The 111983-nt window shown below is 71.3% G+C and carries 106 protein-coding genes, 5 tRNA genes, 1 pseudogene and 1 riboswitch (1 of these 113 running past the window's edge); of the genes and pseudogenes, 74 read left to right on the plus strand and 38 right to left on the minus strand.

Annotated features, from left to right (window positions below; genetic code table 11):
* Nucleotides 1-952: glycoside hydrolase family 95 protein (locus QSK34_RS34780; protein ID WP_285590657.1), on the minus strand; the 952-nt coding region annotated here is incomplete at its 3' end.
* Nucleotides 953-1300: 348 nt separating this feature from the next.
* Here QSK34_RS34780 and QSK34_RS34785 point away from each other — a divergent pair.
* From QSK34_RS34785 to larE, 3 genes are read left to right on the plus strand one after another with little or no spacing between them, the layout of a single operon-like run.
* Nucleotides 1301-2596, plus strand: coding sequence for an enolase C-terminal domain-like protein (locus QSK34_RS34785; protein WP_285590658.1), 1296 nt, complete (start codon nucleotides 1301-1303; stop codon nucleotides 2594-2596).
* Between the two features lie 10 nt (nucleotides 2597-2606).
* Nucleotides 2607-3317, plus strand: coding sequence for a FadR/GntR family transcriptional regulator (locus QSK34_RS34790; RefSeq protein ID WP_034385638.1), 711 nt, complete (start codon nucleotides 2607-2609; stop codon nucleotides 3315-3317).
* On the plus strand, nucleotides 3310-4119 hold the full coding sequence (larE, locus tag QSK34_RS34795) for an ATP-dependent sacrificial sulfur transferase LarE (RefSeq protein ID WP_285590659.1): 810 nt from the start codon (nucleotides 3310-3312) through the stop codon (nucleotides 4117-4119). Before QSK34_RS34790 ends, larE begins: the two co-directional genes overlap by 8 nt.
* Before the next feature lie 27 nt (nucleotides 4120-4146).
* On the opposite strand, the gene QSK34_RS34800 is transcribed toward larE, so the two are convergent.
* Genes QSK34_RS34800 through QSK34_RS34810 form a run of 3 tightly spaced genes read right to left on the minus strand, consistent with a single transcriptional unit; the run spans nucleotide 4147 to nucleotide 7782 of the window.
* Nucleotides 4147-5181 (minus strand): ABC transporter permease, encoded by a 1035-nt coding sequence (locus tag QSK34_RS34800; RefSeq protein WP_285590660.1) that lies wholly within the window; start codon nucleotides 5179-5181, stop codon nucleotides 4147-4149.
* Nucleotides 5174-6676: a sugar ABC transporter ATP-binding protein gene (locus QSK34_RS34805; RefSeq protein WP_285590661.1), complete on the minus strand. Its 1503-nt coding sequence runs from the start codon at nucleotides 6674-6676 to the stop codon at nucleotides 5174-5176. Before QSK34_RS34805 ends, QSK34_RS34800 begins: the two co-directional genes overlap by 8 nt.
* A 38-nt stretch (nucleotides 6677-6714) precedes the next feature.
* Nucleotides 6715-7782: a sugar ABC transporter substrate-binding protein gene (locus QSK34_RS34810; protein ID WP_285590662.1), complete on the minus strand. Its 1068-nt coding sequence runs from the start codon at nucleotides 7780-7782 to the stop codon at nucleotides 6715-6717.
* A gap of 213 nt (nucleotides 7783-7995) precedes the next feature.
* On the opposite strand from QSK34_RS34810, the gene QSK34_RS34815 reads away from it, so the two are divergent.
* Entirely contained in the window at nucleotides 7996-8697 is a 702-nt protein-coding gene (locus QSK34_RS34815; protein WP_161483744.1) for a FadR/GntR family transcriptional regulator, read from the plus strand.
* Here QSK34_RS34815 and selD read toward each other — a convergent pair.
* Nucleotides 8690-9673 carry a selenide, water dikinase SelD gene (gene selD, locus QSK34_RS34820; RefSeq protein WP_285590663.1) on the minus strand — a complete coding sequence of 328 codons (984 nt, stop codon included), beginning with the start codon at nucleotides 9671-9673 and terminating at the stop codon, nucleotides 8690-8692. The two genes, QSK34_RS34815 and selD, sit on opposite strands and share 8 nt — an antisense overlap.
* 48 nt (nucleotides 9674-9721) lie before the next feature.
* Here selD and selA point away from each other — a divergent pair, with 48 nt between their 5' ends.
* From selA to QSK34_RS34875, 11 genes are all read left to right on the plus strand, one after another.
* On the plus strand, nucleotides 9722-11008 hold the full coding sequence (gene selA / locus QSK34_RS34825; protein WP_285590665.1) for an L-seryl-tRNA(Sec) selenium transferase: 1287 nt from the start codon (nucleotides 9722-9724) through the stop codon (nucleotides 11006-11008).
* Nucleotides 10999-12672, plus strand: a complete 1674-nt coding sequence (locus tag QSK34_RS34830) for a selenocysteine-specific translation elongation factor (RefSeq protein ID WP_285590667.1) — start codon at nucleotides 10999-11001, stop codon at nucleotides 12670-12672. The genes selA and QSK34_RS34830 overlap by 10 nt, the downstream gene beginning before the upstream one ends.
* A 13-nt stretch (nucleotides 12673-12685) precedes the next feature.
* Nucleotides 12686-12779: transfer RNA gene (locus QSK34_RS34835), tRNA-Sec, on the plus strand.
* 28 nt (nucleotides 12780-12807) lie between these two features.
* Nucleotides 12808-13557, plus strand: a complete 750-nt coding sequence (locus tag QSK34_RS34840) for an AfsR/SARP family transcriptional regulator (RefSeq protein WP_161483748.1) — start codon at nucleotides 12808-12810, stop codon at nucleotides 13555-13557.
* A gap of 60 nt (nucleotides 13558-13617) precedes the next feature.
* A complete protein-coding gene (locus QSK34_RS34845; RefSeq protein ID WP_285590670.1) occupies nucleotides 13618-14295 on the plus strand; it encodes a hypothetical protein in 678 nt (225 codons plus the stop codon).
* The gene (locus tag QSK34_RS34850) at nucleotides 14280-14813 is read left to right on the plus strand and encodes a hypothetical protein (protein ID WP_285590672.1); all 534 of its coding nucleotides are present in this window, start codon (nucleotides 14280-14282) and stop codon (nucleotides 14811-14813) included. The genes QSK34_RS34845 and QSK34_RS34850 overlap by 16 nt, the downstream gene beginning before the upstream one ends.
* Nucleotides 14814-14817: 4 nt before the next feature.
* Entirely contained in the window at nucleotides 14818-15315 is a 498-nt protein-coding gene (locus QSK34_RS34855; protein WP_285590674.1) for a hypothetical protein, read from the plus strand.
* The gene (locus QSK34_RS34860) at nucleotides 15312-15476 is read left to right on the plus strand and encodes a hypothetical protein (protein WP_285590676.1); all 165 of its coding nucleotides are present in this window, start codon (nucleotides 15312-15314) and stop codon (nucleotides 15474-15476) included. Before QSK34_RS34855 ends, QSK34_RS34860 begins: the two co-directional genes overlap by 4 nt.
* Before the next feature lie 72 nt (nucleotides 15477-15548).
* Nucleotides 15549-16037, plus strand: coding sequence for a hypothetical protein (locus QSK34_RS34865; protein WP_285590678.1), 489 nt, complete (start codon nucleotides 15549-15551; stop codon nucleotides 16035-16037).
* Between the two features lie 3 nt (nucleotides 16038-16040).
* Nucleotides 16041-16541, plus strand: a complete 501-nt coding sequence (locus QSK34_RS34870) for a MauE/DoxX family redox-associated membrane protein (protein WP_285590680.1) — start codon at nucleotides 16041-16043, stop codon at nucleotides 16539-16541.
* Entirely contained in the window at nucleotides 16538-17050 is a 513-nt protein-coding gene (locus QSK34_RS34875) for a hypothetical protein (RefSeq protein WP_285590682.1), read from the plus strand. The genes QSK34_RS34870 and QSK34_RS34875 overlap by 4 nt, the downstream gene beginning before the upstream one ends.
* A 46-nt stretch (nucleotides 17051-17096) precedes the next feature.
* Here the strand turns inward: QSK34_RS34875 and QSK34_RS34880 are convergent, their stop codons facing one another.
* Nucleotides 17097-18605: an arabinofuranosidase catalytic domain-containing protein gene (locus QSK34_RS34880; protein WP_285590684.1), complete on the minus strand. Its 1509-nt coding sequence runs from the start codon at nucleotides 18603-18605 to the stop codon at nucleotides 17097-17099.
* 390 nt (nucleotides 18606-18995) lie between these two features.
* On the opposite strand from QSK34_RS34880, the gene QSK34_RS34885 reads away from it, so the two are divergent.
* From QSK34_RS34885 to QSK34_RS34895, 3 genes are all read left to right on the plus strand, one after another.
* Nucleotides 18996-21815 carry a carbohydrate-binding protein gene (locus QSK34_RS34885; RefSeq protein WP_285590686.1) on the plus strand — a complete coding sequence of 940 codons (2820 nt, stop codon included), beginning with the start codon at nucleotides 18996-18998 and terminating at the stop codon, nucleotides 21813-21815.
* A gap of 78 nt (nucleotides 21816-21893) precedes the next feature.
* Nucleotides 21894-23672: a ThuA domain-containing protein gene (locus QSK34_RS34890; RefSeq protein ID WP_285590688.1), complete on the plus strand. Its 1779-nt coding sequence runs from the start codon at nucleotides 21894-21896 to the stop codon at nucleotides 23670-23672.
* 103 nt (nucleotides 23673-23775) lie between these two features.
* A complete protein-coding gene (locus QSK34_RS34895) occupies nucleotides 23776-24384 on the plus strand; it encodes a hypothetical protein (RefSeq protein ID WP_285590690.1) in 609 nt (202 codons plus the stop codon).
* A gap of 13 nt (nucleotides 24385-24397) precedes the next feature.
* Here the strand turns inward: QSK34_RS34895 and QSK34_RS34900 are convergent, their stop codons facing one another.
* The gene (locus tag QSK34_RS34900; protein ID WP_285590693.1) at nucleotides 24398-24916 is read right to left on the minus strand and encodes a CGNR zinc finger domain-containing protein; all 519 of its coding nucleotides are present in this window, start codon (nucleotides 24914-24916) and stop codon (nucleotides 24398-24400) included.
* Nucleotides 24917-24942: 26 nt separating this feature from the next.
* Here QSK34_RS34900 and QSK34_RS34905 point away from each other — a divergent pair, with 26 nt between their 5' ends.
* Entirely contained in the window at nucleotides 24943-25416 is a 474-nt protein-coding gene (locus tag QSK34_RS34905; RefSeq protein WP_285590694.1) for a GNAT family N-acetyltransferase, read from the plus strand.
* A gap of 118 nt (nucleotides 25417-25534) precedes the next feature.
* Here QSK34_RS34905 and QSK34_RS34910 read toward each other — a convergent pair whose 3' ends face one another.
* On the minus strand, nucleotides 25535-25858 hold the full coding sequence (locus tag QSK34_RS34910) for a nuclear transport factor 2 family protein (RefSeq protein ID WP_285590696.1): 324 nt from the start codon (nucleotides 25856-25858) through the stop codon (nucleotides 25535-25537).
* A gap of 84 nt (nucleotides 25859-25942) precedes the next feature.
* Nucleotides 25943-26773: an SDR family NAD(P)-dependent oxidoreductase gene (locus tag QSK34_RS34915; RefSeq protein ID WP_285590698.1), complete on the minus strand. Its 831-nt coding sequence runs from the start codon at nucleotides 26771-26773 to the stop codon at nucleotides 25943-25945.
* A 58-nt stretch (nucleotides 26774-26831) separates the two neighbouring features.
* Between QSK34_RS34915 and QSK34_RS34920 the strand changes: the two genes are divergently transcribed.
* From QSK34_RS34920 to QSK34_RS34950, 7 genes are all read left to right on the plus strand, one after another.
* A complete protein-coding gene (locus QSK34_RS34920; protein ID WP_285590700.1) occupies nucleotides 26832-27488 on the plus strand; it encodes a TetR/AcrR family transcriptional regulator in 657 nt (218 codons plus the stop codon).
* A 77-nt stretch (nucleotides 27489-27565) separates the two neighbouring features.
* The gene (locus QSK34_RS34925) at nucleotides 27566-28132 is read left to right on the plus strand and encodes an MFS transporter (RefSeq protein ID WP_285590702.1); all 567 of its coding nucleotides are present in this window, start codon (nucleotides 27566-27568) and stop codon (nucleotides 28130-28132) included.
* A 59-nt stretch (nucleotides 28133-28191) separates the two neighbouring features.
* Nucleotides 28192-28749: a copper chaperone PCu(A)C gene (locus QSK34_RS34930; protein WP_285590704.1), complete on the plus strand. Its 558-nt coding sequence runs from the start codon at nucleotides 28192-28194 to the stop codon at nucleotides 28747-28749.
* Nucleotides 28742-29872, plus strand: a complete 1131-nt coding sequence (locus QSK34_RS34935; RefSeq protein WP_285590705.1) for a Dyp-type peroxidase — start codon at nucleotides 28742-28744, stop codon at nucleotides 29870-29872. The genes QSK34_RS34930 and QSK34_RS34935 overlap by 8 nt, the downstream gene beginning before the upstream one ends.
* Nucleotides 29869-30450 (plus strand): copper resistance CopC family protein, encoded by a 582-nt coding sequence (locus tag QSK34_RS34940; protein WP_285590706.1) that lies wholly within the window; start codon nucleotides 29869-29871, stop codon nucleotides 30448-30450. The genes QSK34_RS34935 and QSK34_RS34940 overlap by 4 nt, the downstream gene beginning before the upstream one ends.
* A 410-nt stretch (nucleotides 30451-30860) precedes the next feature.
* A complete protein-coding gene (locus QSK34_RS34945) occupies nucleotides 30861-31874 on the plus strand; it encodes a permease (protein ID WP_285590707.1) in 1014 nt (337 codons plus the stop codon).
* Entirely contained in the window at nucleotides 31871-32584 is a 714-nt protein-coding gene (locus QSK34_RS34950) for a TIGR03943 family putative permease subunit (protein WP_285590709.1), read from the plus strand. Before QSK34_RS34945 ends, QSK34_RS34950 begins: the two co-directional genes overlap by 4 nt.
* Here the strand turns inward: QSK34_RS34950 and QSK34_RS34955 are convergent.
* On the minus strand, nucleotides 32547-33821 hold the full coding sequence (locus QSK34_RS34955; RefSeq protein ID WP_285590711.1) for an MFS transporter: 1275 nt from the start codon (nucleotides 33819-33821) through the stop codon (nucleotides 32547-32549). The genes QSK34_RS34950 and QSK34_RS34955 overlap by 38 nt on opposite strands.
* 114 nt (nucleotides 33822-33935) lie before the next feature.
* Between QSK34_RS34955 and QSK34_RS34960 the strand changes: the two genes are divergently transcribed.
* The 11 genes from QSK34_RS34960 to QSK34_RS35010 all read left to right on the plus strand — a co-directional run bounded on the left by QSK34_RS34960 (nucleotide 33936) and on the right by QSK34_RS35010 (nucleotide 47273).
* Entirely contained in the window at nucleotides 33936-35678 is a 1743-nt protein-coding gene (locus tag QSK34_RS34960) for an ABC transporter ATP-binding protein/permease (protein ID WP_285590713.1), read from the plus strand.
* Nucleotides 35675-37441, plus strand: a complete 1767-nt coding sequence (locus QSK34_RS34965) for an ABC transporter ATP-binding protein (RefSeq protein WP_285590715.1) — start codon at nucleotides 35675-35677, stop codon at nucleotides 37439-37441. Before QSK34_RS34960 ends, QSK34_RS34965 begins: the two co-directional genes overlap by 4 nt.
* A gap of 176 nt (nucleotides 37442-37617) precedes the next feature.
* A complete protein-coding gene (locus QSK34_RS34970) occupies nucleotides 37618-38355 on the plus strand; it encodes a hypothetical protein (protein ID WP_285590717.1) in 738 nt (245 codons plus the stop codon).
* A gap of 2 nt (nucleotides 38356-38357) precedes the next feature.
* Nucleotides 38358-39671, plus strand: a complete 1314-nt coding sequence (locus tag QSK34_RS34975) for a CocE/NonD family hydrolase (protein WP_285591164.1) — start codon at nucleotides 38358-38360, stop codon at nucleotides 39669-39671.
* Nucleotides 39668-41056 (plus strand): YcaO-like family protein, encoded by a 1389-nt coding sequence (locus QSK34_RS34980; RefSeq protein WP_285590719.1) that lies wholly within the window; start codon nucleotides 39668-39670, stop codon nucleotides 41054-41056. Before QSK34_RS34975 ends, QSK34_RS34980 begins: the two co-directional genes overlap by 4 nt.
* 8 nt (nucleotides 41057-41064) lie before the next feature.
* Complete coding sequence (locus QSK34_RS34985) at nucleotides 41065-42243, plus strand: YcaO-like family protein (protein ID WP_285590721.1); 1179 nt, start codon at nucleotides 41065-41067, stop codon at nucleotides 42241-42243.
* Nucleotides 42236-43486 carry a YcaO-like family protein gene (locus tag QSK34_RS34990; protein ID WP_285590723.1) on the plus strand — a complete coding sequence of 417 codons (1251 nt, stop codon included), beginning with the start codon at nucleotides 42236-42238 and terminating at the stop codon, nucleotides 43484-43486. The genes QSK34_RS34985 and QSK34_RS34990 overlap by 8 nt, the downstream gene beginning before the upstream one ends.
* On the plus strand, nucleotides 43479-44531 hold the full coding sequence (locus QSK34_RS34995; protein ID WP_285590725.1) for a TfuA-like protein: 1053 nt from the start codon (nucleotides 43479-43481) through the stop codon (nucleotides 44529-44531). The genes QSK34_RS34990 and QSK34_RS34995 overlap by 8 nt, the downstream gene beginning before the upstream one ends.
* On the plus strand, nucleotides 44528-45475 hold the full coding sequence (locus tag QSK34_RS35000) for an ABC transporter substrate-binding protein (protein WP_285590727.1): 948 nt from the start codon (nucleotides 44528-44530) through the stop codon (nucleotides 45473-45475). The genes QSK34_RS34995 and QSK34_RS35000 overlap by 4 nt, the downstream gene beginning before the upstream one ends.
* Nucleotides 45472-46518, plus strand: a complete 1047-nt coding sequence (locus QSK34_RS35005) for a FecCD family ABC transporter permease (protein WP_285590729.1) — start codon at nucleotides 45472-45474, stop codon at nucleotides 46516-46518. Before QSK34_RS35000 ends, QSK34_RS35005 begins: the two co-directional genes overlap by 4 nt.
* Nucleotides 46515-47273 (plus strand): ABC transporter ATP-binding protein, encoded by a 759-nt coding sequence (locus QSK34_RS35010; protein WP_285590731.1) that lies wholly within the window; start codon nucleotides 46515-46517, stop codon nucleotides 47271-47273. Before QSK34_RS35005 ends, QSK34_RS35010 begins: the two co-directional genes overlap by 4 nt.
* On the opposite strand, the gene QSK34_RS35015 is transcribed toward QSK34_RS35010, so the two are convergent.
* On the minus strand, nucleotides 47270-47947 hold the full coding sequence (locus QSK34_RS35015) for a hypothetical protein (protein ID WP_285590733.1): 678 nt from the start codon (nucleotides 47945-47947) through the stop codon (nucleotides 47270-47272). The two genes, QSK34_RS35010 and QSK34_RS35015, sit on opposite strands and share 4 nt — an antisense overlap.
* 98 nt (nucleotides 47948-48045) lie before the next feature.
* Nucleotides 48046-48221: riboswitch (cobalamin riboswitch) on the plus strand.
* 116 nt (nucleotides 48222-48337) lie between these two features.
* On the opposite strand from QSK34_RS35015, the pseudogene QSK34_RS35020 reads away from it, so the two are divergent.
* Both QSK34_RS35020 and QSK34_RS35025 read left to right on the plus strand, forming a co-directional pair.
* Nucleotides 48338-48679, plus strand: a pseudogene (locus QSK34_RS35020) (5-methyltetrahydropteroyltriglutamate--homocysteine S-methyltransferase); the annotation flags it as partial.
* Nucleotides 48680-49083: 404 nt separating this feature from the next.
* Nucleotides 49084-49767, plus strand: coding sequence for an HNH endonuclease (locus QSK34_RS35025; RefSeq protein ID WP_285590737.1), 684 nt, complete (start codon nucleotides 49084-49086; stop codon nucleotides 49765-49767).
* A gap of 149 nt (nucleotides 49768-49916) precedes the next feature.
* Here QSK34_RS35025 and QSK34_RS35030 read toward each other — a convergent pair whose 3' ends face one another.
* Entirely contained in the window at nucleotides 49917-50183 is a 267-nt protein-coding gene (locus QSK34_RS35030) for a hypothetical protein (protein WP_285590739.1), read from the minus strand.
* Between the two features lie 43 nt (nucleotides 50184-50226).
* Nucleotides 50227-50574, minus strand: coding sequence for a hypothetical protein (locus tag QSK34_RS35035; RefSeq protein ID WP_285590740.1), 348 nt, complete (start codon nucleotides 50572-50574; stop codon nucleotides 50227-50229).
* A 132-nt stretch (nucleotides 50575-50706) separates the two neighbouring features.
* On the opposite strand from QSK34_RS35035, the gene QSK34_RS35040 reads away from it, so the two are divergent.
* Nucleotides 50707-50976, plus strand: a complete 270-nt coding sequence (locus QSK34_RS35040; RefSeq protein ID WP_285590743.1) for a GntR family transcriptional regulator — start codon at nucleotides 50707-50709, stop codon at nucleotides 50974-50976.
* Nucleotides 50977-51083: 107 nt separating this feature from the next.
* Here QSK34_RS35040 and QSK34_RS35045 read toward each other — a convergent pair whose 3' ends face one another.
* Together QSK34_RS35045 and QSK34_RS35050 are read right to left on the minus strand one after the other, a co-directional pair.
* Nucleotides 51084-52475, minus strand: coding sequence for a replication initiator (locus QSK34_RS35045; protein WP_285590745.1), 1392 nt, complete (start codon nucleotides 52473-52475; stop codon nucleotides 51084-51086).
* Nucleotides 52476-53127: 652 nt separating this feature from the next.
* Nucleotides 53128-54639: a recombinase family protein gene (locus tag QSK34_RS35050; RefSeq protein WP_285590746.1), complete on the minus strand. Its 1512-nt coding sequence runs from the start codon at nucleotides 54637-54639 to the stop codon at nucleotides 53128-53130.
* A gap of 51 nt (nucleotides 54640-54690) precedes the next feature.
* On the opposite strand from QSK34_RS35050, the gene metE reads away from it, so the two are divergent.
* Complete coding sequence (gene metE / locus QSK34_RS35055) at nucleotides 54691-56553, plus strand: 5-methyltetrahydropteroyltriglutamate--homocysteine S-methyltransferase (protein WP_285590748.1); 1863 nt, start codon at nucleotides 54691-54693, stop codon at nucleotides 56551-56553.
* Between the two features lie 7 nt (nucleotides 56554-56560).
* Here metE and QSK34_RS35060 read toward each other — a convergent pair.
* Nucleotides 56561-56636: transfer RNA gene (locus tag QSK34_RS35060), tRNA-Met, on the minus strand.
* Between the two features lie 222 nt (nucleotides 56637-56858).
* Between QSK34_RS35060 and QSK34_RS35065 the strand changes: the two genes are divergently transcribed.
* A complete protein-coding gene (locus QSK34_RS35065; RefSeq protein WP_285590750.1) occupies nucleotides 56859-59351 on the plus strand; it encodes a GmrSD restriction endonuclease domain-containing protein in 2493 nt (830 codons plus the stop codon).
* Nucleotides 59352-59357: 6 nt separating this feature from the next.
* On the opposite strand, the gene QSK34_RS35070 is transcribed toward QSK34_RS35065, so the two are convergent.
* Together QSK34_RS35070 and QSK34_RS35075 are read right to left on the minus strand one after the other, a co-directional pair.
* Nucleotides 59358-59825: a GNAT family N-acetyltransferase gene (locus QSK34_RS35070; RefSeq protein WP_285590752.1), complete on the minus strand. Its 468-nt coding sequence runs from the start codon at nucleotides 59823-59825 to the stop codon at nucleotides 59358-59360.
* Between the two features lie 24 nt (nucleotides 59826-59849).
* Nucleotides 59850-60767, minus strand: a complete 918-nt coding sequence (locus tag QSK34_RS35075; protein WP_285590754.1) for a phosphotransferase family protein — start codon at nucleotides 60765-60767, stop codon at nucleotides 59850-59852.
* 93 nt (nucleotides 60768-60860) lie between these two features.
* Here QSK34_RS35075 and QSK34_RS35080 point away from each other — a divergent pair, with 93 nt between their 5' ends.
* The 3 genes from QSK34_RS35080 to QSK34_RS35090 all read left to right on the plus strand — a co-directional run bounded on the left by QSK34_RS35080 (nucleotide 60861) and on the right by QSK34_RS35090 (nucleotide 64797).
* Entirely contained in the window at nucleotides 60861-63620 is a 2760-nt protein-coding gene (locus QSK34_RS35080; protein WP_285590756.1) for a hypothetical protein, read from the plus strand.
* 111 nt (nucleotides 63621-63731) lie between these two features.
* Nucleotides 63732-64139, plus strand: a complete 408-nt coding sequence (locus tag QSK34_RS35085) for a DUF3147 family protein (RefSeq protein ID WP_285590758.1) — start codon at nucleotides 63732-63734, stop codon at nucleotides 64137-64139.
* 199 nt (nucleotides 64140-64338) lie between these two features.
* On the plus strand, nucleotides 64339-64797 hold the full coding sequence (locus QSK34_RS35090) for an ester cyclase (protein WP_285590760.1): 459 nt from the start codon (nucleotides 64339-64341) through the stop codon (nucleotides 64795-64797).
* On the opposite strand, the gene QSK34_RS35095 is transcribed toward QSK34_RS35090, so the two are convergent.
* Nucleotides 64792-65799: a TerC family protein gene (locus QSK34_RS35095; protein ID WP_285590762.1), complete on the minus strand. Its 1008-nt coding sequence runs from the start codon at nucleotides 65797-65799 to the stop codon at nucleotides 64792-64794. The genes QSK34_RS35090 and QSK34_RS35095 overlap by 6 nt on opposite strands.
* Nucleotides 65800-66024: 225 nt before the next feature.
* Between QSK34_RS35095 and QSK34_RS35100 the strand changes: the two genes are divergently transcribed.
* Entirely contained in the window at nucleotides 66025-66150 is a 126-nt protein-coding gene (locus QSK34_RS35100; RefSeq protein ID WP_285590764.1) for a hypothetical protein, read from the plus strand.
* 11 nt (nucleotides 66151-66161) lie between these two features.
* On the opposite strand, the gene QSK34_RS35105 is transcribed toward QSK34_RS35100, so the two are convergent.
* From QSK34_RS35105 to QSK34_RS35120, 4 genes are read right to left on the minus strand one after another with little or no spacing between them, the layout of a single operon-like run.
* On the minus strand, nucleotides 66162-67238 hold the full coding sequence (locus QSK34_RS35105) for a thiamine pyrophosphate-dependent enzyme (protein ID WP_285591166.1): 1077 nt from the start codon (nucleotides 67236-67238) through the stop codon (nucleotides 66162-66164).
* A gap of 21 nt (nucleotides 67239-67259) precedes the next feature.
* Nucleotides 67260-68036: an acetolactate decarboxylase gene (gene budA / locus QSK34_RS35110; protein WP_285590765.1), complete on the minus strand. Its 777-nt coding sequence runs from the start codon at nucleotides 68034-68036 to the stop codon at nucleotides 67260-67262.
* Nucleotides 68037-68086: 50 nt separating this feature from the next.
* Nucleotides 68087-69244, minus strand: coding sequence for an epoxide hydrolase family protein (locus QSK34_RS35115; protein ID WP_285590767.1), 1158 nt, complete (start codon nucleotides 69242-69244; stop codon nucleotides 68087-68089).
* Between the two features lie 45 nt (nucleotides 69245-69289).
* A complete protein-coding gene (locus QSK34_RS35120; protein ID WP_285590769.1) occupies nucleotides 69290-70477 on the minus strand; it encodes an ROK family transcriptional regulator in 1188 nt (395 codons plus the stop codon).
* 197 nt (nucleotides 70478-70674) lie between these two features.
* Between QSK34_RS35120 and mmsA the strand changes: the two genes are divergently transcribed.
* The 3 genes from mmsA (at nucleotide 70675) to QSK34_RS35135 (ending at nucleotide 74702) form a co-directional block, all read left to right on the plus strand.
* A complete protein-coding gene (gene mmsA, locus QSK34_RS35125; RefSeq protein ID WP_285590771.1) occupies nucleotides 70675-72222 on the plus strand; it encodes a multiple monosaccharide ABC transporter ATP-binding protein in 1548 nt (515 codons plus the stop codon).
* Entirely contained in the window at nucleotides 72219-73517 is a 1299-nt protein-coding gene (gene mmsB / locus QSK34_RS35130; protein ID WP_285590773.1) for a multiple monosaccharide ABC transporter permease, read from the plus strand. Before mmsA ends, mmsB begins: the two co-directional genes overlap by 4 nt.
* A gap of 63 nt (nucleotides 73518-73580) precedes the next feature.
* Nucleotides 73581-74702: a substrate-binding domain-containing protein gene (locus QSK34_RS35135; protein WP_285590775.1), complete on the plus strand. Its 1122-nt coding sequence runs from the start codon at nucleotides 73581-73583 to the stop codon at nucleotides 74700-74702.
* A 13-nt stretch (nucleotides 74703-74715) separates the two neighbouring features.
* Here QSK34_RS35135 and QSK34_RS35140 read toward each other — a convergent pair whose 3' ends face one another.
* The 3 genes from QSK34_RS35140 to QSK34_RS35150 are packed head-to-tail and all read right to left on the minus strand — an operon-like array spanning nucleotide 74716 to nucleotide 78167.
* Nucleotides 74716-76389 (minus strand): FAD-binding dehydrogenase, encoded by a 1674-nt coding sequence (locus QSK34_RS35140; RefSeq protein WP_285590777.1) that lies wholly within the window; start codon nucleotides 76387-76389, stop codon nucleotides 74716-74718.
* Between the two features lie 12 nt (nucleotides 76390-76401).
* Entirely contained in the window at nucleotides 76402-77484 is a 1083-nt protein-coding gene (locus QSK34_RS35145) for a tartrate dehydrogenase (protein ID WP_285590779.1), read from the minus strand.
* The gene (locus QSK34_RS35150; protein ID WP_161483793.1) at nucleotides 77481-78167 is read right to left on the minus strand and encodes a GntR family transcriptional regulator; all 687 of its coding nucleotides are present in this window, start codon (nucleotides 78165-78167) and stop codon (nucleotides 77481-77483) included. The genes QSK34_RS35145 and QSK34_RS35150 overlap by 4 nt, the downstream gene beginning before the upstream one ends.
* A gap of 101 nt (nucleotides 78168-78268) precedes the next feature.
* Here QSK34_RS35150 and QSK34_RS35155 point away from each other — a divergent pair, with 101 nt between their 5' ends.
* The 5 genes from QSK34_RS35155 to QSK34_RS35175 are packed head-to-tail and all read left to right on the plus strand — an operon-like array spanning nucleotide 78269 to nucleotide 82549.
* Nucleotides 78269-79510, plus strand: a complete 1242-nt coding sequence (locus tag QSK34_RS35155) for an MFS transporter (RefSeq protein ID WP_285590782.1) — start codon at nucleotides 78269-78271, stop codon at nucleotides 79508-79510.
* Nucleotides 79507-80472: an NAD(P)-dependent oxidoreductase gene (locus QSK34_RS35160; protein ID WP_285590784.1), complete on the plus strand. Its 966-nt coding sequence runs from the start codon at nucleotides 79507-79509 to the stop codon at nucleotides 80470-80472. Before QSK34_RS35155 ends, QSK34_RS35160 begins: the two co-directional genes overlap by 4 nt.
* Before the next feature lie 7 nt (nucleotides 80473-80479).
* Nucleotides 80480-81838: an acyclic terpene utilization AtuA family protein gene (locus tag QSK34_RS35165; RefSeq protein WP_285590786.1), complete on the plus strand. Its 1359-nt coding sequence runs from the start codon at nucleotides 80480-80482 to the stop codon at nucleotides 81836-81838.
* A complete protein-coding gene (locus tag QSK34_RS35170; RefSeq protein WP_285590788.1) occupies nucleotides 81835-82152 on the plus strand; it encodes a DUF4387 domain-containing protein in 318 nt (105 codons plus the stop codon). Before QSK34_RS35165 ends, QSK34_RS35170 begins: the two co-directional genes overlap by 4 nt.
* A 4-nt stretch (nucleotides 82153-82156) precedes the next feature.
* A complete protein-coding gene (locus tag QSK34_RS35175) occupies nucleotides 82157-82549 on the plus strand; it encodes a hypothetical protein (protein WP_285590790.1) in 393 nt (130 codons plus the stop codon).
* 15 nt (nucleotides 82550-82564) lie between these two features.
* Here QSK34_RS35175 and QSK34_RS35180 read toward each other — a convergent pair whose 3' ends face one another.
* A complete protein-coding gene (locus QSK34_RS35180) occupies nucleotides 82565-83830 on the minus strand; it encodes a hypothetical protein (RefSeq protein WP_285590791.1) in 1266 nt (421 codons plus the stop codon).
* A gap of 354 nt (nucleotides 83831-84184) precedes the next feature.
* Between QSK34_RS35180 and QSK34_RS35185 the strand changes: the two genes are divergently transcribed.
* Complete coding sequence (locus tag QSK34_RS35185; RefSeq protein ID WP_285590794.1) at nucleotides 84185-84490, plus strand: hypothetical protein; 306 nt, start codon at nucleotides 84185-84187, stop codon at nucleotides 84488-84490.
* A gap of 419 nt (nucleotides 84491-84909) precedes the next feature.
* Here QSK34_RS35185 and QSK34_RS35190 read toward each other — a convergent pair whose 3' ends face one another.
* Nucleotides 84910-86115, minus strand: coding sequence for a cysteine desulfurase-like protein (locus QSK34_RS35190; RefSeq protein ID WP_285590796.1), 1206 nt, complete (start codon nucleotides 86113-86115; stop codon nucleotides 84910-84912).
* Nucleotides 86116-86511: 396 nt separating this feature from the next.
* On the opposite strand from QSK34_RS35190, the gene QSK34_RS35195 reads away from it, so the two are divergent.
* Complete coding sequence (locus QSK34_RS35195; RefSeq protein ID WP_285590798.1) at nucleotides 86512-87009, plus strand: SUKH-3 domain-containing protein; 498 nt, start codon at nucleotides 86512-86514, stop codon at nucleotides 87007-87009.
* Between the two features lie 304 nt (nucleotides 87010-87313).
* On the opposite strand, the gene QSK34_RS35200 is transcribed toward QSK34_RS35195, so the two are convergent.
* From QSK34_RS35200 to QSK34_RS35210, 3 genes are all read right to left on the minus strand, one after another.
* Entirely contained in the window at nucleotides 87314-88015 is a 702-nt protein-coding gene (locus QSK34_RS35200) for a pentapeptide repeat-containing protein (protein WP_285590800.1), read from the minus strand.
* Nucleotides 88016-88636: 621 nt separating this feature from the next.
* Nucleotides 88637-88711 (minus strand) — tRNA-Val (locus QSK34_RS35205).
* 13 nt (nucleotides 88712-88724) lie between these two features.
* A tRNA-Gly gene (locus QSK34_RS35210) sits at nucleotides 88725-88796 on the minus strand.
* A 122-nt stretch (nucleotides 88797-88918) separates the two neighbouring features.
* On the opposite strand from QSK34_RS35210, the gene hutH reads away from it, so the two are divergent.
* On the plus strand, nucleotides 88919-90454 hold the full coding sequence (gene hutH / locus QSK34_RS35215; RefSeq protein ID WP_285590802.1) for a histidine ammonia-lyase: 1536 nt from the start codon (nucleotides 88919-88921) through the stop codon (nucleotides 90452-90454).
* Nucleotides 90455-90514: 60 nt separating this feature from the next.
* Here hutH and QSK34_RS35220 read toward each other — a convergent pair whose 3' ends face one another.
* The gene (locus tag QSK34_RS35220; protein WP_285590804.1) at nucleotides 90515-90904 is read right to left on the minus strand and encodes a RidA family protein; all 390 of its coding nucleotides are present in this window, start codon (nucleotides 90902-90904) and stop codon (nucleotides 90515-90517) included.
* The gene (locus QSK34_RS35225; RefSeq protein WP_285590806.1) at nucleotides 90901-91695 is read right to left on the minus strand and encodes an NAD(P)-dependent oxidoreductase; all 795 of its coding nucleotides are present in this window, start codon (nucleotides 91693-91695) and stop codon (nucleotides 90901-90903) included. The genes QSK34_RS35220 and QSK34_RS35225 overlap by 4 nt, the downstream gene beginning before the upstream one ends.
* A 127-nt stretch (nucleotides 91696-91822) precedes the next feature.
* Between QSK34_RS35225 and QSK34_RS35230 the strand changes: the two genes are divergently transcribed.
* The 4 genes from QSK34_RS35230 to QSK34_RS35245 are packed head-to-tail and all read left to right on the plus strand — an operon-like array spanning nucleotide 91823 to nucleotide 95180.
* Nucleotides 91823-92764 (plus strand): LysR family transcriptional regulator, encoded by a 942-nt coding sequence (locus QSK34_RS35230; protein WP_285590808.1) that lies wholly within the window; start codon nucleotides 91823-91825, stop codon nucleotides 92762-92764.
* Entirely contained in the window at nucleotides 92716-93714 is a 999-nt protein-coding gene (locus QSK34_RS35235) for a chorismate-binding protein (RefSeq protein WP_161483808.1), read from the plus strand. Before QSK34_RS35230 ends, QSK34_RS35235 begins: the two co-directional genes overlap by 49 nt.
* Before the next feature lie 9 nt (nucleotides 93715-93723).
* The gene (locus tag QSK34_RS35240) at nucleotides 93724-94557 is read left to right on the plus strand and encodes an aminotransferase class IV (protein WP_285590810.1); all 834 of its coding nucleotides are present in this window, start codon (nucleotides 93724-93726) and stop codon (nucleotides 94555-94557) included.
* Nucleotides 94554-95180, plus strand: a complete 627-nt coding sequence (locus QSK34_RS35245; RefSeq protein WP_285590812.1) for a DUF305 domain-containing protein — start codon at nucleotides 94554-94556, stop codon at nucleotides 95178-95180. The genes QSK34_RS35240 and QSK34_RS35245 overlap by 4 nt, the downstream gene beginning before the upstream one ends.
* Here QSK34_RS35245 and QSK34_RS35250 read toward each other — a convergent pair.
* Nucleotides 95177-95884 (minus strand): NUDIX hydrolase, encoded by a 708-nt coding sequence (locus QSK34_RS35250; protein WP_285590814.1) that lies wholly within the window; start codon nucleotides 95882-95884, stop codon nucleotides 95177-95179. The genes QSK34_RS35245 and QSK34_RS35250 overlap by 4 nt on opposite strands.
* Before the next feature lie 80 nt (nucleotides 95885-95964).
* Between QSK34_RS35250 and QSK34_RS35255 the strand changes: the two genes are divergently transcribed.
* Nucleotides 95965-97662 (plus strand): AbeC-like domain-containing protein, encoded by a 1698-nt coding sequence (locus QSK34_RS35255; RefSeq protein WP_285590816.1) that lies wholly within the window; start codon nucleotides 95965-95967, stop codon nucleotides 97660-97662.
* Complete coding sequence (locus QSK34_RS35260; protein ID WP_285590818.1) at nucleotides 97659-98489, plus strand: 5'-methylthioadenosine/S-adenosylhomocysteine nucleosidase family protein; 831 nt, start codon at nucleotides 97659-97661, stop codon at nucleotides 98487-98489. The genes QSK34_RS35255 and QSK34_RS35260 overlap by 4 nt, the downstream gene beginning before the upstream one ends.
* 11 nt (nucleotides 98490-98500) lie before the next feature.
* On the opposite strand, the gene QSK34_RS35265 is transcribed toward QSK34_RS35260, so the two are convergent.
* On the minus strand, nucleotides 98501-99190 hold the full coding sequence (locus tag QSK34_RS35265) for a sulfotransferase family protein (RefSeq protein ID WP_285590820.1): 690 nt from the start codon (nucleotides 99188-99190) through the stop codon (nucleotides 98501-98503).
* A 90-nt stretch (nucleotides 99191-99280) separates the two neighbouring features.
* Here QSK34_RS35265 and QSK34_RS35270 point away from each other — a divergent pair, with 90 nt between their 5' ends.
* The 7 genes from QSK34_RS35270 (at nucleotide 99281) to QSK34_RS35300 (ending at nucleotide 107621) form a co-directional block, all read left to right on the plus strand.
* Nucleotides 99281-100630 carry a class I adenylate-forming enzyme family protein gene (locus tag QSK34_RS35270; protein ID WP_285590822.1) on the plus strand — a complete coding sequence of 450 codons (1350 nt, stop codon included), beginning with the start codon at nucleotides 99281-99283 and terminating at the stop codon, nucleotides 100628-100630.
* A gap of 24 nt (nucleotides 100631-100654) precedes the next feature.
* Nucleotides 100655-102160: an NAD(P)-binding domain-containing protein gene (locus QSK34_RS35275; RefSeq protein ID WP_285590824.1), complete on the plus strand. Its 1506-nt coding sequence runs from the start codon at nucleotides 100655-100657 to the stop codon at nucleotides 102158-102160.
* Entirely contained in the window at nucleotides 102160-103164 is a 1005-nt protein-coding gene (locus QSK34_RS35280; protein WP_285590826.1) for an alpha-hydroxy acid oxidase, read from the plus strand. The genes QSK34_RS35275 and QSK34_RS35280 overlap by 1 nt, the downstream gene beginning before the upstream one ends.
* Complete coding sequence (locus tag QSK34_RS35285) at nucleotides 103158-104411, plus strand: cytochrome P450 (RefSeq protein WP_285590828.1); 1254 nt, start codon at nucleotides 103158-103160, stop codon at nucleotides 104409-104411. The genes QSK34_RS35280 and QSK34_RS35285 overlap by 7 nt, the downstream gene beginning before the upstream one ends.
* 4 nt (nucleotides 104412-104415) lie before the next feature.
* The gene (locus QSK34_RS35290; protein ID WP_161483816.1) at nucleotides 104416-105687 is read left to right on the plus strand and encodes a cation:proton antiporter; all 1272 of its coding nucleotides are present in this window, start codon (nucleotides 104416-104418) and stop codon (nucleotides 105685-105687) included.
* Nucleotides 105688-105768: 81 nt separating this feature from the next.
* Nucleotides 105769-106428 (plus strand): response regulator transcription factor, encoded by a 660-nt coding sequence (locus QSK34_RS35295; protein WP_202610890.1) that lies wholly within the window; start codon nucleotides 105769-105771, stop codon nucleotides 106426-106428.
* Nucleotides 106425-107621 carry a sensor histidine kinase gene (locus QSK34_RS35300; RefSeq protein ID WP_285590832.1) on the plus strand — a complete coding sequence of 399 codons (1197 nt, stop codon included), beginning with the start codon at nucleotides 106425-106427 and terminating at the stop codon, nucleotides 107619-107621. The genes QSK34_RS35295 and QSK34_RS35300 overlap by 4 nt, the downstream gene beginning before the upstream one ends.
* Here QSK34_RS35300 and QSK34_RS35305 read toward each other — a convergent pair.
* A complete protein-coding gene (locus tag QSK34_RS35305; protein WP_285590834.1) occupies nucleotides 107554-108258 on the minus strand; it encodes a sulfotransferase family protein in 705 nt (234 codons plus the stop codon). The two genes, QSK34_RS35300 and QSK34_RS35305, sit on opposite strands and share 68 nt — an antisense overlap.
* 71 nt (nucleotides 108259-108329) lie before the next feature.
* Complete coding sequence (locus QSK34_RS35310; RefSeq protein WP_285590836.1) at nucleotides 108330-108548, minus strand: hypothetical protein; 219 nt, start codon at nucleotides 108546-108548, stop codon at nucleotides 108330-108332.
* Nucleotides 108549-108754: 206 nt separating this feature from the next.
* Here QSK34_RS35310 and QSK34_RS35315 point away from each other — a divergent pair, with 206 nt between their 5' ends.
* Nucleotides 108755-108997, plus strand: a complete 243-nt coding sequence (locus QSK34_RS35315) for a hypothetical protein (protein ID WP_161483820.1) — start codon at nucleotides 108755-108757, stop codon at nucleotides 108995-108997.
* A complete protein-coding gene (locus QSK34_RS35320; protein WP_285590840.1) occupies nucleotides 108994-109446 on the plus strand; it encodes an SRPBCC family protein in 453 nt (150 codons plus the stop codon). The genes QSK34_RS35315 and QSK34_RS35320 overlap by 4 nt, the downstream gene beginning before the upstream one ends.
* Before the next feature lie 304 nt (nucleotides 109447-109750).
* Here the strand turns inward: QSK34_RS35320 and QSK34_RS35325 are convergent.
* Nucleotides 109751-109822: transfer RNA gene (locus QSK34_RS35325), tRNA-Val, on the minus strand.
* Between the two features lie 457 nt (nucleotides 109823-110279).
* On the opposite strand from QSK34_RS35325, the gene QSK34_RS35330 reads away from it, so the two are divergent.
* Entirely contained in the window at nucleotides 110280-110696 is a 417-nt protein-coding gene (locus tag QSK34_RS35330; RefSeq protein ID WP_030455469.1) for an SsgA family sporulation/cell division regulator, read from the plus strand.
* A gap of 53 nt (nucleotides 110697-110749) precedes the next feature.
* Nucleotides 110750-111983, plus strand: the 5' portion of a protein-coding gene (locus QSK34_RS35335) for an LVIVD repeat-containing protein (protein WP_285590842.1). 158 nt of this gene lie beyond the right edge of the window; the window shows 1234 of its 1392 coding nt (coding positions 1-1234); it begins with the start codon at nucleotides 110750-110752; its stop codon lies beyond the right edge, outside the window.

Below are 111983 nucleotides of genomic sequence, written 5' to 3' on the forward strand. Positions count from 1 at the left end.
GGTAGTCGGCGATGTGCCGGCCGCGCAGGTCGGTCCAGGTGCGGCCCGCGGCGGCGGTCAGGTGCCCGCGGGCGATGCCCTGGTAGTCGCCGGTGACGTCGCGGTAGTTCTTGTAGCTGGACCCGATCGAGACCAGCACGGTCACGCTGGTCGCGCCCGTCACCTGGAGGGTGCCGCCCGAGCTGCTGACGCTGCCGCCTTCGGCGACGGCACGGGCCAGCCCCAGGAAGCGGACCTGGCCGGTGATGCCCTCGAAGTCGCCCGAGACGCCGTCGAGGGCCACGGTCGTGCCGTCGGGGCTGGAGCGTGTCGTGCGCTGAGGGCTGTCGAACGTCGCGGAGAAGCTGATCGAGTTGGCGCGGTCGGCGGTCAGTCTGATCGCGATGACCTGGTCGGGCGCGCTGGCGAGCACCTCGCGGCGGTAGCGGATGCCGTTCTGGGCGTAGGTGGTCACGGTGGTGGCCGTGGTCAGATCGAGGTAGCGGTTGTACTCCGACACCCCGCTGGCGCTGCCGAACGTGAGCCGCAGGTTGCCGACGGTCTGGTAGGCCAGCTGCCCGGCCGGGCGGCCCAGCATGTTCTGGTCGATGAGGCTCTGGGCCTGGCTCCACTGGTTCTGGAACACCAGATTCCGGATCTGGCTCAGCGAGCCCGAATTACGGCCGCTGCTCTGGTCGTAGGGGCCACCCGCCCAGACGGTGTCCTCGTTGAGCTGCAGGCGTTCGACGTCGACGTTGCCGTAGACCATCGCGCCCAGCCGGCCGTTGCCGATCGGCAACGCGCGCAGCCAGTCGGTGCCGGCGCTCTCGTCGTACCACAGGGCCAGGTCACCGGCCTCGGCCGGCGGCGCGGCGGCGGCCCTGGCGACCGCCGTCCACTGCAGGGGCAGGATCGCGGCGCCGGCTCCGGCCGCGCCGTATCTGAGCACCTGCCTGCGGGATAAGTCAGACATCTCTCGGTTCTCCGTTCCCTGGGGTACGGGTGGGCCCGCCACACGCGAGGCAATGTGACCGTCAGGTTACAAACATGGGATTAATAGGGTCAATAGGTGTTGTGAGGGCCGACATTTGCCCTCTTTCGCCACATGATCATGGTGAGACATGGGATTGATCGGCCTCGCAGGTGATCGTCTCCGCGGATCACCGCGCCCGACCGGCCGTTGTGCGCTCGCACGCGGGCAGATGGGCAGATTCATCGGGTTAAGTGAAGACGAGAAACGACCAATCGGCTAGTTTGTTGACCTCAGACGGGTCTCGGCCTACCGTCTAACCCGTATTCATCCGATCAATTGGAGATCATTATGCCGACGATCACCGCAGTGGACGTGATCGACGTCAGGTTCCCCACCTCCGCCACCCTCGACGGCTCGGACGCGATGAACCCGGACGGCGACTACTCCGCCGCGTACGTGGTCCTCGGCACCGACGACGACGCCCTGACGGGATACGGCCTGACCTTCACCATCGGACGCGGCAACGACCTGTGCGTGGCCGCCGCCCGCCAGATCGCCGCCCGGCTGAACGGCCGCGACGTCGACGGCCTCGCCGCCGACCTGGGCGGCCTCTACCGGGAGATCATGGCCGACAGCCAGATGCGCTGGCTGGGACCGGAGAAGGGCGTCGTGCACCTCGCCGCGGCCGCCGTGCTGAACGCCGCCTGGGACCTGGCCGCCCGCCGGGCCGGCAAGCCGTTGTGGCGACTGGTGGCCGACATGACGCCCGAGGAGATCGTGGCGGCCTGCGACTTCCGCTACCTGTCCGACGTGCTGACCCCCGCCGAGGCCGTCGAGATGCTCGCCCGCCTGTGGCCCACCCGCGAGGAGCGCGTGGCCGAGCTGGCCGAGCGGGGCTACCCCGCCTACACCACCTCGCCCGGCTGGCTGGGCTACGACGACGGCAAGCTGCGGCGGCTGGTGCGGGAGGCGGTGGCCGACGGCTGGACCCACGTCAAGCTCAAGGTCGGCGCCGACCTCGACGACGACCTGCGGCGGCTGGCCATCGCCCGCGAGGAGCTCGGCAACCGCCACCTCATGATCGACGCCAACCAGGTGTGGGACGTGCCGGACGCCGTCTCCTGGGTGAACCGGCTGGCCGCCTTCGAGCCGCTGTGGATCGAGGAGCCGACGAGCCCCGACGACGTCCTGGGCCACGCCGCCATCCGCAAGGCGATCGCCCCGGTCGGCGTGGCCACCGGGGAGCACTGCCACAACCGGGTGATGTTCAAGCAGCTCCTCCAGGCCGAGGCGATCGACTACTGCCAGATCGACTCCTGCCGCCTGGCCTCGGTGAACGAGATCATCCCCATCCTGCTCATGGCCGCGAAGTTCGGCGTGCCGGTGTGCCCGCACGCCGGGGGCGTCGGCCTGTGCGAGATCGTCCAGCACCTGTCGGTGATCGACTACGTCTGCGTGAGCGGCAGCCTGGAAGGACGCGTGCTGGAGTACGTCGACCACCTGCACGAGCACTTCACCGACCCGGTCCGGATCGACGGGGGCCGCTACCGCCTGCCCGGGGCGCCGGGCTACAGCGCCCAGATGCGTCCGGAGTCCGTGGCGGCCTACCGCTACCCTGATGGCCCGCGGTGGGCACGGCAGTAGGGATGGTGGCGTGGGAGTCATCGAGAGCGCGATCGACACGATCAAGCAGATGATCGTCGACGGCGAGCTGCGTCCCGGCCAGAAACTCCCGATCGAGAAGGAGCTCGCCGACCAGCTCGGCATCGCCCGCAACACCCTGCGCGAGGCCGTGCGGGCGTTGATCGCGATGCGGGTCCTGCAGACGCGCCAGGGCGACGGCACCTACGTCACCAGCCTGTCCCCGGCGCTGCTGCTCGACGGCATGAGCTTCGTCGCCGACATCCACCAGCACGCGGGCGCGGGGGAGTTCCTGCACGTACGCCGCATCCTGGAGGCGGAGGCGACGGCCCTGGCGGCCGTCCGCATCCCCGACGACGACCTCGTCGCCCTGGGGAACCTGCTGGAGGAGGCCGAGCGGCTCGCCTCGGGACCGGAGATCGACCACGGCAAGCTCGTCGCCCTCGACCAGGACTTCCACGCGCTGATCACCTCCCACTGCGGCAACGCCGTGCTGGCCGCCGTCATCCAGAACATGTCCGGCCGCACGGTCCGGGCCCGGATCTGGCGCGGCATGACCGACCCGGAGGCCGTCCAGCGCACGCTGGGGGAGCACCGCGCCGTCTACCTGGCGCTGCTCGCGCGCGATCCGGAGCGGGCCCGCATCCACGCCGCAATGCACGTGCTGGGCGTCGAGGAGAGCCTGGCGGGCTCGCGTGACTTCAGAGAGGACAACGATGAGTGACCCCGTCGAGCGGTTGACGGCCCGGCTGCGCGAGGAGGAGGCGGTCGTCGTCGCCTATTCGGGCGGCGCCGACTCGGCCCTGCTCGCCTTCGCCGCCGGACGGGCGCTGGGGAGCCGCGCCCTGGCGGTCACCGCGGTGTCGCCGAGTCTGGCCGCGTCCGAGCGTTCGGCCGCGCGGGCCTTCGCGCGCGAGCACGGCCTGGCCCACGTCGAGGTCTGCACCGACGAGATCGAGCGGCCGGAGTACACCGCGAACGGGCGTGACCGGTGCTACCACTGCAAGTCCGCGCTGTTCGACGCGCTCACCCCGCTGGCCGCGGCCATGGGCGCGGCCGTCGCCCTGGGCACCAACCTCGACGACCTCGGCGACCACCGGCCCGGCCAGCGCGCCGCGGCCGAGCGCGGGGTCATCACGCCGCTGGTCGACGCCGGGCTGACCAAGGCCGACGTGCGCGCGGTCAGCCGGGAGCTCGGCCTGGTGACCGCCGAGAAGCCCGCCGCGCCGTGCCTGGCCTCACGGGTGAGCTACGGCGACCCCGTCACGCCCGAGGTGCTGGCCAGGATCGAGGCGGCCGAGGCGGCGCTGCGCGACCTCGGCTTCCCGGTGTGCCGGGTGCGCGCCCACGCGGGCGGCACCCTGGCCCGGATCGAGGTGCCGAAGGACCAGATCGCCCGCGCCGGCGAGCTGCGCGACCACGTCGACGCCGCCGTGCGCGGCGCCGGTTTCACCTTCTGCTCGCTCGACCTGTCCGGGTTCGCGTCCGGACGCCTCAACGCGCTGCTCCCTCTGCTGCCGTCGTAGACGCCCGGACGCGAGATCACGGGGGCGTCACTCCTGGGTCTTGCCGCCGGTCAGCCGCGACAGGGCCAGGGCGGTGAGGATGATCGCCCCGTTGAGCGCCTCGATCCACTGCGCCGGGACGCCCGCGAGGGTGAGGACGTTCTGGATCATGTAGAGCAGCAGGATGCCGGTGAACGCGCCGAACACCGTGCCCTTGCCGCCGTTGAGGCTGACCCCGCCGATGACGGCGGCGGCGAACACGGTGAAGATCGCCCCGTCGCCCTGCGCGGCGGCGACGGAGGCCAGCCGCCCGGTCAGCAGCAGGCCGCCGATCGCCGCCAGCACGCTGGCGGTGATCAGCGTGATCCAGAGCACCCGGTCGGTGCGGATGCCCGCGGCCTTCGCGGCGTCGACGTTGCCGCCGATGGCGTACAGCGAGCGGCCGAACCCGGTGAAGCCCATGACCAGGACGCCGGCCGCGAACAGCAGCAGGCAGATCCAGATCGAGGCGGGCACCCCCAGCCACATCGCCGAGCCCAGGTAGGTCATCGACTCCGGGAGGTTGAAGAAGGTCTGCCCGCCGGAGATGCCGGTGAGCAGGCCCCGCAGCACGATCAGCATGCCCAGGGTGACGATGAACCCGTTGAGCCCGAACCGGACGATGAACAACGCGTTCACCACCCCGACCAGCACGCCGACCGCCAGGGTGATGGGGATCGCCCAGAAGCCGGACAGCAGCCCGAGCCCCGAGCCGGTGCCCACCGCGACCGTCAGCCAGGCGGCCACGCCCGGCGCGAGGCCGAAGGTCGACTCCAGCGACAGGTCCATCTTGCCCACGATGAGCACGAGCGCCTGGGCCAGGACGAGCAGTGAGATCTCCGACATGGTCTGCAGGATGTTGATCAGGTTGTCGGCCTGCAGGAAGATCGGGTGCACGATCTGCCCGACGATCGCGATCGCGATGATCGCCGGGACCAGCGCGAAGTCGCGTAACCGGGCCAGGCGCAGCCCGGCGGGCGACCTGCCCGATCCCTTCGGGGCGGGCCGGCCGGTCTCCGTCGGGGCGGCGGTGGTCTCAGGCATCGAGCTCGACTCCTTCCATGGCCGCCACCATCTCGTGGTCGTGCCAGCCGGCGGCCAGTTCGGTGGTGACCCGGCCGTGGAACATCACCAGGACCCGGTCGCACAGCCGCAGATCGTCCAGTTCGTCGGAGGCGATCACGACGCCGGTGCCCTTCCCGGCGATCTCCTCGACCTTGGCGAGCAGGAACTCCTTGGACCGGACGTCCACGCCCGCCGTCGGGGTGATCAGCACGAGCAGGCGGGGGTCGCTCGCCAGGGCCCGGGCCATCACCACCTTCTGCTGGTTGCCCCCGGACAGGCCGTTGACGGGCAGCTCCGGGCCGGGGGTCTTGATGGCCAGATTCGTGATCATCTCGCGGGCCAGGTCGTCGCGGCGCCGGCCGCTCACGAGCCCGGCGGTGCCGAGCCGTTCCGGCACGGTCATCGTGGTGTTGTCGGCGATCGACATCAACGGGATGAGCCCCTGGTGGTGGCGGTCGCGGGGGACCAGCCCGACCCCCGCCGCCAGCGAGTCGGGCACACTCCCGGCGCGCGGGCGGCGCCCGGCGACCTCGACCGTGCCCTCGCGGGGGGCCCGCAGCCCCGCGATCGTCTCGGCCAGCTCGGTCTTCCCGCTGCCGCCGAGGCCGGCCAGCCCGACGATCTCTCCCGCCCGCACCCGCAGGTCGACGGCGGTGTAGAGGTCGCCGTCGGTCAGCCCGCGGGCGTCCAGGATCACATCGGCGTCCGGAGGGACGGAGGGGCGGGCCTTCCTCTCCTGAAGGCCCGCCGCCTCCCCGGTCATGGCGGCCACCAGGTCTCCCCGGGGCAGTTCCATGACCGGCGCGGTGAGGATGTGCCGGGCGTCGCGGAAGACCGTGACGGTGTCGCAGATCTCGTAGATCTCCTGGAGGTGGTGGCTGATGAACAGGAAGGTGACCCCCTGTTCGCGCATCGCCCGCATCCGGTCGAAGAGGCGGGCGATCGCCGCGCCGTCGAGCTGCGCGGTGGGTTCGTCCAGGATGATGAACCGCGCGCCGAAGGACAGCGCCCTGGCGATCTCGACGAACTGCCGCTGCTCCACGCCGAGCTCCTTGGCCGGCAGGCGCACGTCGACGTCCACCGACCAGGCCTCCAGCAGCTCGGCGGCCTTGCGCCACATGCTCTTCCAGCTCACCAGACGCAGGCCGTTGTGGTCGTGGCGGTTCAGGTAGAGGTTCTCGGCCACGGTCAGCTCGGGGATGATCGTGGACTTCTGGTAGACGCAGGCGACCCGTTCCCGCCAGGCGTCGCGCTCCGACAGGCGGGGGGCGGGCCGTCCGGCGAACCGGACCTCCCCTTCGTCGGGCTCCTGCAGGCCGGTCAGGATGGAGACGAGGGTGGACTTGCCCGCGCCGTTGCGCCCGACGAGCGCGTGGGTCTCGCCCGGCATGATCGTGATGTGGGCGCCGTCCAGCGCCACGGTCTCGCCGTATCTCTTGGTGATGCGCTCCGCCTCGGCGACGGGGCCGTTCACGGAGGAAGGGCTCGTGGAAGCGCCCATCGTCGTGCCTCTCAGCTCAGGTTGTTGCCCCAGAGCGACTTGTCGTCGTGCTTGACGCTGGGGATGCCGCCGTAGGTGGCGCCGTCGCGCGTGACGAGCGGCGCGGAGAGCTGGTCCTCCAGCAGGCCCGGCCGGACCTCGATGATGGTGCTGTCGTGGTCGGTCTTCCCGGGGGCGAAGGTCTTGCCGTCGATCGCCGCCTTGGTGTACTCCAGCGCCCACTTGGCGTAGAGGTCGGCGGGCTGGGACACGGTCGCGTCGATGTTGCCCGCCGCGATGTCCTTGAGCTCCTGCGGGATGCCGTCGTTGGAGACCACGAAGACGTGCTTGGGGTCGTCCGGGGGGACCAGCAGGTTGCGCTGCTTGAGCACCTGGAGGGTGCCGGCCAGGGCGAAGCTCGACTGCATGTAGACGCCCTTGACGTCGGGGTTGGCGGTGAGCACCGTCGACAACTTCTGCGAGGCGACCGCGCCGTCCCAGTTGGTGGCCTCGCCGAAGACCTTGATGCCGGGGTAGTTCTGCGCCATGCACTCGTTGAACGCCTCGGTGCGGTCGCGGCCGTTGATGGAGGCGAGGTCGCCCTGCAGCATGACCACCTTGCCGGCGCCCTTGAGCTGCTCACCGAGGTAACGGCAGGCCTTCTCGCCGTAGGCGCGGTTGTCGGCGCGGACGACCATGAAGGCGTTGCCCGTGTCGGGCCGGGTGTCCACCAGGACCACGGGGATCTTCTTGCCTTCGAGCTGCTGGAGCGTGGGGGCCACCGCCGCGGTGTCCTGCGGCGCCATGACCAGCCCGCGGATGCCCTGGCTCACCAGGCTCTGCACGTTCGCGGTGAGCTTCGCGATGTCGTTCTGCGAGTTGGTGGTCTTCAGGTCGGCGCCGATCTCGCCGCCGAACTTCGGCACGTAACTGATGTAGGAGTTCCAGAAGTCGGTGTCGGACCGGGGGTAGTCGACCCCGATGACCGGTTTCGCCGGGGCGTCGGCCGTCGGCCCCGGTTTCTCCTCCCCGCCGCACGCCGCCAAGAGGCAGGCCGCCATTGACAACGTCACGGCGACGGGTAAGCGTCTGATTCTCATCGTCACTCCTTCGGGTGCCATTGCGGTGAGCCCGCTTTGAGCGCCGGACATGGGATGTCTTTCTATGACCCAAACCATGTCGGTGTCTAGAGCTGACGAACATAATCGCGATCACCTGCACTTATGTCAGAACGCCGTTATCTGCTCGCCGTCGAACATCACATGTCTGTCTCGGGTTTCCCCGGGAGGGGGCCTTGGGGGCAGGATGCTCCTATGTCTCTGACCGAGCAGGCGATCGTCCGCATCCGGCAGCTCATCAAGGACGGGACGCTCCCTCCCGGAGCCCGGCTGCCTCCCGAGCAGGACCTGGCCGCCTCGCTGGGGCTGTCCCGCAACCTGCTCCGCGAGGCCGTCCGCTCCCTGGTCACGACCCGGGTGCTGGAGGTGCGGCGGGGCGACGGCACCTACGTCACCTCACTCGACCCCGCGCTGCTGCTGGAGGGGGTCGGCGTCGCGGTCGAGATGATGCAGGGCGACGACCTGCTGGAGATCACCGAGGTGCGGAGGCTGTTCGAGCCGGTGGCCACCAGCCTGGCGGCCACCCGCATCACGCCGGCCCAGCTCGCGGAGCTGGAGAGACACCTCGACGCCATGGTCGCCGCCCAGGGCGACGTCGAGCTGCTCACCCACCACGACGACTCCTTCCACCGCGCGGTGTTCGAGGCCACCGGCAACCGGGCGTTGTGCGCCCTGCTCGTCGGGATAGCCAGCCGCACGGTCCGGGCCCGGGTCTGGCGCGGGGTGCTGGAGGGCAACGTGGCCGGTCGCACGGTCTCCGAGCACGTCGCCATCTACCGGGCGCTGGAGCGGGGCGACGCGGTGCTCGCCCAGGCGGCCGCGCTCATGCACGTGAGCACGACCGAGACCTGGTTGCGGGAGAACCTGGTACGCGAACCGGGCGAGCGCGTCACCTGATCACGATGGGGTGCTCGCCGCGCGGCACCAGCTCGCCGATCACCGGCGCGCCGGGCACCTCTCCCGCGATCAGCAGCCCTCCGGAGGTCTGCGCGTCGGCCAGCAGCAGCATCGTCTCCTCATCGGCCCCGCCCGACAGGTGCGGCGCCACCCAGCCGAGGTTGCGGCGCGAGCCGCCGGGCACGAAGCCGTCCCTGACGGCCTCCCGCGCGCCCTCCAGCAGCGGCACCTTCGCGCTGTCCAGCACCGCCGTCACCCCCGAGGCCCTGGCCAGCTTGAACAGGTGACCGAGCAGCCCGAACCCGGTCACGTCGGTGGCGCAGCGCACCCCGGCCCTGACCGCGGCCTCGCTGGCGGCGGCGTTCAGCGCCGTCATGACGGCGACGGCCTGCGGGAACACCTCGCCCGTCGCCTTGTGGCGGTTGTTCAGCACGCCGAGACCCAGGGGCTTGGTCAGCGAGAGCGGCAGCCCGGCGCGGCCCGCGTCGTTGCGCATCAGGGCGGCGGGGTCGGCGAGGCCGGTGACGGCCATGCCGTACTTCGGCTCGGCGTCGACGACGCTGTGGCCGCCCGCCACGTGGCAGCCGGCCAGCGCGGCCACGTCGGCGCCGCCGCGCAGGACCTCGCGGGCCAGGTCGTACGGGAGCGTCTCCCGGGGCCAGCAGAGCAGGTTGAGCGCCATGAGGGGGCGGCCGCCCATGGCGTACACGTCGGACAGGGCGTTGGCGGCGGCGATGCGGCCCCAGTCGTAGGGGTCGTCCACCACCGGGGTGAAGAAGTCGGCGGTGCCGACCACCGCCGTGCCGCCCTCGACGCGGACGACGGCCGCGTCGTCTCCCGTCTCCAGCCCGACCAGCAGTTCTCCGGCCGGGTCCTGGGGGGTGACGCCGAAACCCGTCAGGACGTCCTCGAGCTCCCCGGGTGGGATCTTGCACGCGCAGCCGCCGCCTTGGGCGTATTGGGTCAGTCTCACCATGATCGGGATCATTGCGCGGAACGGCGGATTGGTATATCCCGATCTGTCGTGACCGATCCCCGGCGCCACATCCCGCGCACCGACGCGCTCCTGGACGATCCCCGCCTCGCCCCGTTCGTCGAGCGCATGGGCCGCGACCGGGTCAAGGGGGCCGTGCGGGCGGCCCAGAGACGGGCGAGAGACGGCGAGATCGGCCCCGCCGACGTGCCGGACGAGGTGGTGCGGTCGCTGCCGGGCGGCGGGCCCCGCCAGGTGATCAACGCCACCGGGGTGCTCCTGCACACCAACCTCGGCCGGGCCCCGCTCTCCGCCCCGGCCCTGGACGCCGTCCGCGCGGCGGCGGGCACCACCGACGTCGAGTTCGACCTGGAGACCGGCCGCCGGGCCCGGCGCGGCCGAACGGCGCTGGCCGCGCTCGCGCGGGCGGTCCCGGACGCCGAGGCGGTCCACCTCGTCAACAACAACGCCGCCGCCCTGGTGCTGGCCGCGACCACGCTGGCCCAAGGGCGGGAGATCGTGATCAGCCGCGGCGAGCTCGTCGAGATCGGCGACGGCTTCCGGCTGCCCGACCTGCTCGCCTCCACCGGCGCCCGCCTGCGCGAGGTCGGCACCACCAACCGCACCACCGTGGCCGACTACGCCGGCGCGATCGGGCCCGCGACCGGGTTCGTGCTCAAGGTGCACCCCTCGAACTACCGGATCGAGGGCTTCACGGCCACGCCGTCCGTCGGCGAACTGACCGGGCTCGGCGTGCCGCTCGTCGCCGACGTCGGCTCGGGCCTGCTGACGCCCGAACCGTTGTTGCCCGACGAGCCCGACGCGGCGACATGGCTCCGCGCGGGCGCCGACCTGGTCACGGCCAGCGGCGACAAACTGCTCGGCGGTCCGCAGTGCGGCCTGCTGCTCGGACGGGTCGGCGTGGTCGAGCGGCTGCGCCGCCACCCGCTGGCCCGCGCCCTGCGCGTCGACAAGCTGACGCTCGCCGCGATGGAGGCCACGCTCACCCACACCGCCAACCCCGCCCGCGAGTCCCTGCGCGCAGACCCGGCCGCCCTGCGCCGCCGCGCCGACGACCTGGTGACACGGCTGGCCGAGGCGGGCGTGCCGGCCGAGGCGCTGGACACCGGGGCCGCCGTCGGCGGCGGGGGAGCACCCGGCGTCGTGCTGCCCAGCGCGGCGGTGGCGGTGGCCGGGGCGCTGGCCGGGCCGCTGCGGACGGGCGACCCGGCGGTGGTCGGCCGGGTCGAGGGCGGGCGCTGCCTGCTGGACCTGCGCGCGGTCGCGCCGCACCGCGACGACGACCTCTTCCACGCGGTGGTGGCGGCGTGCGGGTGATCGCCACGGCCGGGCACGTCGACCACGGGAAGTCCACCCTCCTGCGGGCGCTCACCGGGATGGAGCCCGACCGGTGGGAGGAGGAGCGCAGACGCGGGCTGACCATCGACCTCGGCTACGTGTGGACCGAAGACCTCACCTTCGTCGACGTGCCCGGTCACGAGCGTTTCGTCGGCAACATGCTGGCGGGGGTCGGCCCCGTCACGGCGGTGCTGTTCGTGGTGGCGGCCGACTCGGGCTGGGCGGTGCAGTCCCAGGAGCACCTGGAGATCCTGCACGCCCTGGGCGTCGGCCGGGGCGTGCTCGCCGTGACCCGGTCGGACCTCGCCGACCCCGAACCCGTGCTGGCCGACTGCCGTGAACGCCTGCGCGGCACCACCCTCGCGGACGTGCCGTCGATCGCCGTCAGCGCGGTCACCGGCCACGGCCTGCCCGGCCTCCGCGCCCTGCTGGCCTCGATCCCGATGGCCGGCCCGGACCCGGAGGCGGACGTGCGCCTGTGGATCGACCGCGTCTTCACCGTCGAGGGGCGGGGGACCGTCGTCACCGGGACGCTGGGCGCGGGTGTGATCCGGGTCGGCGACGTGCTCCGGCTCGGCGGCGACGAGGTGCGCGTCCGGGGCCTGCACAGCCTCAACGAGGCCAAGGCCGAGGTCGCCGCGCCCGCGCGGGTCGCGGTGAACCTGCGCGGCGGCGCGCGTCCCCGGCGCGGGGACACGCTGGTGACCCCGGGACGCTGGCTCGACGTCGGGGTGCTCGACATCCGGGTCTCCGGTGAAGGGTGTCCGCCGGACCACGTGACCTGGCATTTCGGCACGGCGGCGGAACCGGCGCGGCTGCGCGCCCTCGGCGACGGCGCGGCGCGGGTCACCCTGCCCCGGCCGCTGCCCCTGCGGGTCGGCGACCGGGCGCTGCTGCGCGACCCCGGCAGCCGCCGCGTGTGGGGCGCGGTGGTGCTCGACGTCCGGCCGCCGGAGCTGCGGCGCAGGGGAGCGGCCAAGGCGCGGGCCGCCGAGCTCGCCGGGATGTCCGGCCGCCCCGACGGCGCGGCCGAGTTGCGGCGGCGGGGCCTGGCCCGGCGCGGCGACCTGGCCGCCATGGGCACGCCCGTCACGGCGGAACCGGTCGCGGGGGACTGGGTCGCCGATCCCGCCCACTGGGCGGGGCTCCGCACCCGCCTCACCGAGGCCGTGGCCGCTCAGCCGGGCATTCCGGCGGAGACCGCGCGGCGGCTGCTCGACCTGTCGGACCGGTCGCTGGTCGACGCCCTGGCCGAGGGCACCCCCATCCGCCTGGTGCGCGGGCGGCTGGTCCTGCCGGCCCGCACCCCCGGCGTCGCCGAACTGCGGCGGGCCTGGGCCGACGACCCGTTCACCGCGCCGGACGCGGCCCGGCTGGCGGAACTGGGGCTCGACGCGCGTGCGCTGGCCGCCGCCGAGGCGGCGGGCGAGCTGGTCCGGCTGGCCCCCGGCGTCGTCCTGCCGCCCGAGGCGCCGGAGGAGGCGGCCGCGGTGCTGGCCCGGCTGCCCCGGCCGTTCACCGTGGCGCAGGCGCGGACCGTGCTGAACACCAGCCGCCGGGTCGTCGTCCCGCTCCTGGAGCACCTCGACCGGCTCGGCGTCACCCGGCGCCAGGACGCCTCTGGTTCCAGAACATTTCTTTGATAGCGTTACCATCGGGGACGTGCAGGTGCCTGGTGGCCCTCCCGGTCTTCAAAACCGGTGGCGCCGAGGATCTCGGCGCGGCGGGTTCGATTCCCGTCCGTCTCCGCTGCTCCCCCCAGAGTCGGCTGGAGTTCCATGAGATTTCTCCTGCTCGGGCACTTCGAAATCCAACGGCCGGACGGCAGTCAGCTCGCCGTGACCCGGATCAAGCACCGCCAGCTGCTCGCCCTCCTGCTGCTCGACTCGCCCCACACGGTGCCGACCGAGCGCTGCATCGCCGTCCTGTGGGGCGACGGCGCCCCGCCGTCGGCGCGGCGGAACCTCCAGACGTACATCGCGGACCTGCGCAAGGGGCTGGCCTGCTCCGGCGTCGAGATCCGGACCGAGCCCGGCGGCTACCGGGTGGCCGACGTCGAGGGCCGGCTCGACCTGGCCGACTTCGAGGCGGCGCGGTCGGCGGCGGCCGCCGCCCTGGCCGAGCACGACGACGCCGAGGCGGCCCGCCTGCTGCGCGACGGGCTCGCCCTCTGGCGCGGCGGGGCGCTCCAGGACCTGGCCGACAGCTCCGAGGCGCTGCGCAACGCCGCCACCCAGCTCAACGAGCGCCGGACGGCCGCGATCGGCGACTTCGCCGGCGCGTGCATCCGCCTGGGGGCCTACGACGAGGCCATCGACCAGCTCCGGATCGCGGTCGACCGCGCCCCGCTGCGCGAGGACCTGCGCGCGCGCCTGATGCTCGCCCTGCACAAGAGCGGACGCCGGGCCGACGCGCTGCTGGCCTACCACGACTGCCGGGCGGCGCTGGTCGAGCACATCGGCGTCGGACCGTCGACCACGCTCACGGCCCTGCACGACCGCATCCTCATGGAGGACGCCGGCCTGTGATGTGGCGGCAGTATGGCGGTCGTGTGGCGGACGTGGACGCGGACCGCTCACTCTTGTGGCGTGGCGATGTTAGCGCGAACACCAGATGGACGTACGCTCACCGTCGACGGCAGCCCGCAGCCCTTCACCATGGGCTGGGACTACCTGTTCTGGGCGCGGGGCGACAACGGCGCCCAGCGGTTCCACACCGGCGCGGCGGGCGCGCGTGAGCTGATCGCCCGCCACCTCGGCGAGTACGACCGGTTCACCGTCCGCGAGGTGTCGTGGAACGGGGCCCGGCTGGTCTCCCACGAGGACCCGGAGAACGGCGGCACCACGATGCTCTGGATCGGGCCGCACCACGAGCTCTACACGTTCATCCAGGGCACGAACGTGCCGTTCGAGGTGTTCATCGGCCAGCTCGCCGCCTTCGACGTCCGCGACTCCCCGGAAGGGGTCGTGGTGGCCCCCCGGCTCGGCGCGCGGGTGCGCCTGGACGGCCTGCTCGCGGTCAACAGCCTGGAGGGCGTCTGCTCGATCCAGGTGAACCCGGCCGGGGCGCTGCCCACCCCCGGCGGCAGCGGCAAACGGGTGCGCGGCGGCGCGTTGTGGAAACGCGACGAACGGGCCGACGACGGGCGGCTGCTGCGCTCGGCCATCCTGGTCAACACCTCGACGACCACGATCCTCACCGCCCGGGACGCCGACGACCCGCGCTTCGCGGCCGTCGCCGACTCCCTCACGTGCGGGCTGAGCTGACCGCCGTGCAGAACGTCGTCAACTCGCTGGCCGTCTTCGCCTTCCTCGGCATGGTGATCGCCCTGTTCGCGATCTCCGCGCTGCTCCGGATCGTGCGCGAGCTGCAGCAGGCGGTGCTGGCCGCCCCCGCCGCCGCCCCCGGCCCGGACGCCGTCCGGAGGGTGCCCCGCTTCGCCTCCGCCGACGGGCGGCCGACCTTCGTCCTCGTGGTCTCCGAGCACTGTCCGAGCTGCCGGGACCGCGCCGCCCACCTGGCCGGGATGCCGCCCGGCCGGGTGGACGGCCGTCTCGTCCTGCTGAGCGCGGGCGAGGCGTGCGCGGCCTGGGCCGGACCGGCCCCCCACGTCGAGGCCGTCGTCGACGCCGACCTGCTCGGTTCGGTCGCGGTCGGCGCGACCCCCTCTCTCGTGAAGTACGCCCCCGACGGCGCCGAGGAGTGGCGCCGCGTGGTCGGGTCCGACCCGGACCTCGACCGGCTCCTCGGGGTGGACCTGCCCGAATCGTCGAACGTGAGGTGACCGCATGACCCGCGACTACTGGTCCGACGTGCCGTCGGCGGACGAGGACGTGGAGGCGCGTCCGCCGGTCCGGGCCCGCGTGTCGCGCCGCACGATGGTCAAGTCGGTCGGCGTGCTCGGCGGCGCCCTGGCGCTCAACGTGGTGGGCGCGCTGCCGCCCGCGCGTGTCAGAAGCGCCTCGGCGACGGTGGGCACGGAGTGGTCGGGCTGCTCCAACAGCGGCTACGCCAACTTCGACGGCTACCGCGACGGCACCACCCAGCGGGTGTGCGTCGGCGGCTCGTACGCCAGCAGCTACTGCGGCAGCGACGGCTGGTTCCGCACCGACGGCAACGCCTACTCCTACTACACGCCGATCGTCGAGTGCGGTGCGGGCGGGGTCTCCAAGAAGAACGCCTGGCGCTGGACGGCCGGCAGCACCCCCTACCGCTGCGCCGACGGCCGCTTCGTGGTGTACGGCGCGGGCAGCACCTTCTACATCTGCTCCCGGGCCAACCCGTGACCCTGCCCTGGGGTCTGCCCGCCACCCGCACGGCCGGGTTCCTCTTCGCCCTGACGGCGCTCGTGGCGGTGGCCGGCGCGGTCTGGCCCGGGAGGCTGGACTTCCTCGCCTGGGCGCTGATGGGCGTGGTCGCCGGGTTCTCGTTGTCCGGCTCGGTTTGAAGCCTCAACTCAGCGGATCTGCTGACCTCGCCGGTCTGGCGGGGACAACTCACGGCGTTCTCGTCCGGGCTGGTGCTGGGCGGGCTGGTGTCGGGCACGGTCGCGGGGGCCTTCGGCGGCCTCGTCTCGGTGGTGCCGGACGCCGTGCGGACCTGGGCGCTGATCCCGGTCGTGGCGGTGCTGCTCGCCTTCGAGCTGGCCGGACGTCCTCTCGCGCTGATCCAGAACCGCAGGCTGGTGCCACAGGAGATCATCCCGCGCAGCCGGTTCGAGGGGCCGTTCCAGTTCGGCTTCGAGATGGGCACGGGCGTGCGCACGTTCACGCCGACCGCGCTCCCGCACGCCCTGGTGCTCACCGTCGTGCTCGTCGGGGGGCTGCTCCCCGGAGTGCTGGCCGGGCTCGGGTTCGGCCTGGGCCGGGTGCTGATGCCGCTCACCCGCTCCCTGAGCGGCGACCCCTCCGGCTGGGACCGCCACCTGCTGGGCGGGCTCGCGTGGGTGGGCCGGTGGTGCGGGGCCGGGTTCCTGGCCGCCCTGGCGATCCTGCTCCTGGGGTGGTGACCGGTGATCCTGATCGCGGACGTCGCCCTGGCCGGTGCGCTGCTGCTCGTGGCGGCGGTGTTCCTGCGCTCCGAGGAGGTCACGCGGGCCCACGGCCTGCTGCCCGCCTGGGCGATCCGCGCCGCCGGTCTGATCGAGCCGGTGCTCGGCGTCGCGGTGGTCGGCGTCTGGCTCTGGGGGCATCCCGGGCGGCACGTCTGGCTGGCGGCGGCGGTGTGGCACACCGCGCTGGCCGGGTATCTCCTGGTCCTGCTGCGGGTACGCGGCCGGGTCCCGTGCGGTTGTCTCGACGCGGTCACCCCCGTGTCCCCGGTGAAAGCGGGCGTCGGCGCCGTGTGGGCCGCCGCGAGCGCCGTGATGGCGACGGGGACGGTCCCCCTCCCGGAGACCGCGCCCGTCCGCCTGCTCCACCTGGCCCTGGCCGGGTTCGCGGCCCTGCTGGCGGTCGTGGCGGCGTCGGTGTCGTCCGTTTCGTCGTCGTCCCCTCGAAGGAGGATCAGATGAGCCGATGGGCGCTCGTCGTCGCGGTCGCGGTGGCCGGGTTGTCCGCCTGCACCGGGGAGGAGGAACCGGTCGCGGCCGGTCCGTCGCCGCCGCCGCAGGTGCTCCTCGACGCGGCGCAGCTGCCGGGCGGCCCCTGGACGGCCGGTACGACCGGCGACACCCGCTGGGCCGACCTCGACGAGGCGCTGGTGCCGTGCGGGAAGCGGACCATCGCCCCGGAGGACGCCCGGGTGCGCTTCCGGGTGTTCGAGTCGGCCGGCGGGGCGTCGGTGTCCGAGGTCGTCGTCTCCGGCACGGATGTCTTCCAGACCTTCAAGCGCTTCTACGCCGAGTGCTCCTCGGCGGGGAAGGTGGAGTCGCGGCCCGGACCGTCCAACGTGGTGGTGCGCGGCGACACGACGGAGATCGCCGTGTTCACCGACGACCACCTGATCGTCGTCAGCGGTCCCGGAGACGACCTCGCCGCGATCGGCGACGCCGCCCGTGCACAGGCGGCGAAGGCCGGGTGACCCCGGAGGGCGGCCGGTTCGCGGCCGCCCTCCGGGGCCCGGTCCGTCAGCGGTAGCCGGCGGAGATCACCTCGGCCTGGACGGCGTTCTCGACGGCGTCGGTCGGATATCCGGCGACCATGGCGCCCTCGTAGAAGGTGCCCGCGCTGAGGTTGGCGCCGCCGTCGGGCTTGCAGCAGTCGCCGCCGCTGCCCAGGATGATGGCGCCCTGCTTCTTCATCGGGCTGTAGCCGTTGGGGAGCGGGCCGTCGTACAGCGTGTAGAGGCCGCCCGACTGGGCGTTGCTGCCCTTGATGGCGAAGCGGGTCGTGCCGTTGTTCTTCAGGGTGGCGGTCACGAACTTGTGCGGGAAGGCCCGCTGGTTCGGGTTCCACGACTGGCTGCCGCCGGGGAACAGACCCCACTCCAGGTCGGCCTGCACCCACGGGCCGGTCCCCTGGCAGCCGCCGAACCAGCACTGGGTGCTGAAGTTGATGGCGTCCATGGCGCCGGCGGCGTCGGCCTTCCTGGTGGTCTCGCTGTTGCCGTAGTCGAAGCAGCAGCCGTTGTTGACGTGGACGCCGCTGGTGACCATGTACATGCCCTCGGGGGCGCTGCCCGTCGGGACGCCGGTCAGGTGGCCGTCCCGCCAGTAGCTGTTGCCGGGGTTGATGTAGAGCGAGTAGGCCTTGTTGCCGCCGACCGTGAGGGACTCGGTGGTGGCGACCGCCGGCCGGCTCTGCGGCGAGCCGGGGACCACGCTGGACCCCTGGTACCACAGGTCGTTGCCGCGCCCGGACTGGTCGTAGAGCACCGTGATGACGCACGTGGTGCCGGCGCAGAAGGAGTCCTGCGCGGCGGCGTTGGCGACCCCGCCCGCGGTCAGCACGCCGATGTTCCTGGTCGTGTTGTCCGAGGAGCGCCTGACCTGGTAGAGGTTCCCGGCGTAGGCGTTGAAGAGCGCCCGCGTCGTGCTGTGCGCCGCGACGCACGGCGTGCCGCCCGCGCCGTAGATGTCGCAGGGGCGGGCGCCGGGCGGCGGCGGGCTCGGGCTCGTGGTGGGCGTGGGCGACGGGCTGGGCTGGGCGCCGGTCGACCACTTCTGGTTGGCCCCGCCGTGGCAGGTCCAGATGTGGACCCGGGTGCCGTTGGCGGTGCCGTAGCCGGACACGTCGAGGCACTTGTTCGCGCCGAGGGCGGTGACACTGCCGTCGGAGTTCAGGCGCCACTTCTGGTTGTTCTGGCCGTTGCAGTCCCAGATGATCACGCTGGTCCCGTCGGCCGTGCCCGCGGCGTTCACGTCGAGGCACTTGTTGCCGTACACGCGCAGCTCACCGGCGGTGGTGGTGGTCCACTGCTGGTTGGCCTGCCCGTTGCAGTCCCAGATCTGCGTCTGGGCGCCGTTGGCCTGGGAGGCCCCCGGCACGTCCAGGCACCGGCCGGACGCCGTGCCCACCAGCGGGGTGGTCGCCGCGGTGGCCGGGGCCCACCACGTCAGGGTGGTGGCCAGGAGCGTGGTCAGCACCACCACGACCGCCGCGACGAGTACCGGGCGGCCCGGTAAGGGGATGTGCATGGTCGAGCTCCTTCGAGAGGGGGAAACGGAGCGAATCGATTCGATTCGCCGTAAGAGTATGACTGACTCGCCTCATGGGCCATGGTTTGAGCGGGCTCATCCGGGCGACACGCCTGAATGATTCATTCAGATTTCCGGCGGGTGTCCCGGCGACGGTGACGATATCCGCAGCTCATCAAGGTCAGACGGCCATCCGCGGCTCGGTCCTCCGCAGGCGGTCGATGAAATAAGCAGGCTTAAGCCCTTGACGATCACGGGTGGCCTGAACGTAATAGGTAGCGATGCTCCCGAGGCGGCACACCTCCGGGCACGAGAAGCATGACCCTCCCGGCAACAGCGTGGCGGCGCGCGCCTTGCCCTGACTTCTCCTTTGTCAGGAAGGAACACCGCATGTCCCGACGTCCGTGGCTCAGGATGCTGACCACGATGGCGCTCATCGCGCCCGCGGTCGTCGCGCTCTCCGCCTCCCCGGCGAACGCGCTGACCATCTCGCCCTCCGACTACCAGCAGGTGTCGCTCGCCTCCGGCGGCAACGAGCTGGGCGAGGCGATGTCCCTGGCCGTGATGCCGAACCGCTCGGTCATCCACACCGCCCGCGACGGCACGGTCCGCGTGACCGACGTCAACGGCAACACCAAGGTGGCCGGCCGCCTCAACGTCTACAGCCACGACGAGGAGGGCCTCCAGGGGGTGGCGGTCGACCCCGGCTTCGCCACCAACAGGTACGTCTGGCTCTACTACTCGCCCCGGCTGAGCACCCCGAGCGGCGACGCCCCCGCCACCGGCACGCAGTCGCAGTTCGACGCGTGGAAGGGTGAACTGTACCTGTCCAGGTTCACCCTGAACTCCGACGACACCCTCAACACCTCCAGCGAGAAGGTGGTCCTGCGGGTCGCCAACGACCGGGGCCAGTGTTGTCACGTGGGCGGCGACATCGACTTCGACGCCCAGGGCAACCTCTACCTGACCACCGGCGACGACACCAACCCGTTCGAGTCGAGCGGCTACTCCCCGCTGGACGAGCGCACCAACCGCAACCCGCAGTACGACGCCCAGCGCTCCGCGGCCAACACCAACGACCTGCGCGGCAAGCTCCTGCGCATCAAGCCGCAGGCCGACGGCACCTACACGATCCCCAGCGGCAACATGTTCGCGCCGGGCACCGCCAACACCCGGCCCGAGATCTACGCGATGGGCTTCCGCAACCCGTTCCGGATGAGCGTCGACAAGGCGACCGGCGTCGTCTACCTCGGCGACTACGGCCCCGACGCCGGGTCGTCCAACTCCAACCGGGGCCCCAGCGGCCAGGTGGAGTTCAACCGGGTGACCGGCCCCGGCTTCTACGGCTGGCCGTACTGCACGGGCTCCAACAGCACCAGCGAGACCTACAACGAGTGGAACTTCGCCAGCAACAGCACCGGGAGCAAGTACAACTGCTCCGGCGGGCCGACCAACAACTCCTTCCGCAACACCGGTCTGTCCACCCTCCCCGCGGCCAAGCCCGCGTGGATCCGGTACGCCGGTGACGCCGGCTCGCCGCCGGAGTTCGGCTCCGGCTCCGAGTCGCCGATGGGCGGCCCGGTCTACCGCTACGACGCCAACCTGAACTCCAGCGTCAAGTTCCCCCAGGCCCTCAACGGCCGCTTCTTCGCCGGCGAGTACGGCCGCCGCTGGATCAAGGCCATCGAGGTGACCTCCTCCGGCGGCTACGGCGAGATCTCCGCGTTCCCCTGGTCGGGCACGCAGGTGATGGACATGGCCTTCGGCCCCGACGGGGCGCTGTACGTGCTCGACTACGGCACCGGCAACAACAACCAGGCCCTCTACCGGGTCGAGTACATCGGCCAGGCCAACCGGAACCCGATCGCGCGGGCCTCGTCCGACAAGACCTCCGGGGCGGCCCCGCTCACGGTGAACTTCTCGTCGTCGGGCAGCTCCGACCCCGAGGGCGGCTCGCTGACGTACTCGTGGAACTTCGGCGACGGCACCACCTCCACCTCCGCCAACCCGAGCAAGACCTACACCGCCAACGGCGCCTACACCGCCACGCTCACCGTCCGCGACCCGCAGGGCCTGACCGGCAGCGCGAGCGTGAACGTGACGGTCGGCAACACCGCCCCGTCGGTCACGCTCACCACCCCCGGCGACGGCCGGCTGTTCTCCTTCGGCGAGACCGTGTCCTACCAGGTCTCGGTCAGCGACCCGGAGGACGGCACGATCGACTGCTCGCGGGTGTCGGTCACCTACTTCCTGGGCCACGACAGCCACGCCCACCAGATCACCTCCCAGACCGGGTGCAGCGGCTCCATCGCGGTGCCGGTCGACGGTGAGCACGACTCGGCGGCGAACATCTACGGCGTCTTCACGGCCTCCTACACCGACAACGGCAGCCTGACCTCCACGAGCACCCGGACGCTCCAGCCGAGGCTCCGCCAGGCCGAGCACTTCGGCGCCCAGCAGGGCGTGCAGACGGCCGACAAGACCGCCGCCGAGGGCGGCAAGACGGTCGGCTTCATCGACGACGGCGACTGGATCTCCTTCCAGCCGTACAACCTGAGCAACGCCACGAGCTTCACCGCGCGGGTCTCCTCCGCGGGCGCGGGCGGCCGGATCGAGGTCCGGGCGGGCTCGGCCACGGGCACGCTGCTCGGCACGGCCACCGTGGCCGCGACCGGAAGCTGGGACACCTTCGCCAACGTCTCGGCGACCCTCAGCGGCGCGCCCTCCGGGGCCACGACGCTGTACCTGGTCTTCCGCGGCGCGACGGGCCAGGGCTACCTGTTCGACGTGGACTCCTTCACCTTCGCCACCGGCACCCCCTCGACCGGCTGGACGAACGCGCTGCGGGGCACCGGCTCCAACCGGTGCCTGGACGTCAACGGCGCGTCGACCGCCAACGGCGCGCTGGCCCAGATCTGGGACTGCAACGGCCAGACCAACCAGTCGTGGACCAGCAACGCCGCGAGCGAGCTGCGGGTCTACGGCAACAAGTGCCTGGACGTGAGCGGCGCCGGCACGGCCGACGGCACCGCGGTCCTCATCTGGGACTGCAACGGCCAGAACAACCAGAAGTGGCGCCTGAACTCCGACGGCAGCATGACCGCCGTCGGCGCGAACAAGTGCCTGGAGGTGAACGGCACCGCCAACGGCACCAAGGCCCGGATCTGGACCTGCAACGGCAGTAACAACCAGAAGTGGACCCGCGTCTGAGGCTCCGCGCCCCAGCCAGAAAACCATCGGTGTGACGCCCGGCGCGACCGCGCCGGGCGTCACCACGGAAGGAACCCCATGCTGCGACATCTGACCTCTGCCGCGCTCAGGCGCCTGGCGGTGACCGCGGTGGCGCTGGCCACCGCCGCCGCCGCGACGGTGATCCCGGCCGTGCCCGCCCACGCCGCCGCCTTCAAGGTGCTGGTCTTCTCCAAGACGGCCGGATTCCGGCACGACTCGATCGCCGTCGGAACCCAGGCCATCCGCGACCTCGGGTCGGCCAACGACTTCACCGTCGACGCGACCGAGGACTCCAACGTCTTCACCACCTCCAACCTCGCCCAGTACCAGGCGGTGGTGTTCCTCAACACGACCGGCGACGTGCTGAACGACACCCAGCAGTCGGCCTTCCAGACCTACGTGAACGGCGGCGGCGGTTACGTCGGCGTCCACGCGGCCTCCGACACCGAGTACAACTGGCCCTTCTACGGGCAGCTGGTGGGCGCCTGGTTCAACAGCCACCCCGCGATCCAGCAGGCCACCGTGCGCCAGGAGGACCGGGCGCACCCCGCGACCTCCCACCTCGGGACGACCTGGTCGCGCAGCGACGAGTGGTACAGCTTCCGCAGCAACCCCCGCCCGAACGTGCGCGTCCTGCAGAACCTGGACGAGAGCAGCTACAGCGGCGGCGGCATGGGCGACCACCCGATCACCTGGTGTCACCCGCAGCAGTCGGGCCGCGCCTTCTACACCGGCCTGGGTCACACGCAGGCGTCGTACTCCGACTCCAACTTCCGCACCCTGCTCCTGGGCGGCATCAAGTACGCGGCCAAGGCGGCCCACGCCGACTGCCGTCCCGAGACCGGCTACACCGCGCTGTACAACGGCTCGACGACGGGCTGGCAGCAGGCCGGGCCGGGGTCGTTCTCGAACAGCTCGGGCACGCTGACCTCCTCGGGCGGCATGGGCATGCTCTGGTACAGCACCAAGCAGTTCGCGTCCTATTCGCTCAAGCTCGACTGGCGGCTGAACGGCGACTCCAACTCCGGCGTCATCGTCGGCTTCCCCGCCACCAGCGACCCGCAGACCGCGCTCAACACCGGTCACGAGGTGCAGATCGACGCGACCGACACCGCCGACAAGACGACCGGCGCGATCTACGGCTTCAAGGCGGCCGACATCGCCGCCCGCGACGCGGCCCTGAACCCGCCGGGTCAGTGGAACACCTACGAACTGCTGGTGGAGGGTGAGCGGCTCCAGGTGTTCCTGAACGGAACCAAGATCAACGACTTCACCAACACCGACCCGGCCCGCTCGCTCACCCAGGGGTACATCGGCATCCAGAACCACGGTTCCCCCGACGTGGTGGCCTACCGCAACATCCGCATCAAGGAACTGACCACCGTGACGCCCTCGCCGTCACCTTCTCCCTCGCCGTCGCCCTCCCCGTCCCCGTCTCCCTCGACCGGCACCACCAGCGCCATCCGGGGCGTCGCGTCGGGCCGCTGCCTGGACATCAGCGGCGCCTCCCAGGCCAACGGCGCGATCGTGCAGATCTGGGACTGCAACGGCCAGACCAACCAGAGGTGGACCTCCACCGCCGCGAACGAACTGCGCGTCTACGGCAACAAGTGCCTGGACGTGAGCGGCAACGGCACCGCCAACGGAACCGCGGTCAGCATCTGGGACTGCAACGGCCAGAACAACCAGAAGTGGCGCTTCAACTCCGACGGCAGCATCACCGCCATCGCCGCGAACAAGTGCCTGGACGTGGTGGGCTCCGGCACCGCCAACGGCTCCCGCCTGCACATCTGGACCTGCCACGGCGGCGGCAACCAGAAGTGGACCCGCGTCTGATCAACCCGTGAGGCAAACCGTGGAGCCGGCCGCCGAGGCGACCGGCTCCACCGGTTCGTGCAGTTTCATTGATCAAAGGATGGGATGTCGTTAGCGTGCCCACATGATCATGACTCTGGTGCTGGCGGGTTCGCTGGCGGTGGCGCCGCTCTCGGACGCGGAGATCAAGTCTGCGCTTCTCACGGCGAAGGACTTCGGCAAGGGCACGGCCGTGCTCGTCCGCGATGTGGACGCCGGCATTCTGTCGACCTTCCGCGTCGACCACGCCCGGTGCATGGAGGCGCTCAAGGACTACGACGCCGCCTTCGGCGGAACGCGGCCGTCGGCGTGGACGTTCGGCAAGGTCGCCGCGCTGCATCAGGTCTTCACCGGGAACGCGGCCACGATCAAGAGCCTCAAGGCCGCCGCGAGCAGGGTCGGTCCGGCCTGTGACGGCCAGACCGGGTTCCGCGGGGAGAGTTCGTTCAAGCGGAAGAAGGTCGCCAACCTGGCTGACGCCACCTACGCCTTCGAGGTCACCTTCGACTACGTCCCCTACGGTCTGGGGCGCAACGCTACCTACGTGTCGGAGTTCGTGGTGGTCGCGTACAAGAGCGCGGTGATCGTCTACCAGGGCCAGAGCGGCAAGGGGCGTTCGACCTGGACGACGACCGTCAAGAACACCAAGAAGGCGGTCGCGAAGCTGAAGAAGGTGTACGCGAAACGGGCCTGAGCGGCGCCGCCGGTCAGGCCATGGTGCGGGCCCGGTGGCGGCGGACCGCGTCGCGGTTGGCGCACGGCTGGGAGCAGTAGCGCCGGCGCGCGGTGCGGGAGGTGTCGGCGAAGATCTGGTCGCAGCCCTCGACGGCGCACCGGCCGAGCCGGTCCATCCCCCGGTTGACCAGGTGCATCGCCGTGGCCACGGAGATCAGCGCGAACAACACGGCGCCGAGCGGCTGCCGGTCGTCGCGGTAGTGCAGGTGCCATCCGTGGGCGTGGTCGGTGAGGCGGGGATAGGCCGCCGAGCGGGCCAGCATGTCGTTGACCAGGTCCGCCTTCTCCCGCTCGGTGGGGGCGTCGACGACCCTCGTCCACTGGTCGACGACGGCGCGGGTGCGGTCGAGGTCGGCGGCCTCGACGGGCAGTTCCAGCACCAGCCCGGCCGCGCGGCAGCGGTCGGCGAGCTCCCCGGCGGTGGCGGGAGGGTGGTTGGCCAGGCCCGCGGCGAAGTTCACCACGTCCGCGCCGTAAGGGTTGAGGTGCACCAGCTCATTACAGCAGCCTGGACGTCATGGTACGAACGGCAACAAGGCACGACATTCCCGAACTCGTCCGGCTGAGGGCGCTGCTCTTCGACGACCTCGGCGGCGAGTTCTTCTCTCCGGCCGACCCCGCCGACGACTGGCGGGCCGCCCTCGCCCGGGTCTTCGGCCGGAAGCTGGCCGAACCCGACTGCCGGATCCTGGTCGTGGACGCCGACACCGGCCTGGCCGCCTGCGGCATCGGCACCGTCGAGCAGTGGTTCCCCGGCCCCCACTCGCGCAACGGGCGGATCGGCCACGTCATCGGCATGGTCACCGACCCGGCCCACCGGCGGCGCGGGCACAGCCGGGCGATCATGCTCGGGCTGCTCGGCTGGTTCCGCGAACGCGACGCCGTACGGGTCGACCTGACGGCCTCACGGCAGGCCGAACCCCTCTACCGCGACCTCGGCTTCGCCGACCACCCCGACCCCTTGTTGTGCTGGAAACCGTCTTCGCCGTGACCGCCCCAGCGCGCGGGTGGGGATTTCCTGCAGTCCGTCGCGGGCAGCAGGGGCTCGATCCGCCCCGGTCCCTGTTCATGGCAAGGGCAGCCTTCAGACCGCCCGGGCCGGTGATGAGTCAGACGGGGTCGATCGTGAGGTCGGTGACCTGGTCGTCCTTGATGCCGAACACGAACGCGAAGGACAGGGGGCCGCCGGGGAACTCGCCGTCCCCGGAGGCCACCAGACGGTCGTCCGCGAACGAGGTCGGCGTGATCACAGTCTTGGGGTTGATCAGGTGCCCCTGGATCCACTCCCGGATCTCGGCCTCGCCGGTGTAGGTCGTCCCGTCATCGCGCACGGTGGCCTCGTCGCCGAAGACCGCGGCCAGCGCGTTCGCGTCGTGCGCGTTGGTGGCCGCGATGAAGTTCGCGACGGCCTTGGGAAGGGTGATGTCGTCCATTTGTGTTCTCCGGTCTTCGGGTCGGTTGTGTGTGGTGAGTCGGTCCGCTCCCGCGGGTCACGGACACGACTTCTGGCGACGGGCTTAGAAGTCCGCACCGCGTGAGAGCTCTTCGTTCGCGCGCAGTTCCGCGAGCGCTTTCTCGTGCATCGCGACGACGACGTCGTAGCCGGAGTTGCCGAGCACGATCCGCTGGGGCGGAACGGGTGCGTTCATCGCGCTGATCACGGCCTGCACTCCGCGTTCGGGGTCACCCTCTTGCTTGCCGTCGTGTGCCACGAACGCCGCTTTGACGCCCTCGACCATCGGCACGTAGGCGTCGACGGTCTCGTTGACGGGCTCGTCCTGGAAGCCGGCGAAGGCCTTGGTGCGGAACGCTCCCGGCTCTACGACGAGCACGCGCACACCGAACGGCTCGACTTCCTGGCGCAGTGTCTCCGACAGTCCTTCGAGCGCGAACTTCGCCGCCGAGTAGTAGCCGAACCCCTGTGCGCCGACGAGGCCCGCCACCGACGACATGTTCACGATCCAGCCGTCGCCGCGTGCCCGCATACCCGGCAGGACCGCGCGTATCACCTCGACCACGGCGAACAGGTTGAGGTCGAACGTGCGGCGGATCGTCTCGTCAGGGGCCCCCTCGACCGAGCCGAACCAGCCACGGCCCGCGTTGTTGACGAGTACGTCGATCCCGCCGAACCGCTCCTCCGCCGCCTTGACCGCCGCGCGCACCTGCTGGGCATCGGTGACGTCGAGCTGGAGAACCAGCACACGGCCGCCGTATGGTTCAGCCCATTCCCGCAGCTCAGAGGGTCGACGCGCGGTCACTGCCACCTGATCGCCCTGTTTCAGCGCGGCCTCGGCATAGACCAGGCCGAACCCTCCGGGCGTGCCACCGGTGATGAACCAAGTCCTCATGGACTTCTCCTTTCGCTATAGCGAGCAATGTAGCGCTATATGCGCTAATATAGCAAACATGCAGAACGCACGGGATCGGCTCCTGCTCGCCGCGGCGGAGTTGCTGGAAGGCGGCGGCACGGTGTCCACGAGGGCGGTGTGCGAACGCGCCGGGGTGCAGGCCCCGACGCTGTACCACCACTTCGGCAGCAAGCAGGGCCTGATCGACGCCGTGGTGAACCACGGCTTCACCCAGTACACGGCGGTCGAGAGCTCCGGCGACCCCCTGGGCGACCTGCGCGAGGGCTGGGACAGGCACGTGCGGTTCGGGCTGGAGCACCCGTCGTTCTACGGGCTGCTCTACGGCCGCGCCGAGCCGGGAAAGCCCTGCGCCGTCACCGCTCCCGCGCACGCCGCGTTGCGTGAGCGGTTCACCGCCGCCGCCGCCCAGGGCCTGCTCAAGGTGCCGGCGGACGACGCCGCCGAACAGGTGCTCGCCGCCAACGTCGGCATCACGCTCACCTTGATCAGCCAGCCGGAGCCTGACTTCGGGCTGTCCGGACGCGTCCGCGAGGCCGCGCTGGCCGGAGTCCTGCACACGCCCTCCGCCGACGCCCCCGCGAACCGCGCGAGCGCCGCACTGACGTTGCGCGCGCTGGTCGGCGACGACCCGGGCGACCTCACCCCTGGCGAACGCGCGCTGCTCGGCGAACTCCTGGACCGCCTGGCCCGCTAGAGCACGGGGTGCTCCTCGCTCTCCCGGACCGGGGCGTATTGGGAGGCGGCCGTACGCCGTGCGATGATGACCGCGCCATGACTAGTGCCACCTCAGCATCGACGCCCTTCCGCGTCGTCCGGGCCGCCGTCTTCGCGACGGTCTCGGTCGTGCTGAGCGTCGGCGCGCACGCCTGGGCGGGTGGTTCGACCACCGCGACGGCGGTGCTGGTGGCGCTGACCCTCTCGTTCCTGGTCGGGGTCGCCCTGGCCGGGCGCGAACGGTCGGCCCGGGTGATCTTCCCGGCGCTGGCGGGCTGCCAGGCCGTGCTCCACCTGCTGTTCTCCTACGCCCACACCGTCGAGCCGATGGCGCTCGGCCACCACCACCCGACCACGCTGCTGCCCAGCCTGAGCATGCTGCTCACCCACGCCTGGGCGGCCGGGCTCACGGCCCTGTGGCTGGCGCGTGGCGAGGCGCTCCTGTGGGCCCTGCTGCGCCGCCTCGGCGTCCGCCTCCTGCTGTTGCTGCGAGTGGCGGTCGAACCCGCCCATCCGCAACCCGCCACGCCCGCCGACCGGGTCGACATCCCGGCGTCGGCGCCCCTCCGACACGAGATCAGCCGCCGGGGGCCTCCCGGCAGCGTCAGCCTCCTCGCCGCCTGAACACGAGGTTCAGCGCGGCCCTCTGACGTTGCCGTTTTCCCCGAAGGGTTCTTCTCATCATGTCTTCGCGCCTCGCGCTGTCCCTGCTCGCCCTCGCCGCCGCCGCCACGGTCGTCTCCTGCGGCTCCTCCGACACGCCGACCGCCGCCGCGCCGGCCGCCTCGGCCCCGGCTGCCTCGGCCCCCGCCGAGACCGCCCCCGCCGCTCCCGCGGCCGCCGCCCTGTCGATCACCGACCCGTGGGTGAAGACCGCCAAGGAGGGCATGACCGCCGCCTTCGGCACCCTGGTCAACAACTCCGGCGCCGACATCACCGTCGTCTCCGGCGCCAGCCCGCTGTCGCCGATGATCGAGCTGCACGAGGTCGTCGACAAGGACGGCAAGATGGTCATGCAGCCCAAGCAGGGCGGTTTCGTCATCCCGGCGGGCGGCTCCCACGAGCTCAAGCCCGGCGGCGACCACATCATGATCATGGACGCCAAGCAGGCCGTCGAGCCCGGCGCCGAGATCCCGTTCACCCTCACCCTCGCCGACGGCGGCACCTTCGAGTTCACCGCCGTCGGCAAGGACTTCGCGGGCGCCAAGGAGGACTACCAGCCCGGTTCGCACAATGGCTGACCTGACCCGCCGGGGACTGCTCGCCGGCGGCGTCGTGGCGGGGGTGGCCGCGTTCACCCCCGCCGCGTCGGCCCGCACCGGCGAGAGCGTCGTCCCCTTCCACGGACCCCGCCAGGCCGGGATCGCCACCGAACCGCAGGCCCACGCCGTCTTCGTCGCCTTCGACCTGCGGAAGGACACCGATCGCGACGCCCTCCGGCGGATGATGCGGCTGCTCACCGACGACGCCCGGCGGCTCACCCAGGGCCGCCCGGCGCTCGCCGACACCGAGCCCGAACTGGCGGCGCCGGCCGCGCGCCTGACCGTGACGTTCGGTTTCGGTCCCGGCCTGTACGCCCATGCCGGCCTGACGTCCCCGATCAAGCCCCTGCCGAAGTTCACCGTCGACAAGCTGGAGAAGAGGTGGAGCGGCGGCGACCTGCTGGTGCAGATCTGCGCCGACGACCCGCTGACCGTCAGCCACGCCCTCCGGATGATCGTCAAGGACGCCCGCTCGTTCGCGACGGTCCGCTGGACCCAGCGCGGTTTCCGCCGCGCCGCCGGCACCCAGCCGGGCGGCCAGACCCAGCGCAACGTCATGGGCCAGATGGACGGCACCGCCAACCCGAAGCCCGGCACCCCGGACTTCGACCTCGCGGTCTGGCGGCCCGACCACTCGACCCAGCTCGTCGTCCGCAGGATCAGGGCCGAACTGGAGACCTGGGACGCCGCCGACGTCGTGGCCAAGGAGTTCACCATCGGCCGCCGCCTGTCGACCGGCGCGCCCCTGACCGGCACCCGGGAGCAGGACCCGCCCGACCTCGCCGCCAAGGGCGCCCACGGCTTCCCGGTCATCTCCGAGTACGCCCACATCCGCCGTGCCCACGTCGGCGACCCGCGGCTCCGCATCCTGCGGCGCCCGTACAACTACGACGAGGACGTCACCGCCCAGGGCCACGCCGACTCGGGCCTGATCTTCGCCTCCTACCAGGCGGACATCGAGCGCCAGTTCGTGCCGATCCAGCGGCAGCTCGCCGAGGCCGACCTGCTCAACGAGTGGATCACCCCGATCGGGTCGGCGGTGTTCGTCATCCCGCCGGGCTGCGACGAGAAGGGCTGGATCGGCCAGGAGGTCCTGTCATGAGGCTCCTCGGCCTTGTGGCCGGGGTGATCGCGACGCTCCTCCTGGCGGCCGCGCCCGCCCTGGCCCACGACCAGCTCAAGGCCAGCGACCCGGCCAGGGACGCGACGGTCGGGTCGCTGGAGGCGATCACGCTGACCTTCTCGTCCCAGGTCCGGTTCCCGGCGATGGTCCTCCACGACGCGGCGGGCGCCGCCGTGGAGCTGACCGAACCGGAGGTCCGGGGCAAGGACCTGACGGCCCGCCCGCTGTCGGCTCCGGCGCCGGGGAGATACGTGATCGGCTGGCGGGTCGTCTCCTCCGACGGCCACCCGATCGAGGGCGAGATCCCGTTCACCCTGGCGAGCCCGACCGGCGGCGACACCCCGCTCGCGGCCGCCCCGGCCGCGAGTGCCTCGGCGGAGGCGGTTCCACCACCGGTCGCCTCCTCCGCTCCTTCCGCGCGGCCGGTCTCCGCCTCCGAGACCGACTCCGGCGGCGGTTACCTGTGGTTCGTCGGCGCGCTGATCGCCCTGGTGGGCGTGGGCTTCGTCGTGGCCATGGGCGGCCGCCGCAAACGCGGGGCGGGCGACTCGCAGTGATCGCGCGGCGGCCGCCGCGCACCCCTCGTGAGACCGTTCACGGCGCCGCCGGCCGGGCAGTCGCCCGGCCGGCGGTGGCCGCGCACGTCGGGACTCCCCAAAGGAACGATCACGGAAGCTGTGGAGGCCGCCCGGTTGCCGGGCTGCCCGGCACCGTCCGCTCCGGCGCCCAGCTCGCCTCGCGTGGACGGCGGCTTGAGCACTTCCGTTACGGCTCCGCGTGGCCGGCGCCGACGGCCGCCCCCGGTCCGCGCCGCCGGCGGCGGCGACCGGTCGTGTTCCGGTTCGCCGGGCGACGGGCTTCCTCTGACGAAGATCGGGTCTAGGCGGCTCGCCGCTTCTGTCCCTACAATCAGCGCCGACACATGGTTATCATCACCACTTTCATCACAATGCGGGAGCGTCGGCGCATGTCTGAACGGGTCGGGGTCGAGGTCTCCGAGGAGGTGCCGCCGCCCGAATGGGGGCGGCGGCAGCCGTTGGGCGCCGTCAGTCCATGGATCTTCGTGGTGGTCGTCGGGCTGCTGCTGCTCGGGCGGCTGGTGTTCGCGCCCTATCTGACGGCCCCGGCGTTACAGGCCTGGGCGACGATCTTCGTGGCGATCTGCGTCCAGGCGCTGCCCTTCCTGGCCTTCGGGGTGCTGCTGTCGGCGGCGATCACCGCGTTCGTGCCCGCCTCGTTCTGGACCCGGGCGCTGCCGAGGCGGCCGTTCCTGGCGGTGCCGGTGGCGGGGGCGGCCGGGGCGGTGCTCCCGGGTTGTGAGTGCGCGTCGGTGCCGGTCGCCTCCGGGCTGATGTCGCGGGGCGTGACGCCCGCCGCCGCGCTGGCGTTCCTGCTGGCCTCGCCGGCGATCAACCCGGTGGTGATCGTCGCCACGGTGGTGGCCTTCCCCGGCGAGCCCATGATGGCCGTGGCCCGGTTCGGGGCCTCGCTCGTCGTCGCGGTCGTGGCCGGATGGGTGTGGTTGCGGTTCGGCCGCGCCGACTGGTTGCGCATCCCCTCGCGCCCCGTCGGGCACGGGCCGAAATGGCGCTCGTTCGTCGAGGCCATGCGCCACGACTTCCTGCACGCGGGCGGATTCCTCGTCGTCGGCGGGGCCACCGCGGCGACGATGAACGTGGTGGTGCCCCGTGCGTGGCTGGAGTCGGTCGCCGGGATCCCGGTGCTGTCGGTGCTGGTCCTGGCGCTGCTCGCGGTGATCCTGTCGATCTGCTCGGAGGCCGACGCGTTCGTGGCGGCCTCGCTGACCGCCTTCTCGCCGACGGCCAAGCTCGCGTTCCTGGTGGTCGGGCCGATGGTCGACCTGAAGCTGATCGCCCTGCAGACGGGCACCTTCGGGCGTCGGTTCGCCGCCCGCTTCATCCCGCTGACCTTTGTTCTCGCGGTGGTCGTCAGCATGGCGGCCGGGGAGGTCCTGTTGTGAACCGGCTGACCCAGAGCATGATCCTCATCCTTCTCGGCGGCGCGGTGTTGCGGATCACCACCGTGTCCACCACCTACCTGAACTACGTCAAGCCGGGCTTCCGGCCCTTCCTGATCGCCGCGGGCGTGGTGGTCCTCCTGCTGGGCGTGATCGGCCTCGTCCAGGAATGGAGAGGGGCGAGCGCCCACGAGGACGACCACGACCACTCGCATGCGCCCGGAGTGGCCTGGCTGCTGACGCTTCCCGTCTTCGCCATCTTCCTCATCGCCCCGCCCGCCCTCGGCGCCTTCTCGGCGAAGGCGGAGGAGCCCCAGGCACGGCCGGTGGCCGCCGCCGAGTCCTACGACGCCCTCTCGGCCGGGACGGTCAACGAGATGACCATCGGCGAGTTCGTCGGCCGGGCGTGGGGCGAGTCGGCCGACTCGCTGGTGGGGCAGCAGGTCAGGCTGACCGGCTTCGCCGTCCCGTCGGAGACGAAGAGGGACCGCTGGTATCTGGCCCGGATCCAGATCGCCTGCTGCGCCGCCGACGGCGTCGCCCTGAAGGTGGCCGTGCTCGACGCCGACATGCCGCCGGAGAACACCTGGGTCGAGGTGGTCGGCACCTGGAAACGGCCCCCGTCCGGAAAACTGGAACCCGGCATCATCGCCCCCGAGTTGACCGCCACCTCGATCACCTCGATCCCGCAGCCGGTCGAACCGTACGAGTGACCCCCAGCAGGCCCGCGCGCAGCGCCACCAGCCAGGCCGCGCCGGGCAGCGCCATACACGCGCCGAGGACCGGCAGCAGCGCCGCCGGTCCCAGCGCGTCGAGCAGGGCCCCGGAGACGACGGCCGAGACGCCCAGTGAGGCCGTCGCCGTCGCGCTCCACAACGACACCACCCGTCCGCGCAGCTCGTTGGGGGAGTGGCCGAGCAGGACCGCCATCGACACCGGCCCGTAGACGACGTCCACGCAGGCGGCGGCCCCCCAGACCGCCAGCGCCCCCAGTGCGCTCGACGGCAGGCCGAGCGCGGCGGTGAGCAGGCCCTCCCCGAGGCACGACACCCCCAGGACGACCAGCCGCCGTTCCTCGGGCAGCCGCTTCAGCCGGGGCGCGGCGACCAGCAGCACGACCGCCCCGGCCAGCCCCTGGACCGCGTAGAACCAGCCCGTGCCGCCGTCGCCCAGGTCGTGGACCTGCACGGCCAGCGCCGTCATGGCCGTGATCGACCCGCCCAGGCCCAGGCAGAACACCGCCTCCAGAAGTAGCAGGGCCGAGACGAGCCGGCTGCGCCGGACCGCCCGCAGCCCCTCGCGGAAGGCCCGCAGGCCGCGCGCCGCCCCCGGCGAGGTGTCGCCGCGCCGGTCGCCGCGCCGGACCTTGGCCGTGAAGTACAACGACACCAGGAACGACGCCGCGTTCACCACGAAGGCCCACCGCCAGCCGACCAGGGTGACGGCGGCGGCCCCGGCCAGCCCGCCGACCGCCTGGAACAGCAGCCCGTTGACCTGCACCGCCGCCGCGTAGAGCACACCCTCCTCCGGCCGCACCAGCGACGGCATCCAGGCGTTGCGGGCGGCCTGGAAGACGAAGCCGACGGCGGCCGAGGCGAAGGTGAGCGGGTAGGCGAGCCAGACCGTGCCGGGGTTGTCGGCCAGCAGGAACGCCAGCGCGAGCACGACGAGCACGCCGTCGCCGGCCAGCATGATCGTCCTGCGGTCGAGCCGGTCGGCCAGCACCCCGCCCCAGGTCCCGAACAGGACGCCGGGCAGGTAGCGCATGGCCAGTGAGGCGCCGGCGGCCACGGCGGCGCCGGTGTGCTCGTACAACATCGCGAACACGGCGACGGCGGTGAACCAGCCTCCGCAGACGCTGACCAGGTTCCCCAGCCACAACAACCGGAAGTCCCGGTTCCCGGCCAGCAACGAGCCCAGGCCGGTGGCGCTTCGCTCCTCTTCGGTCACGCCAGGACCGTACCGTGCAAAGAAAATGAAAACCATCCCCAAAATTTCGTTGACAATGAAAATCGTTGGCGCCTAGCGTCTCTCCCGGTTCACCCGACAGGAAGGAGGCGAAACGTGCTCGTCCAGCGGCGGATGCTGCGTCTGGCGCGTGGCGCCTTCGGCCCTGTGGCGGCGACCGCCCTGCTCTCGCTCCTTTCGGCGGCGTCGGGGGCGGGGCAGGCGGTCGCGCTCGTCGAGACGATCCGGCGCGCCCTCGTCTCCGGCGCGCCGGATCCCGGCGACGTGGCCGGGCCGCTGGTGCTGACGGGACTGTTCACCCTGCTGCGCTGCCTGCTCTTATGGGGCCGCGACCAGGCGGCGAACCGGACGGCGTCGCTGGTCCAGGCCCGGTTGCGGCTGCGGCTGGCCGAGCGGCTGCTCGACCTGGGGCCCGGCCACACCGTCAGCGCGCCGGCCGGGACGCTGCGGACCACGATCGCCGACGGCGTGGAGGCGATCCGCGCCTACGTGGGCTTCTACCTGCCGCAGGTGGTCGTGAGCGTGGGCGGTCCGCTGATCATCGTGGCCGTGCTGACCTGGCACGATCCGGTGGCGGGCGCGATCACCGGGACCTGCGTGGTGCTGGTGCCCGCCTCCCGGCCCTTCTGGCGGCGCATCATGGGCGCGCGGTCCCAGCGGCACTGGACGGCGTACGAGAACTTCGCCGCCCGGGTGCTCGACGCCCTGCAGGGCATGACGACCCTGAAGGCGCTGGGCGCGACCGGCGGCTACGGCCACCGGCTCCGGCGCGACGCCCTGGCGCTCTACCGCGCGACCATGGGCGACCTCGCCGCCTCCAGCTCCGTCTACGTCGTCAGCGCGTTCCTCATGTCGGCGGGCACGAGCCTGGCGGTGGTGGTGGCCGCGATCCGCCACTCCACCGGCCACCTCGACGCCGCCGGGCTGCTCCTGATCGCCTGGCTCACCGCGGAGGCCTTCCGCCCGCTGCTCGAACTGCAGAACTACTGGCACGAGGGCTTCCACGGCCTGGCCGCGGGCAAGGGCGTCTTCGCCCTGCTGGACGCCGAGGCGCCCGCCCCCGCACCGGCCACGCCGGTCCGGAGGCGGCCGTCGAACCGGCCGCCCCGATTGGTCCTGCGCGAGGTCACCTTCACCTACCCCGGCGCGGCCCGCCCCGCCTTGCGCGGGATCAGTCTGGTCGTCGAACCGGGCACGACCCTGGCCGTCACCGGGCGGTCGGGATCGGGCAAGTCCACCCTGGTCACCCTGCTCCAGCGCTACTTCGACCCGCAGAGCGGCCGGATCCTGGCCGACGGCGTCGACCTGCGCGACCTCGACCGCGACGAGGTCCGCGCGATGACCGCCGTGGTCGCCCAGGACACCCACCTCTTCCACGGAACGATCGCCGAGAACCTGCGGCTGGCCCGGCCGGACGCCGGCCTCGCCGCCCTCAGGGACGCCGCCCGCCGCGCCCGGATCCTCGACCTCGTCGAGGGCCTGCCGGACGGCTTCGACACCGTCGTCGGCGAACGCGGAGCCCGCCTGTCGGGCGGCGAACGCCAGCGGATCGCGATCGCGCGGGCCCTGCTGAAGGACGCGCCGGTGCTCATCCTCGACGAGGCCACCTCGGCCGTCGACGGCGAGACCGAGGCGGCCCTGCGCGACGCGCTGGGCGAACTGCGGGCCGGCCGCACCACGATCATGATCGCGCACCGCCTGTCCAGCCTCGTCGACGCCGACACGGTCGCCGTCCTGGACGACGGCGGCCTGGTCGAGCACGGCGCGCCCGCCGACCTCGCCCGGCGCGCCGGAGCCTGGTCGGACCTGGTCGCCGCCCAGGCCGGAGGCGCACGATGAGGCGGGGCACCGCGGGACTGCTGCGCGTGTTGTCGGGGCACCTGCGCCCGTTCGGGATCTCGGTGCTGTTCGCGGTCGTCAACCAGGCGGCCGGGATGGGCGCGGTCGTGCTCGCCGCCGCCACCGCCGGCCAGGCCCTCTCCGGGGCCGCCGATCTGTGGCCCCTGTTCTGGTGGACCCTCGGCCTGACGGCGCTGCGCGCGGTCGCCAACTGGGTCGAGTCGTGGATCTCCCACGAGTTGTCCTTCCGCGTCCTGGCCCAGGTGCGGCAGTGGCTCTACCAGGCCTTCGCCCGGATCGCCCCCGGCGGGCTGATCCGCAGGCGCGGCGGCGACCTCGTCGTCCGGGCGCTGCGCGACAGCGAGAGCCTGGAGATCTTCTACGCGCACACCTCGATCTACGTGGCGGCGGCGCTGGTCGTCGCGCCGGCCGCCCTGGCGGCGATGGCGCTGATCGGCGGCGGCTGGGCGGCGCTCGTGCTGCTGCCCTGGATGGCGGCCTCGGCGGCGGTGCCGCCGGCGCTGCGCCGGGCGGGGGCGCGCCACGGCGGCGACCTCACCGACGCGCTCACCGGGCTCAACGTCGAGGTCACCGACCTGGTGCAGGGCCTGCGGGAGATCCTCTCCTTCGGCCGGGGAACTGACCGGCTCGACCGGCTGCGCGACGCCGACCGGCGGCTCGCGGCGGCGCAGCGCCGGCAGGCCCGCCGCGCCGGGCTGGAGACCGTGGCCGGCGGGGCCGCGATCGGCGGGGCGAGCCTGAGCGTCCTGGCCACCGGGCTGCACACCGGCCTGCCCGCGCCCGCGCTGCTGGCCTCGGTCGCGCTCGCGGGGGCCGCGTTCACCCCGATCACGATGCTGCTCAACGTCACCCGGGTGTGGGGCCTCACCTCCTCCTCCGCCGACCGCGTGTTCGACCTCCTGGAGGAGCCGGCCGCCGTCCCCGACACCGGCCGCGCGGCGCTTCCCGTCCTGACCGGGCCTCCCGCGGTCGAGTTCGACGAGGTGGTGTTCGGTTACGACGAGACGCGCCCGGTGCTGCGCGGCGTCTCGCTGACCGTCCCGGCCGGGACGACGCTCGCCCTGGCGGGCGCGACGGGCGCGGGCAAGTCGACCCTGGCCCACCTGCTGCTCCGGCACTTCGACCCGGCCTCCGGGACGGTCCGGATCGGCGGAGCCGACCTGCGCGACCTGCCCGTCGACGACCTGACCGAGCTGGTCTGCCACGTGCCGCAGGAGGCGTTCCTCTTCCACGACACCCTGCGCGCCAACCTGGAGCTGGCCCGTCCCGGGGCGTCCGCTGAGGACGTCGCCCAAGCGTGCGCCGACGCCCGTGTCACCCCCTTCCTGGAGCGGCTGCCCGACGGCCTCGACACCGTGGTGGGGGAGCGGGGGGCCGCGCTGTCGGGAGGGGAGCGGCAGCGGGTCGCCATCGCCCGGGCGCTGCTGCGCGACCGGCCGGTGCTGGTCCTGGACGAGTCGTCCAGCCAGCTCGACGCCCTGTCCGAACACGAGCTGCAGACCGCGCTCGACCGGGTCAGGAACGGGCGCACCACCCTGGTCATCGCCCACCGGCTCACCACGCTCCGGCACGCCGACCTGGTCGCCGTGCTGGACCACGGCCGCATCGCCGACCTCGGCCGCCACGCCGAGCTCATGGCGCGGTGCGCGCCCTACCGACGTCTCGTCCAGGCGCAGGCGGACGCAGCCGCGCTCCTGGACGGGCGGCCCGTCCCGACGACGCAACGAGGAGGTGATCCGTGATGAAGGTGACGAAGCTGAAGGTCGCCCAGGTCAAGGCGAGCGTGCACTCCAACAACCACTCGACCGTGACCCGGTCCAGCGTGGCCTGGCGCTAGCCGGCCCACCCACGGGCGGGGACGCGCGCGTATCGCGTCCCCGCCCGTGGTCCTCGCAGCGTAGAGCAGGAAGGAAAGCCCATGGAGCCCACCGGCCGGTACGCCGGCGGGGTGTCGTTCGTCCCGACGCGGGACGGCTGGCTGGTGCACACCCCCGGTGAGGACTTCCTCGCCGTGTCCGCGCCCCCGGGCGGGCGCCCCGACCGTCCCCCGCCCGGCGACCCCGACCTGGCGGAGGTCTTCGCCGAGGAGGGCGTGCTGGAGCCGGTCCCGGCGCGCAGGCCCGGCGCGGTCGCCCTGACCGGCGACGGGCCGCTGGCCGAGGCGGTCGCCCTCCTGCTCGGCCGGACCGGTCTGACCTGCGGCGACGAGGACGTCGCGGTGCGGGTCGCCGTCGCGCCGTGGCCGCGCGACGACCTGTTCCGGCGGCTCGCCGCCGAGGCGCGGGAGACCGGCACCGCGCTGCACCTCGGGTTCGCCGAAGGGCGGCGCTGGTACGCCGGTCCGTTCTGGACGGGTCCCGCGACCGCCTCCTACGAGGATCTGCGGCTGCGACGGCTGGCCGCCTCGCCGTGGCCGGACGAACTGGGCGCCTACTGGGCGTGGCTCGACTCCGGCGGCGCTCCGGAGCCCGGCCCGGCGCTCCTGCTGGGTGCCGGCGTCGCCGCCGCCCTGATCGTCGCGGACGTGTGGGCGTACCTCCACGGCGAGGACGCCCCCGGAACGGGGGTCCAGGCGGGTTTCGACCCGGCGACCGGCCTGCTGAACCGGCACCCCGTGCTGCCGGTGCCCGCCGGGCTGATGACGGAGCAGCCGTGATCATGATCGACGTCCCGGTCGCCGGGCTCGTGGCCGACGTCTTCCTGCCCGAACGCCTACCCGCGCCGACCGTCGTGGTCCGCACCCCCTACGGCACGCCCGGGTTGTGGCCCGAGGCCGACGCGCTGACCGGCGCGGGGCTGGCCGTGGTCCTCCAGGACCTGCGCGGACGCCACCGCTCACCCGGCGAGTTCGAGGCCGGCGCCGACGAGCGGGCCGACGGCCACGCCGCCCTCGACTGGATCACCGCGCAGCCGTGGTCCGACGGCGTCACCTGCCTGTACGGCACCGCCTACGAGGCCTACGCCGCCTGGTGCGCCATGGGCCACCCGTCGGTGCGGGGCGTGGCCGGCCGCCAGTCCTGGCCGCCCGCCGCCGTGGCCGTCGACGAGGAGTTGTGGTGGCGTACCGAGATCGGCGGCGGCCGCCAGCTCCGCCCCGGCCTCTACGACCTGGCGCTGACCCGGCCGGCCTGGCCGGTGCCGCTGGGCGCCTGGCCCCCCACGCCGAGCAGCTGGCATCCGCAGGCCCGCCGGGCGGCGTCCCGGATCCGCGCCGCCGACCTGCCGACCCTGCACCTGGGCAGCTGGTACTGCGGCTCGGCCGCCACGACGCTGCGCCAGGCGGCCCTGGCCCGGCGGGCGACCGTCGTGATGGGCGGGTGGGCCTCCCCACTGACCCACCGGCTCCAGCCGGAGTGCGCGATCGACGTCCCGGTCGACCCCGGCCCCTCCGACCTGGCGCTGCCGTGGCTCGTGGCGGTCGCGACCGGCGCCGACCCGGTGGAGGGCCACCGCTGCCTGGTGCTGGGGAGCAACCGGTGGGAGCAGACGGACCCCCGTCCGGCCGCGCGGCCGGACCTGTGGGCGTTGCCCCTGACCGGTCCGGCGTCCTCCTCCATCGACCACGATCCGGCCGACCCCTACCCCTCGCTCCCGCACTCGGCCGACCTGTCGGTCGTCGGGCCGCGAGCCGACGTCGTGCGGCTGAGCGCGACCGGCCACGTCGAGTGGCGCGGGGCCGCCCGGGTGCGCTGCCGCGTCGGGACCGATCGCGGCGCCGAACTGGTGGCCACGCTCGTGCACGAGACCCCGGCGGGCGTGCGCACCCGGCTGGCCGACGGCACCGCGCCCCTCACGCCGGGACACACGGTGGCGGAGATGCGCTGCGCGCCCGTCGCCGTCGACCTTCCGGCGGGCCACACCCTGCACCTGGAGCTCACCGTCGGGCGGCGGCCCCGCCACACCGCGCCGGAGACGCCGGTCACCGTCACGGTCTCCGACGTCGAGCTGCTGGTCCCGGGAGGCCGCCGGTGAACCCCGTGCCGCCCGACCCCCGTACCGGACTGATCACCCGCCTCGACCAGGTGCCGCCCGAGCCCTGGTGGCCCGCCGGGCTGAACGTGTGCACGGCCTCGGTCGCCGCCGTCTCCGACCACCTGCCGTGGCCGGCCGACCGGGTGGCGACCGGCACCGCCTTCCACGACCCCGGCCGGGCCCTGACGAGCGCGGCCGGTGAGGCGATCGAACGGTACTGCGGCAACTTCGTCCCGGCCGGCCTGCGCCGGGCGACCCACGCGGAACTCGCCGCCGCCGGGGAGAACGCCCTGGACCCGGCGACGCTCGCGCTCTACTCCACGAGCCAGTACGCCGAACCGGGATGCCCCTTCGTCCCCTTCGCCGCCGACCTGCCGGTCCTGTGGATCAGGGGCACCACCCTGGACGGGCCGCCCGTGTGGGTGCCCGCCTCGCTGGTCTTCGTCAACTACCTCGTGCCGCCGCGCGCGGCCGAACCCGCCACCAACTACGCCATGCTGGCCGGTCTCGCGGCCGGTCCCGACCTGCGCTTCGCGCTGACCTCGGCACTGGAGGAGGTCATCGAACGGGACGCCACCGTCATCTGGTGGGCCAACCGCCTCCCGGCCGACCCGGTGGAGGTGGCCGACCCCCGCCTGGCCCACCTGCTGCGCCCCGACCCGTCGCTGGGGCCGGGCTGGGGACGGGCCCCGGGCGCCGCCGGGGACCTCCGCTACCGGGTGGTGCGCATCCCCACGACGTTCGACGTCGCGGTGATCGGGGTGCTGCTCCACGACCCGGCGCTCGGCATCCACACCTTCGGCGTCGCCGCCCGGCCCGATCCGGCGCACGCGGTGGCGAAGGCGCTGGCCGAGGCGGTGACCCTGCGGATCTACTCCCTGGGCCTGCTGGAACCCGACGGCGCGATCCACCGGGCCGTCGAGGAGGGCGTGCTCAGCGCGGACATGCTCAAGCCGCACCGGTCCGACCGGGCCTACACCCGGTCGTACCGCGGCGACTTCCGGGACGTGGTGGACCTGGCCTGCCACAGCCAGATCTGGCTCGACCCGGCGATGGTCAAGGAGCTCGAACCGATCACCGGCGACGCCCGCCCGGTCCGGCTGGACGACCTGCCGACGATCACCGGCGACGTCCGCCGCGCCTACCTCGACCGGATCCACGCGCTGGGCCTGCGCGCCCACGCCGTCGACCTCACCACCGCCGACGTGGCCGCGACGGGGGCCCGGGTGGTCCGCGTGATCGTCCCCGGCGCCTACTCCAACCCGCCCGCGGCCTTCCCCTTCCTCGGCGGCGACCGCCTCTACGCCGATCCGGTCCGCCTCGGGCTGCGCGCCGCCCCGATCGCGGAGGCCGACGTCAACCTCGTCCCGCTCCCGCACACCTGAGAGATCCGATGGACGTCCTGCTCGACCCCCGCACCGGGCCGGTCACCCGCGTGGTGACCGGGCGCAGCCACGCCGTGCTGCACACCGCGACCGCCGAACTGGCCGCCACGGGCCGGTTCGGCCATCCCCTCGGCAACCCCGTCGTCGGGGGCGCGTCCTTCGGCGACCCCGCCCGCGCCCGGATCAGAGCGCTGGGCGAGGCGGCCGAACGCTACGCGGGCCACCTGGTCCCGGAAGCCAGGCTCAGACGGGCGACCTGGCACGACCTCGATTCCGCCGTCGACCCCGAGCGGCTGGCCCTCTACTCCCCGGACCAGCACGACCGCCCCGGCTTCCCGTTCGTGGGCCTGCGCCGCGACGACGTGCTCTCGTGGACGCCCGGACGAGCCGGCGACGGAAGCCCCGTATGGGTGCCCGCCTCGCTGGTCTGGTTGTCGTCCGGCGAGCACACGCTGGTGCGGGGCCGCCCGGCGCACCTGCCGATCGCGGCGGGCATCGCCGCCGGGCCGACCCCGGAGGCGGCCCGCGCCTCGGCGCTCGCCGAGGTCGTGGAACGGCACGCCCTGGCCACCGCCTGGCACGGGGGAGCGGCCTTCCCCCGGCTGGACGGGCCGCCGCTGCCCGTCCCGGACGGCGCGGAACTCACGTGGCGGTCGGTCCCCAACACGCTGGGCGCACCGGTGGTGCTCTGCACGGCGGTCACCCCGGAGGGGCTGCTCGGCGTGGGCTGCGCGACCGGGTCGGCCCGGTCGGCCGCCGCCGAGGCGCTGCGTTCACTGGACGCCCTCGCCGAGGTGGCCGGCGGGATCCCGGAGTGGGAACGCCCGGCCGGCCCGCTGATGCCGCACCGGAGTGACCGCCGGTATCTCGACTCCTACGCCCCCGACCTGGGCGACGCCACCGACGTGCTCTGCACGCTGCAGCTCCTCGCCGACGAACGGGTCGCCTCGGCCATCCGGGACCGCCTCGACGGCGGCGATCCCGCCGGTACGCCGTCCACCGCCCCCCGCCTCGACGTGATCACGATCGATCTCACCACCCCCGACCTGGCCGCCGTGGGGCTGCACGTCGCCCGGGTCGTGGTGCCGGGGCTGCGCTCCACCGGACCGGCCGCCTACCCCTTCCTGGGCGCGGGGGCCGACCCGCTGCCCGGCCACGTCGAGAGGCTGCCGGTGCCGCATGTCTGATCCCTGGAACCTCGACCGGCCCGGCCGCAAGGTCGCCAGGACCGGCACCCACCGCGCCGCCACCCTGGAGGACACCTGGCGGCGGCTCGGCCCGGCTCTGAGCGCGTGCGGGGTCACCCGCGTCGCCGACGTCACCGGCCTCGACCTCATCGGCATCCCGGTCGCCACCGCCTATCGCCCCAACGCGCGCAGCCTCTCGGTCAGCCAGGGCAAGGGCGTCAGCCGCGCGGCGAGCCGCGTGTCGGCGGCCATGGAGGCCGTCGAGCACGCCCACGCCGAGGTGATCGACCGCCCCCTGCGGCTGGCCCGGCCCGCCGAACTGGGCCCTGCGGCACTCGACCCCCGCGGGCTGCCGCGCACCGCCGACGGCGTGCTCGACGACGTCACGCCCCTGCTCTGGATCGACGGCGCCGACGTCCGCACCGGCGAACCGAGAGCGGTGCCCTACGAGGCGGTGAGCCTCGACTTCACCCTGCCGCCCGCGCTGACCGGGCACGGCCTGTCGCGCGACAGCAACGGCCTGGCCGGGGGGAACACCGCGCTGGAGGCGCTGGTCCACGCGCTGTGCGAACTGATCGAACGGGACGCGGCGGCCCTGTGGGACCTCCGCGACGGCCCGTCCCAGGCCGGGGCCCGGATCGACGCCGCCACGCTGACCGACCCGGAGACCGTGCGGCTGCTGGACCTCTACGACCGGGCGGGCGTCGAGGCCGCGCTGTTCGACCTCACCTCCGACCTCGGCGTCCCGGTGGTGCTCTGCCACATCGTGGAGGCGGAACCCGACCCGTTCCGCCCGCTGCCCGCCGCCACCGGGCTGGGTTGTCATCCGTGCCCGTCCATCGCGGTCCAGCGGGCGCTGACCGAGGCGGCCCAGTCGCGGCTGATCACCATCTCGGGCGCGCGTGACGACGTCACCCGGGAGCGCTACGCGCAGACCACCGACACCGGCGGCGTCACGGAGCTGCGCGACGCGTTCCGCGCGACCCTGCCGCACGCCCGGCCGTTCACGGTCACCGGGGCCGACCACGACCTGCTCGGCGACGACCTCGACTGGCTGCTCGACCGGCTGGCGGCGGCGGGCCTCGACCAGGTGGCCGCCGTCGACCTGACCCGGCCGTCGCTGGGTGTGCCCGTGGTCAAGGTGCTGGTGCCCGGCCTGGAGGGGGCCGGTGCGCTGACCGGCGAACCGACCCTGCCCGGTCCCCGGGCGCGTGCCCTCGGAGCGGAGCCGGCCGATGCCTGAGATCGCCGTCTTCGCCGGCCCGACGATCCCGGCCTCCGTCGTGCACGACCGCCTTCCCGGACGCGACGTCGTGGTGCTGCCGCCGGCCGGGCAGGGCGACGTGGCCGCGCTGGTCGCCGCCGAACGCCCCCGTGTCGTCGCCTTCGTCGACGGGGTGTACGAGCGGGTCCCCGCCGTCTGGCACAAGGAGCTCCTCTGGGCGATGTCCGAAGGCGTCTCCGTCGCCGGGGCGGCCAGCATGGGCGCCCTGCGCGCCGCCGAGCTCGCGCCCTACGGCATGACCGGCGTGGGCGAGGTCTACCGGGCGTTCGTCACCGGCGAGCTGATCGACGACGACGAGGTGGCGGTCGCCCATCTGGACGCCGACCAGGGATACCGCCCGGTCAACGAGGCGATGGTCACCATCCGCGCCACGCTGCGCGCCGCCGTGACCGAAGGGGTGATCTCCGGCGGCGAGGCGGCCGGCCTGCTCGCCGCCGCGAAGGACCTGCACTATCCCGACCGCCGCTGGCCCCGCCTGCTGGACGGTCGCGACACGCCACTGCGCGACTGGCTGCCCGGCGGGCGGCGCGACGTGAAACGCGCCGACGCCCTCGCGCTGCTCGACCTGCTGGCCGCAGACGAGATCCGGCCCGCCGACCGCGCCTGGCACTTCGAACGCACCTCGCAGTGGCGGGCGGTGCAACCGGTCGGCCGGACCGCGCTCCCGCCCGCCGTCGCCGCGGCCGTCCTCGACGACCTGCGCGCCGAGGGCGGCTACGACGAGCTCGAACGCGCCGCCGTGTTGCGCCTGGTGGCCGCCGCCACAGGGGCCCGCCCGCACGGGGCCGCCCTCGACGAGTGGATCGCCCTCGTGTCGGAGCGGGTCCCGGCCGCCGACCTGGCCGACCTGACCCCCGCCGGTCTCGCCGCCTTCGCCGCCGACCAGGCATGTCTGGTGGCCGCCACCACCGAGGTCGCGGGGGACGTGCCCGCCGCGATCCTCGACACCCTGCGCGTCCGCGGCGAGTACGCCGCACGTGTCGCCTCCAAGGAGAAACAGTGAAGAAACCCCTGTTCGCGCTGGCCGCCATCGTCCTGCTGGCCGGCTGCGGCACGTCCGGCACCCAGGCCGCCCCCGCGCCCTCGGCCGCTCCCGGTCCGGTAGAGGTGAGCAACTGCGGCACCGTCTACACCTACGCCAAGCCGCCGGAGCGCATCGTCACCTCCAGCACGGTCGCCACCGAGGTCGTGCTGGCCCTGGGCCTGAAGGACCGGATGGCCGGCACCGTCGCCGCCACCGACATCATGCAGCAGTACGCCGCCGACCTGACCGGCGTGAAAGTGATCTCCGAATCCGCCTTCCCGCCCCCGTCCAAGGAGGTCGTCTACTCCGCCAACCCCGACCTGGTGGTCAGCGGCTACCCCGACGACTACGGCCCCAAGGCCCTCGGCGACCGCGCCGTCCTGCAGAAGGAGGGCGTCAACAGCCACCTGCTGTCGGCGAGCTGCCCGGGCGGCACCGCCACCGTCGAGCAGACCTACGACGACCTGCGCGCGCTCGGACAGGTCTTCGGCGTGCAGGACAAGGCCGAGCAGCTCGTCACCGCGCTCAAGGCCGAGGTCGACGCCGTCACCCCCGTCACCCCGGCGCTGCGCGTCTTCGACTACGCCGGAGGCAAGGACAAGCCGCTGACCAGCGGCGCGAACACTCTGGTGTACGACCTGGCCCGCCGGGCCGGCGGGGAGAACATCTTCCCCGAGACGAAGGAGTTCGGGCAGGTGTCCTGGGAGGAACTGGTCAAGCGCGACCCCCAGGTGATCATCGTCGAGGACCAGGTCTTCGAGCCCGCCGACGAGTCCATCGAGTGGATGCGCTCCTACGCCCCGATCAAGGACGTCACCGCGGTCAAGGAGAACCGGTTCGTCGTCATCCCCGTCAACGACCTTCAGCCCGGCCTGCGCAGCGGCCGCGCGCTCAAGGCCCTGGCCGAGGGCTTCGCCCGTTGACCGTCCGCGTCGCCGCCCGGCGGGTCTCCACCGACCCGCCGGGCCGTCGGGTGACCCTGGCAGGCTCGGTGGTGCTGCTCGGCGTGCTGCTCGGCGTCTCCCTTGTCGCCGCCGTCGGCCTGGGACCGGTCGACATCCCCTTCCTGGACGTGTGGCGCATCGTCCTCGCCACCCACGACGCCCCCTCCGGACCGCTCGCGGTGATCGTGCGCGACATCCGGCTGCCCCGGGTCCTGCTCGGTGCGATCGTCGGCGCGGGCCTGGCCGTCACCGGCGCGGTGCTCCAAGGGGTGCTGCGCAACCCGCTGGCCGACCCTTACCTGATCGGAGCCAGCTCGGGGGCGTCGCTGGGGGCGGTGCTGGCGCTGATGTCGGGCCTGTCGTGGCTGCTGCCCGTGGCGGCCTTCACCGGCGCCATGCTCACCTTCACCGTGGTGCTGCTGCTGGCGCGCGGCGGCGGCCGGCTCGGCGTCACCTCACTGATCCTGTCGGGGGTCGCCGTCGCCGCACTGGCGGAGGCCGCGACCAATTTCATCGTGCTGAACTCACCCGACTCCCAGTTGCGGTCGGCGCTGTTCTGGACCCTCGGCGGCCTGTCCGGCACCCAATGGAACGACCTGCCCGTCCCGGCGGTCGTGGTCGCGATCTCCGTCGTGTGGTTCCGGCTGCGCGCGGCCGAACTCAACGCCCTCGTGCTGGGGGAGGAGGGGGCCACGAGCCTGGGCGTCGAGGTGAACCGGCTGCGGACGCGGCTGGTCGTCGGCTCGGCGATCACGGTCGGCGCGGTCGTGTCGGTCAGCGGTGGCATCGGCTTCGTGGCGCTGATGGTGCCGCACGCCGTCCGCATGGTCGCCGGCGGCGACAACCGGTGGGTGGTCCCGCTGAGCGCGCTGGCCGGAGCGCTGCTGATGGTGTGGGTCGACGTGGGGGCACGCCTGCTCAACCAGCCCGACGAGATCCCCATCGGGGTCATCACCGCGCTGCTGGGCGCGCCGTTCTTCCTGGTCCTGCTGGCCCGAGCCAACCGGAGGGCGCTGTCGTGAGCCTCTCGCTGGAGATCGAGGACCTCTCCTGGGCGCCCGTGCTCCACGACGTCACCCTGTCGGCGGCGCCGGGGGAGATCTTGGGCCTCATCGGCCCCAACGGCAGCGGCAAGTCGAGCCTGCTGCGCTGCGTCTACCGGCGGCAGCGGCCCGACCGAGGCCGGATCACGGTCGACCGGCTCGACGTGTGGACCGCCCCGGCGGGCGAGGTGGCCCGCCGGGTGGCCGTCGTCACCCAGGAGTCGCCCGCCGACCTGGAGAACAGCGTCGAGCAGATCGTCGCCCTCGGCCGGGTGCCCTACCTGGGCACCCTGGGACGCCTCACCCGCGCCGAACACGACCTGATCGACGACGCGATGGAACGCTGCGAGGTGCGTTCGCTGGCCCGCCGCCCCTACGCCCGGTTGTCCGGCGGCGAACGGCAGCGGGTGCACCTGGCCAGGGCGCTGGTCCAGCAGCCCGGCCTGCTCCTGCTCGACGAGCCCACCAACCATCTCGACCTGCGTCACCAGGTGGAGCTGCTGCGGCTGGTCCGGTCGCTGGGCGTCACCGTCGTCGCCGCCCTGCACGACCTCCAGCTCGCCGCGGCCGCCTGCGACCGGCTCGCGGTGCTGAGCGGAGGCCGCCTGGTCGCCGACGGCCCGCCCGCGAAGGTGGTCACGGCCGGCCTGCTCACCGAGGTGTACGGCGTGACCGCGGAGGTGACCCACGGCCCCGACGGACTGCCCAGGATCAACCTGCCCCTGGCCCGCTAGTTCGAGCCCTCGGGGACGGGGTCGGCCATCATGGCCCCCTCACCCGGCGTGCTGGTGAGGTAGACGTGCTGGTGACCGTGGCCGGCGTCGACGTTGATCTGGTCGAGCTGGGTGGCCGCCACCGACCAGGCCAGCACGCCGGCCGTGCGCTGCCGGAGGGCGACCTCCAGGCAGCCGGCCCGCACGTCGGTGGGCACCTTCCGGCAGTAGGCGTAGGTGTCGACCGCGATCGCCATGGCGTCGACGGCGCTGCGGAACCCGGCCCGCGCCACGTTGGTCGCGGTCGTGCCCGACGGCGTGGCCGCGTGCCGGTCGACCGCCTGCTTCATCACCTTCTGCCACTCGGCGATCTCGGCGTCGGCGGGCGTCCGGGCGGCGAGCGCGCCGCCGGGCGGCAGCGCCTCTCCCAGGCCCACCATGACCGAGGTGATCTCGCCAACCGTGGTGCGGGCCGTGGACGTCAGCTCCGTGACCTGCTGCGCGTCGCGCTTCATCTCGGCCGCCCGCATCTCGGCGACCGAGGTCTCGGTGGCGTCCGGCGCCCCGAACAGATATCCCAGCGAGCCCGCCACGAGGATGGCGGCCACCAGCCCGATCGCGTACCGCGACCGTCCCGGGCCGGGCTTCTCCTGGATGGGGAGGGGGCGGGCCGATCTGGCCGTCTTGGAGGGCATGCGACAGGCTCCAATGGTCGACTTCTCGCGCAGACCGTACCTTCTCGGGTGATCGACGTCCATGGTGGCGCGATGGCGGATAAGCTCGGCGGCGTGGATGGTTCGCCCGCCTCCGCCAGAGCCGGGCGTCGTAAGAGGGAACCCGGTGCGAATCCGGGACTGCCCCGCAGCGGTATGTGGGAACGACCGCCGTCACCAGCACTGAGCCCTCCGGGCTTGGGAAGCGACGGCCACTAGGAACGAGCACCACGCCCACGAGTCCGAAGACCTGCCTCCGCCCGCGCGCCGACCTCGGCGCGTGGTGGTCCGCGGCCTCGTGGGAGGGCCTGCGCGTCGTGCGCTGTCTCCCCTTTCACGTGGCCGCATGTCGGCGAGACGAGGGAAGCAGCCGTGAAGACGACGATTCTGGGTTACCCGCGCATCGGCGCGCGGAGGGAACTCAAGTTCGCCACCGAGAACCACTGGGCCGGCGTGATCGACGCCGCCGAACTGGAGACGACCGCGGCGCGGTTGCGCCGCGAGGTCTGGACCGAGCTCCGCGACGCCGGGCTCGACACCATCCCGTCCAACACCTTCAGCCTGTACGACCAGGTGCTCGACACCACCGTCATGATCGACGCCGTCCCGGCCCGATACCGCGCCCTGACCGGCCTCGACCGCTACTTCGCCATGGCACGCGGCACCGCGGACCTGCCGCCGCTGGAGATGACGAAGTGGTTCGACACCAACTACCAGTAGTTGGTGCACAAAGGCAACATGGAGAGTCGACGAAGAGCAGAGCGTCGCAGCGGTCCGAGCAACGACGCAGAGCCGTTGACCAGCATCACTGGCCGCACCCCGGGTCACGTCACGTTCGTCGAGATGCCAGCAAGATCAGTCGAAGGTATGCAGCCGCGAGGATTTTCACTACATGATCAAGGCGGCCTCGCCTGCGGCGTGCCGCGCGCTGGCGATCGCGGACCGCGCTGCGGCTCTTCGGCCGGTCGCGGCCCGCGCCGCCAGCACCCAACGCCGAGCCCGGACAGGCTGAGCGATCCTGATCCAAGGTGCGGGGCAAAGTTGACACGATACGCAGCCCTTTTCGAAGGCTATGGCTTCTCTACCTAGTTTTGATAGCAATCGCTATACTGCCGCTTATGGCCACGAGACCGGCAATCCCCCGCGAACTACGGCGTCGAGTCCTTATTGAGGCAGGCCATCGTTGTGCAATTCCGACATGTCGCGCCACGCCGGTTGAGATTGCACATATCATCCCGTGGGCGAAAGTCAAAAGACATGAATTCAAGAACCTCATCGCTCTTTGTCCCACATGTCATACACGATATGACGGTGAATATAATTCATTAGATCGGAAAGCTATGCGGCAATACAAGGCCGCACTTAATCCGCTGCTCTCGGCAAATTATGGAAATACTCATGACCAAATTACTCGGATTGCGGCCTATCAGGAGTTTCGAACCCTCTTTGGGGCCTGGGTGCAGGCAGAGATCGATCACGCGAGCGCGAAATCTAAGCTAAAGACATCCGCTATTCCTGCAGACCGCGACAACAGTTGGGCGGAAAGATATGCCTATGCGCTGTGCTCGGCATTGGATTTTCAGAGAACTTGGGGCCAGGAATCGGAAATCTCGGCAATCGCAGGATCCATACTGCACCACGTAGCCGAATGGTCCGATGAGATTAGGGCAAGCCCGCTCCCTATGCCTCGGGAGCTGGCTACGCGCGATATCGCAGAGGAAATCTCTGAAATCTCGATGGAGCTCCATTTTTCCATTTGCGAGGAAGTTGGAATTTTGGCAATCGACCATTCTGTGGAATAAATGCCCTGATAGCCGCAGCAATGACCGCAGTCTTTGCCGCCCAATTGTTTGTGTCCCTCGGTTGGGCCGCTGATGCGGGCAGCTATGGGGGCGGCGGGGAAGGCTGGCCCGTCTCGCCATCCCGGGCGCGCTATGAACCTCCGCAGGATCTACCGTGCTTCGCCGCGAAGCAGCCGATCCCACACGGCCTTGGCGTCCTTGACGGGCCAGCGGTACGTCTCCGCGATCTTCGGTTTCGGCTCGCTCTGGATCGTCTTGCGGATGAAGGCCCGCCCACCCGCATGGAGCAGCTCATAGATGGTGGCGCGGCAATCGCACGTCCACGCCATGGCCCGTACCCGATCAGCCCCCGCAGTCGGCGCGTACCACTCAAGCCGCATGTGATCTTTCTGCGCGACCGCATAGTGAGGGCTCACGCAGCCGATCAAGTCGTCTAAAGATCCCATCGCCGGAGCCGCTTCACCGCGTACCGTCAGCGGCCCAGTCGACGAGCCGCACGGCTACAGACTGCGGCTCTGCAACGGGAACCCGTGTAACGTCCGAGCCAGCCCGCCGCCGCCTGATCGCAAACCACGACGAGCCGTCTCCGAGACTCACGGTGACGATCGCAAGCTGCCCGCGTCGCCCGTAGACGTCGAGTTCGACCCCTCTGTCCTCGGGGGCCGTCCAGGCTTGCCCAAGCCTCAGCGCGATACGTCGCACGAGACGAACACGAAGGCCATGCGCCGCCAACAGCGCACCGAGGGCACGCAAGGTCCGGCTGTGCTGCTCCACGTCCTGGTCGCTGATGGCGATGGTCGGGCGCATGGGTGCTCCTCTTGGGGGACGGCAGTAGGTCGAGGCTACGCCAACCTTCCTACTCCTTCCTAGCCCTACTCATAGGTTCCCATGGGTACGCCTGGTAACGACATGGAACGCTGTCGTTCCTAACCTGGTCCAGTGATCGAGTTCCGGCCCGACGAGCTCAAGTGGGAAGCCGTCCTGGCAGAGATACGCCGCCGCATCAAGTCGGGGGAGTACAAGGTCGGACACCCCATCCCGGGCGAACCGCGCATGGCCGAGGAGTTCGGCGTCGCCAGGGGCACGGCCCGCAAGGTCATCAAGGCCCTGCTGGAGTCTGGCGAGATCTACACCGTCCTCGGCAAGGGCACCTTCGTGGCCGACCCGGAGACCGGCGGCCCGCCTCAGCGGGACGAGTCCGACGAGTAGCACGCACGCCACCAGTTCGGGAATCGCCGTGGTGCCGCCGGCCCAACCGCTTCGCGGCCCTTCGGGTGCTTCGCATTGCGCCGGCCGCACCACTCCCCATCGGCGAATCAGTCAGCCTGGTTCCGTCTTCGCTCGCGTTCGATCTGCCGCGCCGTGGCGACCTGATTCCGGATCATCTCCACCCACAGATGCTCACCGTGACGGAGCCCGGCACCGGCGAAGCGCCACTGCCCTACGGTGACCGTCTGCTTGTCTCCCGGTTCGGGTAGCCCGCGCCGTTCCCGGGCCTTGTCCGCCTGGTGGTCGGCGCGGACCTGACGTAGTGCCCCGAGGGTGGTCGAGAAGTGGCGGCTCTTGGTCGAGAAGTGGCCCCGGTAGCCGAGCATGTGCGCCCAATGCCGTAACGGCACCTCGGCGTAGGCCGGATCGGTAGCCAGGCCGAAGCAGGTGTAGATCATGCGCCGCGCGTGCTCGGTCACCTTCAACCGCGCCACGTCGCCGAGCTGACGGATCGGCCGGTCCACCGTGCCCGCCGACTCGGCCCCCTTGGTCGCGTACTTGGCGATGTAGCCCGCCACCCGCAGGTCACCGAGGTGATCGAGCGAGTCGGCGACATAGATGGGATCGACGTCGAGCTGGGTGCCCCACCGGCCGAGGAAGCCCGGCGCGGAGACCATCACCGATCCCGCCGTCTCACGAATGGCGTCTTGGAGCACGGGCACGGTGGCCCAACCAGGCGGCGAACCGGCTGGCCCGTCCGGTCCGTCGAGTCGGATCACCGCATGGAAGTGGACCAGCCCCCGCGCCTGATACTCGGCCACCTTGGCGTACGACAGACGGAGCTGCCGCCGCAGTGCGGCGCGCGAGACTCCCAGGTGCCGGGCGAAGGTCGCCGGAAGCGCCTGAGTGAACCGCCGCCACAACTCGCCCGCGTGCGCGTTCCACAGCACCGCACCGGCGTAGTCGTAGCAGTCCACGCAGATGGGCTGGCCCACCTGCCCGTCATCGTCACCATGCCGGACGCCGCAGGCTTCCGGTCTGCCGTGTTCGCACACCGGCCCATCCCGGCGAGGTCGGCACGGCATCACCTTGCCGTCCTTCTGCCGAGACGAGTGAACGGCCCCGAACGAGGGAGCGGTGAACGTGGCGAAGACCCGAGGATGGGCGCTCACATCCTCGGGTACGCCCTTGCCGCCCCGCAGGCCGGACAGGATCAGGTGATAGGTGTCGTCCCGGTAGACCTCCGAGCAGGCCGGGCACCGCGACGCGCGACGGTTGCCGCACGACGTCAGCAGGTACCCGGTCGGCTCGTCGCGCGTCCGGTAGACGTCCAGCACTTCCAAGCCGGAGTCGAAGGTGATGCGGTGACCTTGCAGTCGGATGGGCTGGGCGCAGCCGCCCGTCGCGCGCACCATCTCTCGCCACCGGGTGAAGTCCGGCATGGCGGCGCGCTGGGCGGCTGCCAGGATCTCGGGAGTGAAAAGGCTCGGCTCGGTCATGCCGCGTCCTTCCTGCTCCGCGAGGGGGACGAGTCGTCGGCGTACCGGATGCCGTGAATGGCGGCGATACGACGCCACTTCTCGGCCGACCACCGGGGCGACTCGTCGACCTTGCGCTTGCACCACTCCCCGACAAGCGCGGCGTATGGACCCAGTTCCTCGGGTACCAGCAGGGGCCTCCTCTCTTGCGTAGGGAAGCCGCCCGTCACGTCCGACGAGGCACCCGCGCGCATGCCGAAGACGGCTCACGGCGGATGCGGGGATGGCGCTTTCAGCGAGCCGAGTGCAAGGAGGGTCTGTGCGACGGTGGACCGGTGAGCGATGCCGATGGCCTACCGCTGGTCCGGGTCACTCCAGCGGAACGGCTATGTTCTCTTTTCACCCGGTGGCTTGGTTCGCTCTGTTTCGTCGCGGCCGGTTGCTCGCTTACGTCGGAGGGAGGGGGCTTTTGTCATCTTTAGATGTACCACGTAAACACCGAATCTACGCAGGTCAGAGCGGGAAACCGACCGTTTCGCGCAGTTGTCCGTGGGTGCCCCTCGGCGTCCGTCGGCGTCCCTGGTCGTCCCTCATATCGGCTGGTGACGAGCGCCGGGTTAGGGAGCTGTCACCCATGCGACAGGGCAGGGACGCTGAGGACGTCCAGGACGTCTTACTCCACCCACACCGGTTCGAGCAGATCCGGGTTGAATTTCGTGCGTCCCCGGCCTGCCGGATGCACGATCACCGCGTGCAGCATCTCTCGGATGTGCGCCCGCTTCCGCGACAACGGCAGCCCGCCGTCTTCCTCCGACTTGTACCAGCGCCGCCGGATGTCCTCGACGTCGATCTCCCGGTTCACCCGGGCGCGTTCGGCCATGCCGAGCACCGAGTTCTTCTCGGCCCTCAGCCGGGCGATGTCCGCTTCAAGCTCCGGCACCAGGACGAAGTACAGGTTGTTGGAGATCTTCTGAGCCCGCCACTGCCGAGTCAGCTCCTTCAACTGCTCTTCCAGGTCCGAGAGCTCCTGTTCGCGGGACCACTGCGGCGCGTCGTCGGCGTCGACGAACTGAGCGGACTCCATCTTCTGGAGGACGAGTTCCGAGATCGCGAAGTCCACGAGGTCAGCGCGCCGCCCGACTCCGCCGCAGCCGCCGACATCTCGGCCGGGGCAGAAGTACTGGAGTCGCTTCTCCTTGCCGTACTTCTTGGTCCGGAGCACCGCGTTGCACATGCCGCCGCCCTCGATGACACGGCCGCAGCGCAGGATGCCGGTCAGCAGGTGGCGATGCTCCCGGTAGTCGCGGGGGAGCGGAGCACCGAGCGCGCCGCCACGCTTCACGCTGTGTCCACGGCGCGAGTCCATGATGTCCCGCACCGCCAGCCACTCGTCTGGGGTCAGGATCGCCTGCCAGTCGCCGACGACCGGAGAACCGGACGCGTCGCAGACGATCTCGCCGCGCAAGATGCGATAGCCGCACATCCGAGGCTTGGACAGGGCCGCCCGCAACGTCGTCTTGCGCCACTCGTTCCCGCGAGGCGTCCGGATGCCCCGGCGCTGCCAGTCCATGACGATGGAGTAGAGCGACGAGCCGGTCACGAAGTCCCGCGCGGCCTGCCGCAGCAACGCCGCTTCGCTCTCGTCGAGGGTGATGCGGTCGTCCTTCCACCCGAATGGCCGGGGGCCGCCGACCGCCCGCCCCTGGAGTGCCCGCGACTGGTGGGAGGCGCGCATCCGGCGCTGCATCTTGCGGACCTCCATCTTGGAGATGACCGCGCCGAACAGGCCCATGCTCTCGACGTCTTCGCTGTAGAGGTCTGAGCGCTGCTTGGAGTCGGCGAAGACGAAGCCGTCGTTGTAGGTGAACGCCTCGACGAAGCGTTCGTAGTCGCCAGGACGCCGGGCCAGGCGGTCATTGGCGACGACCACGACACCGCGTAGCGCCGGGCCGTCCGCGAGCCTGCCCGCCCGTAACGCCTTGATCATCGACTCGAACTCGTCGCGGTAGACGTCGGCCTTGGCGGCGGACTTGTCGTTGTCGGTGAACTCGTGGACGACCGTCCAGCCGTGGCGCTTCGCCGTCTCGCGGTTGATCCGATGCTGATCCTGCACACCATGTTCGTCGCCCCGCAGGTCGGCGGAGATCCTGGCGTAGGACGCCACGGGTACCAGGTCAGCGGTCATGATCTCCTCCTCGGCGAAATATGTCCCTTGTGAATGTTCTAGCACTACATCGTGCCGGAGCTGGCCTTCGACACCCGCTTCCGGCTGGCCGACGGCTCGGCCGCCAAACCGGTCGCCGAATACCTCGAAGCCCGCAGGCTCGGCATCGAGACCCGACCGGCGCTCGTCGGCCCGCTCACCTTTCTGCTGCTGGCCAAGGCCGCGCCCGGTTCACCCGACGGGTTCACCCCGCTCGACCTGCTCGACTCCCTCGTCGAGACCTACGCCGAGCTGCTCGAACGGCTCGCCGGCGCGGGTTGCCAGTGGGTGCAGCTCGACGAGCCGGTGCTCGCCCGCGACCTCGACACCCGCGAGACCGGCGCGCTCGGCCGCGTCTACCGTCGGCTCGGGGGCCTGGCCAGCCGCCCGAAGATCCTGCTCGCCACCTACTTCGGCGCGGTCGCGCCGAAGGCGCTGCGGGAGATCGCCGCCACCGACGTGGAGGCGGTCGCGCTCGACCTCGTCGCCGGCCCGGGCAACCTGGAGGCGCTCGCCTCGGCCGGCGGCCTGCCCCGCACGACCGTGGTCGCCGGTGTCGTCGACGGCCGCAACGTCTGGCGTGCGGACCCGGCGCGGGCGAGGTCGGCGTACCCGATCCTGCTCGGTCTCGCCGACACGGTCGAGCTGAGCAGCTCCTGCTCCCTGCTGCACGTCCCCGTCGACCTCGACACCGAGACGGGCCTCGACCCGGCCGTGCGGAACCGGCTCGCCTTCGCCCGCCAGAAGGTCGCCGAACTGGTCGCCCTGGCCGCCGACCTGGAGTCGGAGCACGCGAGGGTCACCCCGCCGCAGGCCGCCCCCGGCGAGCCGGTCCGGTTCGACGCCCGGCGGTCCGACCGGGAGGTCCGCTTCGCCGCCCAGCGGGCGGCACTCGGCCTGCCCGACCTCGCCACCACGACGATCGGCTCCTTCCCGCAGACCCCCGAGATCCGCGCCGCCCGCGCCGACCTGCGGGCCGGGCGCATCGACGAGCCCGCCTACACCGAGGCCATGCGCGCCGAGATCGCCCGCGTGATCAGGCTCCAGGAGGACCTGGGCCTGGACGTCCTCGTCCACGGCGAACCCGAACGCAACGACATGGTCCAGTACTTCGCCGAACAGCTCGACGGCTACGCCGCCACCGAAGCGGGCTGGGTCCAGTCCTACGGCACGAGATGCGTCCGCCCCCCGATCCTGTACGGAGACGTCACCCGCCCCCGCCCGATGACGGTCGCCTGGACCGCCTACGCCCAGTCGCTCACCCCGAAGCTGGTCAAGGGCATGCTCACCGGCCCGGTCACGATGCTGGCCTGGTCGTTCGTCCGCGACGACCAGCCCCTCGCCGCGACCGCCAGGCAGGTCGCCCTCGCCCTCCGCGACGAGATCGCCGACCTGGAGGCGGCCGGCATCCGGATCATCCAGGTCGACGAACCGGCCCTGCGCGAACTCCTCCCGCTCCGCGAGGCCGACCGGGAGCCCTACCTGGCCTGGGCCGTCGGCGCGTTCCGCCTCGCCACCTCCGGAGCCGCCGACACCACCCAGATCCACACCCACATGTGCTACGCGGAGTTCGGCGAGATCCTCAGCCCCATCGCCGACCTCGACGCCGACGTCACCAGCATCGAGGCCGCCCGCTCCCACATGGAACTTCTGCCCTACCTGCGCGCCGCCGGCTACGCCAACGGCATCGGCCCCGGCGTGTACGACATCCACTCACCCCGCGTGCCCACCAGCGAGGAGATGGCCGCCAACCTCCGCACGGCCCTCCAGGCGGTCCCCGCCGACCGGCTGTGGGTCAACCCCGACTGCGGCCTGAAGACCCGCGCCTACCCCGAGACGGAGGCGGCGCTGACCAACATGGTCACCGCCGCCCGGACCGTCCGGACGACCGTGTAAAAACTCGTGGTGGCGGGTGTGGGAATCGAACCCACCCGGAACGGCGTATGAAACCGTCGAGCACACCAGCGCCCTCACCCGCCGGAAAAGAGAAAGCCGTCTCGAACCCGACCGGTTCGAGACGGCTCACGGGACCGGCGTCACACGTGAGCCTCACAGGGCGGGGGCATTCGCCGCATGGTGCCCCTCCCTTCTCCGTCCGACCGTGTGACGACGAGTATCCAAGATCGCAGCCGTCGGACGCGAAAGGTCTTCCGGCGCGGGGTCGCACGTAACGCGAGGTGTTCCCGCCGCGAAGTAGTGGCGTGAAGGCGACCGAGATCACACTCCGCCGGCTGATCCAGGGTGACCAGCAGTTGCTCGTGCCGCTCTATCAGCGCCAGTACACCTGGGAGCGACAACAACTCGGCCGGCTCTGGGCGGACATCCGCGCGCAGGTGGACCTGCTCGCCGACCAGCGCGTGGACGCGCCCAGCCACTTCCTCGGGTCCGTCGTGCTCGCCCCCGGCCCCGACCTCGCGCCGAACCGTTCCCAATGGATCGTGGTCGACGGCCAGCAGCGGCTGACCACGCTCATGCTGGCCCTGTGCGCCCTCCGCGACCATCTCGTCCCGGAGGACCCGGGTCATCGCGAGCGCATCGACGAACTCCACCTGATCAACAAGTTCCAGCGCGGCGACCTGCGTTACCGTCTGCTGCCCACGCAGGCCGACCGGGACGCGTTCAAGGCCTGTGTCGACGCGGTGCCGGAGGGCAGGCTGGGCAGCCTCGTCGGGAACGCCTACCAGTTCTTCCGGACCGTGATCGAGGAGTTCGACGACCCGGCCGACCCGCACGACGTCGCGCGGGTGGAGTCGGTGCTGCTCGACCGCCTGAACCTGGTGCTGATCACGGTAGAGAAGGACGACAACGCCTTCCGCATCTTCGAATCGATCAACAACACCGGCATGCGGCTGAGCCAGGTCGACCTGATCCGCAACTACGTCTTCATGTGCCTCCCCACACGAGGACAGCGGGTCTACGACGACCACTGGAAACCGATCCAGGACCTCCTCGACGCCAAGGCCATGGAACAGCTCATGTACCTGGTCCTGGTGCTCGAACGCGGTGACGCCGCCCAGTACAACGCCGTCTACCGGGGGCATCAGGAGCTCCTGCAGGCCATGGGCAGAGACGAGTCGCGCATCGAGGCCTACGTCGCCGGCCTCCACCGGCGCGCCCGGCATCTGCGGTCGATCCTCACTCCCCAGGGAGACGGCGAGATCGCCGACAGGCTCCGTTTCCTCAACGAGTGGCAGGCCACCACCACCTACCCGCTCGTCATGCGCCTGCTGGAGTTCCGGGAGGACGGCCTGGTGGACGACGCGGATATCGCCGAGGCGCTCAGTTACGTCGAGAGCTTCCTCGTCCGCCGCCTGATCGCCGCCGTGTCCACGAGCAACCTCAACCGCATCTTCCAGCGGCTCGCCGCGACGGTCACCGCCGACGACCCGGCGGGAGAGGTGCGCCGCGAGTTGTCGGCCGCGCGTCTCTACTGGGCCGACGACGACCAGTTGCGGGCCGAGATCAGGAACCGGGCCTTCTACTGGCAGGGCCGCGCGGTCCAGCAGAAACTCGTCCTCCGGCGTGTCGAGGAGTCCTTGGGCAGCAAGGAGCGCGTCGACCTCGCCGACCGCCGCATCACGATCGAACACGTCCTCCCGCAGACCCTGACCCCGGCATGGCGGGCCGAACTCGCCACCCCGGATCCGGAGGCACTCCACAGCAGCCTCGTCCACACCCTCGGCAACCTCACCCTGAGCGGCTACAACTCCGAACTGAGCAACCACTCGTTCGCCGTCAAGCGCGCCGCCCTGGGGAAGAGCGGCCTCGCCATGAACCAGGAGATCGCCGCCCACGACACCTGGGGCGAGCACGAGATCCGGGCCCGCGCCGACCTGCTGGCCGACCGGGCGATCGCCATCTGGCCCGGCCCGGAGAAGACCGGCCGCGGCTCCGCCGCCTCCCGCGACTGGACCCTCCTGCACAGTGCCCTGGCCGCGCTGCCGCCGGGCACCTGGACGTCGTATTCGGATCTGGCCGAACTCATCGGATCTCACGCGGTCCCCGTCGGCGTCCACCTGGGCAGTACGACCGTGCTCAACGCCCACCGTGTCCTCACCAAGTCGGGCCAGGTCTCCGACGGCTTCCGCTGGCCCGACCCGGACGACACCCGCGACGTCACCGCGTTGCTCGAAGCGGAGGGCGTGCCCCTCGACGCGACGGGGAAGGCGGATCCCGCCCGGCACCTGACCGCCCGCGAACTAGCCGAACTCGTCGGCCTGCCCGGCGCCGACATCGTCGACGACGTGGGCGAGTTCGACCCCGCCTCCGGCGGAGCGGCGCACCTGCTCGCGCAGCTCAACGACGCGAGTGGCCCTCAGGCGGCCGGGGCGGTGCAACGAGTGATCGACCACTGGGTCAAGACGGGTGGCCGTCTGGTCCACGGCACCTCGGCGGGAGCCTCCTGCGGATTCGCCCGCAGATCGGGCGGCCGCGACGTGGTCGTCGGCCGCGTGTACGCCAAGACCTTCGAGATCCCGTTCGGATCGCTACTGAAGCGCCCGCCGTTCGACGACCTGGCGATGCGCGAGGAACTCCGCGCCCGCCTGAACGACGCGCCCGGTGTGGACATCCCCGTGGCGAAGCTGAACCTCTATCCGTCGATCCCCAACTCGCGGCTGTCCGATCCGGCGGTGTTCGACGTGATCGTGGCGACCCTCGACTGGTTCACCTCGGTCGTCTCGCAGGACGAGTGAGAAGGCTCAGAGCGGCAGCCGCAGCACGCGTTCGCCCTCGTGGTCGGTCCCGGTGTCCTGGAAGCCCAGCCGCAGGTAGAAGCCCATCGGGGAGCCGATCTCCCCGGGGTGCACGCTGGTCAGCAGCTCCGTGGCGCCGGGACGGGTGCCCAGGTAGTCGCGCAGCGCGGCCAGGGCGGCCCGGCCGTGGCCGCGTCCCTGGTGGTCGGCGTCGATGAGCAGCCGCCACAGGAAGTAGGGCCCGAGGATCGACGGGTCGCCCGGCGGGACGCCGTCGCTGATCATGAGGAAGCCGACCGGCGTCTCGCCGGCGTAGATCGCCCAGTAGCGCGGCATCGCCTGCGGATACCGTTCGGCGTCGGCGAAGGAGTCGGCGACGCTCGCCACGTACTCCTCCTGGACGGGGGAGACCCGCAGGGCCGTCACCGCGGCGCGGTTGTCGTCGGTGACGGGACGAAGTGTGACATCGGCCATGACGCGGATCCTGTCACGATCAGGTCAGGCGCGGGCGCCGATCAGGGTGGTCACATAGGCGTCCAGGCGCTCCTCGACGACCCGCGTCGTCAGGTCGGTCCGGCCCGCCTCCCGCCACGGCCGCGACACCACCGCGACCTCCTCCGAGCAGGCCATGCCGTCCCGGACCTGCCAGTACAGGCGCTCGTCCGGGGCCTCGGCCAGCACGCCGCCGGCCTCTTCATATGCCTCCGCGAACCTCCGGCCCCACTCCGGTCCGTGCAGGAGGGCGAGGTTGGTGGAGCAGTGGGCCACGTCGAGGTCCGCCGGTCCCCAGGAGGTCGCCGCCCAGTCGACGACGCCGGTGATCCGGGGCGGCACGTCGAACAGGACGTTGCCGGGCTGGAAGTCCCGGTGCACGACCCGCCCGTCAAAGGGCGGCGGGGGACGGCGGATCATGTCGATCGCCTCGGCCCAGGCCGCCGCGTCGGCGCCCGCCGGGACCACGACCGTGTCGGCGGTCGTCAGCGTCACGTAGTGCCGGGGCCGTTCGGCGGGCCGCAGTGCGTGGATGGCCACGAGCTGACGGGCCAGCAGCGGGACACGGGTCTCGATGCCCGCGTCGTCGAGGACCACCCGGCCCGTCAGATGGGTCATCAGGAGCGAGGGGTGCTCGCAGTGCGCGGCGGTCGCGTCGACCGCGACCAGTTCCGGGGCCGGTACGCCGGAGCCCGCGCAGAGGGTCAGGGCGTGCGCCTCCCGGTTCAGCCACTCCTCGGCGTCCGCCACGTCGACGAAGGTCCGCAGCACCAGGTGACGGGTGTCACCGTGGGGGGTGCCGACGGTCAGGCGCCGCATGTCGGCGGTGATGCCGCCGTGCAGGGGCTCCGCCGTGACGACGCGTTCACCGGCGTCCAGGTGCCGGTGCACCCAGGCCAGGGTCGACGGTCGGAGGGTGGTCACCGCCCTACTTCACCATCCCGGCGCCCGCCGGGCCACCGGTGATGGCGGGTCAACCCTCTCCTCATCCGATAGTCCCCACCGCAGAATGTGGTCGTGACTCCCAGGGGCCGGAAGGTGTCACCGATCACGCTGGTGCTCATCCCCGTGGCGATCGGGCTCGTCGGCAATCTCTGGACCAGCACCGTGGCGGTCGACGCGTGGTGGTTCGGCCCGCTCACCGCGTTCCTGGTGGCCGCTCTCGTGGTCTGGTCGATCCGGATCGAGCTGGCACGCTCGCGCCCGGCGCCCGCCGAGGAGGAGGCCCTCCTCGAAGAGGCGGCCACGTCCCTCCGCGCCGCCGTACGCCGCCAGTGGCGGGCCGAGTCGAGGGTGCTGGCGCTGGACAACCCGCAGCCGATGCCCGTGCGCTGGAACCTCGTCGAAGAACCCGTCTTCGACGCCGGGCCTGACGGGGTGACCGTTTCGGGCGAGGTGACCTGGTCGGGTTCGGCCGACCGCGTCGACGAGCTGGCGGAGTCGTACCGGAGGATCCCGAAGGGGCGGCTGATCATTCTCGGGGGAGCGGGGGCCGGGAAGACCACGCTCGCCGTCCAGCTCGTGCTCAGCCTCGCGGAGGACCGCGACGGGCCGGTGCCCGTGCTGGTGTCGGCGGCCGGGTGGGACCCCTCGGTCCAGCCCGACTTCGTGGGCTGGTTCGCCACCCGCCTCGACCAGGGGTACGGCTGGCTGCGGGGCTTCGGCCCCGAGACCGCCGCGAACCTGTTCTCCGACGCCCACGTCATCCCGGTTCTGGACGGGCTCGACGAGGTCCCCGCCGACGTCCGCCCGCTGATCCTCACGGGGCTCAACGCCGCCCTGTCGCGGCGGAACCGGTTGATCATCACCTGCCGCAGGGACGAGTACGGCGAGGCCGTCCGGGCCGGGCAGACCATCAGCGACGGCGCGGTGATCGAGGCCGAACCGGTCTCCCCGGTCGCGGCGGCCGACTACCTCTCGGCCGTGATCGGCCGCACGACCCTCACATCGGAATGGCGGGAGGTCATCGCCCGCCTGCGGCGGGACCCGCCCCGCCCGCTCGCCGAGACGGCGTCCAGCCCGCTGGGCCTGTGGCTGCTGCGCGCCACCTACGCCGACGCCCGGGAGTCTCCGGAGACGCTGCTGGACACCGCGCGGTTCCCGAGCGGCGACGAGCTCCGCGCGCATCTGTTCGACCGCCTGATTCCGACGGCGATCAGCGCCCGCCCTCCGACGACGCATCCCGCGACCGACCTGTTCCGTCCCCGCCGCCGATACACCTCCGGCCAGATGACCCGCTGGCTGGGCAACCTCGCCCTCCTCCTGGAGCACACGCCCAACCCCGACCGCCGGGTGGGCAGGCCGAGTCTGGGCAGCCGCGACCTGGCCTGGTGGCGGCTGGGTGCGCACGTCCTGACGCACCGTCCGCCGGGGCCCTTCGGCTATCTCGGGGTGCTCGCGAGCGGGGTCCTGTGGGCGGTGGCCGTGGGGGTGGTCGCCCTCGGCCTGCCGTTCTGGTGGGCGCTGGGAGCGGCGGTGATCATCATGGTCGAATATCACGAGGGGCCCGCGGGCGACCACTGGTCATGGGAACGGGATCTGCCGGGATCGGCGGACGTCCGGATCCGGGGCCGGTCCGCGGACCTGTTCCGCGAGCTGGCGTCCCGGGCCGGCCTGGCCCTCCTGCTGCTCGCCGGGTTCGGCGCGCTGTTCGGGGGTCTGCACGTCCTGGCGCTGGTGTCCGGCGCCGCCTTCCCGTACGCGCTCACGCTCCTTCTCCTGTACGGGCTGACCTTGGCCCTCACCGTGGTCTCCGGGTCCGTCACGGCGTGGCTGGACGAGAACGCCGCCGGCACGCCGGTGGAGCAGTGGAGGGCCGACCGGCGGCTCACCGTGACCCGCGTCGTGGCCGGTGCGGTCATCGGTGCGATGTTCGGCGCCGTCGTCGCCGTGATCGTCCGGCCGGAGCCGGTTGTCACAGTCACGGCCCTCTCGGCGGCGGCGGGCGCGCTGACCGCGTTCACGGGCGGCACCCGCCACGCGTGGCCGGTGTACCTCGTGGCGGCCGCGCGGCTGGCCCGCCGAGGTCTGCTGCCGCGCCGTCTGATGGAGTTCCTCGACGACGCCCACCGGCTCGGGCTGCTGCGTGTGGTCGGCCCCGTGTACCAGTTCCGGCACGCCGAGTTCCAGGACCACCTCGCCGCCCGGTTCCGCCCGGAGGCGCCGCCGCGCCCGGTGGTCCGGCCGACGCCCGTCGTGACGCCCCCCACGCGGGGAGCCGTGGCCGATCTGCGGCCGGCGCGGCTGACCACGATCACGGCGTACAGGGACGTCCTGGACGTCGCCTTCCACCCCGGAGAAGACATCCTGGCACTGACCACCACAGGCCGGACCCGGATGGTCGGCCTCGACGGCGGCCTGCGGAGGACCTTCCGCTACGGCGGCCCGCTCGCCCGCTTCGAGCGCCACGCCGCCACCGCCGCCAAGGCCGTCTTCAGCCCCGACGGGACGTCGCTGGCCACCGCCGGGGACCGCATCACCCGGATCTGGGACGTCTCGACCGGCGCTCCCCTGCACACCTTCGGCGAGGGGTCGACCAGCGTCGTCTTCAGTCCCGACGGCCGATTGCTGGCGACCGCGGCGCGGACGGCCGCCACGGTGCTCCGCGATGCCGTGACGGTCACCGAGATCTTGCGGATCACCCAGCCGTCCTTTCCGACGCGGGTCGCCTTCGACACCGACGGGACGCGGCTCGCGACGTGCTGCCGGGGCGGCGAGGTGCAGGTGTGGCGGATCTGGCCCGGACAGGATCACCTCGGCGCCGCGCCCACGGCATGAGATCGCCGTCGGTGGGCAGTGACCCTGCTCCGGCCCCCCTGACCGAAGGACGCCTATGGACGGGATCCGCCCGCTCGTCGCCCACCCCCTCGCCGTGTCGGTGGTGCCGTCATGATCCGGGAGGAGGGCATCCGCCTGCGGTTGCCCTCCATGTCGGTGCGGGGCCTGGCCGTGCGGTTCGCCGTCGGCGCGGCGGTCTTCGTGGTCGCCGGGCTGATCGGGAACCGGTGGGGGCCCGTGGTGGGCGGCATCTTCCTGGCCGTGCCCGCCGTCGTCGCCGCCGCGCTGACCCTGATCCAGACCAAGGAGCAGCGGGCCCGACCGGCCGTCCCGGACGCCCGGGGCATGGCGCTGGGAGCGGTCGGGCTGGTCGGGTTCGCCGGATGCGTCTGGGGACTGGCGGTGACGCTGCCCGCCTGGCTGGCGCTCGTGTTCGCCACCCTGGTGTGGGCGGTGATCGCCGACATCCTCCATCTGGTCTTCGGCCGCCCGGCCGCGAAGGCCGGTCCTTTGTCTTGATGGCACGGTCATGGGACGGCCGGGAAAGCCCGGCCGCTTCCCGAACGTGCGCACGACGGTATCGAGATCGGCGGCTGACTTCGTGCTGGGTAGCCTCAGGATGAAGGGGGATTGAGACGTCGGCCCCACACGATGTCATCCCGATTTCCGGCCTCGATGAGGCGATGTCTCCTCCCGCCACTGCGGAAGGGCCTTTGTCATGTCCGATCCTTGGGAGATCAGACGCCGTCTGAGCGACGCGATCAACGCTCACGATCTGCCCCGCCTGCTCGGGATGTACAGTCCCGACGCCGTCCTCGTCGCCCCGGCGGGCATCGCGGAGGGACGGGACCAGATCGCCTGGTTCTACGAGCAGGCCTTCGGCGCCTTTCCTGACTACCGCCAGACGGCGTGGCTGGAGGTGCCCGGTGACGATCCCATGGTCAGGGAATGGGTGTTCACCGGGACCCACCTGGGGCCCTTGCTCCTGCCCGACGGGCGTGAGATCGAAGGGACCGGGCGTCACGTCACGGTCCGCGCCGCGTGCATGACCTATGTCGTCGGGGACCTGGTGGTCACCCACCGCGACTACTACGACCAGCTGGAGCTGTACAGCCAGCTGGGCTTCGGCCTGTCCGAGCTGCCGCGCGCCGTCGGCCAGGCACGCGCGGGGTCATAGCCTCTCCCGCCTGCGGCCGGCGGCCGGTTCGGCGGGCGGCCGGTCGCGGCGGTTGGCCAGCACGCTCGTCACCGTGACGGTGGCCAGGATCGCCACGATCACCCCGAGCGAGAGCAGCGTCGGGATCTCCGGCACCCACGTCCAGACCTGGTGGGCCCAGTGCAGGATGAGCTTGATCCCGATGAAGGCGAGGATCACGCCGAGGCCGTGGTTGAGGTGCCGGAGCTTCGTCAGCACGTCCATGAGCACGAAGTAGAGCGCGCGCAGGCCCAGCAGGGCGAAGGCGTTGGTGGCGAACACGAGGAACGGGTCCTGGGTCACGCCGTACACGGCGGGCACCGAGTCGACGGCGAAGACGATGTCGGTGGCGAAGACCGCCACCACGGCCAGCGCCAGCGGGGTCAGCGCGCGCCGGCCGCCCTCGCGGACGACCAGGCGGGAACCCCGGTAGTCGTCGGTGATCGGCATGAGGCGGCGCAGCAGCCGGACGGTGCGCATGGACGAGATGTCGACCTCGTGCCCGTGCCCGCCCGCCGCGTCCTTGACGATCTTCCCGGCGGCGGCGATCAGGATCGCGCCGAACAGCAGGAACGCCCAGGTGCCGCTCTGCAGGACGGCCGCCCCGAGGGCGATGAAGACCGCGCGCAGCGCCAGCGCCCCGATGATGCCCAGCAGCAGGACCCGCTGGGCCAGCGCGTCGGGCACCGCGAAGGACGACAGCAGCAGCATGAACACGAACAGGTTGTCCACCGACAGCGACTTCTCCACCATGTAACCGGTGTAGAACTCCACCGCGACGCCGGAGCCGTGCACGCCCCAGACGTACACGCCGAAGAGCAGCGGCAGCGCCAGGTAGAAGACCGACCATCCCACGGCCTCGCGCATCCGCACCTCGTGCGGACGCCGGGTCAGGATGAAGTCCACGGTCAGCAGCAGGGCCAGGGCGGCGACGGTGATCGCCCACAGGGCCGGTGAACCGATCGTCTGCAGATCGGCTGGCATGAAACCCCCTCGAACGGCTGTTCGAGGTCTCCTTCGCCCGCTCTCGCGCGGGCGGCCATCCGGGAACGTTCGTCACGTCCGTACTGACCGGATCGGCTCTTGGGAAGTACTCCCCCCGTCATCCCAGGTTAGGGGGGTCCGCGGGGGTGACTCCAGACATTTGACCAGGTCTGTGCCCTGGACGGATAGTGAAAAGAACACCCGGACGGCCGAGGAGGGGATTTCATGTCGGGCACCCTGATCCTGGAGATCCTGCTGGGTGTTCTGGTGCTGATCTGCGCGGTCATCACCAACGCCGCCCTGTGGCCGACCGTGCGGCGCTCTCACACCCCCGACGCCCGCGGGCGGTGACGGGCGCGGGCTCAGGTCAGGACGCCGTCGTGCAGGTGGGCGAACAGGCCGGCGTTGTGGCTGTAGTCGACGCGCACGTCGATGACCGTCACGCCGGGCATGGTCAGCGTCTCGCGGCTCAGGGCGTTCCGTAGCTCGGCCTCGAACTCCTCCATGGTCGAGACCCTGATCCCGCGGGCGCCGAAGGCCCCGGCGTACTGGACGACGTCGTAGTCGCCGAGCCGGATTCCGGAGGTGCGCCCGTATTTCAGCTTCTCCTGGAAGGCGACCATGTCGTAGGTGTCGTCGCGCAGGATCACGTGGGTCAGCCGCAGGCCCAGCCGGGTGGCCGTCTCCAGCTCCTGCGCGGTGAACAGGAACCCGCCGTCGCCGGAGATCGACACGACCTGGGTGGCCGGGCGGAGCAGGGCGGCCGCCATGGCCCACGGCAGCGCGACGCCCAAGGTCTGCTGGCCGTTGGAGAACAGCAGGTGGCCGGGCTCGTAGCTGCGGAAGTGCCGGGCGGTGTAGATGTAGTTCGAGCCGACGTCGGCCACGACCGTGGCGTCGTGGTCCTCCAGCTTGCGCGACACCACGCCGGCCGCCTGGAAGGTCTCCACCACCGGCAGGTCGGTGCCGGCGAGGAGCTCGCGCAGGGCGGCGCAGGCGTCCGGGCCGGCCGACCGCAGCCCGGCGAGCACCACCGGCCGCTCGGCGTCGCGGATCAGCTCCACCGCCCGCCGGATCCGGTCACGGGGAGCGGGGCCGAGTGAGGGCACCGGCATCGGGCCTTGGATCCGCGCGCCGGTCGGCGCGGCGGCCACGTCCATCGGAAGGATCACCGCCGCCGCGCCGCGCGGCTCGGTCACGGCGGCCCGCAGGGCGTTGGCGATCGCCTCGGTGACGTCGTCGGGATCGTCGACCTCGCCGACGTACTTGGTGACGGGCCTGAGCGCGGCGGAGGCGTCCATCGTCTGGTGGGTGCGCTTGAGCCGGTCGCGCCGGGCGACCGCGCCGCAGATCGCGAGCATGGGGAACTGCTCGGTGGTGGCGGTGATCAGGCCGGTGACCAGGTTGGTCGTGCCAGGCCCCGAGTTGACCGCGCCGATCCGTCGTCGTGGCTCATGTGCTCAGCCGCCTTCCGCCTGGTGGATCCGCGCGGCGACGTCGCCGCTGGTCAGGTTGGAGTCGAGGAACTGCCGGGTCCGGGGGAGGCTCAGATGGATCTCCGACCGGACGCTCAGCTCGATCGTGCCGCGCTCCAGCCGGAAGCCCAGCGAGTGCCCGCCGCGCCGCCCGCTCTCGTCGACGAAGTGCAGGTGGTAGCCGGCCACCGAGATGCCCTGCTCGAAGTCGGGCGTGCGGAAACCGGCCAGCGTCCCCCTGACGTCGGTGAACGTCGTCTCCCCCTGTCCTTTGGTCGCCTCGGTCAGCGGCGGGAACGGCGGTGTCTGCTCCATGACGGTCCGGGTGTGGACCTGGCCGAACGTTCCGGTGATGCGGATGGCGTAGATCACGTTGACGCTGCTGACGGAGCCGTCGATCAGCTCGGTCACGGCGGCGTGGTCGCCGCCCGACGTGACCGGGATGGTCATGTCGGGCCGGAACCGGGTGACCACCGCGAAGGGCGTCTTCTCGTCCATGGCCGCGACGTGGGCGCTGCCGTCGGCGCGCAGATGGTGGCAGACGCCGTCGAGGATCAGCATCTCGCCGTCGAGCCGGTTGAAGGTCCCGACGCCGAAGTCCCCGTGTTTCAGCAGCTCACCGATGGTCACGTCGCCCTCGTAGACCCCTTCGAGGAGCGCGCTCATGGTGGAGGTCTGGTAGATCTCCCGTGATCGCCTGGCGTCTCCGGCCCCGCTGACGTGGGCGAGCAGGTTGCGCGCCCATCCGTGGAACACCTCCATGCCGAGCCCCCGCTCTCCGGCTGTGGTCCACTCTCAACGATAACGAGGGCTCAGCCCGTCGTCGCGGTCCGGTAGGGGCGGAAGAACGCGCGCAGTTCCTCGGCGTAGATCTCGGGCTCCTCGAAGGCGGCGAAGTGGCCGCCGCGGGCGGGTTCGGTCGCGCGCACGACGTTCGCGGTGCGTTCGAGCCAGGCCCGGGGCGGCCGGACGATGTCACCGGCGAAGATCGAGAAACCGGACGGGACCTCGACCCGGCGGGCGAGTTGCGCGGGCGGGATGGCGGCGTTGGCCCGGTACATGCGCATCGAGGAGCCGATCGTGCCGGTGAGCCAGTAGATCGTCAGGTTCGTGAGGATCTCGTCCATGGTGAAGGCGGAACCGGCGTCGCCGTGGCTCCACGCCTGGAACTTCTCCACGATCCACGCGGCGAGCCCGGCCGGCGAGTCGGTGAGCCCGACCGCCGCCGTCTGCGGTTTGGTGCGGTGCATGGCGGCATAGGCCCCCTCGTCCCGGCCCCACACCACGGCGCCCTCCATCCAGGCGCGCTCCTCCGGGGTGAGCTCCGCCGGGTCACCCGCGAAGAACGGCACTCCGGCGTCGGTACGGTGCACGGCCGTCACCCGCTCGGGGTGGTCGAGCGCGAGGTAGCGGCTCACATGGCTGCCGATGTCCCCGCCCGCGGCGCCGAACGTCCGGTAGCCGAGCAGGTCCATGAGCTCGGCCCACAACCCGGCCACGGCGACGGAGTCGAGGGCCGGGCCCTTCGGGATGTCGGAGTAGCCGAAGCCCGGCATGTCCGGCACGACGACGTCGAACGCGTCGGCGGGGTCGGCGCCGTGCGCGCCGGGGTCGGTCAGGAGCGGGATGACCTTCTGGTAGCGCCAGAACGAATCGGGCCAGCCGTGGCTGAGCACCAGCGGCATCGCCCGGCCGGCCGGCGCGACCGCCTTGGCGTGCACGAAATGGATCCCGAGGCCGCCCACCGTCGCGCGGAAGCGGGGGAGCCGCAGGAGCTCGGCCTCCCGCGCCGGCCAGTCGAACCCGTCCGCCCAGTAGGCGACCAGCTCACGGAGGTAGTCCAGGTCGGTCCCGAGTGACCAGCCCGCGTCGTCGGGGCTGTCGGGCCAGCGCGTCGCGCGCAGCCGCGCCCGGAGGTCGTCGAGCGCCGCGGCGCCGGTCTGCTGGGTGAAGGGCTCGAAACCGGACATGGGCCGCATGCTACTCACCACCCGCTCGCCGGCCCGGCGACGGGGTCAGTGCGACAGGAAGGCCGACAACTGCGGCGAGTACGTGGTGTGCAGGACCAGCGTCGCCGCTCCCACCACGGCGGCGTCGGCGCCCAGGGGAGAGGCGGCCACCTCGACGACCCGGATGTGCCGCGACAGCGGCCGGGTGGACAGGGCGGCGGCGACGGCCGCCGCGAACCGGTCTTCGACGTGCTCGATGCCGTGGCCGCCCAGCACGATGAGGTCGACGTCGACGAAGTTGGCGACGCTGACGGCGACCGACGCCACGTGGGCGGCCGCCTCGTCGATGATCCCCACCGCGAGCGGGTCTCCGTTCGCCGCCGCGAGCAGGACCGCTGCGTGGTCGACGGCGGCCGGGTCGGCGGCGAACGGCTCGGCGAGCACGCCGCGGCCGCCGGAGGCGAGCCTCGCGTGCGCCTGCTCCACCAGGGCCGATGGGTTGACCAGACGTTCGAGGCAACCGTGGTTGCCGCAGTAGCACGCGGGCCCGTCGGCGAGCACGGTGGAGTGGCCGAACTCGCCGGCGTTCAGCGAACCGCCCCGGTAGACCTGGTGGTTGAGGATGAGCCCGCCGCCGATGCCGGTGCCGAAGTAGAGGTAGGCGAAGTGGGCCACCCCCTTGCCCGCGCCCGACCAGCGTTCGGCGACGGCGGCGGCGGTGGCGTCGTTGTCGAGCGTCACGGGCAGCCCGGTCGCCTCGGCGAGCATGCGCTGCACCGGCACCCGCGTCCAGTTCGAGAGCTGGGGCGGGGCCACGATCAGGCCGCGGTTCTGGTCGAGCGGCCCGGGCGCGGCCAGGCCGACGCCGAGCACCCGGTCGGACGGGACCTGCGACTCGGCCAGCACCTCGCCGACGAGCGCGGCCATCGCGGCGACGACGTCGGCCGGGTCGGTCCCCGAGCTGACCGGCCGCCGCCGGACGGCCAGCGGCCGGCCGAGGAGGTCGACGACCGTGCAGGTGAGCTTCACGGGGTCGAAGTGCACCCCGACCGCCGCGCGCGCGTCGGGATTGAGGCGGAGCGTGGTGCGCGGCTTGCCGCCGTTGAGCACGCGGCTGGCGCCGTCCTCCCGCACCATGCCCTCGTCGATGAGCCGGCGGACGATGCCGGAGACGGTCTGCGGGGTGAGCCCGGTGCGTTCGGCGATCTCGACGCGGCTGATGCCGTCGGCGAGCTGGATTTGGTCCAGCACCACAGCTTGGTTGTATCGTCCCACTTTGGGAAGATTTGTACCCGCCTGTCGCACTCAGGGTCCTTCCTGCTCGTCTGTCGGGTCACAGTCTGCATCAGAGCGTTGACTTAGTAAATCCAATGGATTTATGGTCCTTCGGATAGTTCTAACAACTAAGTCATGAAACAAGTGAGGCATGTTGTGACCACGGAGACTCGTCCATGACGAGCGCGCCGGTCCTGCTGGAGATGCGGTCGATCACCAAGACGTTCCCCGGTGTCACCGCGCTGGCCGACGTGAACCTCGAGGTGCGGCAGGGCGAGATCCACGCGATCTGCGGGGAGAACGGCGCCGGCAAGTCGACGCTCATGAAGGTGCTCAGCGGCGTCCATCCCCACGGGACCTACACCGGTGACATCGTCTACCAGGGCGAGCAGGTGCGCTTCTCCGACATCCGGGCGAGCGAGAAGGCGGGCATCGTGATCATCCACCAGGAGCTCGCGCTGGTGCCCGGCATGTCGATCACCGAGAACATCTTCCTCGGCAACGAGCCGCGCAAGCGGGGCGGCATCGACTGGAAGGCCGCGCAGCGCCGGGCGCTGGAACTGATGGAGGAGGTCGGCCTCCGTGAGGACCCCGACACCCTCATCAAGGACATCGGCGTCGGCAAGCAGCAGCTCGTCGAGATCGCCAAGGCATTCGCCAAGGACGTCAAGCTGCTCATCCTGGACGAGCCGACCGCCGCGCTCAACGAGGCCGACTCCCGGCACCTGCTCGACCTGCTGCGGGGCATCCGCGACCGGGGAGTGACCTCGATCATCATCTCCCACAAGCTGAACGAGATCGAGGCCATCGCCGACACCATCACGATCCTGCGCGACGGCCGCACGATCGAGAGCCTCGACGTCAAGGCCGACGGCGTCAACGAGGACCGCATCGTGCGCGGCATGGTCGGCCGCGAGCTGCACAGCCGATTCCCCGAGCACACGCCGAACATCGGCGAGGTCTTCTTCGAGGTGCGCGACTGGACGGTGCGCCACCCGATCTCGGCCGACCGGCTGGTGTGCAAGGGATCGAGCTTCAACGTCCGGCGCGGGGAGATCGTCGGGTTCGCCGGGCTCATGGGCGCCGGGCGCACCGAGCTGGCGATGAGCCTGTTCGGCCGCTCCTACGGGGTCTACCTGAGCGGCCGCGTCTTCAAGGACGGCGAGGAGGTCCAGCTCCGCACGGTGTCCGACGCCATCGACCACGGCCTGGCCTACGTCAGCGAGGACCGCAAGGCGATCGGCCTCAACCTGCTCGACGACATCAAGACCTCGATGGTCGCGGCCAAGTTGTCGAAGGTCGCCCACCACGGCGTCATCGACCCGGTGCGCGAGTACCGCTACGCCGAGGAGTACCGGCAGAGCCTGCGGGTCAAGACGCCCAGCGTCGACGAGGGCGTGACCAAGTTGTCGGGCGGCAACCAGCAGAAGGTCGTGCTGGCCAAATGGATGTTCACCGACCCCGACCTGCTGATCCTCGACGAGCCCACCCGGGGCATCGACGTGGGCGCCAAGTACGAGATCTACGGGATCATCCAGCGGCTGGCCGACCAGGGCAAGGGCGTCATCGTCATCTCCTCCGAGCTGCCCGAGCTCATCGGCCTGTGCGACCGCATCTACACGGTCTTCGAGGGCACGGTCACCGGCGAGGTCCCCCGCGCCGAGGCCGACCCGGAACTCCTCATGAAACAGATGACCTCTACCAAGAAGACCCCGATCCGATGAGCCGAATCAAAGACCTCCAGAAGAACCTGTTCGGGGGCACCACCTCCAACGCCCGCCAGTTCGGCATGATCTTCACGCTCGTGGCCATCGTGCTGCTGTTCCAGATCTGGACCGACGGCCTGACGCTGACCTCGGGCAACCTCATCGCCGTCGTCAGCCAGTACTCCTACATCCTCATCCTGGCCATCGGCATGCTGATGGTGATCGTGGCCGGGCACATCGACCTGTCGGTCGGCTCGGTCGCCGCCTTCACCGGCATCGTGGTGGCCAAGACCATGCAGGAGTTCTCCCTGCCGTGGCCGGTGGGCATCCTGCTCGGGCTGGCCGTCGGCGCGCTGATCGGCGCCTGGCAGGGCTTCTGGGTCGCCTACGTCGGCGTGCCGGCGTTCATCGTGACGCTGGCCGGCATGCTGCTGTTCCGCGGCGGCAACCAGTACATCGGCAACGCCGACACCGTCCCGGTGCCGGAGGGCTTCCGTACGATCGGCGCCGGGTTCCTGCCCGAGGTGGGGCCGAACACCGGCTACAACAACCTGACGCTGCTGCTCGGCCTGGCCGCGTGCGCGGGCGTGATCTGGCGGGAGCTGAAGGCCCGCCAGACCCGGCGCGAGATGAACGCCGACGTCGCGCCGATGTGGATCTCGGTGCTCCGGATGGCCGTCATGGTCGGCGTCATCGTGTTCGCCACGCTGCGCTTCGCCGGCGGCCGGGTCGGCACCAGCCTGCCGATCTCCGGCATCATCCTGATCGCCCTGGTGCTGGCGTACTCCCACTACACCCGCAACACCATCGGCGGCCGGCACATCTACGCGGTGGGCGGCAACTCCCGCGCCGCCGAACTGTCCGGCGTGAAGCTGAAGCGGGTCAACTTCCTCGTCATGATGAACATGTCCGTCCTGGCCGCGCTGGCCGGGATGATCTTCGTGGCGCGGTCGTCGGCCTCCGGCCCCCAAGACGGCCTGAGCTGGGAGCTCGACGCCATCGCGGCCGTCTTCATCGGCGGCGCGGCCGTCTCCGGCGGCCTCGGCACCATCAGCGGGTCCATCGTCGGCGGCCTGGTCATGGCCCTGCTGAACAACGGCCTGCAGCTCGAAGGCGTCGGCTCCGACATGGTCCAGATCATCAAGGGCCTGGTCCTGCTGCTCGCGGTGGCCTTCGACGTCTACAACAAGAGCCAGGGCCGCTTCTCGATCATCGGGTCGCTGATGCGCCCCTTCCGCCGGGACGATCCGGCCCCACCGGCCAATCGACCTTCCCCGTCGTCGGACGCCGACAAGGCTCCGGTCGCCGGTTGACCTCCCCGGGCGCGTTCCCCACACGCCCGTGACATCACCATCCCCAGAAGGGCTAGTTTCACCATGCGGAAATATCTGACCAGGAGCGTCGCGTTGATCGGCGCCGTGGCGCTGCTCACGCTGGGCGCCTGCTCCAACGAGCGGGAGGGCGCCCCGGCCGCGGACACCGGCGCCAGCGCCGCGCCGGCCAAGGGCTTCGCCGCCGACGCCCTCATCGGGGTGGCCCTGCCGTCCAAGACCTCCGAGAACTGGGTGCTCGCCGGTGACCTGTTCACCAACGGGCTCAAGGAGGCCGGCTTCACCTCCGACGTCCAGTACGCGGGCGCCTCCACCACCGTCGCCGACCAGCAGGCCCAGATCTCCGCCATGGTCACCAAGGGCGCCAAGGTCATCGTGATCGGCGCCACCGACGCCGCGCAGCTCACCACCCAGGTCAAGCAGGCCAAGGAGGCCGGCGCGGTGGTCATCGCCTACGACCGGCTGATCACCAACACCCCCGACGTCGACTACTACATCGCCTTCGACAACTTCAAGGTCGGCCAGCTCCAGGGCCAGGCGCTCCTGGACGGCATGAAGGCCAAGAAGCCCGAGGGCCCGTGGACGATCGAGCTGTTCTCCGGCTCGCCCGACGACAACAACTCGGGCGTGTTCTTCAACGGCGCGATGGACGTGCTCAAGCCGCTGATCGACAGCGGCGACGTCGTGGTCGGCTCCGGCCAGACCGACATCAAGCAGACCGCCATCCAGGGCTGGAAGGCCGAGAACGCCCAGCAGCGCATGGACTCGCTGCTGACCTCCACCTACAACGGCGACAAGAAGCTCGACGGCGTCCTGTCGCCGAACGACACGCTCGCCCGCGCGATCATCACCTCGGTCAAGGGCGCCGGCAAGGACATCCCGGTCGTGACCGGCCAGGACTCCGAGGTCGAGTCGGTCAAGTCGATCATGGCCGGTGAGCAGTACTCCACGATCAACAAGGACACCCGCAAGCTGGTGGCCGAGACGATCAACATGGTCAAGTCGCTCCAGGCCGGCAACGAGCCGACCATCAACGACAAGGACTCCTACGACAACGGCCAGAAGGTCGTGCCGGCCTACCTCCTCCCGCCGGTCATCGTGACCAAGGACAACGCCGCCGAGTCGTACGCCAACGACCCGAAGCTGGCCCCGCTCACCCAGGGCTGACCCCGCGCGGCGTTCAGCCGGTCGCCTCGGCGGCGGCCCGCCCGGCCTGACGGCCGGACAGCAGGCAGCCGCCGAGGAAGGTGCCCTCCAGGGCGTTGTAACCGTGCAGGCCGCCGCCCCCGAAACCGGCGGCCTCACCCGCCGCGTACAGGCCGGGGACGGGCCGGCCGTCCGGGCCGAGGGCGCGGGAGTCGAGGTCGGTCTGGAGGCCGCCGAGGCTCTTCCTGGTCAGGACGTGCAGCCGGACGCCGATCAGCGGACCGGCCAGCGGGTCGAGCAGGCGGTGCGGGACGGCGGTGCGGCTGAGCCGGTCGCCGAGGAAACGCCGCGAGTTGTGGATGCCCTGGATCTGCGCGTCCTTGCTGTAGGGGTTGGCGACCTGCAGGTCGCGGGCCACGATCTGGCGGCGCATCGTGCCGGCGTCGAGCAGGGCCTCGCCGGTCAGGCCGTTCATCTTCGCCACCAGTTCGTCCAGGGTGCCGGCGACGACGAAGTCCGCGCCGCGCCGTTTGAAGGCGTCCACCGGAGCGGGGGCGCCCTTGCCGAAGATCCGGCTGCGCAGCACCGCCTTCCGGTCGCCGCTGGTGATGTCGGGGTTCTGCTCCGAGCCCGACAACGCGAACTCCTTCTCCAGGATCGTCTGGGTAAGCACGAACCACGAGTGGTCGTATCGGGCGATGTCAGGATCGGTGCGCAGGTGCTTGAGGGTGCCGAGGGTGTCGTAGCCGGGCAGGCAGGGTTCGGGCAGGCGGCGGCCCAGGGCGTCGAACCACATCGACGACGGGCCCGGCAGGATGCGGATCGCGTGGCCGGGCCACACCGGGTCCCAGTTCTGCACGCCCTCGGTGTAGTGCCACATCCGGTCGGGGTTGACGATCCGCGCCCCGGCCTTCTCGCTGATGGCCAGCATGCGGCCGTCGACGTGGGCCGGAACTCCGGTGATCATGTGCTGCGGAGGGCTGCCCAGCCGGTCGGGCCAATAGCGGCGCACCAGGTCGTGGTCGCCGCCGATGCCGCCGCTGCTGACGATGACCGCCTGCGCGGTCAGCTCGAACGTGCCGGTCACCTCGCGGCTGGAGCTCACCCCGCGCGGTGACTCGTCCGCCGCCAGCACGCTCCCGCGCACCCCGGTGACGGCTCCGTCGTGCACGACGAGCTCGTCGACCCGATGGCGGTGGTGGAAGGTCAGCAGGCCCGCCGCGGCCGCCGCCTGGGCGCTGCGCATGAACGGCCCCACCACGCCCGTGCCGGTGCCCCAGGCCACGTGGAAGCGGGGCACGGAGTTGCCGTGACCGTCGGCCCGCAGCGTGCCGCGCTCCGCCCACCCGACGACCGGCGTCAGCCGGATGCCGTGGGCGTCGAGGTAGGACCGCTTCTCACCCGCGGCGAACTCGACGTAGGCGCGGGCCCAGCGCACCGCCCAGCGGTCCTCGTCGTCCAGGCGGTCGAACCCCGCGCTCGCCTGCCAGTCGCTCCAGGCCAGCTCGAAGGAGTCGCGCACCCGCAGGCGGCGCTGCTCGGGCGAGTTCACCAGGAAGAGCCCGCCGAACGACCAGTACGCCTGCCCGCCCAGGTTGGCGGCGTTCTCCTGGTCGACCAGCGCCACCTTCCTGCCCCGGGTGGTCAGCTCGTGCGCGGCGACCAGCCCGGCCAGGCCCGCGCCCACGATGATGACGTCCGCGTCCATGGTCGTGCTCCTCTAACGCCGTACGGCGCGGGCGGCGATCGCCCGGCCGAGTTCCGTGGTGGTGCCCCGGCCGTGCAGGTCGGGGGTGAGCGGGGCCTCGCCGGGGCCCGCCGCGAGCACGTCCTCGATCGCGCCCAGCAGGTGGGCCGCCGCGTCGGGGTGGCCGAGGTGGTCGAGCATCATCGAGGCGCACCAGATCTGCCCGATCGGGTTGGCGACGCCGCGACCGGCGATGTCGGGCGCGGAGCCGTGCACCGGCTCGAAGAGGCTCGGGTGGGTGCGGTCGGGGTTGATGTTCGCGCTCGGGGCGATGCCGATCGTGCCGGTGCAGGCGGGGCCCAGGTCGGACAGGATGTCGCCGAACAGGTTGCTGGCCACCACGACGTCGTAGCGGTCGGGGTGCAGCACGAAGTCGGCCGCCAGCGCGTCGATGTGCTTCTTGTCCCAGGCGACGCCGGGGAAGCGCTGCGCCATCTCCTCGACGCGTTCGTCCCAGTAGGGCATCGAGATCGAGATGCCGTTGCTCTTCGTCGCCGACGTCAGGTGCCGGGCCGGCCGCCGTCCGGCCAGCTCGAAGGCGTAACGGAGCACGCGGTCGACGCCCACGCGGGTCATCACCGTCTCCTGCAGCACGGTCTCGCGCTCGGTGCCCTCGAAGATCCGCCCGCCGACGCTGGAGTACTCGCCCTCGGTGTTCTCCCGGACGACCACGAAGTCGACGTCACCCGGCCCGCGCCCGGCCAGCGGACTGCGCACGCCGGGCATCAGGCGGCAGGGGCGCAGGTTGACGTACTGGTCGAAGACGCGCCGGAACAGCAGGAGGCTGCCCCACAACGAGACGTGGTCGGGCACGACCTCCGGCCACCCGACGGCGCCGAAGAAGATCGCGTCGTAGGAGCCGAGGGTCTCCTGCCAGCCGGGCGGCAGCATCGTGCCGTGCCGCCGCCAGTAGGCGGCGCTGGCGAAGTCGAAGTGGTCGAACCGCAGGTCGAGGCCGAACACCCCGGCCGTCGCCTCCAGGGCCCGCAGTCCTTCCGGCACGACCTCCGTGCCGATCCCGTCGCCGGGGATCACGGCGATCCGGTGGGCCGTCATCGGTCGCCCCGGCGCAGCGCGTCCAGGCCGCCCTGGGCGTCGTCGATGACCAGCCGTTCGGCGGTCACCGGGTCACCCTGGCGCAGGGCGCGCACCAGGGCGCGGTGACCGGCGTAGCGGTCGAGACCGAACCTCTCGTCCTCGGCGATCTTCTCCAGGCGCAGCGCCCGGCGTTCGGGCCGGGAGAAGACCCGGGACTGTTCGAGGAGCCGGATCAGCACGGGGTTGGCCGCGCACGCGTTGACCGCGTCGTTGAACTCCTCCATGCGGTCGAGCAGCGCGCTGACGTGGCGGTCGACGTTCTCGCCGTTGCGGTGCCGGTTGACGATGACGATCAGCAGGTCGTCGGCGGCGTCGAGGATCGTGTCGAGCGCGTCGAGCTGTTCGGGGGTGGCGTTGCGGGCGGCGAACCTGGCCACCAGGCCGCGCAGGCCGATCTCGACCTCGGCCAGGTCGTCGATGGCGCGTTCGGCGATGTCGGCCACCACGACCGTGCGGGGGCCGGTGCGCTCGATGAGCCCCTCGTGTTCGAGCCGCACCAGCGCCTCGCGTACCGGGGTCGGGCTGACCGTGAGCCGTTCGGCCAGGCCCCGTTCGGTCACCTTCTGGCCCGGCCGGAGCGACCGGGTGCCGATCTCCTCGCGGAGGGCCTCGTAGACGGCGTCGGCGCGCTTGACCATCATGCCGATCACGATAACAGCAGCAATGGCAATCGCTCGATGCTATCTGTTGACTTTTTTGCTATGGCAAATAGTGTGACTGCTGTCACAGCGAGGAGGACGCCATGGCGAGCACGACCCAGGGCACCCGAAGGATCACGTTCTACGTGGCCCTGGCGGTGTTCGCCCAGGAGTCGACCTGGAACTTCTACGACAACCGCGTGCCCGAACTGCTGCGCGACCACATCGCCGGCGCCGCCGTCATCGGCCTGCTCATGGGCATGGACAACCTGCTGGGCATCTTCGTCCAGCCCTACATGGGCAACCGGTCCGACAACACCCGCACCGCCTGGGGCCGACGCATCCCCTACCTGGCGGTCATGATGCCGCTGGGGGCGGTGCTGTTCCTGCTCATCCCGCTGGCCGGGTCGCTGGGCCCGCTGATCCTGGTCATCTTCCTGTACGCGCTGGTGATGAACAGCTTCAAGCCCGTCAGCGAGTCGCTCATGCCCGACTTCATCGGGCCCGACCGCCGCAGCCGCGCCAACGCCGTCGTGAAGATCGCCTCGGCGCTCACCACGGTCGTCGCGGCCCTGGTCAGCCTGCTGCTGGTGGACGATCATCCGGAGCTCGCCTTCGCCGTGCCCGCCGCCCTCATGCTGGTGGCCGCCGCGGTGCTGGTCACCGGGGTGCGCGACAGCCGCTCCCCGGCCTACCAGGCCGCCCTCGCCGAGGACGCGACCGGCCCGCACCTCCACGACGCGAAGGTCACGACGCGGGCCGTCATCGGCGACCTGGTGTTCGCCGCCGACCGGAGCCGGTTGTTGCTGATCGTCGCCGTGTTCGTCTTCGGGGGAGCGTGGTTCGCCTCGCGCTCGCTGATGACCCCCTACGGCGTCGAGGTGCTCGGCCTGTCCGACGGCGAGGCGGGCGGGCTGACGCTGCCGAGCGGCGTCGTGTTCATCCTGGCGGCCTTCCCGGCCGCGCTGCTGGCCGAGCGGTTCGGGCGGCTCCGGGTGATGGCCGCCGGGATCGCCCTGTTCGCCGCGGGCCTGCTGCTCGGCGCCGCCGTCCCGGTCACGGCGGTCACCGTCGTGGCGTTGTGCCTGGGCACGGCCGGCGCCGCCGCCTTCATCGTCAACGCCGTCGTCGTGTTGTGGAACCTGGCCCCGTCGAGCCGCGTGCTGGGCACCTACACCGGCCTGTACACGGTCGGCTGGGCCGGTGGGGGATTCGCCGGACCGGCCCTCGTCGGCCTGGCGGTCGACCTCACCGGATGGCGGCTGATGCTCCTGCACATCGCGGTCCTGGCCGTCGCCGCCGTCGTGCTGGTCCTCCGCGTCGACCGGCTGCGGGCCGCCCGATGACCACCACCGTCCTGGTCACGACCGACTACCTGACGCCCGGCGACGAGGTCGACGTGCTCCTGCGCGAGGCCGGTCTCACCACCCGCCACCACCCGCTGCGCGGCGTCCGCGAACCCGGCGAGCTCGTCGCCGTCCTGAACGGCTGCGCGGGCGCGCTGATCGCCAACGAGCCGATGACGGCCGAGGTGTTCGCCGAGTCCCCGGCGCTGCGCGCGGTCGTGCGCACCGGCGTGGGATACGACTCGGTCGACGTCGCCGCCGCCACCCGCGCGGGCGTCTCGGTGAGCAACCTGCCGGGCGTCAACGCCAACGCGGTGGCGGAGTACACGATGGCCCTGCTGCTGGCCCAGGCCCGCCGCCTCGTGCCGGTCGCCGAAGGGGTCCGGGCCGGTCACTGGCCCCGCGACGACGGTGCGGAACTGCGCGGAAAGACACTGGGTCTGCTCGGCTACGGCGCGGCGGCCCGCGCCGTGGCGCCCTTGGCCAGAGCCTTCGGCCTCTCCGTGCTCTGTACGACCGGCGTACCGGAAGACCACCGCCACGACCCCGGCGTGCGCTTCGTCGACCTGCCGGAACTGCTGGCCACGGCCGACTTCCTCTCCGTGCACACCGCCCTTCGGCCGGACACCCGGCACCTGATCGACGCCGCCGCGCTCGCCCGCATGAAGCCGACGGCACACCTGATCAACACCGCCCGGGGCGCGATCGTCGACGAGACCGCCCTGGCCGCCGCCGTGCGCGCGGGCCGCCTCGCCGGCGCCGCCCTCGACGTGACCGGCGTCGAACCCCTCCCGGCCGCCAGCCCGCTGCGGGACGTGCCCGGCATCACCGTCTACTCCCACCTGGCCGGGCAGACGGCCGAGGCCAGGCGGGCCGCCGGTCTGGAGGGCGCGCGCGAACTGATCGCCGCACTGCGGGGACGTCCACGATCCTCGCTCAACGCCCACCTGCTAGAGAGATGAGGACGATGTGATCAGGATCCTGGTCCCCAGCGGAATGCTCGGGGCCGGCTTCCCGCCGGAGACGATCGACCGGGGCCTCGCCCTCGGAGCCGACGTGATCGCCGTCGACGGGGGGTCGACGGACTCCGGGCCGTACTACCTCGGTTCGGGCACGGCCAAGACGAGCGCCGCCGCCGTCGCCCGCGACCTGCGCCTCCTGCTGCGCGCCTCCGCCGGGGCGGGCATCCCGCTGATCGTGGGCTCGTGCGGCACGAGCGGCACCGACTCCGGCGTCGACTGGGTCGCCGCGATCGCCGACACGATCCTGCGGGAGGAGAACCTGGCTCTGCGGGTCGCCCGCATCTACAGCGAGCAGACCGCCGCCGACCTGAAGGAACGGCTCGGCGAGGGCCGCGTCCACCCGCTCGCGCCGATGGAGGCCCTGGACGCCGCCACGCTGGACGCGTGCACCCACATCGTCGGCATGATGGGCCATGAACCCATCGAGGCGGCCCTGTCCGCCGGGGCCGACGTCGTGCTCGCCGGCCGCGCCACCGACACCGCCGTCGCCGCCGCGTACCCGCTGATGAAGGGCATGCCGCCCGGCCCCACCTGGCACGCGTCCAAGATCATCGAATGCGGCGGCCAGTGCACCACCAACCCGCGCGCGGGCGGCGTGCTCGCCACCATCGACCACGACGGCTTCGTCATCGAGCCGCTCGACCCCGCGGCGGCGTGCACGACGACGTCGGTGGCGGCCCACATGCTCTACGAGACCGTCAACCCCTTCGAGATGCGCGAACCCGCGGGAACCCTGGTCGTCTCCGACGCCGTCTACACGGCGCTCGACGACCGGCGGGTGCGCGTCGAAGGCTCCCGCTTCGAGGTCGCCGACCAGTACACGGTCAAGCTCGAAGGCGCCCGCGTCACCGGCTACGAGACCATGTCGTTCACCGCCATCCGCGACCCCCACATCCTCGCCCGGATCGACGACTGGCTCGCGCTGATGCACGAGATCCTCGCGGCCCGGGTGCGCCAGACCCTGGACCTCGGCCCCGGCGACTACGCCGTGGACCTCCGGCCGTACGGGTACAACGCCGTGCTGGGCGACCTCGACCCCGCCTCCGGCCCGCCCCGGGAGGTCGGCGTGATGCTGCTGGTCAACGCCCCCGACCAGGCGACCGCCACTGCCATCGCCAAGATCGCCAACCCGCTGATGCTGCACCTGCCGACCCCCGACATGGACTACCTCCCGAGCCTCGCCTTCGCCACCTCCCCGGCCGAGACCGAACGCGGGGCCACCTATGAGTTCGTGCTCAACCACGTCGTGGACGTCGACGACCCGACCGCCCTTTTCCGCGTCGAGATCGAGGGAGCCCCCCGATGAGCAGCAGGCCCACGCTGGGCGAACTGGCCCTTGAGGTGCGGTCGAAGAACGCCGGGCCGTTCTGGGTGACGATGGAGCTGTTCATGCGCACGGCGGAGGACTACACGACCGTCGCCGACGCACACTTCATCAACGAGCAGGTCGTCGGCGGCCTGTACGGAGTCGACCCGGCGACCGTGCAGATCTTCCGCATCCCCGCCCTCAACGTGGTCAAGATCTCCTTCCCTCGGCCGGTGGCCCAGGGGAGCCTGCGCGACCGCGACATCCACGCGGGCCAGCACCACGTGCCCCTGGCGTCGCTGGTCCCGCCGTGACCCGATGATCGAAAGGGCGAAAAGGGTGCACCCCGCCGACACGAGATACGCCGAGCTGGTGGAAGACCCGATCGGGGGTGAGGTCCTGCGCCTGCTCGACACCGGCGAACGCTTCCCGGGAGAGCGCCAGGAACTGAGAGACCGGGTGATCAAGCAGGCCAAGGCGACCATCGACAAGGCGAAATCGCTCGGAGACGGCCCGGAGGCCGACCGGGTGGCACTGACCGCTCATGCCCTGCGTGTCCTCTACCGGAGCCTGTGGCCCGAGCCCGCCGAGGCGGCGAGCGCGGCCTCGAGTGAGGTCCTCCTCATGAAGGTGTCGAACAGAACCGACATGATGCGCCTGACCGTGCTGCGCAACGTGAGCGAGCGCATCCGGCGCGAACTGCGCCGCTGACCGGTTCGGGGCCCTCTACGCGCCGGCCTGCAGGATGAGATCGGTCTCCGATTCGAGCATCAGGTGCAGGATGTGCAGGCCGGCGGCGGTGGCCGGTGCGACGGGACTGGGAATGCCGGTCAGCCTGACGGGTGTGCCCGCGATCGCTTCGGAGTAGCGGGCGCGGAGCGCCTCGCCGTCCGCCGAGGCGAGGGCGTGCGCGAGGCGCATCATCGCGGCCCGGTGGCGCTCGGCACAGGCGGCGGCCATCTCGGCGATCGGCTCGATGACTCCGGCGGCGCGTGCGCTGTCGGGGAAGCCCGCGGCGAGGAAGGCCAGCCCGCACCGGACGGCTTCGCATTCCTCCGGCCAGCGCCGCAGCAGCGCCGGCGCGACGGCCGCGACGGCGTTCTGGGCCGTCGTCTCCTCCGCGTTCTGACCGAAACCGAGACCGAGGGCAGACCGCCTGTCGGCGTCTCGGGCCGCGAGCCGGCGTCCGACGGTTCCGGCCTCGGCGAGCAGGAACAGAAGAAACGCCCGGTAGGGGGCCGCGACCTGGTCGTGTCCGACGATCCCGGCCAGCAGGGGAACCTGCTCCGCGGTATGGGGCGAGCACGTGCCCTGGTGCAGCACGGCGTCGAAGAGCCCGGACAGCAACTCCTGATCGTCTTCGTAGTGCTCGGGCTCGCCGGTAAGCCACCAGTCGGTCACCGGAGTGGCCGTGCCGTCCGCATGCAACCGGCTCGCGGCCACGCGGACCGTGTCCAGCAGCGGTGGCAATCCTCCCTCGACGGGCGCCGCCGCCGCGACCAACGGCGGCGGGACAACGCGCCGGGCGGGGAAGGACCGCGCGATGGCAGCGCGCCGTCGGTAGGCCTGTTCCTGAGTTTGATCGTGGAGCAGGCCCCTGAGGTCCAGATGGCGCAGGAGCGTTTCACGGTCGGCCATGGACCCGCCGTCGCAGAAGCCCTGATGGCGCCGGGCGACAGCCGCGACCGCGACCTCTTCGCATTCGAGCTGGTGGTCTTCCATGTCGTCGTCGGGGACGAGTTCGTCGACCACCGAGGTGACGTGCCACCAGCCCTCCAGCTCGGGCCGCGAGAACCCGGGTTCGCCGAAGAACGGGTTGGCGAGGTCGAGATGGGGGAGGTAGACCGGCCGCAGCCGCACCCAGCGATGCCCCCGATCGACGAGCTCGGCCGCGAGCAGACGCCCGCGACTTTCGTCGGGCAACGCGATCCGGTACTCCCGGAGCATGGTGACGGGGCTTCCCAGGCGAGAGGACGTACCGTCAACAGGCATTCGTGGATGATAGCTCTGGAAACGCTGCATATCGCTTCTCGCGCACCGGCATCGATGCTGCGAGCCGACTGCCCGGCTTCTCCGGCGTGACGGGGCCACGGCCATGCTTTGGGGGCGCGTCCTCCCGGGCGGACGGCTGGTCGCGAACCGTCCCCGGAGACGAACGGACAATTCTATCCGTGTCCCTTGTTTCAACCGCGTGAAAGCTTCGTTCGGCTGTAAATTACATGCTCCGCCACGAAGAAACAGCATGGTGAGCCACATTCTGGTGACCGGCAGGTCAATAGCGCCTTCGCCTCGGTCCGTTCGAAATTTATCCTCAGGCGATCGAATGATCCGTCCTGTAGGAGAAGCATGAAAAAAGTAACTCGGCTCCGCCGGTTCGGCCTCGTCTCGGCGGTGGTGGCGGCCGGCCTCGCAAGCACGCCCATGGCCGCGCACGCCGACGGTTATGACACCCCCCGCAGCGCCACCGTCGTAGGAGCGGGCAGCACCTATGCGGCCGGGCTCGCGGCGGCCCATCAGCGGTCGCGGGCGGCCGTTCTCGCGGTCGGCCATGACTGTGACGCTGGTACCTACAGCGCCCTGTTGACCTACGCCTCCCCGGGCGGCGGCACGTGGGTCTTCCAGTCCACCCACCAGGCGATGTGCGTCGACTGATCAACCTCGGCCGCTGCCGGGCAGCGGGGCAGGGGAGCCCCGCTACCCGCAGGGGAGGCCGGAAACGGGCATGGTGCCTGGTATTCCCGTTCATGACGCAATTCGCCGTTGCACTACGCGTCAATGCGAAGAGCATGCGACGCTTTTGAGAGCGAGTCCGGGCAGCAGAGGCCGACGCGCGATCCATACGAATGCCGGCGGGTGAAACGGGGAGCCCTGAATCCTTACTGGAAATCAATCGAGCGAAGCGAAAGCCTTGGACGTAGTCGCAGGCGACGGGACTGTTTACACCACAGTGGGGCAGTCCACCGGTGGCACCCCCGACTGTCAGGCATCGGGAACCGGTTGGTCATCGGGCTTCCAAACGCTCGATACGGGCCAGGCGCCAAATTGTTCGGCGCTCGACCTGACGCCGCCAGTCAGCCGGTCAGGTCGTCCAGGGCGTTGAGCAGGCGGTCCACGTCCGACCTGTCGTTGTAGTGCACCAGCCCGGCCCGCACGCCCGACCCGGCGTCGCGGATGCCGAAGGCCTGGGTGAGCTCCCAGGCGTAGCAGTGCCCATCCCACACGTTGACCTCGCGAGCGGCCAGATGCTCGGCCACCTGGCGCGGCGTGTATCCGGCGACGGTGAAGAACGCGGTGGCCGTACGCCGCCCGGGCGAGCCGACCAGCCCGACGCCGGGCAGCGCGGACAACCCCTTGAGCAGGTGGGCGAGCTCGGCCTGCTCGTGGGCTTCGACCGCCGCCATCGAGGCGAGCAGCCGCTCCCGCCGGGTGCCGGTCGCGTCCGGGTCCAGCCCGGCCAGATGGTCGACCGCGGCGGCCACCCCCGCCAGGTCGGCGAAGGGCAGCGTGCCCGTTTCGAACCGGTCCGGCACCTGCGCCGGCGAGGAGGCGAGCTTGTCCGGCGAGAGCCGTTCGAGCAGCTCAGGCCGGGCGACGACAGCGCCGATGTGCGGCCCGGACCACTTGTAGGCGCTCGTCGCGTAGAAGTCCGCGCCGAGGGCGACCATGTCGATCGGGCCGTGCGGGGTGGCGTGCACACCGTCGACGTAGGTCAGCGCGCCGACGGCATGGGCCCGCTCGGTGATCCGCCGGACGTCGGGCATGGTGCCCAGGATGTTGCTGGCCGCGGTGACCGCGACCAGCTTCGTCCGGTCGGTCACCAGTTCGTCGTACTGCCCGGCCGGCAGTTCCCCGCTCGGCACCTCGACGTCCGCCCACCGGACCCGCGCCCCGGCCCGGGCGGCGGCCTGCACCCAGGGCCGCACGTTCGCGTCGTGATCGAGCCGGGACACCACGATCTCGTCGTCCGGCCCCCAGTCCTTCGCCAGGGCGTAGGCGAACCGGTAGGTCAAAGTGGTCATGTTCGGCCCGAACACCACACCACCCGCATCACCGCCGACCAGGTCCGCCACGGCCCGCCGCGCCCGCAAGACGATCTCGTCCGACCGCGCGCTGGCCGGGAAGGCGCCGTGCGTGTTGCCGATGCCCTCGGCATAGGCGGTGGCGATGGCCTCGATCACCGGCCGGGGCACCTGAGTGCCCGCGGCGGCGTCCAGCCAGGCGTATCCGTCAGAGAGGGCGGGATAAAGCGCGCGAATCCGCGCGATGTCGAGGCTCATGCCACCACAGTCTCCCGAATCACCTGCCGGACGGTAAGAGGCCCTCGGTACCCAGCCCGCTGCGATGGGCTGGTCGACGTCCATCTCTGGAGAGAGCAAGGGTTTGTCCCGACCGTGTGGCGTCCAGAGGTGAGGGCAGTTCATCGACCTCCAGAGCAACCGCCCACCTGGAACTGTGTGTCGGGTTCCCCCGTGGCCAACGGACGTCACCCTCGCCGGGAGCGGGGCGATGCGTCAGCCTGGCCGATGACATCCACGTTCCGTATCGGAGCGTCTTAAGGCCTCTTCGTCCGTCGTGAGCTGCCCCAGTTCGCCGTCCGATACCGAACCGGCTCAGCCGCCACGGGTAAGGTGGCCCGCTCCTGCGGCCGACTACTCAGAATCCGGGATTGACCGATGTCCATGATTTGCTTCGACCGGCTTGGTGAGGACGTGCTCGGGGCGCTTGTCGCGGCCGGATGGAGTCCAGAGAGGAAGGTCGACGCCGGTCAATGGGTGAGGCCATTGACCGGCGAAGGGTACCGAGCCCATCCGTTGGCAGAAGAGATCCTCGCGGCGGTGGGAGGGCTCTCGATCGAGCCTGTCAATATGGTCGGTCCGAACTTCACCAATGACGAGCCCTACAATTTTGACCCCATTGCCGCTGGGTCGGGGCAGCGCAGCCTGGCGGCAGAGGTAGAGGGTGTTCTCGGTGGGAACTTTTTCCCTATCGGCGAATGGCTGAGCTACTCAAGCGTGTTCGTCGAAGCCGGAGGCATGGTGATCGCTACTGGTATGGGATGGATCTGGAAACTTGGTTCCACCTTCGAGGAATCCCTGGAGCTGGCAGTCTGCGCAAATCGCCCATTGCTCTGCCTGCACTCCGATCCGGGCCGCGATCCTGGGCCGTCCTGATATCCATTAGTCAATCCAAGCCCTGATCGCGTTCACGACAGTAGTTGACGCAACGGCGGCAGACGAGGTGGCGCCCGCCGCCGCCTGCTGCCACGGGCGGCGAGCGCGTGGCCGCGCAGGTTGATGACGTCGAACCGAGGGCGGAACTAGCCGTGGCCGCGCGGGATGGACGGTCAGCTTCGGCCCTGCCACCCGCCAGGCCTTGCTTCGACCACATCAAGGCGACGTGGACCGACCTGCGCCCCGCCGGCCTGCGCTGACGGAACGGACGGAGGCGGCCCGCTGCGGGACCCGGCCTCCGGCTTCACGCCGTGATGATCGACAGCAGTCGCTGAGCGTAATCCGGTGAGAGGCGCTTGGTCAGGAATGAGGTCGCGATGAACAGGTCACGCTGGCCGGCCGCCGTCTCGTCGAGGAGGACACCGGTCACGATCGACGCCTCATCCCGGTCCGGCTTGGAGGTCCAGGTGGCGATGTCCTTCATCGCCTCGGTGAGGATCCCGGCCGCCTGCCGCAGCAGGAGGAACCCGTCTCCGCCGGGGAGATGCTGGGCGTCGAGGTCGACACCTCCCCGGAAACCGACCTCGCGCAGTTCGGCGCCGGAGAAATCATTGCCCGTGAATCGGTTGCGGGTCCGCAGGAGCCGGTCGTCGAGCAGGTCGGGCGTGGCGCTGAAGGTGACCGACTTCAGCAGACCGGTGAAGGTGCAGTCGATGAATTCGGCCTCCAGCGACATCATGTCCGTGATCTGCACGCCGTTGAACACGCAGGAGATGAACGACGCGCGGCCCGGTGACACCCGCTTGAGCCGCGCGCCGCTGAAGTCGCACTCCAGGTATTCGGTGGGAAGCACGCCCGCCCCCAGCGACCCGCCGCGGAGAACGGCTCTGGTGAAGTCGCACCGCGTCAGCCTGCTGCCCTCGCCGATGACGAGATCGGTCAGCTTCTGCCCGCCGAAATCGCCCCCGTCGAGATCGACACCGAGAATGACCCTGGGATGTCTCATGGTTCTTCCAGTTCCACGGGAAGTGGTGCTCGACCGGCCCCTCGGCATTGCGGCGGCGCTGCGATAAAGAACGTATGCCACGGTTGTTCTTGTTGCCGAGGTGGTTTGCGGAGACTCGCTCGGCTGGTCAATTCCACGTACACCTAGTTCTTGGTGTCATAGAAGTCCGGACCCTTGCTCGCCTTGTAGTGAAGTGCCGCCCTCAGGGTGAACGGCGGCGTAATCGCCGACAGTTGAGGGCTGTATCGGCGGGCTCTCACCAGCTCGACAGGAGTGTGGGATGGCGACCAGCAGGACCCACAAGGTGGAGATTCGCAAGCGCATCCTGACGCCTGAGATGCCTTCCTCTCGCACTGCCCGCATATAAGCGAAGCGACCAATCAATCGAGCGAAGCGAGAGCCGACCGAGCGAAGCGAGGCCGTTGCAGGGAGCGCGAGGGGCGGAGCCCTTCGCACGGAGCAAAGCGACCCAGAGCGACGCGATGACAGGCCGCGACAGCGGCCGGGGGGAGCGCGAGGGGGCGAAGCCCTCTCGTGTCGGGGGGCTCGGGGGGTCGTCCCCCCGTATAAAGGAAGGAGACCCGCGAAGCGCCAAAGCGCGACCGCAGGTCTCCCGTCTCCTGGTGGACGATACAGGGATTGAACCTGTGACCTCTTCCGTGTCAGGGAAGCGCTCTCCCGCTGAGCTAATCGTCCAAGCAAACTTCCGAGCGGAAGACGGGATTCGAACCCGCGACCCTCACCTTGGCAAGGTGATGCTCTACCCCTGAGCCACTTCCGCGTGTGCTTCCCGGTTCCCCGGGCCACGCAGAGAACACTAGCGAATCTTCGCCCGACCCCCAAATCGATAGGACACGTAAGGAGCTAACATGCTCCACGATAGTGACATCCTGAGGGAGCACCATGAGCGAAGTCGTGCCGATCGGAGACCTGACCTTCGAGGACGTCGTCCACGTAGCCCGTCAAGGCGCCCAGGTCACCCTGACCGAGGACGCCATAGCCGAGATGGCCGCGGCCAGAGGCCGCATCGAAGAGCTCGCAGAGGGAGACACCCCTGCCTACGGCGTCTCCACGGGCTTCGGCGCCCTGGCCACGAGGCACATCGATCCGGAACTCCGGGCCCAGCTTCAGCGCAGCCTGATCCGCTCCCACGCCGCCGGCAACGGCCCCGAGGTCGAGACCGAGGTCGTCAGGGCCCTCATGCTGCTGAGGCTGCGCACCCTCGCCACCGGTCACACGGGAGTCCGGCCCGAGACGGCCAAGGTCCTTGAAGACCTCCTCAACGCCAAGATCACCCCGGTCGTCCACGAACACGGCTCTCTCGGCTGCTCCGGCGACCTCGCCCCGCTCTCTCACGTCGCTCTCACGATCATGGGCGAAGGCCAGGTCAGAGATGCGAAGGGCACGCTCAGGCCCACCGGTGAGGCCCTCAAGGAGGCCGGCATCGAGCCGGTCGAGCTGGCCGCCAAGGAAGGGCTGGCGCTCATCAACGGCACCGACGGCATGCTCGGCATGCTGATCCTCGCCCTCGCCGACCTGCGCAACCTGCTCAAGACCGCGGACGTCTCCGCCGCGATGTCGGTCGAGGCGCTGCTCGGCACCGACGCCGTCTTCGCCGACGACCTGCAGAGGCTCCGGCCCCACCCGGGTCAGCGGGCCTCCGCCGCCAACCTCCGGGCGCTGCTCCGGGACTCGGGGATCATGGCGTCCCACCGCGACGGGTCCTGCACCCGCGTCCAGGACGCCTACTCGCTGCGCTGCGCGCCCCAGGTCGCCGGCGCGGCGCGGGACACCGCCGACCACGCCGCGCTCGTCGCCGGGAGGGAGCTCCAGTCGGCCATCGACAACCCCGTCGTCCTTCGCGACGGGCGGGTCGAGTCGAACGGGAACTTCCACGGCGCGCCCGTCGGCTACGTCCTCGACTTCCTCGCGATCGCGGTGGCCGACGTCGCGTCGATGGCCGAGCGGCGGACCGACCGCATGCTCGACGTCGCGCGCAACCACGGCCTGCCCGCGTTCCTGGCCCACGATCCGGGCGTCGACTCGGGGCACATGATCGCCCAGTACACCCAGGCGGCCATCGTCTCCGAGCTCAAGCGGCTGGCCGTGCCGGCGAGCGTCGACTCGATCCCGTCGTCGGCGATGCAGGAGGACCACGTCTCCATGGGCTGGTCGGCCGCGCGGAAGCTGCGCACGGCGATCGACGGGCTGACCCGGGTGCTCGCCATCGAGACGCTCACCGCCGCCCGCGCGCTCGACCTTCGCGCGCCGCACCGGCCCGCGCCGGGGACCGGCGCGGCGCTGGCGCTGTTGCGGGAGTCGGTGGCGGGGCCCGGTCCTGACCGGTTCCTCGCGCCCGAGATCGAGGCGGTCGTGCGGCTGATCTCCTCGGGCGCGCTGGTCGAGGCGGTGGAGAAGGTCACCGGCCCACTTTCCTAGTTACGGCTCCGCCTGCCCCGGCCCCTCCCGCCGTCTCCGCTCCTCACGGCGAGAAGGCGCTCACCGGCCGCTTCCGGCGAGGTCGGCGACGAGTTCGACCTCGACCACCAGGCCCGGCATGAACAACCGCGACACCTCGACGGTCGTGCTGGCGGGCGGGGGAGACGGCATATAGCGCCCACGCACCGCGGCGTGGTCGAGCAGGCCGTCCATGTCGGTGAGGAAGGTCCGGATGTGCACGACGTCCTCGAAGGTGCCCCCTTGATCTTCGAGGATCAGCCGGAGGTTTTCGTACACGACCTCCGACTGTCTCGTCATGTCGCCGGGCCCGACGACCTCGCCGGAGGCGTCGACGGCGACCTGGCCGGAGACGAACAGCAGGTCTCCGGTCCGGGCCGCGTGGGAGTAGCGGCCGTTGGTGGGCGGGACGGTGGGCGGGTTCAGCTTCACGGCAGTTCCAGCAGGGCGGGCACGATGCCGGTGACGTCGCCCTCGCCGTGCCCGGCCTCGGCGGCCTGGGCGTAGCGGTCGCGGGCGGCGGCGGCCAGGGTCTGCACCTCGCCGGGCCCTTCGGTCGCGAGCGTGAGGTCCTTGGCGGCGAGGGCCAGCTTGAACCGCGTCTCCGGCACGCCCTCCTCGACCACCGGCCGCAGCCGTTCGCCGGCGGCGCCGAGCAGGGTCGCTTCGAGCAGGTCGAAGTAGTCGTCGGCCGACAGGCCCAGCCGCCGCACGTAGGCGAGGTTCTCGGCCAGCAGGACCTGAACCGAGAGCTGCCCGGCCATCACGGCGAGCTTCATCTTCGCGCCGGAGCCGAGCTCCCCGTAGTGGTGGACGACGCCGAACACCCCCAGCACGTCCCTGACCCGTTCGACGTCGGCGGCGTCGCCCCCGGCGATCACGCGCAGCTTGCCCTCGGCGGCGGGGCCGACCGTGCCGAGCACGGGCGCGTCCACGAGCCGGACGTCGTCGGGCAACTGGGTGCGCACCTCGGCCACGGCGTCGGGCCCGATGGTGGACATCTCCACCCAGATCGTCCCGGCCGACAGGCCCGGCTTCGCGGCCTCGACGACCTCGGCCACGGCGGCGGGGTTGGCCAGCATCGAGATGACGATCGGGGCGCCCGCCACCGCCTCGGCGGGCGAGCCGGCCACGGCCGCGCCGTCGAGCTCCTTGCGCGTGCGGTTCCACACGGTCACCTTCTGGCCCGCGGCGACGAGGCGGCGGGCCATGGGGGAACCCATGTTCCCCAATCCCAGAAAAGCGATCACATTTCGACCCTAGCCCCTGCCCAAGGCATTCCACCAGCGCGTACATTTCATGGAAGCCATGCGGTCACGGAATACCAAAGCCCGAAGAACAGGAGCTTGAGTGTTCGACACCGACGCCCTGCGCCTGATCGACGCGGTGGCCCGGCTGGGTTCCTTCACGGCGGCGGCCGTGGAGCTCCAGTACACGCAGTCGGCCGTCTCGCGGCGCGTCGCGGCGCTGGAGTCCCGCGCGGGCGGCCCGCTCTTCGAGCGGCTGCCCCGGGGCGTGCGCCTCACTCCCGCCGGCGCCACCCTCCACCGGCACACCCGTGAGGTGCTCGAACGCCTCCAGCGGGCCGAGGAGGAGTTGGCCGCCGTGCACCGGGGGACCGGCGGGCGGCTGCGCGTGGGCGCGTTCGCGACCGCCAACGCCGCGCTGGTCCCGGCGGCGCTGAAGGACTACCGGGCCGCCTTCCCCGGCGTCGACACCACCCTCATCGAGGGCATGACCGGCCACCTCGTCGAGCGGCTCGACCAGGGCGCCATCGACGTGGCCGTGGTCAGCGACTACCCGGCCGGGCTCGACGCGCCGCCCTCGATCACGCTCGAACCGCTGCTGGAGGAGGAGTTCCTCGTCGGCCTGCCCGCCGGCCACCGGCTCGCCGGCCGGGCCGAGATCGACCTGCGCGACCTGCGCGACGACAACTGGATCGAGGGCGCCCGCCCAGGGCAGGGCCTCATGCTCGCCGCCGCGTGCGCCGCCGCCGGGTTCGCCCCGAGGGTCGGCATGCGCGTGGGGGAGTGGACGGCCAAGCTCGGCTTCGTCGCCGCCGGGCTGGGCGTCACCCTCGTCCCGGCCCTGGCCACCCAGGGCATGCGGCCCGACCTGGTGCTGCGCCCGATCGCCGCGAACGCGCCACGACGGACCGTGTTCGCGGCGCTGCCCCGCGTGGCGCTGCCCGCGGCACGGGAGCTGACGCGAGTGCTCGCGGAGGCCGCTGGGAGAATGGCCGGATGCACGACGCCTTCGCCCACGTCGCGGGCCGTCTGGCCACCGGCCTGAGCGACGTCGCCACCGATCTGGCCGCCCTGGATGAGGGCGGCTGGTGGGCGGTCGTGGTGGAGTTCGAGGGCAAGGTCACCCTGGCCCGCTTCGACGACGTCCGCCCCGCCCCGCTGCCCGCCCCCAGCGGCCCCTGGATCGGCCCGCGCCGCTCCGAGTGGCGCTCCTCCCTCGACCGGGCCGGCTACGAGGCGGGCGTGCGGGCCATCCGCGACCACATCGAGCGGGGCGAGGTCTACCAGGCCAACCTCTGCCGGGTGTTGTCGGCGCCGCTCACCCATCGGAGCGACCCGCTGGCGCTGGCCGGGCTGCTGGCCGAGGGCAACCCGGCCCCCCACTCGGCGGTGATCCACGTGCCGGGGCTGACCGTGGTGTCGGCCTCGCCGGAGCTCTACCTGGGGCGCAGCGGCCCGGTGATCACCTCGCGGCCGATCAAGGGGACCGGGGAGACCTACGCCGACCTGCTGGAGAAGGACTACGCCGAGAACGTGATGATCGTCGACCTGGTCCGCAACGACCTCGGGATCGTCGCCGACGTCGGCTCGGTGACGGTGCCCGAGCTGCTGGCCGTGGAGGAGCATCCCGGGCTGGTGCACCTCGTGTCGACCGTCCAGGCGACCACCCGGAGATCGTGGCCGGAGATATTCGCCGCGACGTTCCCGCCCGGTTCCGTCACGGGTGCGCCGAAATCGTCCGCGCTGAGCATCATCAATGCGCTCGAACCAGCGCCCCGGGGGCCATACTGTGGGGCGGTGGGCTGGGTCGACGCCGATCGGCGCGAGGCCGCCCTGGCGGTGGGCATCCGCACCTTCTGGATCACCGGTGAGGAGATCCGCTTCGGCACCGGTGCCGGCATCACATGGGGCTCCGACCCCGGGCACGAATGGCGCGAGACGGAGCTGAAGGCGTCCCGGCTCATCGCGCTCGCATCCCGCTCAGACGAAGGGTAGAAGTCTCACATGGCGGTTCCCATCTGGGTCAACGGCGACCTGATCGCTCCGGAGAAGGCGGTCGTGTCCGTCTTCGACCACGGGCTCATGGTCGGCGACGGCGTCTTCGAGACGATCAAGGTGACGAACGGCGAGGTCTTCGCCCTCACCCGCCACCTCGACCGCCTCGCCCTCTCGGCCAAGCGCATGGACCTCCCCGAACCCGACACGAAGGCCATCGCCGACGGCGTACGGGAGACCGTCGCGGCGGCGCCGAAGTGGCCGCTGGGCCGCATCCGCATCACCTACACCAGCGGTCCCGGCCCGCTGGGCAGCGACCGCGGCTCCGAGGGCACCAACACGATCATCATCGTCGGCGAGCAGAAGCCGTTCCCGGCCACCGCCGACGTGGTCGTCGTCCCGTGGCCCCGCAACGAGCGCGGCGCGCTGACCGGCGTGAAGTCGACGTCTTACGGCGACAACGCCAAGGCCCTGGCCTACGCCAAGGAGCGCGGCGGCGGCGAGGCCATCTTCGAGAACCTGGCCGGCAACCTCTGCGAGGGCACCGGCAGCAACATCTTCATCGTCAGCGGCGGCCGCCTGATCACCCCGACCCTGTCGTCGGGCTGCCTGGCCGGCGTCACCCGCGCCCTGGCCCTGGAGTGGTACCCCGACGCCGTCGAGGAAGACGTCCCGCTCGCCGCCCTCTACGACGCCGAAGAGGCCTTCCTGACCTCGACGACCCGCGACATCCAGCCGATCGGCCTCGTCGACGGCAAGGCCCTGCCGGTCGGCCCCGGCCCGGTCACCCGCGCGGCGATGGAGGCCTTCGCGGCCCGCTCGGCCGACGACCTCGACCCGTGAGACGTGCCGTCTTAGCGGCCATCGCCCTGGCGACGGTGGCCGCCTGCACCCCCGGCGCGGACGACCCGCGCCCGGTGGTGGCCGGATCGGGCCCGCCGGTGATCCTGCCCGGCGCCCCCGGCGAGAGCGGCGCCGTCGCGACCCCCGGCCAGACCCTCGGCACCTACGCCGCCGACGTGGCCGCCGCCGACGTGCGGTTCGCCGAGGGCATGATCGGCCACCATCGGCAGGCCCTGGAGATGACCGGCCTGGTCCCCGACCGCGCCGAAGACCAGCAGGTCAGAGCCCTGGCCGACCGGATCGCGGCCGCCCAGCGCCCCGAGATCGGCGTCCTGTCCGGCTGGCTGACCCGCCTCGGCCGCCAGGTCCCCGCGGGCCACGCCCACACCACCGGCTACGGCATGGCCTCGCTGGAGGAGATGAACGACCTGCGGTCGGCGCGCGGGCAGGCGTTCGACCGCCTGTTCCTGACGCTGATGATCCGCCACCACGAGGGGGCGGTGACGATGGCGGGGGAGCAGTTGAAGGGCGGCCGCGACCAGCTGATGCGGACGCTGGCCTTCGACATCGTGACGGGCCAGCAGATCGAGATCGGCCGGATGCGGTCGATGCTCGCGAGCTAGGGTTCGTCGGTGGCCGTCCGCAGCAACGGCGGGATCAGCAGTGTCGCCGGACCGCGCGTGTAGAGGGCGGCCGGACGTCCCACGTCGGGAAACCGCCGCTCGCCCGTCGGCACGATGAATCCCGCGGTGTTCGTGACCTTGCGGCGGAAGTTGCTCGGGTCGAGTCGCTGACCCCACACCGCCTCGTAGACATGCCGGAGGTCGGCCACGGTGAAGGGCTCCCGGCAGAAGGCGGCCCCCGCCGTCGTGTGCTCGAGGCGTGCCCGCGCCGATTCGAGGCAGTCACGCAGGATCTCCGCGTGGTCGAAGGCCAGTTCGGTGGCCAGCGCCTGCTCGACCGGCACCCATCGCGCGGCCGCCGCGTCGGTCCCCGCGATCGGGAGCGGTAGATCGGGGCCGAGCGCGAGGTAGGCGATCGTGATGACCCGTCCGCGAGGATCCCGTCCGGGCTCGCTGTAGGCCCGAAGCTGCTCGAGGGTGACGTCACAAGCCAGCAGGCCGGTTTCCTCGGCGAGTTCCCGGTACGCCGCACCCTCGAGGGTCTCGCCGTCGCGGACGAATCCACCTGGGAGCGCCGGGCGGCCCAGGTATGGCGGGTTGCCCCGGTCTATCAGCAGGATGTGCAGCTCGCCTGAGCGAACGGTAAGGATCACCAGATCGGCGGTCACCCGGATGTAGGGCCGGGGCAGGCGGGTCACGGTCATCGCCACACAGTACCGGTAATGGTCAACTTGACCCAAAGTAGCTCCTCCTTTATGGTCGGCTTGACCTAAAGGAGGTCGGAATGCGCACCCTCCGCTTGGACACCGCGACCCGCCACCTTTGCGCGGGCGTCTACCTCGACCGGACGTTCCGCATCAAGGTCCTGCACAAGGTGCACAACGACACCCGGCACATGATCGCGCCCTCCTACGGGTTCAACCTTGTGCCCGTCATCCGGCATGCCTGGCGTGCCTGGTTCCTGGAACACGCGCAACATGTCGCTGTCGTGCTGACACTCTCGGTCGGCTTCGCAGCCAACCCGCCGGCCGTGGTCGGCGTCGGATGCGTGTTGTGCGTGGTGACGGTGGTCCGGCTGGCCACTCGGCAGGGACGGGAGTTGGCGCGCCGTCAGGCGAAGGCGGCCGCTGACTCCTTCCTCCATCGCACAACCTGGCGGAGCGACACCGAGGCGCTGCGGCAGGCGCGGCGCATCGTCCGCCTCGGTGGGTGGGCCGTGCTCGGTCTGCTGACCGCGCCCTTCTTGCTGGCGAGCATGCAGGAAGTCCATCCGGAGGCGATGGTGCGGACCACACTGCTGCTGCTCGGGCTCCTCGCCGGTGTCGTCGCCGTCCGGGCGGCGGTCACTCAGTGGTGCATGAACGCCATGCACCACGCCGATCCGCTCGACGACACCCCCACGACAGTGCGACTGGCCGACATCGCCGCGCAGCAGGACCACCCCGTGGTCATCTACCGGCGACCCGAGCCGCCCGACCCGGAGGAGGATGACGAGTTGCGGCTGCCCAGACTGCGCCTCGACGAAGAAGAAGAGGAGTTCTTCGTGGGGGCGGGGCTGCTCGTGCACCGCTGGATGCCCCCACTCGCCATTCAGCTTCATGCCGACGGTGACGGCGAGGAGAAGGTGGAGTTCGCGCGACCCCCTTTCCAGGCCTCCGAACTCGTCACCTACCTACGCGGCGCCATGGCCCCCATCGGTGACGCCGACGACCCGACGTCCCTCCCCGGCTTCCAGATCCGCGACCGCCTCTACGCACCGGAAGACGACGTGGCCCACCGGCCCGCCTGGTTGTGGAAGGGGCTCGACCAGTCGGAGATCGACGCCGCCGTCGACAGCCCCTACGGCGCGCTGCACCACTTTCTGGAGATCAGGACCAGCGCGACCGGCGAGATCGTCACCACGGTCTTCCTGCGCGTCACCGTCAAGGGCCGTACTCTCAGCCTCGACTTCGCGGCGACCGCGCTCACCCGCACGCCTAGGGAGTTCCAGATCCTCGAGGGCCATGCCGAGTCCGGTGGCGGAGCGGTCGTCCGCGCCGTACTGCGAGCGCTGGCGGGGCTCCCGGGGCAGGTCAGTGCGGCGTACCGGCTGGTTCTCGCGCCGTGGACCGTGGTGCGGGCCTGTCTGGCCAGGCGGAACGGGCTGGTCCGGCCGCGCCGGGGCCGCACGGTCGGGCCGGTGGTCAGCATCCGGGCCGAGCGGGCGACTGACTGGGAGAACAAGTCGGCGTTCGACGAGGTCACCATTCAGGACCACGTGAAGTTGATCGAGCTTCGGCTTCTCAACTGCACCGAGACCTTCCTGCGGGGGCGCGGTGTCGACGTGTCGGGCTTCAGCAAGCGCGCGGCCAGCATCATCAACGCCGGAATCCTCAACATGGGCGGACGGGTCGACGTCAAGGACTCCGCCGTCGGGCCCCACTCGCAGTACCGCAACGACGTCCGCGACGACAGCAAGGCCGAAGAAGGAGCGCACGGATGAACAGCGGCATCGCCAATCACGGCGGCACGGTGAACGTGAGTCACAGTGCCGTCGGCCCCAACGCCACCTACCACGCGAGCGGCCGATCCTCCCGTCCCGAACGGCTCGCCGATCTCGGGGTCATCACCATGAAACCGCTGGAGACCCAGGCCGTCCGCGACGAGCTCGGGCTGGTCGCGAGGCGTTCCGCCGGGCTGCACTTCCACGAGGGGACGGTCGACGGGATGCGCGTCGCCGCGCTGCAGACCCTCGCACAGGGCAACCGGTCGGTCATCATGGCCTGCCAGAACCTGCAGCGGATCTTCAACCCGCCGGTGATCGCCCTCACCGGCATCGCCGGGGGCATCCACGAGGACGTCGAGCTCGGCGATGTCGTCATCGCCACCAGCGTCATCTACTACGACCTGCGCAAGCTGACCCCCGACGGGACCCGGCACAGGTCGGACGAGAAGCCGTCGACCGCCCACGTCGTCCACGCCGTCAACCACTTCTTCGTCGAAAAAGGCGAACCGGCGTCGATCTCCGGGTTCCGCGTCCACGGCAGTCCGATCGGTTCCGGGGAGGCGGTGATCGCCGAGGAGAAGTCGGAGATCGTCCGGCATCTTCAGGCCTACAACGACAAGATTCTGGCCGTCGACATGGAGGCGGGCGGGTTCACGCAGGCCTTCTACGAGCAGGCCGGTGACCACACGGCCCAGGGCTGGGTGGTCGTGCGCGGGATCTCCGACCACGCGGGGCCCGACCGGCACTACGGCCACCACGAGGCGGCCGCCAGGAACGCGGCCGTGGTCCTGCGGAAGCTCATGCCCTACCTTCAGTCGGATTGAACGCCGCGATCTCAGCGACCCCGCAGGATCAGCGACAAGGCCCGCCGTGGCCTCTTCGCCTGGAACGCCGCCCGCTCGTTGGCCTGCGGAAACGGCACCTCCGGCACGGGCACCCCCAGGAACCGGCACAGCGGCTCCCACCCCTCCCGGCACTCGAACACCAGCAGCCGGTCGGCCGGGATCGCCGCCCGCACCTCCTCGGCGTGCCGCCGGAACACCGCCACGCAGTGGTCGCGGTCGGCCACCCGCCCGTCGAACACCCGGTCGAAGATCGTGGCCCTCGCCATCCGCGGGTAGAGCGCGAAGTCGGGCGCGCGCCACGCGATCAGCCGGGTCTTCAGCCGCTGCGGCCACGGCTTGGGCGTGCCGGCCTCGATCTCGCGGCGGAAGATGGTCTCCCGGGCGCTGTCGTACCAGCGGCCGGGGTCGCGGACCGTCAGGATCACCTTCGCCGCCGGGTAGTGGGCGGCGAGCTCGCGCCAGTACGAGGCCGCCGGGAAGTCGACCGCCGACCGGTGGCCCGCGAGGATCGTGTCCCAGTCGGCGGAGCGGCCCTCGCCCACGTCGAGCCACTGCCCGACCCGGCGGGGTTCGGCGATGACGGAGGCCATGTGGTAGCACGGGCCGAATCCCAGCAGTTCGAGGGCCGCCTTCAGCGACCTGGTGCCGGTCCGGCCGAATCCCGCGCCGATGACGTCCACGAGCGGCCTCCGCGGGTCTGATCGGGTTCTGATCTCACGGTGGTTGTATCGCGTCCGTCGCCGCTTTCCCAGACCCGAAGGAGACGCGTCATGGTCTTCCCCGCACCGCTGCTGGACCTCCTGCGGGAGGAACCGCGCCGGCCCGTCTTCGAGCACGGCCCGCGCGTCGTCACCCGCGCCGAGCTGCTCGCCATGATCGGCTCGATGGCGGGCGCCCTGGACGCGAAGGGCCTGCGCGGCAGGGCCGTCGCGTTCCGGACCTCGGTCACGCCGGAGGCGTTCGCGGCCCAGATGGCCGCGCACGTCCTGGGCTGCCGGGTGGTGGGCGTGCGGCCGGGCTACTCGAAGGCGCAGCTGGAGCACGTCCTCGCCATGGACGTCGACCACGTCGTCGACGACGCGACCCTGCCGGAGGCCGGGGCGCGCAGCCACCTGACCCCGCTGGGCCGCCCCGGCGACGTCGCAATGCTGGCCTTCACCAGCGGCAGCACCGGACGGCCGAAGGGCTGCGCCCTCACCTACGACGCCCTCGACCGGCACTGGGCCTGGCAGCCCGGCGTGTGGTCGCCGGTCGCCCGGGAGATGGCCGCCGGGTTCGAGCGCTATCTGCTGTTCGGCACGCTGGCGAGCATGGTCGTCTTCGAGTTCCTCGGTCTGGCGCTGCTCGGCGGCGGCACCGTCGTGATCCCGGTGGACCCGGAGTTCCCCCGCGTCTACCGCGACCTCCGCATCACCGGGTCGATCTTCACCGTCCCGCGGCTGACCCAGATCATCGACACCGGCACCGAGCTGCCCGACATGCGCGCCATGATGGTCGGCGGTTCGCCGATCTCCGCGTCCCGGCTGGAGCAGGCGGTGAAGCTGCTCGGGCCGGTCGTCTACCAGGGGTACGGCGCGACGGAGGCCGGGTCGATCTCCATGCTCACCCCCCGCGACCTGCCCGCGAAGGCCGACACCGTCGGCCGCCCCCATCCGATGGTCCAGGTCCGGGCCCATGAGGGCGAGCTGCTGGTCAGCAGCCCCTACCTGATGAGGGACTACTGGAACGGGGAGGAGAACCCGATCGCCGACGGCTGGTACCGGACCGGCGACCTGGGCCACGTCGACGACGACGGCTACATCCACATCGTCGGGCGGGCCCGCGAGGCCGTCATGGTCAACGCCATGGTCGTCTACCTCGGGCCGATCGAACGCGCCCTGGAGAGCCACCCCAGTGTGGAGGAGGCCTACGTCGTCGGCGCCCCCGACCGGGCCACCGGCGAGGCGGCCCACGCGTTCGTCGTCGCCCGGGATCCGGACATCGGGGAGCTGAAGGACCACGTGCGGGAGGAGCTGGGGGCCGACCACGTGCCGGCCACGATCACGGTCATCGAGGAGGTGCCGCTGGCCGCGTCCGGCAAACCTGACAAGAAGGCCTTACTGTCTCTGATCGTTCTCTGAGAATCGCCCGCCAACACTGGGGGCATGCTGGATTACCTGGTGATCGGCGCGGGACCGGCCGGTCTGCAGATGGGATGGTTCCTGAGGGCGGCCGGAAGGTCGTACACGATCATGGAGGCGGGCCCGGAGCCGGGCACGTTCTTCGCGACCTTCCCCCGCCATCGGACCCTCATCTCCATCAACAAGAAGTACAACGGCACCGACGACCCCGAGCTGAACCTGCGGATGGACTGGAACAGCCTGCTGTCCGACGACCCGGAGCTGCTGTTCACCCGCTTCAGCGACCGCTACTTCCCGCACGCCGACGACATGGTGCGCTACCTGGCCCGGTTCGCCGAGGGCCTCGACGTCGTGTACGGCTCCCGCGCGCGTCAGGTCACCAGAACCGACGGCGGCTTCGCCGTCACCGACGACCACGGCGTCGTGCGCACCGCCCGGCGCGTCATCGTCGCCACCGGCGTGAGCAGGGAGAACATCCCGCCCATCCCCGGAATCGAGCAGGCCGAACAGTACGGCGCCGTCTCCGTCGACCCCGCCGACTTCATCGACAAGCGGGTGCTCATCATCGGCAAGGGCAACTCCGCCTTCGAGACCGCCGACAACCTGGTCGAGACCGCCGCCGTCGTCCACGTCGCCGGGCCCCACTCGGTCAAGATGGCCTGGCGCACCCACTACGTCGGCCACCTGCGCGCGGTCAACAACAACTTCCTGGACACCTACCAGCTCAAGTCCCAGAACGCCGTGCTCGACGGCGACGTGCGGCACATCGAGCGCCTCGACGACGGCACCTACCGGGTGACCGTCGCCTTCGTGCGGGCCGACGAGGTCACCAAGGACATCCCCTACGACCGCGTCATCGTCTGCGCCGGCTTCGCCTTCGACCGGTCGATCTTCGACGACACCTGCCGCCCGGCCCTCCACGCCAGCGGCCGGTTCCCGGCCCTCACCCCGGCCTACGAGTCGGTCGACGTCCCCGGCCTCTACTTCGCCGGCACCATCACCCAGTCGCGCGACTTCAAGCGCGGGACCAGCGGCTTCATCCACGGTTTCCGGTACGGCGCCCGCGCCCTCCACCGGATCCTGGAGGAGCGGCACCACGACGTGCCCTGGCCCGCGAAGGAGGTCGGCGCCGACCCGAAGGCGATGGCGCAGGCGGTGCTCGACCGGGTCAACCGCAGCTCGGCCCTGTGGCAGCAGTTCGGCGTGATCGCCGACGTCATCACCCACGACGGCCGCTACCTGGAGGAACGCCCGGTCGACCTGCCGATCGATGGCCCCCACTACACGATCACGCTGGAGTACGGCCCCGGCCACGACCAGGTCGACCCCTTCGACGTGACCGTGGGCCGGATCACCCAGAGCGACGCCGCCCGCGCCGACGAGGGCCACTACCTCCACCCGGTCGTCCGCCACCACCGCCCCGGCGAGGAACCGGCCGTCCACCACGTGACCGAGAACCTGGAGAACGACTGGACCTCCCCGGACGTCCACCTGGAGCCCCTGCGGGCGTTCTTCGCCCGGCGGACCTGATGCCCTCGTACGAGGCCGTGGCGAGGCAGCGCCTCCCGAAGGCCCACTACGACTACTTCGCCGGCGGGGCCGGCGACGAGAGCGCCGTCCACGAGAACGAGGCGGCGTTCGCCCGGCTGCGGCTGGCCCCCCGCGTGTTCTGCGGCGTGCGACCCGACCTGGCGGTGACCCTGCCCGGCGGCCGTGCCTCTCTGCCGGTGCTGGTCGCCCCGACCGCCTTCCACCGGCTCGCGCACCCCGACGGCGAGCTGGCGACCGCGCGGGCCGCCGCCGCCGAGGACACCGTCATGATCGTCAGCATGGCCTCGACCACCCCGGTCGAGGCCATCGCGGAGACCGGCGCGACCCTCTGGTTCCAGCTCTACGTGCAGCCCGACATGGCCTTCACCGAGCGCGTCGCCGGCCGGGCGGAGAAGGCGGGCTGCCGGGCCCTCGTCGTCACCGCCGACTCGCCGGTGTTCGGCGTCCGCCCGCGCGACGTCCACAACGGCTTCCACGACCTGCCTGAGGGTCTGGCCTGCGAGAACCTCCGCGAGGGCGACGTGGTGCGGCCGATCGAGTTCTCCCCGGAGATCTCCTGGGCCCATCTCGACCGGCTGCGCGAGGTCACCGGCCTGCCGCTGATCGTGAAGGGCGTCACCCACCCCGACGACGCGCGGACCGCCGTCGCCCACGGGGCCGCGATGGTCATGGTGTCCAACCACGGCGGCCGCCAGCTCGACCGCGTCGCCGCCGCGGTCGACCTGCTGCCGGGGATCGTGGACGCGGTCGGCGGCGCGGTGCCGGTGACGGTCGACGGCGGGGTGCGGCGCGGCACCGACGTCGTGGCCGCCCTCGCGCTCGGGGCCCGCGCGGTGCTGGTCGGGCGGCCGATCCTGTGGGGCCTGGCGGCCGAGGGGGAGCGGGGCGTGCGCGAGGTGCTGCGCCGCCTCCGGGCCGAGATCGAGGTCGCCATGGCCCTGACCGGCGCCCCGCTCGACCGGAGCGTGGTGCGGCGATGCTGATCCTCGTGGCCTTGTTCGTGCTGAGCCTGCCCTGGTGGCTGCCCGGCCGGGTGGTCGCCCTGCGGCTGCTGGTGTTCGAGCGGGTCAACGGCCAGGAGACGGTCGCGGTGCCGGTCGAACGGTTCCGCGAGGTCTACTCCCACCCGGCCGCCTCCGGCCGCAGCCGGGGCGCGGCCCTGTCGGACCTGTTCTGGTACTGGTTGTCCCCGGGGGCCGACATCCACCAGGAGCACCTGGAACCGGGGGAGCGCTACGACGCCGTGGCCGCCGCCACCCGCGGGTTCCTGGCCGTCTCGAAGACCGCGATCGAGGACCTGGCGGTCCGGTGCGCCCGCCGCGCCGCCCCCGCCTACCGGCTGCGCGACCTGGCCATGCCGGTCTGGGCGGAGTTCTCCTACGAGCTCGTCTTCGGCGAGCGGTGCCCGCCCGAGGCCCGCGCCCTGATCGTGGCCAACGCCGACGACGTGGTGACCGCGCTGAAGTGCACCGGCCTGCGGCACATGGACCGCCGCGACCGGCTCACCGCCTACCTCGAAACCCGGCTCGACGACGTCCGGCAGCCGCTCCCCGGCGGCCTGACCCGGCACGAGCAGGCCCTCTACCTGCAGGGCGTCTTCTTCAACACGGCCGTGGTCCAGATGGCCGAGGCGACCGCCCACCTCGGCATGGTGCTGGCCCACCACAAGGAGACGCAGGCGCGGGCCCGTACCGGAGACGACCGCTTCCTCGACCAGGTCATCAACGAGACCTTCCGGCTCTATCCGCTGTTCGGCGTCGCGCACCGCATCACCCGGGGCGACATGCCGGACATCCCGGAGGGCACGGTGCTCTGCTTCAACTATCCCGACTTCCACCGCGCCGGATTCCCCGAGCCCGACCGCTTCGACCCCGCCCGGTTCGAGCACGGCGTGCGCGACCTCAACCACATCCCGTTCGGCATGGCCGCCAACCGGCCCTGCCCGGCCTGGCGCCTGGCGCCGATCGCGCTGCGCGCCGCGTGCCGGGAGCTCCTTTCCCGCTGGGAGCTCTCGTCGTCGGCGCGGCACACCCGCTCCCTGCCCAACCGGGGCCCCTGCCTGCTCACCCCCGCCGGCTCGCAACCGCCCGCCTGGAGACTCCGGGTCATGGCGGTGCGCGACCGGTGGGAGGACGTCTGGCGCAGCCTCGTCCAGCTCGTGCTCGGCGCCTACATGGTCTGGGACGCCCGTCGCCAGGCCCTCTGCGCCCGCCACTTCGGAGACAGGTGATCACATGGACGCCAATCTCGAACTCATCCTGAAGGTGCTGCCCGCCCTGGTCGTCATCCTGGCCGTCGCCGCGCTCTGCGGTCAGCTCGCGCTGATGGTGCGCCAGCCCCGCGTGCTGGGGGAGATGGTCGCGGGCGTGCTGCTCGGGCCGACCCTGTTCGGCTGGTTGTTCCCGGCCGCGCAGCAGTCGCTGTTCCCGCCCGAGATCAAACCGATCCTGTACGTCCTGAGCACCATCGGCCTGACCCTCTACATGTTCCTCGTCGGAGCCGGCCTCGACCACAAGGCGAGCAGCCGCGCCCAGGTCAAGAGGGCCGGCGTGCTGGCCCTCTCGGGCTTCCTGCCGTCGCTGGCCCTCGGCTTCGGCGCCGGCCTGCTCCTGTACGGGACCCTGTCGGGCGGCGAGGTCAGCCGCTTCGAGTTCGCCCTCTTCCTCGGCGGCGCCCTCTCGCTGACCGCGTTCCCGATGCTCGCCCGCATCCTCTATGAACGCGGGCTCCAGAACTCCCCGATCGGCCGCCTCACCCTGCTCGCCGCCTCGGTCGACGACGCGGTGGCGTGGTGCCTGCTGGCCCTGCTCACCGCCCTCCACCTCGACACCGGTTCGGGCGGCGCGATCCGCACGATCGCGCTGACCGCCCTGTTCGCCGTGGTCGTGCTGAAACTGGTGGCCCCGCTGCTGCGCCCCCTCGGCGCCCGCTTCGCCGCCACGGGCACCTTCACCCCCACGATGATGTACGTCGTCGTGCTCGTCCCGCTGACCGCCGGCTGGCTGACCGACTGGATCGGCGTCTACGCCGTGTTCGGCGGCTTCATCGCGGGCCTGGCCATGCCGCGCGACCCGAAGTTCCGCGAGGCCCTGCACAGCCGCATGATGGAGGTCGTCTCCACCCTGCTGCTGCCGGTGTTCTTCACCTTCTCCGGCCTCAACACCCACCTCGACGGCATCGCGGGCGGCACGATGCTGCTGGCCTTCCTGCTGATCCTGGTGGCCGGGTTCGTCGGCAAGTACTTCGGCTGCGCCGTGTCGATGCGCGGGATGGGCTTCTCCTGGCGCGAGTCGTACGCCGTCGGCGCCCTGATGAACGCCCGCGGCCTGATGATCCTCATCTTCATCAACATCGGCCTGGCCCACGGGATGATCGGCCAGGAGGTCTTCGCGATGCTCGTCCTGGTCGCCGTCATCACCACGGCCGGCGCGGTGCCCCTCTACCAGCTCGCCCTGCCCGCCCGGCTGGAGACCAGAGAGCCGGACCGGGAGGACGAGTTGGTGTAAATTTCATCTACTTTCAGCGGAACCACAGGTGGGATCTCCCACCCTCTGGCGCTTCGGAGGCTGGAGTGACAACTTGGTTCCGTGGCACGTCGGCTGCTGCTCATCGAAGACGACCGAGAACTCGGCGCGCTCCTCGTCGAGATCCTCACCGACCACGGCTACGAGGTGGACCACGCGCTGGAGGGACAACGCGGCCTCCACCTGGCGCTCAGCCGGGCCTACGACGTCATGGTCGTCGACCGGGGGCTGCCCGCCCTCGACGGCCTCGACCTGCTCCGCCGACTCCGGCGCCGGGCCGTCACCGTCCCGGCGCTCTTCCTCACCGCCTTCGGCACCGTGCACGACCGAGTGACCGGCCTCGACGCCGGCGCGGAGGACTACCTGGTCAAACCCTTCGAGGTGGACGAACTCCTGGCCCGCGTGCGCGCCCTGCACCGCCGCCACGCCGACCACGCCGAACTGCTCCCGCTCGGCCGCGCCTGGCTCGACCTGGGCGCCCAGGCGGTGCACCTGCCCGACGGAGCGCAGGTGCCCCTCTCGGGCCAGGAGTGCCGCCTGCTGCGCGCCCTGGCCGTCCGCCCCCGCCACGTCCACACGAGGGCGTCGCTGCGCCGCGGCGTCTTCGACGGCGCCACCACGGAGTCGATCGTCGACACCTACGTCTACTACCTGCGCGGCAAACTGGGCTCGGGCGTGGTCCGCACGGTCCGCGGCGTCGGCTACCGGCTGGGCAGCCTGTGAACGCGCTGCTGACCCGCGCCCGCCGCAGGGTGACCCTGCGGACCGCCGGGGCGATCTCCGTGCTCCTGCTGATCATGGGCGCCCTCGTCTACAGCGTGATGGTCGGCCAGCAGGACGCCGCGGCCCGCCGCGAGGTCCGCGCCGGGGTCGAACGCGCCCTGCTCACCAGCCCGCCGCCCTGCCTGTGGCTGGTCGAGGCCGAGGGAGACGTCATCCGCCGCTCCCCGGGCGCGCCCGAGGCCCTCCCGTGGCGTGCCGGGATCAGGTCCGTCGCCCGCGACGGCGGCGTCCGCGTCGACCGGGTCGAACTGGGCGGCCTCGAGTACCTGATCCGGACCGAACGCCGCGGCGACGTCATCCGCCAGGCCGCGCTCGACCTGCGCTACCAGGTCTCCGAACGCAGCCGCCTGCTGCACACCCTGATCGCCGCCGAGATCGTGGCGCTGCTCGCCGCCGTGCTGATCGCCCATCTCATCGCCTGCCGCGCCATCGCCCCGCTCGGCGAGGCCCTGGCCCGCCAGCGCCGCTTCACCGAAGACGTCAGCCACGAACTGCGCACCCCCCTGGCCCGCCTGCACACCAGGGCCCAGCTCGTCTCGATCCGCCTCCGACGCGGCGAACTCCCGGTGGAGGACGTCGACCGCCTCGTCAACGGCACCCGCGAACTGGGGGAGGTCGTCGACGACCTGCTGCTCAGCGACCGCCTCCGCCGCCCGGTCGACCTGGCCCTGCTGGCCCAGGAACTCGCCGAGGCGGAGTCACCGCGCGCCCAGGCCCGCGGCGTCACGATCGAAGTCCACCGCGACCCCGCCCCGGCGGTCGTCAGCGGCGCCGCCCCCGCCCTCCGCCGCGTCCTGTCCGCCCTGGTCGACAACGCCCTGACCCACACCGCCCCCGGCGGCCACATCACCATCACCCTGGCCTCGGCCGCCGACCGCGTCAGCCTGACGGTCGCCGACGACGGCGAGGGCCTGGCCCCCGGAGACCCGGCCCGCCTGTTCGCCCGCCACGTGACCGGAGGCACCGGCTACGGCCTCGGCCTGGCCCTGGTGAAAGAGGTCGTCGACGGCCACGACGGAATCCTGACGGTCGGCGGCGCCCCCGGCGAAGGAGCGGTCTTCACCATCACCCTCCCAACCGACGCCGCCCGAGGACGAGCCGCCTCAGTTCCAGCCAGGGCCGCCGGCGGTTGAACTGGATACGATCGTTGACGTGCGGAAAGGGCACGTCGGGAACCGGCACCCCGAGGAACCGGCACAGCGGCCCCCACCCCTCCCGGCACTCGTACACGAGCAGCCGATCGGCCGGGATCGCCGCCTTCACCGCCTCGTTGTGGCGAAGGAAGACCTCGATGCAGTGCTCCCGGTCGTCCAGCCGTCCCCCGAACACCCGATCGGCGACGGTGGCCTTGGCCATCTGGGGAAACAACGCCATCTCGGGCACCCGCCGCAACATCATCCGGTGCAGCCACCGCTGCCACCGGGAATCGGGCTCGTCGTTCTCGACCGCCCGATGGAAGATCGTGTCCCGGGCGCTCTCGTACCACCGGTCGGGATCACGGACGGTCAGCACGACCTTGGCCTCGGGATAGTGGGTGATCAGCTCCCGCCAGTAGGAGACGGCGGGGAAGTCGACGGCCGACCTGAAACCCTGGAAGATCGTGTCCCAGTCCGTGGTCCTGCCGTCGCCCACCTCCAGCCATTGGCGGACCCGGCGAGGATCTTCGACGACGTCGGCCATGTGATAGCAGGGGCCGAAGCCCAGTTGTTCGAGGGCCGCTTTGAGGGAAAGCGTGCAGGTCCGCCCGAAACCGGCGCCGATGACGTCCACGAGCAGCCTCCATGATGGGTTCCCCCAAGATCGTCGCCGACCCGAGGGAGGCCACCGGGACGCCACGCCGTTCACCCCTCGCTGAGCAGGGCGGCCTTGACCTCGCCCCAGGCGCGGACCTCGGTCGCGGGCATGACAAGACCCAGGAACGGCTCGACGGCGTGGATCTGGTTTCGAAGCCGGCGGGCCAGCCGGATGCCACCGGGATCGACGGGCCGCTGGGCGCACAGCCGGGCGACCTCGGCCACGGGAGGCACCGCCGCCGGCCACCGCTCCACCGCATTCCCCATCGAGGGCAGCTTCCACGGCTGCCCGCCCGCTCGTCTGGTCCAACCCGAGCACCGTGCCCGTGATCACCAGATCGGCGAAGAAATCGAGACCGCCCACCGCGCCATCGTGCCCCACCCAAGAGGCCGGGCTCACACCGCCGCTGCGTAGATGAGCATTCGACCGTCGACGACTGGCCGCATATCGCCGATCTTGGTACATTGTTACCATGGTACAAATCGAGCGTGCTCAGACCGGTCTCCGCATCGAGCGGAACACCTTGAAGGTCCTGAAGGGACTGGCCGAATACCTGGACATCTCCCTAGGGGATCTCGTCGAAGGGATCGTGCTGCACGCGTTCGAGGGCAAGGTGCCGTTCGGGCCGGAGACCATCGCCCAGATCGACAAACTGAAGTCGGTGTACGGGCTGACCCTCACCGTCGCCGACGCCCACAAACTGGAGGAGAAATGAAAACGCGATGCCATCTCACGGGCAGCTTCGAGGTAGCCCTCCCGCCGGAGGAGGCCTTCCACCTGTTCACTCCGGCCGGTGAGCGCGCGTGGGTCGATGGCTGGGATCCGGTGTTCCCCGACCCGATGGGGGAGCAGGACGACACCCTCCCGGGCACCGTGTTCCAGACACACGCCGACGGAGACGCCACCACCTGGGTCGTCCTGGAGCGGCGACGCGGCCAGATGATGTCCTACGCTCGACTGACCCCAGGACACCGCGCCGGCACCGTAACCGTCACCCTTGCCCCCGCATCGGCGCAGATCACCGAAGTCACGGTGACATACGACCTCACCGCTCTGACGGAACCCGCCCAAGCTGAACTCGAGGCATTCGCCGAAGGCTATTCGGCCTTCATGCGCTCCTGGCACGACACAATCGCGAAGCACCTCAGTTCCCAAAGCCATTGACGTTGAGCGCTCGTACGGCGATCAGGGCCACCGAGCCGTCCCATCTCATGCCAGAACTTCGTTTGGGGAGCCAACGGGCCGGGCGAAGCGAGGAGTTCCAGGGAGCGGGAGGGGCGGAGCCCTTCGCCAGGAGCGAAGCGACCCGGAGCGCCAGCGACGAAAGGGCCGCGAGAGCGGACCGGGGGGAGCGCGAGGGGGCGAAGCCCTCTCGTATCGGGGGTTCGGGGGGTCGTCCCCCCGTGTAAACGACGAAGGAGACCCGGGAAAGCGGCGAAGCCGCTGACCAAGGTCTCCCTCTCCAGAGTGGGCGATACTGGGATCGAACCAGTGACCTCTTCGGTGTGAACGAAGCGCTCTCCCGCTGAGCTAATCGCCCGGGATGATCGTTCCCCTGCGGGGTCCGACAGCAAGAACCATACCGCACTCCACCCCCTCCACGCGAAGCGAAGCCCGAGTCGAGGCCCGTCCGACCCCTGGAGTCCCCGCCGTGTCTCAGGTCTGTCCCCGCATCGTCATCGAAAGGTTCTCCAGGAACGGGCGGCGTGGCGGTCTGTTGGCATAGCATCGTGATGCTCCACACTCGACCAATAAGCACCACCTGAAGCCCATCCACGTCTCGGAGGACACGCAAAACCATCGCAAACACCGGGTCGGTTATGGTGTTTGTGCAGGTAGATGCCAAAATGTCTGGCTGTGCTGTGCGTTACAGAACGGCCGGACGGCGGAATCTTCCCTGCAAGGTTTCTTCGTTCCGCGTCATAGCTCGGGACGTGGTCCGTCTGAGCAGTGAAAGCCCCGCAGGGGGTCCCGACGACGAAAAGGTTTGGCTGACGATGAACAGCACCACCGTCTCTGCCGAGCTGGGCCTTCGGCTTGTCGTCCCAGACCGCACGACCGTCCCGCTGCTGGCGGGGTTGAGCTACACGGCCGAAGACCCTTACGCCATCCGCATGGCCTTCCATGTCGGGAACGACGAGCCGGTCGAATGGATCTTCGCGCGCGAACTGCTGACCGTGGGGATCGTCCGGCGGGTGGGCGACGGCGACGTCCAGGTGTGGCCGGCCCGGTCCGACGGGGAGCGTACGCTCCACATCAGCCTGACCTCGCCGTTCGGGCAGGCGTTGTTCGAGGTGCCGCTGGCGCCGCTGACCGAGTTCCTCCACCGGACCTACGAGCTGGTGCCGGCCGGGCGTGAGGTCGACTTCATGGATCTCGACGAAGAGCTGTCCAACATGCTCTGGAGCTCGTGAAACCGTTACGCATTCCCCACGTAAACGGGCCATCCGTGCCATAGCGTTCCCCCATGAGGCGGATCTTCTGCGTCCTGGTGGTGGCCCTCTTAGCGACCGGGTGTTCTCCGGGCGGTGACACTCCGCCTCCCAAGGCGTCCCCGCAGGCGGCGGCCTCCTCGGCGGCGCCCGTGCTGGCGGTCGACGAGATCGATCACAGCGACAACATCCGGGTCGTCGCCAACGTCCCTCTTGAGGCGCCTTTCGACGGCGACGAGGCGTGGGGGACCGATCTCGCCTTTCAGGGCGATTACGCGTTCGTCGGAAACTATGCCGGGTTCACGATCGTCGACATCTCCGACCCGGAGAAACCCTCGGTCGTCTCCCGTACGGTCTGCGAAGGCGGCCAGAACGACATCTCGGTCACCGGGGATCTGCTGTTCCTTTCCGTCGACTTCCCCCGAGACAACGAATCGTGCGTCTCCAAGGACTCGGACGAAGGCGCCGCCGGGGCGTGGGAGGGCGTGCGCATCTTCGACGTCTCCGACAAGAAGCGGCCGAAGTACGTGACCTCAATTCGTACCGAATGCGGATCGCACACCCATGCGGTGCTGCCGGGCGACAAGACCGTGTACGTCTACGTCGCCTCCTCCGGGCCCGTCCCCGACTCCACGACCTGCCCGCCGCCGCACTCCGCCATGGACGTCATCGAGGTGCCGGTGGACGCCCCCGAGACCGCCCGGGTGGCCGCCCGGCCGCCGGTGTTCGGGGAGCGGCCCGTCACCGAGGGCTCGGAGTACGAGGAGCCGCGGGGCTGCCACGACGTGACCGTCTATCCGGAGCGGAAACTCGCCGCGGGGGCCTGTTTCGGCGACGGCGTGCTGATGGACATCTCCAATCCCTTGTTGCCGCGGGTCCTCCAGGTCGTACAGGACCCGAATTTCGCCGTCTGGCATTCGGCCACCTTCAACAACGACGGCACGAAACTGGTATTCAGCGACGAACTCGGCGGCGGGACCTCGGCGACCTGCGACAAGGCGACCGGGGTGCAGGAGGGCGCGAACGCCATTTACGACCTGACGCCCGAGAACACCCTTGAGCGGCGCGGCTATTTCAAAATCCCGCGGGTGCAGACGGGCGAGGAGAACTGCGTCGCGCACAACGGATCGCTGATTCCCGTCAAGGGCAAGGACATCATGGTCCAGGGCTGGTATCAGGGCGGCGTCTCGGTGTGGGACTTCACCGATTCGGAGAACGCGCGGGAGATCGGCTATTTCGAGCGCGGGCCTTTGCGTGCGGGGCTGAGCC

Origin of the sequence: Herbidospora sp. NBRC 101105, from assembly GCF_030269205.1 — a bacterium.
Lineage (GTDB): Bacteria > Actinomycetota > Actinomycetes > Streptosporangiales > Streptosporangiaceae > Herbidospora > Herbidospora solisilvae.

Excerpts from the sequence above, each read along its gene's own strand:
- QSK34_RS35170 (WP_285590788.1), top strand. The coding sequence starts at position 81,835 with ATGAGCAGCAGGCCCACGCTGGGCGAACTGGCCCTTGAGGTGCGGTCG.
- QSK34_RS35190 (WP_285590796.1), bottom strand. The coding sequence starts at position 86,115 with ATGAGCCTCGACATCGCGCGGATTCGCGCGCTTTATCCCGCCCTCTCT.
- QSK34_RS35285 (WP_285590828.1), top strand. The coding sequence starts at position 103,158 with ATGCTGATCCTCGTGGCCTTGTTCGTGCTGAGCCTGCCCTGGTGGCTG.
- QSK34_RS35280 (WP_285590826.1), top strand. The coding sequence starts at position 102,160 with ATGCCCTCGTACGAGGCCGTGGCGAGGCAGCGCCTCCCGAAGGCCCAC.
- QSK34_RS34840 (WP_161483748.1), top strand. The coding sequence starts at position 12,808 with ATGAGATTTCTCCTGCTCGGGCACTTCGAAATCCAACGGCCGGACGGC.
- QSK34_RS35155 (WP_285590782.1), top strand. The coding sequence starts at position 78,269 with ATGGCGAGCACGACCCAGGGCACCCGAAGGATCACGTTCTACGTGGCC.
- QSK34_RS35180 (WP_285590791.1), bottom strand. The coding sequence starts at position 83,830 with ATGCCTGTTGACGGTACGTCCTCTCGCCTGGGAAGCCCCGTCACCATG.
- QSK34_RS34965 (WP_285590715.1), top strand. The coding sequence starts at position 35,675 with ATGAGGCGGGGCACCGCGGGACTGCTGCGCGTGTTGTCGGGGCACCTG.
- QSK34_RS34875 (WP_285590682.1), top strand. The coding sequence starts at position 16,538 with ATGAGCCGATGGGCGCTCGTCGTCGCGGTCGCGGTGGCCGGGTTGTCC.
- QSK34_RS35115 (WP_285590767.1), bottom strand. The coding sequence starts at position 69,244 with ATGTCCGGTTTCGAGCCCTTCACCCAGCAGACCGGCGCCGCGGCGCTC.
- QSK34_RS34885 (WP_285590686.1), top strand. The coding sequence starts at position 18,996 with ATGTCCCGACGTCCGTGGCTCAGGATGCTGACCACGATGGCGCTCATC.
- QSK34_RS34815 (WP_161483744.1), top strand. The coding sequence starts at position 7,996 with ATGTCTCTGACCGAGCAGGCGATCGTCCGCATCCGGCAGCTCATCAAG.
- QSK34_RS35235 (WP_161483808.1), top strand. The coding sequence starts at position 92,716 with ATGCACGACGCCTTCGCCCACGTCGCGGGCCGTCTGGCCACCGGCCTG.
- QSK34_RS35270 (WP_285590822.1), top strand. The coding sequence starts at position 99,281 with ATGGTCTTCCCCGCACCGCTGCTGGACCTCCTGCGGGAGGAACCGCGC.
- QSK34_RS35035 (WP_285590740.1), bottom strand. The coding sequence starts at position 50,574 with ATGCGCCCGACCATCGCCATCAGCGACCAGGACGTGGAGCAGCACAGC.
- QSK34_RS35025 (WP_285590737.1), top strand. The coding sequence starts at position 49,084 with ATGGCCACGAGACCGGCAATCCCCCGCGAACTACGGCGTCGAGTCCTT.
- mmsB (WP_285590773.1), top strand. The coding sequence starts at position 72,219 with ATGAGCCGAATCAAAGACCTCCAGAAGAACCTGTTCGGGGGCACCACC.
- QSK34_RS35140 (WP_285590777.1), bottom strand. The coding sequence starts at position 76,389 with ATGGACGCGGACGTCATCATCGTGGGCGCGGGCCTGGCCGGGCTGGTC.
- QSK34_RS35100 (WP_285590764.1), top strand. The coding sequence starts at position 66,025 with ATGTCGGGCACCCTGATCCTGGAGATCCTGCTGGGTGTTCTGGTGCTG.
- QSK34_RS34940 (WP_285590706.1), top strand. The coding sequence starts at position 29,869 with ATGAGGCTCCTCGGCCTTGTGGCCGGGGTGATCGCGACGCTCCTCCTG.
- QSK34_RS35085 (WP_285590758.1), top strand. The coding sequence starts at position 63,732 with ATGATCCGGGAGGAGGGCATCCGCCTGCGGTTGCCCTCCATGTCGGTG.
- QSK34_RS34985 (WP_285590721.1), top strand. The coding sequence starts at position 41,065 with ATGGACGTCCTGCTCGACCCCCGCACCGGGCCGGTCACCCGCGTGGTG.
- QSK34_RS34915 (WP_285590698.1), bottom strand. The coding sequence starts at position 26,773 with ATGAGGACTTGGTTCATCACCGGTGGCACGCCCGGAGGGTTCGGCCTG.
- QSK34_RS34925 (WP_285590702.1), top strand. The coding sequence starts at position 27,566 with ATGACTAGTGCCACCTCAGCATCGACGCCCTTCCGCGTCGTCCGGGCC.
- QSK34_RS35250 (WP_285590814.1), bottom strand. The coding sequence starts at position 95,884 with ATGACCGTGACCCGCCTGCCCCGGCCCTACATCCGGGTGACCGCCGAT.
- QSK34_RS35200 (WP_285590800.1), bottom strand. The coding sequence starts at position 88,015 with ATGAGACATCCCAGGGTCATTCTCGGTGTCGATCTCGACGGGGGCGAT.
- QSK34_RS35095 (WP_285590762.1), bottom strand. The coding sequence starts at position 65,799 with ATGCCAGCCGATCTGCAGACGATCGGTTCACCGGCCCTGTGGGCGATC.
- QSK34_RS34995 (WP_285590725.1), top strand. The coding sequence starts at position 43,479 with ATGCCTGAGATCGCCGTCTTCGCCGGCCCGACGATCCCGGCCTCCGTC.
- QSK34_RS34905 (WP_285590694.1), top strand. The coding sequence starts at position 24,943 with ATGGTACGAACGGCAACAAGGCACGACATTCCCGAACTCGTCCGGCTG.
- budA (WP_285590765.1), bottom strand. The coding sequence starts at position 68,036 with ATGGAGGTGTTCCACGGATGGGCGCGCAACCTGCTCGCCCACGTCAGC.
- QSK34_RS34945 (WP_285590707.1), top strand. The coding sequence starts at position 30,861 with ATGTCTGAACGGGTCGGGGTCGAGGTCTCCGAGGAGGTGCCGCCGCCC.
- QSK34_RS35185 (WP_285590794.1), top strand. The coding sequence starts at position 84,185 with ATGAAAAAAGTAACTCGGCTCCGCCGGTTCGGCCTCGTCTCGGCGGTG.
- QSK34_RS35160 (WP_285590784.1), top strand. The coding sequence starts at position 79,507 with ATGACCACCACCGTCCTGGTCACGACCGACTACCTGACGCCCGGCGAC.
- QSK34_RS35175 (WP_285590790.1), top strand. The coding sequence starts at position 82,157 with ATGATCGAAAGGGCGAAAAGGGTGCACCCCGCCGACACGAGATACGCC.
- QSK34_RS35090 (WP_285590760.1), top strand. The coding sequence starts at position 64,339 with ATGTCCGATCCTTGGGAGATCAGACGCCGTCTGAGCGACGCGATCAAC.
- QSK34_RS35320 (WP_285590840.1), top strand. The coding sequence starts at position 108,994 with ATGAAAACGCGATGCCATCTCACGGGCAGCTTCGAGGTAGCCCTCCCG.
- QSK34_RS34935 (WP_285590705.1), top strand. The coding sequence starts at position 28,742 with ATGGCTGACCTGACCCGCCGGGGACTGCTCGCCGGCGGCGTCGTGGCG.
- QSK34_RS34990 (WP_285590723.1), top strand. The coding sequence starts at position 42,236 with ATGTCTGATCCCTGGAACCTCGACCGGCCCGGCCGCAAGGTCGCCAGG.
- QSK34_RS34880 (WP_285590684.1), bottom strand. The coding sequence starts at position 18,605 with ATGCACATCCCCTTACCGGGCCGCCCGGTACTCGTCGCGGCGGTCGTG.
- QSK34_RS35145 (WP_285590779.1), bottom strand. The coding sequence starts at position 77,484 with ATGACGGCCCACCGGATCGCCGTGATCCCCGGCGACGGGATCGGCACG.
- QSK34_RS35290 (WP_161483816.1), top strand. The coding sequence starts at position 104,416 with ATGGACGCCAATCTCGAACTCATCCTGAAGGTGCTGCCCGCCCTGGTC.
- QSK34_RS34890 (WP_285590688.1), top strand. The coding sequence starts at position 21,894 with ATGCTGCGACATCTGACCTCTGCCGCGCTCAGGCGCCTGGCGGTGACC.
- QSK34_RS35310 (WP_285590836.1), bottom strand. The coding sequence starts at position 108,548 with ATGGGGAATGCGGTGGAGCGGTGGCCGGCGGCGGTGCCTCCCGTGGCC.
- larE (WP_285590659.1), top strand. The coding sequence starts at position 3,310 with ATGAGTGACCCCGTCGAGCGGTTGACGGCCCGGCTGCGCGAGGAGGAG.
- QSK34_RS35195 (WP_285590798.1), top strand. The coding sequence starts at position 86,512 with ATGTCCATGATTTGCTTCGACCGGCTTGGTGAGGACGTGCTCGGGGCG.
- selD (WP_285590663.1), bottom strand. The coding sequence starts at position 9,673 with ATGGTGAGACTGACCCAATACGCCCAAGGCGGCGGCTGCGCGTGCAAG.
- QSK34_RS34920 (WP_285590700.1), top strand. The coding sequence starts at position 26,832 with ATGCAGAACGCACGGGATCGGCTCCTGCTCGCCGCGGCGGAGTTGCTG.
- QSK34_RS34975 (WP_285591164.1), top strand. The coding sequence starts at position 38,358 with ATGATCGACGTCCCGGTCGCCGGGCTCGTGGCCGACGTCTTCCTGCCC.
- QSK34_RS35260 (WP_285590818.1), top strand. The coding sequence starts at position 97,659 with ATGAACAGCGGCATCGCCAATCACGGCGGCACGGTGAACGTGAGTCAC.
- hutH (WP_285590802.1), top strand. The coding sequence starts at position 88,919 with ATGAGCGAAGTCGTGCCGATCGGAGACCTGACCTTCGAGGACGTCGTC.
- QSK34_RS35330 (WP_030455469.1), top strand. The coding sequence starts at position 110,280 with ATGAACAGCACCACCGTCTCTGCCGAGCTGGGCCTTCGGCTTGTCGTC.
- QSK34_RS35225 (WP_285590806.1), bottom strand. The coding sequence starts at position 91,695 with ATGGGTTCCCCCATGGCCCGCCGCCTCGTCGCCGCGGGCCAGAAGGTG.
- QSK34_RS35015 (WP_285590733.1), bottom strand. The coding sequence starts at position 47,947 with ATGCCCTCCAAGACGGCCAGATCGGCCCGCCCCCTCCCCATCCAGGAG.
- QSK34_RS35315 (WP_161483820.1), top strand. The coding sequence starts at position 108,755 with ATGGTACAAATCGAGCGTGCTCAGACCGGTCTCCGCATCGAGCGGAAC.
- QSK34_RS35150 (WP_161483793.1), bottom strand. The coding sequence starts at position 78,167 with ATGATGGTCAAGCGCGCCGACGCCGTCTACGAGGCCCTCCGCGAGGAG.
- QSK34_RS35240 (WP_285590810.1), top strand. The coding sequence starts at position 93,724 with ATGGCGGTTCCCATCTGGGTCAACGGCGACCTGATCGCTCCGGAGAAG.
- QSK34_RS34855 (WP_285590674.1), top strand. The coding sequence starts at position 14,818 with ATGACCCGCGACTACTGGTCCGACGTGCCGTCGGCGGACGAGGACGTG.
- QSK34_RS34970 (WP_285590717.1), top strand. The coding sequence starts at position 37,618 with ATGGAGCCCACCGGCCGGTACGCCGGCGGGGTGTCGTTCGTCCCGACG.
- QSK34_RS35275 (WP_285590824.1), top strand. The coding sequence starts at position 100,655 with ATGCTGGATTACCTGGTGATCGGCGCGGGACCGGCCGGTCTGCAGATG.
- QSK34_RS35050 (WP_285590746.1), bottom strand. The coding sequence starts at position 54,639 with ATGACCGCTGACCTGGTACCCGTGGCGTCCTACGCCAGGATCTCCGCC.
- QSK34_RS35045 (WP_285590745.1), bottom strand. The coding sequence starts at position 52,475 with ATGACCGAGCCGAGCCTTTTCACTCCCGAGATCCTGGCAGCCGCCCAG.
- QSK34_RS34930 (WP_285590704.1), top strand. The coding sequence starts at position 28,192 with ATGTCTTCGCGCCTCGCGCTGTCCCTGCTCGCCCTCGCCGCCGCCGCC.
- QSK34_RS35255 (WP_285590816.1), top strand. The coding sequence starts at position 95,965 with ATGCGCACCCTCCGCTTGGACACCGCGACCCGCCACCTTTGCGCGGGC.
- QSK34_RS34810 (WP_285590662.1), bottom strand. The coding sequence starts at position 7,782 with ATGAGAATCAGACGCTTACCCGTCGCCGTGACGTTGTCAATGGCGGCC.
- QSK34_RS35070 (WP_285590752.1), bottom strand. The coding sequence starts at position 59,825 with ATGGCCGATGTCACACTTCGTCCCGTCACCGACGACAACCGCGCCGCG.
- QSK34_RS35135 (WP_285590775.1), top strand. The coding sequence starts at position 73,581 with ATGCGGAAATATCTGACCAGGAGCGTCGCGTTGATCGGCGCCGTGGCG.
- QSK34_RS34895 (WP_285590690.1), top strand. The coding sequence starts at position 23,776 with ATGATCATGACTCTGGTGCTGGCGGGTTCGCTGGCGGTGGCGCCGCTC.
- mmsA (WP_285590771.1), top strand. The coding sequence starts at position 70,675 with ATGACGAGCGCGCCGGTCCTGCTGGAGATGCGGTCGATCACCAAGACG.
- QSK34_RS34785 (WP_285590658.1), top strand. The coding sequence starts at position 1,301 with ATGCCGACGATCACCGCAGTGGACGTGATCGACGTCAGGTTCCCCACC.
- QSK34_RS34800 (WP_285590660.1), bottom strand. The coding sequence starts at position 5,181 with ATGCCTGAGACCACCGCCGCCCCGACGGAGACCGGCCGGCCCGCCCCG.
- QSK34_RS34910 (WP_285590696.1), bottom strand. The coding sequence starts at position 25,858 with ATGGACGACATCACCCTTCCCAAGGCCGTCGCGAACTTCATCGCGGCC.